This window comes from Embleya sp. NPDC050493 (genome assembly GCF_044458105.1).
Lineage (GTDB): Bacteria > Actinomycetota > Actinomycetes > Streptomycetales > Streptomycetaceae > Embleya.
Genome location: NZ_JBITHP010000020.1, coordinates 55739 through 171081 on the forward strand (window position 1 = coordinate 55739; position 115343 = coordinate 171081).

Below are 115343 nucleotides of genomic sequence, written 5' to 3' on the forward strand. Positions count from 1 at the left end.
TCACCCACGCGGCCGGGCTGGCCGTCATCCCGACACTGCTGCGGGGCGGCACGGTCGTGATCGAGCAGGGCTTCGACCCCGGCCGGTTCCTCGACGTCATCGAGGCCGAGCACATCAATTGTGTGAACGGTCTTCCGACGATGATCTACACCTTGTTGGATCAGGAGCGTCCGGAGACCAGAGACCTCTCCGGACTCGAGGTCATCTGGTACGCCACCGGACCGATGTCGCCGGTGCGCCTGGCGGAGGCTCGCGAGCGGATCGGTCCGGTCTTCGCCCAGATCTACGGGCAGACGGAGTCGGCCGGCATCGGGACGGTCCTGACCAAGGCCGCACACGAGACCGCGGGCCTCGAACAACTCGCCTCCTGTGGCCGTCCCATGGTCGGCAACCGCATCAGGCTCATCGACGACGACGGCCACGACGTTCCTTGGGGCGAGGTGGGCGAGATCGCCATGCGGGGCCGCGGGGTGATGCAGGGCTACAAGAACCTCCCCGACGAGACGGAAGCGGCGCTCAAGGGGGGATGGCTCCACACCGGAGACCTGGCCCGCCAGGACGCCGAGGGCCTGATCCACATCGTGGACCGCAAGAAGGACATGATCATCTCGGGCGGTTTCAACATCTACGCCGGCGAAGTCGAGGCCGTCCTGACCGCGCACCCTTCGGTGGGCTCGGCCGCCGTCATCGGCGTGCCGGACAGCCGCTGGGGAGAGATCGTCACCGCGTTCGTGGTCCCGCGACCAGGGCGACGGGTCGACATTCGCGCGCTCCAGTCCTACGTGAAGCAGGTCAAGGGCTCGATGTACGCGCCCAAGAGGGTCGTGGTCGTCGACTCACTTCCCGTTACGCCGGTAGGCAAGGTCGACAAGAAGCGCCTGCGCGCGCCGTTCCGGGCCGACTCGACCCGCAACATCCACTGACTGTCCCGATACGGACTATTCCGATACGGACTATTCCGATGCCCTTCCCGGGGCCATTCACGAAAGGCGCTCGGTGTGATCGCACCGCCGGCCCGACTGATCGACTTCCACTCCCACTGGGGCACAGAGCGAGGATGGAAGGGAAGCCCGTACGAGACCGCCGAGGACCGCGAGGCCCTGCAGGGCTATTTCAAGTGGGACATGAGCTTCGTCAGCGACGAGGAGCAGGCCCTCCGGTTTCGCCGCGCCAACGTCAAGGCGATGCTCGACTTCGCGTTCACCCACACCATGGACGCCGGTGCACTACGCGACCAGCACGACTACGCCTTCGACTATGCGCGCAAGCACCCCGACGTCGTCCTGGGCAACTGGATCGGCATCGATCCCACGCAACCGGCCCACGTCAAGGAACTCGAGCGTTGCCTGGGCGAGGGGACGGGACTCGTCGGACTGACGGTCCACTCGTTCACCCCGGCCGGAACACCCGACCGGCCGGAATGGGAGACCTGTCTGAACATGTGCATCGAGGCCAATCGTCCCGTCCTCGTCCATGTCGGCATGTCGGCCACCGGGGCCGGTACCCGCGGCGGCATGGGCATCACCCTGGAGGGCTGCCACCCTCGTTACGTCGACCGCATCGCGGCCAGGCATCCCGATCTGAACGTGATCGCGGCTCGGGTGGCGTGGCCCTGGCAGTCGGAGATGATCGCGGTCGCACTGCACAAGGCGAACGTGTGGATGGAGCTCCACGGTTGGTCACCGCGCTACTTCCCCGACGAGTTCAAGCGCGAGATCGGCAAGCGGCTGCGCAAGAAGGTCTTCTTCGGAGCCGACTACCCGATGCTCGCCCACGAGAGGCTGGTCCAGGAGTGGCGCGAGGAGGGCTTCTCCTCCGACGTCCTCGACGACGTGTTCGCCGGCAACGCCGAGACCTTCCTCTCCTCGATCGGAGTTCAGTGATGGACGTCGCATTGACCGGCAAGGTCGCCATCGTCGGCGGCGGCAGCGACGGCTTGGGATATGCCATCGCCGATCGTCTTCTGCAGGAAGGCGCCAAGGTCACGATCTTCGCGCGACGCGCGGAGAAGGTCACAGCCGCCGCGCAACGGCTCGCCGAGGCGTACGGCGAGGAGAAAGTCCTCGGGCTGGCCGCCGACTGCTCGGCCGACACCGACATCGAGCGCGTCACCGCCTCGACCCTCGAGCGATTCGGTCCGGCCGTTCACGTTCTGGTCACCAACGACGGCGGACCGCCGATCCGGCGCATCTCCGAACTCACCGACGAGGTGTGGCTGAAGGCCTTCGAGCGCCACTTCTTCTACGTCGTCAGATCCGTTCGAGCCACCTTGCCGTACATGACCACCGAAGGCGGCAGCATCCTCAACGTGGTCTCCGGCGTCGTCGAGCGCCCGGCCGTCGGCATGGCGGCGTCCGTCGGCGTGTGGTCGGCGGTGATCGGCTACGCCAAGACCCTCGCCCTGGAGGTCGCCGGGCAGGACATCAACGTCAACACTCTGTTGTCGGGTTTCTTCGACACCGCCCTGCTGGGCGGAATGCTGGAACGGCAGCCGGAGCTGTCCAAAGCCGGCCTCGGGAACGCGGTACCCATGGGACGCATCGGGGAGCCCCGTGAGTTCGCCGACCTGGTCGGCGCGCTCGTGTCACCCCACCTGCGATTCGTCACCGGCGCGGTGATCCCGGTCGACGGTGGCGCCGGCATCGGCATGGGCATGGGCGCGAGCTTCGACTCGCCCACTTCGAAGTGAGGCACTGTTCATGAAGCGGACCATGAAGATCTCGACGATGCTCACTTACGGCACCGACCCGCGCGAGGCCGCCGAGCACATCACTCGACTCGAGGCCGCCGGGCTCGACACCGTCTGGGTCGCCGAAGGGTACGGCTACGACTCGCCGACCCTGATGGGCTACCTGGCGGCCCGCACCTCGAGCGTGGAGATCGGCGCAGCCATCCTCAACGTCTACTCCCGCACCCCGACCATGCTCGCATCGACCGCGGCCGGCCTCGACAGCGTGTCCGGCGGTCGCGCCATCATCGGCCTCGGCGCCTCCAACCCGAAGATCATCGAGGGGTGGCACGGCATGCCCTTCGTACAGTCGACCGGCCGTACCAGGGAGACCGTCGAGATCATCCGCACGGCCCTGCGGCGCGAGGCGGTCGACTACAGCGGCCGCTCCTTCGAGATCCCTCTCCCGGTCGGTCGGGGCACCGGATTCGGCGAGTCGCTGAAGATCATGACCAAGCCGCTACGTCCCTCGGTTCCGCTCTACATCGCCGCGCTGGGACCGCATTCGGTCGAAGGCGCGGCGGAGTACGCCGACGGCTGGCTGCCCTTCCTGTACTCCCCCGAGGGCGCCGCCGGGGTATGGGGCGAAGCGCTCGCCGCGGGAACCGCGAAGCGCTCCGAGAACCTCGCGCCCCTGGAGGTCGTCGCCGGTGGCATCGTCGCCATCGGCGAGGACGTGAAGGAGATACTCGACGTCGCGCGGCCGATACTCGCGCTCTACATCGGAGGCATGGGCGCCCGCGGCAAGAACTTCTTCAACGACCTCGTCCAACGCTACGGCTACGAAGCCGAGGCCAAGGAGATCCAGGACCTCTACCTCGACGGCAAGACGAAGGAGGCCGAGGCCAAAGTCCCCTCCCGACTCCTTGAACAGATCAACCTCGTCGGGCCGGCCTCCTACGTTCGGGAGCGGATCGAAGCATTCCGCGAGTCCGGCGTCACCAATCTCCAGGTCACCCCGACCGGCAACGATCCCGCCGCACTCGTGCGCCGACTCAAAGAGTGGGTGGCCTGACTTCCGCCTGACTTCCGCCTGACTTCCGCTTCTGCCGAGGCAACACCCTTGCAAGCGCGGCAGGAACCGGCACAACCGCGCCGCCCCCGGCGCCCGCAGCGACATTCGGAAACAGGTTCCGACCGCTCCCCCGCGGTGAGGTCGTGACGGAGATCGAGTCCGGCTGCGGCCAACCCGCGCCGGACGGTGCGCTCGGACACCGCGAGGCACTCGGCGACGGTGCGCGCGTGAGCGGTCGACAACACGCCGTGCCCGCGCGGATCGAGTGGACGACGTGCTGCGGGGGAACGTCCACCCGCCGGCAACGACCCCGCACGCCACATGGCGCGGCACCGGCAGGGGCGGCCGGGCCGGCTCACCGCGGGCAACCCCGCCCTGACCGCGACCCGCGGCGGCGTCCGATCGCTCTCCTGGCCCGCGCCGTGGTCACCTATCCCGAAACCGTCGCCCTCACCCAAGCGTTCACCACACTCCCCCACCTCGTCTCGCGGGCCATCCACCGCAGGCCGGGTCACACGTGGCGGCACACGCGGACGCCGGCCCACATCGCCGACCGCCCCGAACTCCCCCCTGGCGGTCGCGCCCGACGACCTCCTGTGGGCGCGGCTCCACCACCACAACCCGGCCCGACCGGCAACGACCCGCCTCCCGACGAGAGCCGACACCCACCTCGGGCGTCCTTGCGGCGCCGGCCCGGTCCCGGGGGCGAGCTGCCGTCGGGGTGCTTGTCGGGGTTCTGGGCACGGGCGGCGCCTGGCCCGGCTTCAGCGGGGCCTTGTCACCTCGTGCTCTCCCGTGACATGCCTCCCCGGGCACCTCGCCCGGCTCCGCAACGAAGCCGGCCGGGGGGTTCCCCGTCGAGTGGATCGGTCGGTCCCGGCGGCGTGTGCAGCGCACCCCCGCGGCTTGATGATCTTTCCGGTGACGTGGAGGTCTCCGTGAATGACCATCGGGGCGTAGACGGTGGCGCCGTCGGGGGTGATGGCGGCGCCGCGGGGGGTGGTGAATTCGAAGGAGCGGATGGCGATCGGGCTGGACCGTCCGGCGATCGGTTTCAGGCGCATGTAGCGGGCGGTTCGGGTAATGGTGCCGTGGTACGCCTTCTACGCCGCGATGCTTTCGTACATGCTCCAGCCGGTGCCGTTGGTCGAGGACTCCAGGACACAGGTGTAACGGACTCCGGCCGCCGCGACAGGCAGCGGCACGGCCACTCCACCGGGACCGCTCCCAGGGAAACCACTACCACCGCGCGGCGGCGGCCCCCAACGCCCGCCGGGGAAGCGGATCGTGGAGCCTGGCCACATACCGCCGGTACGCCCGCGCCTCGGCCGAGGTGCCCACGACGAGGGCATGGCGGTCGGGGAACATCGCGTTTCCCGCGTTCGGTACGGGGGCGTTCGTCCCGAACCGGTTCCCGTGCAGGCGGCCGGTTACCAGCCGGCCCCGGTTCCCGGGAATCAACCTGGACCGGCCGGTTACCACCGGGCCGCGGTTGACCTGAAACCAGACCTCGCGGTGGTTGCCGAACAGCACGACACCCTCGCGGAGATCACGCACGTGGGTGTACACGTCGAAGTCCCAGTCACCCGGGGCTCTCCCCGAGGCGTAGTGCCCACGGAAGTGGTGCAAGAACCGGGGCAGGTCGACAGTCGCACCGAACGGAATCACCGCGTCGGCATAGGGCTCACCGGCGATGAAACAGATTCTGAACTCCAAGCCGTACGGCCGCCCGCGGACCTTCTTCTTGATGCAAAGTGAGAACGTGTCCGCGTCGTCATGGTTCCACCGGTCCACGGCACGAACATGCCGGCTCAGGTGCTCGAACGACAGCGTCTCCCGATCAACCAACAGGCCGGGGATCCGTTCGACCGAGCCATGTAGCAGATAGAGACACATCAGGTCCACCGGATGCGTGTCGTGCGCCAGTCGCGTAAAGAATCCATCGGAAAAACTGTCCCGCAAAGGTGTCTCCAGCCGTCCCGCCCTCTGCTGTGTCGTGGGCATGGGGCAAATCTACGGCCGTCGGGACAACGGGACAGTCAATATCGGCAAGATTGATCTTGACGTCTTGACGCCTACTGTGCGAGGACCGGGTCCCGGTCGACGACGGGCCGACCGTGACCCTGAGACCCGCCCTCGGGCAGCCCCGGCCGGTACGGCTGTGCGCGCACTGCCGCACCGACCGGCCCGGCCGCGAAGGCGACGAACTCGTCGCCGACGACCGCCCTGCGCGCGCCGCGCCGACTCCTGGACCTCTTGGCGGCCGGGCCGAAGTGGCGGGGCGGGCATGGGCGTTCGTCCGACCCTCTCGTCCCGGGCGACGCCCGATCGCAGGACTCACCCGGACGAGCGGTCCCTACGGGGTCGACTCCCCCTCGTCCGGCAACGGCCGGGTCAGGCGCCGGCCGACCGGCGCGGTCCCTCTCGATACGTCATGTGACACCTACGGCTTGGCCGACGAGGTGATCGCCGATCCGGCCGGGGCCGCGGAGTCCGGCACCCCCGCGTAGTCGGGCAGCTCGACGCCGTTGATCGCGCGCCCGACCAGCTCCATGAACCATTCGCCGGCGAAGTCGGGGCCCGGCTCGGTGTCCGGCCCGGGAACGTCGCGGCTGCGGGCGTTCAACCGGCCGATCTCCTGGTTGGCCTCGACGAACGAGCGCATCCGCGCCTCGTAGCGGGCGAACCCCGCGTCCGGGTCCCATCCGGCGGCGGCCAGCTCACCGGCCAGCACGTAGGCACCGACCAGGGCCAGCCCGGTGCCCTGCCCGGACATCGGCGACGAGCTGAACGCCGCGTCCCCGAGCAACCCCACCCGTCCACTCGACCAGCGATCCATCACCACCTGGGCGACCTGGTCGAGGTAGAAGTCCGGGGTGTCGTCCAGGTGCGCGAGGATGTCCGGGGTCAACCAGCCCAGACCCGCCATCCGCTCCCGCAGCAGGACCTTCTGGGCCGCGACGTCACGGTGGTCGACGTCGAAGCCGGCCGAGGGGAAGTAGAACATGGCCATCGCCCGGGTGGCGTCCTGGATGGGCCGCAGGAGGACGGAGCGCCCCGACTCCCGATCCTGGTACTCGAGCAGCCGGCGGTCCAGCCCGAACTCGTTGGGCACACTGTAGAAGGCAAGCATGTGCCCGAGATGGCGGAGGAACCGCTCATGCGGCCCGAAGACCATCGCTCGCAGCTCCGAGTGCAGCCCGTCCGCCCCGACCACCAGGTCGAAGCGCCGCCGGTCGCCGCCCGCGAAGACCACGTCGACCCCGTCCGCGTCCTGGGCGAGGTCGGCGATTCGGTCGCCGAAGACGTACTCGACGTCGTCTCGTGTGTCGTCGTAGAGCAGCCGGGACAGGTCCCCGCGCAGGATCTCGATGTCCGCGATGAACCCGTCGCCACCGTCGTCGTCGGCGTGGAAGGTCTCCAGCACCTGCCCGTCCGCGTCCACGGTGTGCGCGCCGGCGGTGTCGGTGCACGCCGCGCGCACCGCCGCGTCCAACCCCATGCGCCCGATGGCCTCCCTGGCGACCCCGCGCGCGTCCACCGCCTGCCCTCCGGGACGCAGCTCGGGAGCCCGCTCCACCACGGTCACCTCGGCCCCACGCCGGCTCAGCCAGTGGGCCAGCGCGGGCCCCGCGATGCTCGCCCCCGCCACCAACACCCTGGGACCGCTCATCCGCGTCCCGTGCCCGCCCGTCCGGATCGCGCGCCCCTGGTCGGAGTCGTCGACGCTCATTCGCTGCCTCCATGTGCCTTCTCCCGCGCCGGAACGTTCCCGGCACAGGCTCATCGCTGTCGGTGTGTCCAGCCGTATCGACCGCGGGTCCGCACAAAACTCATCGGTCACGGCAGACATTGATGAGAAACGCCGACTCCCATGAGGCTCCTATCAACCCGAACTGGAGTGAACCAGGCGAGTCGGCCTGTCAGTCAGGCCGCCGCCCGAGACTTCGCCGGATCTGCGCGGCCCGGCGCCGCCGGGCGCTCGGGAGCCAGGGCTGTCGGCTGTCGTCCTCACGGCCGGGCCCGTTGCACGCGCGGCGGCACCGGCACCACACGCACGCCACGATCATGTGGGCGGCGACGGGGCACCGCGCGAGTGCGCAGGCCGCCCGGCACACCGCGAAACACACCTGCGGCCACAGCAGCGGTCAGGTCGCCCGGCAGGCTCCGTTGTCGACCCACGCGTGGATGAGGTCGCGGTGCAGGACCTGACCTTCCGGCGCGTTGGGTATGTGCATCGGGACATCCGCGGGATCGCGCCCAGCGTTCTCGACGGTCAGACACACCGCGTAGCGCCCGTCGACCGTCGCGATCGTGAAGCGCTCGCCCGCATTCGAGCCCGAGACACCTTCGATCCGCAAAGCCGGCCGCGAACCGTTCGGCGAATCGAGTCTGGTCCCCACAAGCGTGGTGTAGTCGATCGACCCGGCGAACCCTTCCAGCACCGACCCACTCGACAGCTCCGCCGCGAACCTGTCCGCCGCCGATCGGACGGAGTCCCGATCCCACGTCGAGCGATCGTGCAGGTTCACCATCAGTAGGCCCAACCCGAAACCGCACAGCGCGGTCAGGATTCCACCGACCTGACCCTTCCCGAACGACTCCCCCCAGCGCGGCGCTGCCGCCGCACTGTCACCCGGACCGGCGAACCTTCGGTACAGCCAAGGGATATCGACCACGCTCAGCAGTAACGCCAAGCCACCGAGCCCGAAAAAGTAGACGGCCGATCCAGGCATGCCACTCCCCCATTCACCGGCTCGACCACCGCGCCGGCTGCGCCCGAAGGTACACCCCGCGTATATCAACCCGCGCACATGGCAGTCGCCCCGGCCCCGGGTGTCCTGCCGCGACACCGGCGCGAACACCTCGGCCACGAACACGGCCCACGCAGATCGCAGTTCCCCGATCTCCCCCTTCCTGTGCGCGCTGCGGCGGATCATCCGGTCGGTGAGGCGATTCGACCGTTGTCGACTCCGCCCGCGTACTGATCGACTCGAACTCAGATGTCGAGGACGATCCGTTTGGTGCAGGCGCGCGAGACGCAAATCATGATGTACTCGCCGCTTTCTTTCTCCCCTTCTGTGAGAACGTGATCGCGGTGATCGGGCTTGCCTTCCACCACGAGCGTCTCGCAAGCCCCGCATATCCCTTCGGAGCAGGAGCTCAGCGTGCTCACGCCGGCCTCTTCGAGTGCCTTCAGGATGGTCCCGTCGGCGGGCACGGTCACCGTGATACCGCTGCGCTTGGCCACGACCTCGAACGGTACGTCGCCGGCTACGGGCACGGCGGCGGGCGGAGCCGAGAAGCGCTCCAGGTGGAGCGCGCCCTGCGGCCAGGAGGAGGCCCGCTCCTCGACGGCGTCGAGGAGCGGGCCCGGGCCACAGGTGTAGATCGCCGTGTCCTGGCGGGGGTCACCCAGTGCCGTGTCGAGGTCGATCGGCCCGGCCTCGTCAGCGGGATGCACATGCACGCGCGAGGAGTCGAGCTCGTCGAGGAACGCCATCGAGGCCCGGCTGCGACCGCCGTAGGTGAGCGTCCAGTCCAGTCCCCGGTGCTCCGCGTTCCGAATCATCGGTATCAGCGGGGTGATGCCGATGCCGCCGGCCACGAAGCGGATGCGGGAAGGCGGGTCGAACGGGAAGTGGTTGCGGGGACCCGCTGCGTCGATCAGTGTGCCGACGCGCAACTGGTCGTGGATGAACCGGGAACCGCCTCGGCCGTCGGCCTCCCGCAGGACGCCGATGCGATAGGACTTCCGGTCGTCGGGGTCACCGCACAGCGAATACTGACGGACCGAGCCGTCGCCGACCGTCAGGTCGATGTGGGCCCCCGGTTGCCATCCGGGCAGGTCCTGCCCGATCGGATCCACCAGGATGAGGGAGACGACCCCCGCGGCCTCCCATCGGATCTGTCTCACCAACAACTGCATGATTGTTTCCTCCACTTCCCTGCTCGGAAGGTCACACCGATGGGATCCAGTGCCGCCGCCGACACGATTCGGCGGGATCTGCGTAGCGGCCCACCGGGATGGAGGCGTTGCTCGCCCGGGCGGCCGCGTCTGCGGAGATGCCTTCACGCTGCGCGCGGGAAGCGTCCAGCCGGCGGAGGCGGGGATTGTCGATCCGGCCTGGCAGCACAATGTTTGCGGTGACGCCGTGGGGAGCCGCTTCCCGCGCGCGAGTCTTGTTCCATCCGCTCAGGGTGGACCGGAGCGCCTTCGGAACCCGAGGTCGGGGACCGGGTAACTACGCCACTGGAAGCACCGGTAACGACCCGCCGCTACGTGGGCGAACTCCGCCCGGTGAGTCCGGTCGGTGGTCGGATGCGGTGGTCAGGCCCGGAGGAACTCGGTGACGACCGAGTCGTGCTCCTCGGGCTTCTCCCACTGCGGCCAGTGGCCGGCGTCCGCGATGCAGGCGTACCGCGCATCGGGGATGAGCGCGGCGAGCTTACGGCCGAACTCCGGACCGGTGCCGGGGTTGTGGTCGCTCCAGAGCACCAGGGTCGGCTGTCGGATCCGGCCGAGCATCTGCGGTGTGATGCGGTGTGGAGAGTCGGACCGAAAGCTGTTCCGCATCACGTTGGTAAGGCCCTCGCGGGTCTCGGGGCGCTGGTAGAAGTACTGCCGCAGCGTGACGAGTTCCTCGGTGACGCGGTCCGGCTCGGACATCAGCCACTCGAGTCGTGTGCGGACCGTCTCGCGGGTCGGGTTGCCGATCGCGGCGAGCGAGCGCTCCCTGAGGGTGTCGCCGGCCGCGAGTCGCTCCGGCGTGATGCGCCCTTCCTCGACCTCGGCACCGGCGGTCGTGTTGAGGATGATCCTGCCGACGCGGTCGGGGTAGTGCAGTGCCGTCCACATGCTCACCCAGCCACCCAAGGACTCGCCCTCGAGGTGGGCGGTGTCGGCGCCGATCGAGTCCATCAGGTCGACGACCTGTTCGGCGTAGGTCGGCACCATCTCGGTGGTGAAGGGTCGGCCCGAGGAGAAGCCGTGCCACAGCAGGTCGATGGCGATGACGTGGAAATGCTTGCTCAGCCGCATGATGTTGCGGCTGTACGCCTCGGCGTGGCCGCCGTTCCCGTGCATGAGGATGAGCGGCTCTCCCTCGCCGGCCTCGATGACACGGGTCTTGAATTCCTTGCCTCGGTACCCGATCGAGGCACCGACCAGGTCGTTCCACATGCTCTTCACGGACATCGGTCCGCCTCCCTTGCCGCGAGAATTCGACGATCGATCCGCCGAGTCGGTCAGTAACGCTGGTGTCCCCACACCTTGTCGCCGGTGTGGTTGGTGGAAATGTGCGTCGCCGGGTCGATCAGCGCACCGCCGGCGCCGTACTCGAGCCTGAAGCCGGACGGCGTCTCGAGGTAGCAGGAGATCATCCGGTCGTTGACGTGCCGACCGAGTCCGACGAGCGGCTTGGCACCCGAGGCATGTACGCGATCCATCGCTCGGCCGACCATGTCGATGTGCGTCGGCTCGAGCATCAGGTGGCTGACCGAGGGCGCCGCAGGGTCACCCTGGATCAGGGCGAGACTGTGATGGCGCTCGTTGACGTGCAGGAAGTTGATCAGCCGCGGCGGCATGATCAGGTAGTCACTGAGTCCGAATCCGAGGACGTCGCGGTAGAACTCGTTGCAGGCGTCGAACTCGACGGTGCGGAGCACGATGTGGCCCACTCCGAGCGCGCCGGCGACGAACTCCACTCCTGCGGGTGAGTGGAACGGATCCGGATCGGCGCTCGGGCCCCAGTAGAACTCCAGCCGGTTGCCGTCCGGATCGTGGCTGCTGTAAAGCTCCGCGACCCCGCGATGCCGAGCCGAATTCGGCGCCTCCTCGACCACGTCGAAACCGTGCGTGGTGAGATGGCCGACCAGCGCCGCGAGTGCGTCATGTGACGCGGTCTCCCAGCCGAGGTACGCGAGCCCCTCCTCGGCGCCCGCCTCGACGGCGATCCGCCACGAGCGCTCGTCCATGCGCAGACGCAGTTCCGTCTCCGCCGCGTCGGCTGCGGACACGTCCTGGAGTCCGAGAATGCCTGTGCCGAATGTTCGCCAGTCCTCGAGTCGGGCGCTGGTGAATCCGACGTAACCGAGCGCGCGGATATGTCGGTCCTGATTCATCACGGGTTCCCTCTCCAACGGTCAGACGATGTCGGTCATGTCATAGGGCTGCACGTCGGCGTCGAGCACCACCGCATGGCGGAGAATCTCGAAGCCCTCGCCCTTCGCGGCCAGGAGGTCGTCGTACGTGCCGGCGGCGTGGACCTGGGAGTGTCCGTCGAGGCCGGTGCGAACCAACACCACACTCGCCTTCACGTGGAGAGTGCCGTTGCCCTCGATGAAGACGCGCAGATTGCCTATCAGGTGGACTCGGGGCTTTCGCCGCATGCGCCAGTACCCGGAGAGGTAGGCCGCGCGGACCTGAAGCGCGACGATCCCGCGCTCCTTCGTCAGGTACAGGCCGGTGTCGGCGTTGTCCCGATCCGTCACGGAGTACTCGGCGTTCGGATGGAAGAACCCCAGCCAGTCGCGGTAACGGTCCTCGTCCAGGCACGCCGCCCAGTCGGCGTAGAAGGCACGCACCCGCTCCATCACGGCCGGGTCGTAGGTGCGAGTGCCGCTGGTCGGCGCCGTCTGCGGCTGCACGACCTCATGCTCGAATACCCGCTGCTCACTCATGAACGAACCCCTTCTCCAACACGATGGGCTCTTCGTTGATGTAGGAATTCCAGAGCTTGTGGAAGCACCGCAGCGAGTACTCGTCGAACTTGTCGCCGACCTTGCCCGGCTTGAGACCGCGGCCCATGTGGGAGGTCTCGAGGCTGGTGCCCCGCAGTCCGCTCTGCGCACGTACCGACGCCTCGAGGTCGTCCGCGGTGATCTTGCCCCAGGAGCCCTGGGAATCGGCGCCGGTCTCCAGGCGGCGCTTGCGCTCCGCCGCCGACTCGCCGACCTTGCCCAGGATGATGAGCTCCACGACGGTGCTGTCCAGACCCAGGGGAGTCGCAACCTCCAGAAAGATGCTGCTGCCGTCCGCGTCGTACTGCAGGTCGAAGTTCGGGAAGACCGCGAAGATCGTGTTGCCGTGACGAACGTCCCGCTCCCACGCCGCGAGTCGGGCTTCCTGTTCCTGAGCGGTATGGCCGCGACTGGCGGAGTCCTCGACCGTCAGCGTGAGGTTCTCGCCCAGCTCGGCGGAGAGGCCGGCGGCATATTTCTCGATGTTGAAGCCGCCATACGCGGGGAACGTCAGCATCGAGTGGCCGCTGGCCAGCTCGTAATTCTTACCGGGCTGCATGCCGCCGCGGCCGTCGGCGATCATGCGGTGCAAGAACTGCGGGTGATAGTTGTCCCGGAAGTTGTCGGTCCAGAGCTTCCAATTGCCCGGGTAGTCCCATCGGGCGCGGCCGATGACCTCGGTATCGACCATGAATTCCCGGAGATATCGCGCCGCCTCGCCCAGATAGTCCTCGAAGTTCTCGACGACCGGGTCGATGGCGGCGAAAACGAGTCCGGCGAACTCCGCGACCTTGACCGGCGTCAAGCCGTACTCGGATTTGTCCAGGCCCTCACCATAGGCCCGCGGGAACGGCACCCCGATGAGGTCGCCTTTGTCGCTGAAGGCCCAGGCGTGGTACATGCACTTCACCGAACCCGGGCACGTGCCCTTGGCGCCGAGGAGTACCTCGACTCCGCGGTGGGTGCATGCGTTGTGGAAACCACGAATGACCCCATCGGTGCCGCGCCACACCGCAACCGGTTCTCCGGCGATCCTGGCCGTGCGGTAGCTACCCGCCTCGGGGAGCTCGGAGGTATGGCAAATGAGCTGCCAGGTACGCCGGAAGATCTTGACCCGCTCCTCTTCGTAGAGGCCGGGATCGGTGTAGTTCCTTCGGGGCACCAGCATGGGCGAGGTGCGCGTGTGCTCGTCCGGGGATGGCGTCGGACGTTCCGCCTGCGCGGTCATGGGTTTGTCTCCCTTCGAGACGGTCGCATCGGGTTGTCACACATGTCCGAACCTCGCCGGGGCATCCGCGAGCGACAGTCCGGCCTCGAACTCGAATGCGAGGTGTTCCAGAGGCGATTCAGAAGGAGTTCAGCCGAGAACGACCTGCAGGTCCTGCGTCGGGCAGCTCGAGATCGTGATGGGTGCTGCCTTTCGCGTGAAAGAACCCGCGTTCACCTTTGCGATAGGGCACGCCCACACCGGCGACATCGCGATTGAAGGCGCTGACGTTCACGAGGTTCGCCCGGAGCAGGTCGATGTGTCCGAGCCGCCGCACACGAAAGTGCGACGAACGGTCCACCCTGCGCCCGAGAGTTCTGCGGTCGATGTCATGTGTGCTCACTTCGAGATCTCGCTCGGCGAAGAGGGTGCTATTTCCTTGCGCCCGAGGGTTCGGGCTGGATTCGATCGTCTCTGCGGTCGCGTAGACCGCGGTCGGCGCCCGGATCCCGTGTGCGGACAAACCTCGGCGGATCAGTCGCCGAGGCGATGGTGGTTGCCGCACCGAATCACCGGGAACCGGGTGGCTTCAGTGTGGAGGGAATTACCCGCTGCGTGGCAGAGCCGGTTGTTACGCGGTCCAGGTAACGCGTACTGGCAGTACGTGTTAGGCCATCCCGGGCGTACAGTTTCGGACCATGGCACCTGAAGACAGTGACCTGGGGGGATTCCTCCGCTCCCGCCGTGCACGCGTGAACCCGACCAGCTTCAGTGGTGCGAGCGGCATCGGGCGGCGAGTACCCGGCCTCCGACGGGAGGAGGTGGCCGCACTCGCCGGCATCAGCGTCGAGTACTACGCCCGCCTCGAACGCGGCCAGAAGGTGCGGGTTTCCGAGACCGTACTGGGCGCCATCGCACGCGCCCTCGGCCTCAACGATCTCGAGGCCACGCACCTCCACGACCTCGCGCACTCCGTGGAGAAGGTCCCGACGGCCGCCAAGGCACAAGATCACCATGGCGATGCCGTACGCCCGGCACTACAGGTGATCACCGATGCGCTCAGTCCACTGCCGGCGTGGATCACCAACTACCGCATGGACTTCCTTGCCGGGAACCGCGAAGCCCGCGCCATCTACGCGCCCCTGTTCACCAACCCCGAAGACAAGGGCAACCAGGCGCGCTTCATCTTCCTCAACCCGGTCAGCCGAGCCTTCGAGTGCCGATGGGAACGCGTCGCCGACGAAACAGTGGGAGCGCTCCGGTGGTACGCCACACGTCATCCCGACGATCGCGAACTCTCCAGGCTCATCCTCGACCTCAATCTGCGCAGCACGGAGTTCAGGTCCCGCTGGGACGATCACAACATCATCCACCATCGCTCGGGCGACGTGCATGTGAATCATCCGGCCATCGGCGACCTCAAGCTCCCCTACGAGCGCCTCGACGTCACACACGACCCGGGCTTGAGCCTGTTCATCCACGTGGTGGAAGCCGGTTCGGCCCACGCGCAAAGGCTTGCCGCCTTGGTTGCCGACGGCTCCTCGACACCCCCGCGTGTGTAAGTCGCAGACATGCACGGCATCGGGTCCGCACCCCGATACACGGGGCACCTTCGCGCGGATCACACTCTCGCCGGGGCGACATCGAATCGAGCCGACGCGCGGCATCCCCGCCGAGGACGCATGGCACTGCGAAGCCTCGACACCGCCTCGCGTGCCGGCGGTGGGACTGTCATACGGCCGCACGCCAGACCGCGTCGGCGGCCAGGCCAACCACGCCCTGCACACCATCGTGCTGGTCCGTAGCGCGTCACCGCAGCCGAATCCTCCTTCTTCGACGATCCCCGACGGTTCCCACCCGGCACCGCCGAACTCGACGGCGCCTTGATCATGCACGACACACAGGCCCGCTGGCACTCCCTGCCCGCCATCACTCTCAGGCGAGGGCGTGTAGGCGTCCCTGACAGCCCCTCGGGTCGGTCCGAGTCGGGACCGGTGAGGTAGTGGTCGCGGATGCGGCGGGGCACTTGGTACACCCGGTCGGCGTTGGCGTCGTCCACGGGGCCGAGGTCCCGAGGTCCTCGCGCGCGGCGTCGAGAGGATACGCGAGGTGGACGCGACTCCGGTCCTGATCGTGTCCGCGGGGGTGGGTGGACGTCAGCGCCATCGATTGTTGCCGCCGTGGTCACGACCGAGCGGGCGGGCCGGATCGGCATGCACCGTCGTCCGCCGGTCCGTTTCGATCTTTTCCGTGTCGGGGTGATCGAGGGTGAATTCCAGGTGTGGCCCGTTCGGATCCTTGACGTACAGCGTGCGCATCCGTTGTTGATGCGGAAGAACCGTCGCACCCGAAGCCGCTGTACCACCTGGCAACCGCCGCTCGGCCGGTCCGCCGGCCGGCGCCGGTACGTGCTGTGCACGCGCAACGCGTCGGCCCCGCGATCCGGGCAGGCCACCGCGGGCGTCCGGCTGCCGAAGTCGATCCACAGGACCGTCGAGGGGGGGTGGTCCCGCACTGTTGCGCGGGAACGTTCCCGCATCGATACTCGTGCAGTCTTCGGGCGCCGATGTCGACGGTGTCCGCCTTCTCTCTCGTCCGCCCGAAAGGTGGAATTCCCGGAATTCCTTTCGCGTGCCCCGTCCCACTGTCCGTCCGGGCACGGCCTCCGGCCGCTCGCCGACGTTGCGGGGCCCGCGTGGCGGCCCTGTGGCGTCGGAGTGTGCATCCCCGGTGCGACCTTCGTGTCGCGGCGGGGGTCGCCGGAGCCTTCCGGGCACGTCGGTCCGGGGTGGGGCGGCGTCTCGGCGTCTGCGGTCCGGACCCGGACGGAGCGTGCTCTCGCGAGCGCGATCTCCTCGTTTCCCATGGGAGTCAATGTGTCATCGGGATCTTCGACCGATCTTGCCTACATGCCCGCGACCGAAGCCCTCGCGGCGTTCCGGGCCCGTGAGTTGTCGCCGGTGGAACTCCTCGACGCGGTCGTGGAACGCGCCCGCGCCGTCGAACCGGTCGTCAACGCCGTGGTGGAGACGCTGCACGAGCAGGCGTACGAGGCGGCCCGGGAGGCGGAGCGCCGCTACGCCGGCCGGGGTGGCGGCGACCCGCGGGCGCTCGAGGGCATTCCGGTCGCGGCCAAGGAGGAGCACCCCATCGAAGGGCATCCGCTCCGGTTGGGATCCCTGTTGCACGTGGACGACGTCGCGGACGTGACGCATCCGGTGATCGAGCGGATCGTGGCGGCGGGCGGCATCGTGCACACGCGCGTGTCGACACCGGAGTATTGCGCGGCCGGTTTCACCCACTCGAAGCTGTGGGGCGTCACCCGCAACCCGTGGAACCCCGAGTACTCGTGCGGGGGTTCGTCCGGAGGATCGGGTGCGGCGCTGGCCGCGGGATACGCCCCCTTGGCGACCGGCTCCGACATCGGCGGATCGATCCGGATCCCGTCGTCCTTCAACGGTGTCGTCGGCTTCAAGCCTCCGTTCGGCCGGGTCCCGGCGCTGCCGCCGTACAGCCTCGACCAGTACTGCCACGACGGACCGATGGCCCGCACCGTCGCGGACTGCGCGCTGCTGGAGAACGTGATCGCCGGGCCGTGGAAGGGCGACGTCGTCTCGATCCGACCCAAGCTCGTCCTGCCGCAGACGTACGCCGGCGCCCGCGGCGCCGAGGGCATGCGCATCGCCCTGTGCCTCAACCTCGGCGACTACCGCCTGGACCCCGATGTCGAGGCCAACACGCGCGCCGCGGCCGAGGCGCTGCGCGCGGCGGGCGCCATCGTAGAGGAGGTCGAACTCGGCTGGACGCAGGACCTGATCCACCGGGCGGCCATGGCGCACTTCGCGGGCATCATGGGCGCGGAGGCCGCCGAAGCGGTCGCTGCCGCGCCCGATCTGGTCAATCCCTATCTGCGCGCGTTCGCGGACCAGGCCGCGGCCGTGCGGACGTCCTTCATCGAAGGGCTCGAGCTCGAAGGCGAGATCTATCGCGAACTCGGCGAGCTGCTCGACCGGTTCGACGCGATGATCTGCCCGACCACGGTGATCCCGGCGTTCGTCGCGGACGAGGACTACACCCGGAACCGGGTGGTCGTCGACGGAGTCGAACTCGACTTCTATCTCATGGCGGCGATGACGCTGCCGTTCAGTATCTGCAGCCGGGTACCGGTGCTGGCGGTGCCGTCCGGGTTCGCGTCCAACGGAGTGCCGACCGGCGTACAGATCGTCGGGCGCACCTACGACGACGAGAGCGTCTTCCGCGTCGGCGCGGCCTTGGAAGAGGTCCGCCCGTGGGCCTACCGGCCCGATCGGCGCCCGACGATCTGATCCGGCGACCGGGCCCGATGCCCGATCCGCCGCCGGCGCGAAGGCGACGGCGGCGATCACCACCACCAGAAGTAGGCGGCCGAAACACCCGGCCGAGAGGATCGCAGCACTCGACGCGCTCGACATGCGCTGGACGTGGGATCCGTTGTCGGTGTTCGAGTCCGGCGGGAAGGGCTCCGACCGGTGGTGGTCGGAGCCCTCGCGTTCAGGAATCGCGGACGCGCGCGGCGGCTGTTGGTTCGCCCTGGTGCAGCGGGGTGGGCGTCAGGCGCCGTCCTCGATGTCCGAGATGAGTTTGGTGCTCAGGTCGCTCTGTACGGCGAGGCGGGTGTGTCGGGCGTCGGGGCCGGTGCCCCAGGTGAGGGTGATGGTGGTGAACAGGTGTCCGGCGCCCGAGTCGTGGTAGGCGAGCTGCCAGTGGGTGGGGACGTCCTGGGCGCGCAGCACGCCGTCGGCGTGGTTGGCTTCCTCCCAGGCGGCCAGGCGTTGGCGCAGATCCTCGGTAAGGTAGTGGGCGCGCAATTCGCTGCCGAGGTCGTCGGTGCCGTCGTCGACGGCGTCGATGTAGGCGCCGTAGAAGTCGGCGACCCGGTCCACGGCCGAGTCCGGGCTTCCCTCGCGCACGGCCGTGCCCGTCCGGGTGTCGGTCATGTCGTCTTTCCCCTTCGTTCGTCGAAAGCGGCCGGCGCGGATCGTCGCCACCCGGCCACACCGACCAACGAGGACCCCGCCCCGCGGGCAACGCCCTCCTGCTCCCGCCCTGCCTCTCCGGCCGTCGAGGTGGCGGTCGGCCGGGCCGGGCGGCCTCTGCGAGGAGGCGGCGTGCCGGGCCCGGGTCGGGCATCTCGAAGTGCCGCGGGGGCACGCGGAGCCGGTGGTGGCGTCGGACGGGTGGCCGGAGGACGTACAGCTGGGGGTGTGGATGACCACGACCAGGAGCAGGAAGGCGAAACTCCCGCCGCAGCGGATCGCGGCGTTGGACGCGTTGGCGATGCGCTGGACGTGAGCCGGGCCGGGCCGGCCGGGGTGAATTGGGGTTACTCACGATGAACCCCATATACAGCCTGCGTATTTGTGGGGGTGCACATCGGCGCCCGACCGGCACTTCCGCTGCTACCGGACACGACTCCGGCACGCCCGGAAGCGCGGGCTCCCGACACTCGGCCTCGCCGAGACCGTCGAGATCCTCGAACGCGCAGAGGGCGAAGCCTTGCGCATCGGTCTGATCCGCACGGCCGTTAGGACCCGTGCCTGTCTCAGGTGGGTGAATGTCGGGGGCGCGGTCGGGGCGTAGACGGTGCCAGGAGGGGTGACGTAGGCGTCCGGTGCGGGTGCGGGTGCGGGCGGCGTAAGCGACCTCTCCGACCAGGCGCGGGAGTACCCCGTTTGCGCCCGGGAGGGCCATGTCGGGCGGCCCACCGGAATGCCGGGATCCGTTTCGGGTGGTTCGCCGCTATCAGGCCGTTGTAGGGGGATTTCCGGTCGTGTCGGGTGGATCGGGCGGTGGGATGAGTGGTGTTCCGGGAGGTTTGCTGCGATGCCCGGCGGGCTCTCGGTGTTCGTGTCCCGGGCGGCGTGTGGGGGGTCGTGCGCGACCGCGCCGGGTGGTCCTCGGGGGTGTCCGCTCCCGCCGCCGGGTCGCGGTACCGATGGGGGGAACCGTCGATGTCCTCGAACGCCCTGCTGTGCCCGCCGCGTTCGCGGTGGCGGCGCCGGGTCGCGGCAGCCGCCGCCTCGATCCTCACCGCCACCGGCATGGTCGCCCTGACCGCCGCGCCGGCGGCCGCGGTGACGCCGACGGTGATCGCCACAGTGCCGGTCGGCGCCGGCCCGAACTTCGTGGCCGTGTCCCCGGACGGCTCGCACGCCTACGTCACCAACGCCGGCGGGGGCGGCGGCCCGGGCGGGCCGGCCGGCACCACCGTCACCGTGGTGGACACCGCGACGAACACCGCCACGGGAGCCATCACCGTCGGCAGCGGCCCACAGGGCATCGCCGTCACCCCCGACGGATCGCGCCTGTACGTCGCCAACGGCGGCTCCGGATCCGTCAGCGTGATCGACACCGCCACCAACACGGTCACCTCCACCGTCACCGGCTTCAACGCGCCCTACGACGTGGCCGTGACCCCCGACGGCACCGAGGTCTACGTCTCCGACACCACGTTCCCCAACGGCACCGTGAAGGCGATCTCCACCGCCACCAACACCGTGACCGCGAGCATCACCCTCGGCTCCCCCTTCCAGCGCGGCCTCGCCATCGGCCCCGACGGCGCCCACGTCTACGTCGTCAGCCCCGGCGACAACAAACTGAGCGTCGTCGACACCGCCACCCACACCGCCGGCCCCACCCCGACCCTGAGCGACCAGGCGTTCGCCATCGCCGTCAGCCCGAACGGCCACACCGCCTACGTCGCCCACTCCAACGACAACTTCCTCACCGTCGTCGACCTGACCACCCTGACCATCACCGGGACCATCACCACCGCCGGCAACCCGGTCGGCCTGGCCTTCGCCCCCGACGGCGCCCACGCCTACGTCACCCTGGCAAGCGCCAACACCCTCGTCGTCGTCGACACCGCCACGAACACCGTCACCGACACCACCACCGTCGGCGACGTCCCCGTCGCGGTGGCACTCAGCCCCGACGGCACCCTGGGCTACGTCGTCAACAACACCTCCCAGACCCTCAGCGTCCTGCGCCTGGCCGCACCCGCGCCGACCGTCACCGCCGTCACCCCGAACTCCGGGACCACCGCGGGCGGCACCCCGGTGACGATCACCGGCACCGACCTGACCGGCGCCACCGCCGTCACCTTCGGCGGCACCCCCGCCACCGGCGTCTCGTGCACGGCGACCTCCTGCACCGCCACCAGCCCCGCCCACGCCGCGGGCACCGTCGATGTACGGGTCACCACCCCCGGCGGGGTCAGCGCGATCACCACCGCCGACCGGTACACCTACATCGCGCCCAACGCCGACATCGCCGTGGCCGTCACCGCCCAGCCGCACCTGGGCATCCTGGTCCCGTACCTGACCTACACCCTCACCGTCCACGACAACGGCCCCGGCGCGGTCACCTCGGCCACGATCACCGCGAGCCTTCCGCCCGGCGCCACCGCCACCAACGTGTCCGCGGGCTGCACCACCACGACCGGCAGCGTGACGTGCACCTACGGCGCCATCGCCAACGGCGCCGACAGCGCGAAATCCTTCCGCGTCCCGCTGCACCTGCTCTCCCTCGGCCACGTGTCCGTCCTCGGCGTACGCACCGCCTCGACACCCACCGACCCCAACCCGGCCAACGACACGAGCACCGCCACCTGCACCGTCGTCTCCATCCTCCTGGCCACCTGCCCCTGACCGGACCGGCCTGCCGGCCCGGACGACCCCGAGACCTCGACCGCGCCCGAGGCCGGCGTGCCCGAGTCACGACCCGGACGGGCATGGCCCGACTCCACCGGGGCGCCTGGCGAATTCACCTTGTCCGCATCCGGGCACGTCCGCGCCACGACGGCCGGGACGGCAACGACATGCGCACCAAGGGGACGACCGGATCCTTCCGGTCGTTCGCCGCTCCGCCCCGCACCGTCCGTGCCCGCACCTCCCATCACGAGGAGCCCAGTCGATGTCCGTCACCCACCGCTTCCCCGACCGGCTCCGGCTGCCGACCGTCGTCCCGCAGGCCGTGATCCTGCTGGTTCTGCTCGCGGCCGTGCTCGCCTTCGCGCCGGCCGCGCACGCCTCCTCCTCCACCACCTGCACCGGCACCAGCAGCGCCACCTACAACCCCGGCCTGACCCTCACCCCGCAGAGCGTCGCCCTGACCGAGACCGACACCCTGTCCTCCTGCACCTCCACCGACCCGACCCTCACCAGCGGCTCGTTCGGCCTCGGCGGCACCATCCCCGGCGCCGCGTGCAACGACGTCCAGGCCGGCCCCGGCACCCCGATCACCGTGACCTGGAACAACACCCACACCTCCACCGCCGCCCTGACCTACGTCCTGACCGTCACCGGCGGAATCCTGCAGACCGTCGGCACCGGCACCGTCACCTCCGGCGAATTCACCGGCGCCACCGCCGTGTTCGTCTGGGCCTACGCCCTGGTCAACCCCCTGCAGTGCCTGGCCCCCGGCGGCCTGACCTCCCACGGCGGCACCATCACCGTCCAGATCCTCGCCCCATAACCCCCGTGATCCCCGCGGCCCACGGCCGGATCGAACAGGAAAGGCAATCCCGATGACCCCGAACACCCTGCTGCACCCGCCTCGTTCGCGGTGGCGACACCGACTCGCGGCCGCCGCCGCGTCCATGCTCGCCGCGACCGGCCTGGTCGCCGCGACCGCGCCCGCCGCCAACGCGGTCCAGCCCGGCCACACCACCGCCTACGTGACCAACTTCGCCGGGCAGGCGATCTCGGTCGTCGACACCACCACCGGCGCCACCACCGCGTCCGTTTCGGTCGGCGGGTACGCCCAGGACGTGGTGGTCGACCCGGCCGGCACCACCGCCTACGCGGCGACCGCGTTCGCGAACACCGTCGCGGTCATCGACACCACCACCAACACCGTCACCGCGACGGTCCCGCTCGCCGGGATCCCCACCGCACTCGCCCTGAACAACGCGGGCACCAAGGTGTACGTCGCCGACACCTCCGCGCACGCCGTCGAGGTCGTCGACACCACCACCCACACGATCACCGCGACCGTCCCGGTCCCGGGCAACCTGCAGAACATCGCGCTGAATCCGGCGGGCACCACCGCCTACGTCACCACGTTCGCACCGAACGCCCTGGTCGCGATCGACACCGGCACCAACACGGTGACCGCGACCGTGCCGATGCCGAACACCCCGTACGGCGTCCTGGTCAACCCGGCCGGCACCGCCGTGTACGTCGCCGTCGGCGGGGGCTCGGTCATCGCCCGGGTCGACACCGCCACCAACACCGTCGCGGCCACCATCCCCGCCTCGACACCCATCAGCCTGGCGATCACCCCGAACGGGGCCACCCTGTACGCCACCAACGCCGGCGCCGGCGGCGTCCACGTCGTCGACACCGCGACCGACACCGTCACCGCGTTCGTCGGCGGCCTCGGCAGCCCCTCCGACGTCCAGGTCGACGCGAGCGGCACCACCGCCTACGTCACCGACCAGGTCAACCCCAGCGGCACCGCACCCGGCAACATCCGCGCCATCGACACCGCCACGAACGCCGTGACCACCGCGGCCACCGGCGTCACCGGCGCCCGGCAACTCTCCCTGCACACCACCCCCGCCCCCGAGATCACCGCCGTCACCCCGAACTCCGGGACCACCGCAGGCGGCACCGCCGTCACCATCACCGGCACCGACCTGACCGGCGCCACCACGATCACCTTCGGCGGCACCCCCGCCACCGGAGTCTCGTGCACGGCGACCTCGTGCACCGCCACCAGCCCGGCGCACGCCGCGGGCACCGTCGACGTGCGGGTCACCACCCCCGGCGGAACCAGCACGATCACCGCCGCCGACCAGTACACCTACGTCGATCCGTCGGCCGATGTGGCGGTCACCGTCGCCGACTCCGCCGACCCGGTCGCGCTCGGCGACACGTACACCTACACCGCCACCGTGACCAACAACGGCCCCGCGACCGCCACCGGCACAACCGCCGCGGTCACCCTGACCGGGGTCGCGCGCACCATCGCGTCCGCGTCGACGCCGCAGGGCAGTTGCTCCATCACCGCACCGACGGTCACCTGCACCGTCGGAACGCTCACCGCCTCCGCGTCGGCAACCGTGACGATCACCGTGGAACCCGCCGCGACCGGCACCCTCACCGCGACCGCGACCGTCACGGCCACCAGCCCGGACACCAACACCGCCAACGACACCGACGCCGAGAACACCACCGTCACCAACGGCCACGGCTGCACGATCACCGGCACCAGCGGCAACGACACCCTGACCGGCACCTCCGGAGCCGACGTCATCTGCGGCCTGGGCGGCAACGACACCATCAACGGCGGCAACGGCAACGACACGATCCACGCCGGCACCGGGAACGACACCGTCGACGGCGGCAACGGCGACGACACCCTCCACGGGGGCGACGGCGACGACATCATGGGCGGCGGCAACGGCGCCGACCACCTCTACGGCGAGGCCGGCAACGACCGCAACTACGGTGAAACCCTGCTGGGTTCGCTGCTGCACCTGTTCGACAACGGCGACGACCACATCTACGGCGGCCCCGGAAACGACGACCTCGACGGCCAGAACGGCAACGACACCCTCGTCGACACCTCCGGCACCGACACCATGAGCGGCAACCTCGGCAACGACACCATCAACGTCCAGGACGGCACCGGCGGCGACACCGCCAACGGCGGCCTCGGCACCGACACCTGCACCACCGACACCGGCGACACCACCATCAGCTGCTGACCCCTCGACCCCAACACGTGTGCGGGGCGGCCGGCCGAGCCGGACGCCCCGCACACCCGGTGCGCCTACGTTCCGATGCCGCGTCGGTGGATGTGCCTCGCGAGCTGATCCGCGTTCTCGCGGCTCAGGTCGCGGTAGCGGTTGGGGAAGACCGGTTTCGGCGTACCAGGTCCGAGCGGTGGAGTAACGTGCCGCAACGCCTCGAGGTCTGCGGCGAGTTGGGTGCGGATCAGGTGCGCGGCGAGGGCGGGGTGGTCGAAGTGAGCCTCACGGCCGGTCCGGTGCACGACGACCTTGAGGTCTCCCACCGAACGAACCACCGATGCGCGACCGGCGGATTCGAATCCGGTTGCGGTACTCCGGCGCAGGTACTTGGCTGTGGCGCCATGACCTCCAACCACGATCTCCTGTTCATCGACGGCTCGATTCACCTCCTGGTCCAGTGGGCGTGCGTGGACGCGGGCGAATCCCTCGAGGACGAACTGGAGCGGTTCTGCCGCGTCGTGCGCGACTCTCCGGTGGCCTGGTCCACCATGCCCCTGGGCGTCGTCTCCGCGCTCCTGGACGTCCTCGCCGACGAGATCGACTCGGCCGGATCCCCGCCGCGCCCCGCCGAGTTCGACGTCCGGCTGGCCCGGGCCGCGGGCGATTGGCCGCCCGCGGAGTTCCTGCGCTACCTGGCCGAGTACCTGCGGGACAAGGACTACGAGTCCTCTCCCCGGTTCGAGGAACTGCCGATGAGTCGTCCGGAGGCCCGGATCCGTTTCTCCCAGGCATTCCAGATCCTTCACAGGTTCGTCCGGATCTCCTCCTCGGATCCGTACCCCGACGTCGAGGACGCGGCGGGAGCCGCGGCCTCGACGGAACACCCGATCGCCTGCGGCACGGTGATGGCCTCCGCGGCAGCCGAACTGCAGCAGATTCTGCTCATGTTCCGCTCGCGAAAGGAACTGGACACCCTCCTGGGCGACTTCGGGTGGCCTCCCCTCTCCCGGCAGGACCTGCAGAGCCTGTTGGCGGCCATACACACCCACTTCGACGAGCAGCACTGACACAAGACACGCGGACGGCGGTCGTCCGGGAAGCCCCGCAAGCCACCGGGCGGCCTCGGATGAGACATCTGCAAACGTCCGGAGAACCGTCCCACTTGGGCTCGAAGACGCCCGCTTCGGGGAGTTCTTCGATCGCTGTCGAACGCAACGGCCGGACATTCCCCAAAGGCGAGGACACGCTTCAAGCGTTCCTCGCCGCCCTGTACGCCAACCACCCCGACGACCCCGAGGCCTTCGACAGCCTCCCCGATCACGTCACGCAATGCGCGATCGAGGCGAGCGGGATATCGATACCGCCCCAGTCGCCGCGTCGGCACCGCGTCGACGTCGAACCACTGAGCGACGTGACGGGCCACGTTGTCGGGGCGGACGCGGACGTCGTCCACGGCGCGGTTGAGTGGCCGGGGGCAGGTCACGGTCAGGATCCACCGCGTGGCGGCCGACGACGGAAGCAGGCTTTCGGCATGCGCAAGGCAGGCCTCGTCCGGCGGTGATCTCCTGCAGCGAAGGGCGAGCGATTCTCGGCAAAGGCCGGCGGCCGACGGTCTGCACCGCTTTCCAGTCGAATCAAACCGGCGGTCACCAGCGCGAGAACCGAAGCCCATGCCGGCCGACGCCGTCATGTCTCCCGGGCGCGCACACGCTGCTCGGCATCCCGCTGCCGACGTGCGTGATCGACTTGCGAGCGAATCAAGGTTGTCAACAACGCAGCGGGATCACCGCCCGGACCCGCCAGGCGGCGGGTGAGCGTGACCACCTGAGACGCAAGGACCGTGATCACAGACGCGACGACGTCCGCACCCGGCTCACCGGGAACCCGGGCGCCACCGCGTCCGACGTCGCCACGCACTTCGACATCGGCCAGAGCAGCGCAGCGAAAATCCTCGCCGCACTCCGCAAAGAGCCCATCGGGGCATGACGCTCGTCCCGTTGCCCGGCCGATCACGAACACGCCCGGCACGTTGGGTCAGGGCCGGGGCGCTGGGGTGTCGTGGCCGGTCGCGAGGTCGAAGTCGCCCCATTGGTTGTCGGTTCGGTGGAACCCCCGGGGTGGAACAGATCGTTCAGGGTCAGCACCCGAGGGCTCGATCCGGTATTCAGTCCCACCCGCGGCGCACGTGTCGGCCGGGTCCCGATGTCCGTCCAACTCGCTGGTGTTCTCGGTGCCAATGAACGCGCGCCCGCCGTGTGACAGTGACGGATCGTCATGCTTTGCCACGACAGGCCGATATATCTGATAGTCCTGGGAAGTGACGGCCGATTACGGTGCGTTGGGCTTGCTGATGGTGACGGACCGGGGGTGGGGCATGTCCCAGGGATGGAAGATCACGGTCGCGGTGATCGCGGGGTTGGTGATCGTTTCGACGCCGTTGTTGTGGTTGTTGGACGGTCCGGGCACGGGCCAGATCGTGGGCGCGTCCGTTCAGGCGGCCACCGGGGTGGGCGCGCTGCTGTGGGCCCTGCTCGGGCAGCAGCCCACACCTCCGGCTCCGCTTCCCGTGAACGAGGAGGTCATCGTGACCGGCAGCGCCCAAGGGACCGATGGCGGTGACGCCCACACCGGCATCAAGGGTCCCGCGGGGCCCGGTGGGGGGTCCTCGAGAGCGGAGCGCACCGGCGACGCGGTTGCCGACGGTCCCGGCAGCAGCGCCGGTACCGGCATCGACCGCCGCCCCTGACCGCGCCCGCCACCGCCGCGCACCGGGACACACCGGAGAAAGCGAGGAAGCCACCCGTGCGATGGCGCCGACGCGACCGCGCACCCGCTCCTTCCGCCACGCCCGACGACCCGCTTGTCGTCGGGCAGGAGACGGTGGTTACCGACAGTGGCGACGCCCACGCCGGCCACGGCGGGACCGCGGTGACCGGCCACCGCGGACCACCACCCCCTGAGGCCGCCGGCGCGGGAACGGTGCGCGTCGAGAAGACCGGGACCGCCACCGCATCGGCGCCGCACGCCGTGGCCATCAGCGGCAACGTCCACGTCGCCCACGTGGACGTCCACGCCGCAACCGCCCCGGAGCCGGTGCAGTGGCCGCTCCAGCCCAATCCCGTGCCCGCGCTGGCCTCCGCGTTCCAGAACCGCGCCGAGTTGCGCGAGCGGATCGACCATGCCCGGGCCGACCACGCGAGCGTGGTGCTCTCCGGCGGCGGCGGCACGGGCAAGTCCCAACTCGCCGCGGCCTACGCCCACCAAGCCCGCGCGGACGGCGTCGACCTGGTCCTGTGGGTCAACGCCGCCGACACCGAACAGGTGATCACCAGCTACGCGACCGCAGCCCGCCTGGTCGCCGCCCCGGGGGCTGCGGGCGCGGATGCAGAGGACGACGCCCGGGCGTTCGTGAACTGGCTGGCGACGACATCGCGTTCGTGGCTGGTGGTCCTCGACGACATCACCCACCCCCGAGCACTCGAACCCTGGTGGCCACCGGCCCCGTCACGGTCCGGCAGTGGGCGGGTGTCGGCGTCGACCCGCCGCCGCGAGGCCCTGCTCTCCGGCGGCGGTCGCGTCGTGATCGACGTCGACACCTACACTCAGGCCGAGGCCGAGGCGTATCTGCGCGAGCGTCTCACCCGCGCCGGAAAGGCCCACCTTCTCGACGAGGTCGCCCCGCGACTGGCCCGGGAGTTGGGCCTGTTGCCGCTGGCCCTGGCGCACGCCGCCGCGTACATGATCAACGAGGACGTGACCTGCGGGCGGTACCTGCGCCTGTTCACCGCCGGCACCGCACGCCTGGACAAGCTCCTGCCGCAGGACGCGGACACCGAACAGTACGGCCGCCCCGTGGCCGCCGCCCTCCTGCTGTCCCTGGACGCCGCGCAACTCGCCGAACCCGCCGGACTCGCCGCCCCCGCCCTCACCCTCGCCGCCTTCCTCGACCCCGCCGGGCACCCCCGCAGCCTCTGGACCCATCCCGGCGTCCTCGACCACCTCGACACCCACCGCACCCCGACCCCCGGCACCGACCACACCCGAGTCGACGCCGAAGGCGCCCACGCCGTGCTCCGACTGCTGCACCGCTACGGCCTGATCACCGACGACTCCCGCAACGACCCCCGCGCCGTACGCATCCACGCCCTCACCGCCCGCGCCATCCGCGAAGGAGCCTCGGACGCCGAACTCCCCGCCCTAGCCCGCACCGCCGCCGACGCCCTGCTCGGGATGTGGCCCGAACAGGATCACACCGACACGGACCTGGCAGCCGTCTTGCGAACCAACACCCACACCCTCGCCACACACGCCGGCGACCTCCTGTGGCACCCGATCCTGTACCGAACCGGAAAAAGCCTCCTCGATACGGGCCTGCACAGCGCTTCGACCGCGCACTGGGAACGCACCACCGCCGACGCCGAACGGTTGTTGGGCGAGGAACACCCCGACACGCTGGCGGCCCGGGCGGACCTGGCGGTCTCGTACTTGCGGGCGGGGCGGACCGGCGAGGCCATCGCCTTGCAAGAGCGGGTGCTGGCCGACAGCGAGCGGTTGTTGGGCGAGGAACACCCCGACACGCTGACGGCGAGGGCGAACCTGGCGGTCTCGTACTCGCAGGCGGGGCGGACCGGCGAGGCGATCGCCCTGTTGGAGCGGGGGTTGGCCGACAGCGAGCGGTTGTTGGGCGAGGAACACCCCGACACGCTGACGGCGAGGGCGAACCTGGCGGTTTTGTACTCGGACGCGGGACGGACCGGCGAGGCCACGGCCTTGCAGGAGCGGGTACTGGCCGACCGGGAAAGGCTGTTGGGCGAGGAACACCCCAAGACGCTGACGGCGAGGGCGAACCTGGCGGTCTCGTACTGGCAGGCGGGGCGGACCGGCGAGGCCATCGCCTTGCAAGAGCGGGTGCTGGCCGACCGGGAAAGGCTGTTGGGCGAGGAACACCCCGACACGCTGACGGCCGCGGCGAACCTGGCCGCTTCGTACTGGCAGGCAGGGCGGACCGGCGAGGCCATCGCCCTGCAGGAGCGGGGGTTGGCCGACAGCGAGCAGTTGTTGGGCGAGGAACACCCCGACACGCTGACGGAGAGGGCGAACCTGGCGGTCTCGTACTGGCAGGCGGGGCGGACCGGCGAGGCCATCGCCCTGTTGGAGCGGGTGCTGGCCGACCGGGAACGGTTGTTGGGCGAGGAACACCCCGACACGCTGAAGGCGAGGGCGAACCTGGCGGTTTCGTACTCACAGGCAGGGCGGACCGGCGAGGCCATCGCCCCGTTGGAGCGGGTGCTGGCCGACCGGGAACGGCTGTTGGGCGAGGAACACCCCGACACGCTGAAGGCGAGGGCGAACCTGGCGGTCTCGTACTCACAGGCAGGGCGGACCGGCGAGGCCATCGCCCTGCAGGAGCGGGGGTTGGCCGACAGCGAGCAGTTGTTGGGCGAGGAACACCCTGACACGCTGACGGAGAGGGCGAACCTGGCGGTCTCGTACTGGCGGGCGGGGCGGACCGGTGAGGCCATCGCCTTGCAAGAGCGGGGGTTGGCCGACCGGGAACGGCTGTTGGGCGAGGAACACCCCGACACGCTGACGGCCGCGGCGAACCTGGCCGCTTCGTACTGGCAGGCGGGGCGGACCGGTGAGGCCATCGCCCTGTTGGAGCGGGTGCTGGCCGACCGCGAGCGGTTGTTGGGCGAGGAACACCCCGACACGGTGGCTGTGGCGGATGAGTTGCGCAGGTGGACGTTGGAGTAGGAATACGCAATTACCTGCGAAGCCCTCCCCCGCGGCCCCCCACCCGGCGCTAGATCGTTCGGCACGATGACCCGAAGCGGCCGCTAGCCGTACACCGACCTGCACGTCTTCTCCTGTGGCGAACCGGCCTCCCAGACGTGCTCGCCGAAATCGCAGATGATCTTCGGGTCGATCGGTGGTGGTTGCGGGATCCTTACCCGTTCCTTCGTCTTCCCGGGCTCCCGCGAGCGCGGGGGCTCCGCGCGTTCCGGCGAGGAATCATCGCCGTGCGCCGGTCCGCGGTCCCCGGCGTCGCGACGGGCCGGCGGAGCCACGAAGTCCCGGCCGCCGTCCGAGGTTCGCCCGCCGCCGGGCGCGGTGCGCGTCGAGGCGCCACCGGCCTCCCCGCGGTCGGGATCGGGAGAGTTCGGCTCCGCCCCGGGGGAGGCCGACGCGCCGGCGTCGGGGACGGTGGGCGCCGCGGCGGTGGAATCCGGTGAGCCCGGTCCCGGTGGGAGCGGTGTCCAGGGGGCGCCGGCGGGCGGGAGGGGGACGGCGGCCGCGACGAGAGACGGGTCGAGGGCCTTGGGCCGGTCGTCGGTGCGCGCGACCTGGTGGGTGCATCCGGCCACGGCGCACAGGACCAGGACGCCGGCCAGGCGGGGGACGCGCACAACTGCCTCCTCGGGGGCCGCCGTCCGGGGGGCGTCCTGTGGTGCGTAACGCGCGGGGTGGCGCGTGGGTCACTGCCGCAGGTCGGACGGGTGGCGTGATCGCTGTCCGTTTTATTGTGATCGCGTAGCGATCGAACGATCACACTTGTTCGAGTTCCGGTGTCTTCCCCCGCGCGCGGTCGTTGCGGCTATCGACCGGCTGTGTCGGTGAGGGAGGGCGACCGCGCATGGGAACGACGACGCTGAAGCGTGGGCTGCGGGGCCCTGGTCGGGCTTCCCGCACCGACCGAGCCGGTCGCCGCGGCGGTGGGGGCGGCATCGGAGAACCGGCGGGGTGCAGGCGAGCCACACCCCGCCGGTCGACCCCGCGCCCGAACCTGTGCCGCCCGGTTCGGCGGGGATACCGTGGACGGTGGCCGAGGAGGACGACCGCCCCCGGTGGCTGCGGCGTGCCGGCCGCGGCCTGGTGTAGGGGGGTGGTCGGGCTCGCCGCAGTGACCGGAGTGCGGTCGTGAGTCGCGCCAGACCGGCCGCCCGCCCCGCCTGTCCCGGTGGCCGCACCGCAGGCGCCGACGTTCCCCGTCGACGCGGCGCAGGCCGTGGCCGCGCGGTGGGCGCGGGCCTACCCGACGTGGGACGGCGCCCGACCCCAGGACCGCGATCAGGCGTTGACGGTGGTCATGCCCGCCGGCGCGGACCCGGTCCAGGGCTGGACCCGGGCCGGCCGCCAGACGGTGGTGGACGCGGTTCCCGGTGCGGTCACGCCCACCGGACCCGATCGCGCGCGGGTGCGGGTGGACGTGCTGGTGGAAAACCCCGCCCGCCCCCGGAGCCGCCCCGCTGGGCCCGCGCTGGTTCGCCCTGGAGGTGCCGGTCCACCAGGCGGCGGGCCGGGTCGTTGTCAGCGGCCCCCGGGTCTGCTCGGACTCGCGGGTCCGGCGGCCCGTGTGCCCGCGCCGGCGGCCAGGCCGGTGGACGCGGCGCTGGGCGCGGCGACGACCGAGACCGTGCGGACGTGGGTTGGTCGCCGAGCAGTCCAGCCACAGGTCCAGCCATCGAAGGACTCGCCCGAGCCGAAGGTCACGCCGCTCCAGGTGGTGTGGCGGGGGTTGTCGAGGACGCCTGCGAGGGTGGCGGCATCGGTGTGGGGGTGGTTGTCGCGGTGGGTGTGGAGGGTGACCTCGCCGGTGCCGGTGAGGTCGACGACGGTGCGGGAGTCGTCGCCGATGCCGCCGCGCAGCGGCATGAAGACGGCCATTTCGCTGCCACGGTCGACCCAGGCGCCGTTCTCGCGTTCGAAGGCGATGGTGCGGGCGGCGCCGGCCATGCGCACGGGGACGAGCAGGCGTCCGTCGGGGGCGGTGGTGTCGGTGCCGGGGCCGCGCGTCGGCGGGCGGGTGTGCGGCGTGAAAAGGCAGTGCGGTTCGGAATTCGTGAGAAGGCAACGCGCTTCGGAACTCGTGAGAAGGCAGCGCGCTCAGAAGCCGAAGACCGCCGTGCGAACGTCCGCCATGGCCTGCAGGGTGTGCTTGCTGCCCATCCGGCCCCACCCGGTCCGCCTGCCACCGGCGCCGCCGAACGGCATGTTGGCGTCCCAGTAGCACGTGCTGTCGTTGACGATGACCTGACCGACCGCCATCTCCTCGAAGAACCGGAAGGCTGTGCCCATGTCTTTCGTGAACACGGCGCCCTGCAAGCCGAGTTCGTCGTCGTTGGCGATGCGCAGGAGGTCGTCGTCGTCGACGCCGGTGATGATCGGCACCACTGGGCCGAAGGACTCCTCGCGGGAGACCAGGCTGTCGACCGGGACGTCGTCGATCACGGTGAACTCGTAGTACAGGTCCGTCGGCATGCCCGCCCGCCGACCGCCGCCGGTGAGGACCTTGGCGCCGCGTGCGCGGGCGTCGGCCACGTGGCGGTCCATCTTGGCGGCGACACCCTCGTTGTTGAGCGGCCCGAGGTTGACGGCCGGATCGAACGGGTCGCCGAGGACGACGACCTCGGCGGCGCGCAGCACGGCCGCTACGAAGCCGTCGTGCACGTCGCGGTGGACGAGCACCCGCTCGGTCGCGCAGCAGACCTGGCCGGCGAGGAAGTGCGCGCCGTACACGGCGGCCTTCGCCGCGGCGTCGAGGTCGGCGTCCGCCAGGACGATCAGGGGACCGTTGCCGGAGCACTCCATGATGGAGCGCTTGAGGCCGGCCGCGGCCTGGATGCGCTCGCCGGTGGTCGACGATCCGATGAAGCCGATCGCGTCGATGCTCGGGTGGCGCACCAGCGCCTCGCCTATCGTGCCGTCCCCGGGCAGAACGCTGACCAGGCCGTCGGGCAGCCCGGCCGCGACGAATGCCTCCATCGCCTTGAGCACGCTGAGCGGGGTGTTGGCCGGCGGCTTGACGACCAGCGCGTTGCCCATCGCCAAGCCCGGCGCGACGAACTCCACCACCGAGTGCAGCGGGAAGTTCCACGGCGTGATGATCCCCCACGTGCCGACCGGCCGGTACGTGGTGAACATCCGCTTGTTCGCGTGCAGCGACGGCATGGTCTCGCCGTACACACGCGTCGCGTCGTCCGCCTGGAGGCGGAACAACAGCGCGGTCTCCTCCATGTCGACGAGTGCCTCGCTGAGCGGCTTGCCCTGTTCCATGACTGTCAGGTAGGCCAACTCCTCGACGCGTTTGTGGAGTTCGTCGGCGATCCGATGGCACACCGCGGCGCGTTCCCACACCGTGCTTCGCGCCCACTTCGCCTGCGCCTCGTTGGCGGCGCGCACGGCCTCGTCCAAGTCGGCGGTGGAGGGCACCGGGACGGTCCCGACGAGTTCGCCGGTGGCGGGGCTGTGCACCTCGTAGGTTCCGGGGCCCGTTCCGTCCACGAAGGCGCCGGCGATGAAGAGCTGGTGGTGGGTCATCTTTCCCTCTCGATGTGCGGGGTCGAAACATTCGTTCGCATCGCTCGGCCGGCGCTGCCGATGCTCGGCACGGCCCAGCACCGGGGAAGCGGAACACCTCCGCACACAGCCCTCGGGCGGTCGGGCGGGAGGGGGACCCGGGAAGCGGGAATGCGCGAGTGCATGTCGTTCCCTCATCTCGGGGGCAACGCGTGATCCTGGGCGGACAGTTGGCGTGCAACGAAGCGCGTGCAGCAGCAAAGCGGCCCAGGAGGGCCCGAGTTGGTGAGGTGCTCGGCTCGTGGTGACCGAGTGGACTGGCTCCCGTTATAGATGCGCGAATTCACCAATGTCAATGCCCTCTGGGTGTCGATCAAGCAGGAACCGTCCCGAATAGTTGCGCATTCGTTCGCCATACCGGCTGATTTCTGCTCTCAGATGTTCCCGAGCCTCTTCCGACGGGAGTGGTCGCGGTGTACCGCCGACGGCGCTTTCGCTGCGGATACGAGTGAGCGCGTACTCCCCACTGCCGGCGGCGGGTTGGCCTGGTGGGCCCGCGTGCCTACCATGTGGAGCGAAACATGAGTGCCACTCATATTTAGGGGTTCCGTATGATCACTCACCACCCTGCGGCCCGCCTCTGGCTGCTGAACACGCCCGGCACCTCGTACGCCTTCGTCCTGGACGCCGACGACGTCCCCCGGCACGTGTACTGGGGCCGGCCGCTGACCCTGGAGCAGGCCGTCGTGATCGCGGCCGACCTGCCCACCGAGGATCCCGGCAGCGACGACCCCGGCGGCGAGGAGTACGTGGTCGAGGGTGGCCTGCGGTTCGGGGTGCCGTCGCTGACCGTCCGCTTCGACGACGGCGTCCGCGGCTTCCAGTGGCGGTTCGTCTCGCACACGTCCGAGGACGGCCTGCTCACGCTCTCCTTCACCGACCGCGTCCGTTCCCTCGGCCTCGATCTGCACTACCGGATCCGGGACGGCCATGACCAGATCGAACGCTGGGCCGTCCTCACCGCGGACGAGCCCGTTCACGTCCTGCGCTTCGACTCCGCCGCCTGGACGCTGCCCGCCCGCGACGACTATCGGGTCAGCCATGTGGTGGGAGAGTGGGGCCGGGAGTTCCAGCTCCGGCGCGACCGGGTGCCCGTCGGCGAGATCGTGTTCACCAGCCGCCTCGGCATCACGGGACAGCACGCCGGACCCTGGCTGATGCTCGACGCGCACGACGCGGCGGAGGAGCACGGCGAGGTCTGGAGCGCGGCGCTGGCCTGGAGCGGCAGCCGCCGGATCACCCTGCGCCGCGACCCCTACGGCCGCACCTCCTGGACCGGTGGCTTCGGCCACGAGGGTTTGCTCTGGAAACTGCTCCCCGGCGAGAGCCTGGAGACCCCCGTCTTCACCGGTCTCTACGCCCCTGACGGCTTCGGCGGCACCAGCCGCCGCTGGCACGCCTACACGGAAAGGCAGGTGCTGCCCGCCCGTCCGGCCGAACGCCCGCTGATCTACAACTCGTGGGAGGCCACCGAGTTCGACATCACCGAGAAGCAGCAGAGCGAACTGGCCGAGCTCGCCGCCGGTATCGGCGTCGAGATCTTCGTGGTGGACGACGCCTGGTTCGGCGCCCGCACCAGCGACATGGCCGGGCTCGGCGACTGGTGGCCCAACCCGGACCGCTTCCCCGACGGTCTGGGTCCGCTCGCCGACCACGTCCGCGCGCTGGGCATGGGCTTCGGCCTGTGGGTCGAGCCCGAGGCGGTCAACCCCGACAGCGACCTGTTCCGTGCGCACCCCGACTGGATCCTGTGCCAGGACGGCCGACCCCGCACTCGGCGCCGTAATCAGCACGTGCTGAACTTCGCCCGCCACGACGTCCGTGAATGGGCGGTGGAATGGCTGGTGCGGACCGTTACCGAGCTGGACGTCGTCTTCCTCAAATGGGACATGAACCGGCCGTTCAGCGAGGCCGGGCAACCCGGGGCCGCCGATCCCGACCGAGTCTGGGTCGAACACACGCGCGGCGTCTACGAGGTGATGGACCGGCTGCGCGCCGCCCGTCCCGGTCTGTACCTGGAGTCGTGCGCGGGCGGCGGCGGCCGGGCCGACCTGGGTGTGCTGGCCCGCGCCGACCAGGTCTGGACGTCCGACAACACCGACGCCGCCGACCGGATCGAGATCCAGCACGGACACTGCCAGATGCTGCCCGCCCGGACCATGGGCGCCTGGGTCACCGACAACCCGAACAGCTTCACCGCCCGCTCGACCTCGATCCGGTACCGCTTCCACGTCTCGATGGCCGGGGCGATGGGCATCGGCGGCGACCTGCGCAAGTGGAGCGAGGAGGATCTGGCCTGGTCCCGAATGCTGGTCGAACAGTACAAGCGGATCCGTCCCGTCGTGCACGGCGGCGTCCAGTACCGCCTGGGGCACCATGCCGTGCAGTTCCTCACCGAGGACGAGGTCGTCGTATTCCAATTCCAGCCGTCCGCGCTGAACCGCTCGGTCGCCCGTACCAGGCTCCAGGGCCTCGATCCGGACGCCCGCTACCGGGACGAGAGCACCGGCGCCGTGCACGAAGGCGCCGTCCTGCTCGGCCACGGCCTCCCGCCGCTGCTGTCCTTCGACTGTACGAGCGAACTCGTCCACCTGCGGAGAGTGTCCCGATGACCCTCGCCCCCGGACGGCCCGAGGCCCTCGCCGAACCGACCCGCAAGGTCGGCCCCGGCTGGGTCGTCCTGTTCGTCCTGGCCAACGCCGGGATGTACGTCCCGATGCTGGTGCCGACCACGTTCCTGATGCCCGACCAGATCGCCCGGATCGACCCGGCGGGAAAGGTCGACAGCTACGCCTGGGTCAGCATGATGGGCGCGATCTCGGGAATCGCCGTCGCACCACTGGCCGGAGCCCTGTGCGACCGCACCACGGGCCGGTTCGGCCGCCGCCGACCGTGGATGGTCGTGGGCTCGCTGGCCTGCATGGCGGCGCTGGTCTTCACCGGCCTGCAAACGACGGTCGCCGGGGTCGCGTTCGGCGCTTTCATGCTGTCCTTCGGCTTCATGATCATCGGTGCCGGGCTCGCCCCCGTGGTCCCCGACCGGGTCCCGGTCGCGCAACGCGGCGTGGTGCTGGGTTGGGCCACGGTCCCGCAGGCGGGCGGCTTGATCGCGGGCGGGCTGATGCTCGGTCTCGTCGCCGGGTTTCCCGCGCAATACGCGCTGATGGCCGCGTTCCCGCTGCTGATCATGCTGTTCGCGGTCGTCATGAAGGACCCGCCGCTGCCCGGTGACCACCGTGAGCCGTTCTCGCTGCGCACCTTCCTGGACGGCTACCGGATCAGCCCGCGCGAGCATCCCGACTTCGTCTGGGCGATGAGCTCCCGGTTCGTCATGGGCCTGGGCTACGGCCTGGGCACGCTCTACATGCCGTATTTCCTGGACGACGTCCTGCACTACGAGCGACTCTTCCCCGGCCGGTCCACCGACGACGGTCTGCTCATCGTGATCGGCGTCAATTGCCTGGCCACCATTTCGACGGTCGTCATCAGCGGCTGGCTCTCCGACAAGCTGGGCAGGCGCCGGATATTGGTCTTCCTCGGCGGCCTCACGATGGCCGTCGCCGCCATCCCGCTCGCCCTGTCCCCCACCTGGGCCATGACGCTGGTCGCGGCCGTGATCCTGGGCCTGGGCTACGGCGTGTACCTGGCCGTCGACACCGCCCTGGTCACCGAAGTGCTCCCGGCCTCGGCGGATCGGGGCAAGGACATGGCCCTGGCCAACCTGATGACCTCCCTGCCGTACGTGCTGGTTCCCCCGATCGCTTCGGTCGTTCTCGGCGAACTGGGGGGCTATCGTTCGTTGTTCCTGTGCTCCGCGGCGATGTCCGCGCTGGGCGGGGCACTGGTCTGGAAGGTCCGGAGTGTGCGCTAGCCACACGCCGCGAGGGAAGGCCGGTTTGGTGCGGTCGAGGCAACCGCGTTCGTGTCCTGTGGCAGCGGAGCACGTTGGTCACCCACCCGTTGTCAGCGACCGGATGTGGTCGTTCAGATAGCTGTCGAGGACTCGTTTGCACTCGGCGATCAGCCGGGGGTCGCCCTGCGGATCGGTGCGGAAGGCCAGTTTCAGCACGCTGTCCGCACACTCCAGGGCCACTCGGACGACGATCTCCAGTTCGGTGTCGTCCCGGGCTCCGGTCAGGGCCGCGGTCAGCCCCCGTAGCCGCCCGGCGACCGCGGTGTTGTTGTCCAGGGCCGGATCGAGGGTGTGGTCCCGACCCTCCGCGCCGAAGTCGACCACCCCGAAACCGGTGATCGTCCGGCGCATGGTGACGAATTCGTCGACGGTCACCTCCACGATGCCCGAGACGTCTTCGGGCCTCTCGTGCTCCAGTCGCGCCGAGACCCGTTCGAGGAAGGTGTCCAGGTTGCGGGCGGCGAGCGCGCCGATCAACCCCTCCTTGTCGGAGAAGAACTGGTACAGGGTGCCGATGGGCACCTCGGCTCTGCGCGCCACCTCCTTGGTGGTCAGCGCGATGTAGCCGACCTCGTCCAGGAGTTCGGCGCAGGCGTCCAACAGCCGTTTGAATCGTTCGGCGCTGCGCCTTTGGACGGGGCGGCGGCGCATCGTGCCCGCGGTGCGATCTTGGTTCACGCTTCCATCATCCCATCGACGAGGATTAACATGAGTACGACTCATGTTTTAGGAGGTCGGACATGGCACTGAACCATCTGCCCGCGGACTTCGTCTGGGGCGCCTCGACGGCGTCGTACCAGATCGAGGGTGCCACCAAGGAGGACGGCCGCGGCCCCTCGGTGTGGGACACCTTCACCGCCCGACCCGGCACGATCCGCGATGGGCACACCGGTGACGTGGCCTGCGACCACTACCACCGATACGAGGAGGACCTCGCGCTGATGGCCGAGGCGGGCCTCACCGGATATCGCTTCTCGATCGCCTGGCCCCGGATCCAGCCGACCGGCAGGGGTGAAGTCAACCTCCAGGGCTTGGACTTCTACGACCGCTTGGTCGACGGCCTGCTCGCGCGCGGCGTGGAGCCCGTCCCGACCCTGTTCCACTGGGACCTCCCGCAGGCCCTGGAGGACGACGGCGGCTGGCTCAATCGCGACACCGCGTACCGCTTCGCCGAGTATTCCGCCATCGTGGCCGACAGACTGGGCGACCGCGTGCGGAAGTGGATCACACTCAACGAGCCGTTCATCCACATGGTCTGGGGCTACGGCCTCGGCACCCACGCGCCGGGCCGCACCCTGTTCCTCGATTGTCTGCCGGTCGCCCACCACCAGTTGCTCGGCCACGGCTTGGCGCTGAGGGAACTGCGCGCACGCGGCCTCCAGGTGATGATCGCGAACAACTGCACCCCGGTCTGGCCCGCCTCGGACGCCCCCGCCGATCGCGCCGCCGCCCAGGCCTACGACAACCTGCACAACCGCCTGTTCAACGACCCGATCCTCACGGGCGCGTATCCCGACCTGTCGGCCTACGGCGCGGACGCCACCCTCGGCGGCTCCGTCCGGGACGGTGATCTCGAACTCGTCTCGGCACCTTTGGACGCGCTCGGCATCAACTACTACAACCCGACCCGGATCCAGGCCCCGACGTCCGAGGGCCTGCCGTTCGAAGAGGCCCCCATCGAGGGCTACCGCCGCACCGCCTTCGACTGGCCCGTGGTCCCCGACGGCCTGCGCGAACTGCTCGTCGGTCTCAAGGAGCGCTACCCCACGCTCCCGCCGGTCTACATCACGGAGAACGGCTGTTCGGTCGAGGACGTGGTCACCGCGGACGGCAGCGTGCCCGACCTCGACCGCATCGACTACCTGGACAGCCATCTCCGGGCAGTCGACGCCGCTGTGGCCCAAGGCGTCGACGTCCGCGGCTACTTCACCTGGACCCTGATGGACAACTTCGAATGGGCCGAAGGTTTCCACCAGCGTTTCGGCCTCGTCCACGTCGACCACGACACCCAGGTCCGCACCCCGAAGGCGTCCTTCGCCTGGTATCGCGACCTCATCCGCGCCCACCGCGGCTGAGCCGCCTGCCCGGCTCACACGGACACCGTGCGAGTTCCGGCGGCTCCCGGACGTCGGGACGCCCGCACGTGTGCGTGCGGGCGTGTTTGGTGGGCCGTTGGCGATTGCACCCACAGGCCCTCGGGCGGGCGGTCGACGACCGCCGGCAACCGCCGCGCGGCGTTGGCGCGCGCTTGCGGCGGGTCACCGACAGCGGGGCACCCCGCCATGGACGGGAAGCGGTCCCCGGCGGAGCGAACTTCCGCATTTCCCGACGATGGTCCCCGTCAAGGGTTGGCGTCGCGGGTGCGCATGCCTAACGTAAGAGGCGAAACATGAGCCCAACTCGCATATAAGAACTGGGTGATGATCATGGTTCAACCTCTGCGCCGCAGACTCGGCTTCCTCACGATGGTGTCACTGCTCTTCGCCGTGATGGCCCTGGTCCTCGGTCCGATGCCCAACTCCGCGGCGGAGCCCGGCTGGTGGACCCCGACCGCGCGGCCCATGCCCGACTCGCAGATCAACGTCACCGGCGAGCCCTTCAAGGGCACCGACGCCCAGGGGCGGGTAAGGGGCTTCGTCGACGCCCACGACCACATCATGGCCAACGAGGGCTTCGGCGGCCGGCTCATCTGCGGGAAGCCGTTCTCGGAGCAGGGCGTCGCCGACGCGCTGAAGGACTGCCCCGAGCACTACCCCGACGGCACGCTCGCCATCTTCGACTTCATCACCAAGGGCGGCGACGGCAGGCACGACCCCAATGGATGGCCGACCTTCAAGGACTGGCCCGCCCACGACTCACTGACCCACCAGCAGAACTACTACGCCTGGATCGAGCGGGCCTGGCGTGGCGGCCAGCGGGTGCTCGTCAACGACCTGGTCACCAACGGCGTGATCTGCTCGGTCTACTTCTTCAAGGACCGCGGCTGCGACGAGATGACCGCCATCCGTCTCGAGGCACAGAAGTCGTACGATATGCAGGCCTTCATCGACAAGATGTACGGCGGCCCGGGCAAGGGCTGGTTCCGCATCGTCACCGACAGCGCGCAGGCCCGCCAAGTGATCGAGCAGGGCAAGCTCGCCGTCGTCCTGGGCGTCGAGACCTCCGAACCCTTCGGCTGCAAACAGATCCTGAACGTCGCGCAGTGCAGCCAGGCGGACATCGACCGCGGCCTGGACGAGCTGTACAACCTGGGCGTGCGCAGCATGTTCCTGTGTCACAAGTTCGACAACGCGCTCTGCGGGGTCCGCTTCGACCAGGGCGTCCTCGGCACGGCGATCAACGTCGGCCAGTTCCTGTCGACCGGCACGTTCTGGCAGACGGAGACCTGCCGCGGTCCGCAGCAGGACAACCCGATCGGCAACGCGGCGTCGACGGCGGAGAAGCTGCTGCCGGCGGGGGTGACCGTCCCCTCGTACGCCTCGGGCGCGCAGTGCAACACCCGTGGGCTGACCGACCTGGGTGAGTACGCGGTGCGCGGCATGATCAAGCGCAAGATGATGCTGGAGATCGACCACATGAGCGTCAAGGCCGCGGGTCGGGCCCTCGACCTCCTCGAATCCCAGTCGTACTCGGGCATCATCTCCTCGCACAGCTGGATGGACGCGGGCTGGACCGAGCGGCTCTACAAACTCGGCGGGTTCGTCAGCCAGTACATGAACGGATCGGAGGCGTTCAGCGCGGAAGCCGGGAGCACGGCGGCGCTGCGCGAGAAGTACGGGGTCGGCTACGGCTACGGCACCGACATGAACGGTGTCGGCGGCTGGCCCGGTCCACGGGGTGCGGACACTCCGAACCCGGTGAAGTACCCGTTCCGCAGCACGGACGGCGGATCGGTGATCGACAAGCAGACCGCCGGCGAGCGTACTTGGGACTTCAACACCGATGGCGCGCCGCACTACGGCATGGTCCCGGACTGGATCGAGGACATCCGCATCGTCGGCGGTCAGAAGGTCGTGGACGACCTCTTCGCGGGCGCCGAGTCCTACCTGCGCACCTGGGGGAACACCGAACGGCACAGGGCCGGGACGAACCTGGCCTCGGGCGCGGCTGCTTCGGCGTCCACGTCGCAATGGTGGAACCCGTTCGTCAGCTTCGCGCCCGGCCGGGCCGTGGACGGCGACAACGGCACCCGCTGGGCCAGCGAGTGGAGCAACGACCAGTGGCTGCGGATCGACCTCGGATCCACGAACCTGATCAAACGCGTCACTCTCGACTGGGAGGAGGCGTACGGGAAGTCGTACCGCGTCGAGCTGTCGGCCGACGGCACGAACTGGCAGACGGCCTGGTCCACGAACAGCGGTGACGGCGGCTTGGACACGGCGCGGTTCGCCGGAACCCCGGCGCGCTACGTCCGGATGCAGGGGCTGGAGCGCGGCACGCAATGGGGCTACTCGCTCCGCGAGGTCGGCGTCTACAGCGACTGACGGGACCGGTTGGGCGGTGACCGGGACCCGAGCCGGTCGGATCGGCTCCCCTGATCCGACCGGCTCCGGCCGGCTCCGGCCGACTGCCGACCGATGCGGCGAACCGGTCGATGACCCGCGTCGACACGGAGTGCGCCGGGGCGGCAGTGCACGGCGGGGGCGCATCCGAAGCGACAACGCAATAAGGGGCCGGCCGCCACGATTCGTGGCGGCCGGCCGTTGTGCCGGTGTCGGGTGTCAGGTCCGGATGGTGTCCGCGCCGCGCAGGGCGCGTATCCAGTTGAGATCAACGGGTGCTCCGGCTCAGGGCTTTGCTCCAGATCATCGCGGCGCGGAGGTGGATGCCGGCGAGGTAGCTCTGCAGCGGGTGATGCGCTTGCGCCGGAACCGGGCCGCGTTGGCATTCACCGGGATGCGGCGTACGTACGCGTCGGGGTTCTCGCTGCCCTGCACGCGGTTCCGGGCGACGTACGCCTTGGTCGATGCGGTCTGCACCACGTCCTCGGCCTCGCCGTGGTCGCCAATCGACAAGTACGCCGTCCGTACGGGTCTCGCCCAGCGCGTCCGCACGAACTCGCGGCACTCCTGCGCGTCTTCGGCTCTCAATGAGCACCTCCCCGCATCCCTTGAGTGCCGTCGAGCGTCACCGGGTTGCTCGCCCAAGCGAACTATTTCTTCGGGCGTGCCGATCGTCGCCCGGGCGCTCGCACTCGATCGCGCCGGTCGGGGGCGGTCCACGTCCCGAACGACGTAGAGACGGGCCGGCGAGAAGCCGCCGCCGGATCCCTCGGGGCGCGATCCCCCACCGGACACACGCGACGGGGCGCGTACCCCTTCCCCGCCATCGCATGGCGGGCGCAAGAAGGACGCATACCACAGGGGTTCCCGTATGGCTCGGGCATTCGGTGGCATTGTGCGACCGGCGGCAACCGCCCTGCTTCATCCGCCCTGCTTCATCGCGCACCGGTGATGGGAGGCGCGCCGATCCGGTGACAACCATCTTGCCTCGTCACCGCGAAGCGGCAGTCCGGCAACGGTCGTTGGCGACACCTGGCGTGCCTCGGCACACAGGCAAGTCGCCGCTCGTCGTAGCGCACCTCACCGCCACCGACAGGCCGGCTCGCGTCCATGAAAGAGGGCAATTCCCGGTCGGTCCGCGCCTTCATCGAGTCGGTCGGGGGTCGGTCGTCGGTCGGGCACCTGTCCGCCGATCCTGGCTCCGCGGACGGCGCCGAGTCCACCTCGCGGATCGAGGTGATCGTGGCGCGGACGGCCGGGATGCGCCCCCGCCCCCGGAATCACATCTCGGCAGGACTGCCCGGCAGGACCTGATGCGCGGGCGTGTCGCGCATATTGGCTGCCCTTTTGACCATGGCCACAGTGACTGGCAGGGTGTGGGAAATCGAGCGCGGTACAGGAGAACCATGGAGCCCTTGCACCACGACGACCCGCGCCGACTGGGGCCCTTCAACCTGGTCGGTCGGCTGGGCACCGGCGGCATGGGCCGGGTGTATCTGGGGCGTGGTCCCGGCGGCCGGACAGTCGCGGTCAAGACGGTGCGTTCCGATCTACTGGAGGACGGCGACGATTTCCGCCGTCGATTCACCCGCGAGATCGCCGCCGCGCGAGCCGTCACCGGCGTCTTCACCGCGCCGTTGGTGGACGCCGATCCGGACGCGGCCACACCGTGGCTGGCAACCGCCTACATGCCGGGCGTCACGCTCGCCGACGCCGTCGCCGCACACGGTCCGCTGCCGATGCGAACCGTGCTCCATTTGGCCCGTGGGCTCGCGGTTGCGCTCGAGCACATCCACGCCGTCGGCCTCGTCCACCGCGATGTGAAAGCGTCCAACGTCTTGTTGACGGCGGACGGGCCGCGGGTGATCGACTTCGGCATCGCCCACTTGGCCGGCGCGACCTCCCTCACCCGCGCGTCGCAGACACTCGGCTCCATCGCCTTCATGTCGCCGGAGCAGTTCGAGACGGCCGAAGTGGGTCCGGCCAGCGATGTGTTCTCGTGCGGGGTCGTCCTGGCCTACGCATCGACTGCGCAACTGCCGTTCGGCGAGGGGCCGTTGCCGCTCCTGTTTGCGAACATCACGCTCCATGAGCCCGATCTCGACAGCGTACCGGAGGAGTTCCGAAGCTTCATCCGGGCATGTCTGAGCAAGCGCCCGCAGGACCGGCCACTGCCGAGGGAACTCGTGGCGGAGCTGGACAACATGGTCGACACCACTGATCCGAGCCGAGAGGCGGCCTGGTTGCCCGCCGATGTTCTCCACCAGGTGGCGCGCGTGGCCACGGACGTCCTCGGCTCGGACTGGGCCGCGCATGCCGCTGGGGAAGGTAGTGGAGATCCCGACCTCGGAGATTCGGCCCTCGGAGATTCGGCGCGGGTCGCGAATCCCTGGCTCGGACTGACTCCCGCCCGCCCCCCGATATCCGCGGCGCCCGCGCCGCCTTCCGCCGTCGCATCCGATTCCGTCCCCCCGACGCAGCCCAGGCACCCGCGCATCCCCAGCCCTCCGAAACCCGGGATTTACCACCCCCACGCCGAGGCGCCGACCTCGACTCGGCGGCCGCACGAAGCTCCGCCCCCGTGGCATCCGGAGGGCGCTGCGAACCCTCCGGCTCCTACGGATTCGGACGGCCACGAAACCGGCCCGAGTCGCCGACGGTTGCTCTACCTCGGTGTCGGTGCTCTGGCGGTCGGGTTGCCGACCGCGGCGTTCCTCCGACGGCGCCACGACGCGAAGTCGAGCACGCCGGCGGGTCCTCCCGTGCTCTGGTCCCGCGATGTCGGCTCTCCCGCCCGGCCGCTCGGCACTCCCGTCGTGTCCGGCGGCCGGGTCTTCGTCAGTGTCGCGGGGAAGGAACTCGCCGCGCTCGACGCCCGCACCGGACGAGAACTCTGGCGCGTGCCCACCTTCGATCCCGCGTTGGAGGAGGTCGCCGTCCCTCACATGGTGCCCGTCGTCGCCAACGGCCTCGTGCACGTCGTCGACGCCAACCCCCGCACGACCGCCGTGGAACAGGACACGGGACGCATCCGCTGGCACGTCGAGACGACCGCGAACCAGTCCCCCGGCTACGGCTTCGATGGGGGGTTGCTGTGCTGGTGGAACATGACCGTTCCCGCGAACGGCGCCTTCTTCTGGGCGGTCGAGCCGACCACCGGCAACGTCCAGTGGGGCCTCGAATTGGCAACGAGACTGTCCGCCCCGCCCACCGCGACAGGGGATGTCGCGTACCTGGTCACCAATGCCGGCGGGTTGATCGCCATCGACCTGGCGAAGCACCGGGAGATGTGGCGAACGGAGCCGCAGAGTTCCGGCGGCGCCTCGCGTCCGTTCCACGGGACCGTGACGTCTGCGGGCGGCTCCGTCTACTGGATGCCCGCCGCAGGTCGCATCGATGCCGCGGACCCCCGGACCGGCGCCTTGCAGTGGAGCGCGACGGTCACCGGGCGCTTCGACAGCCTCGACACCGTGGTGGCCGCCGACGGTACGTTGTTCACGTCGAGCGCCGACGGCTTCGTCACCGCGCTGGCCGGTGTATCGGGGAAACGACGCTGGGTGCGTGAACTGACCGGGCCGCTCACGACGCCCGTGGTCGACGGCGGGGTCGTGTACGTCGCCTCGACGAACGGCCTGACCGCCCTGGACGCCGCCGCGGGCCACGTGAAGTGGGCCGTCCCGGAGGCCAAGGGAGGACCGGCGCGAATCTGCGTCAAGGACCGTGTCGTGTACGTTTCGGACGACGTCGGAGCGCTGCGGGCGATCGCCGTCTGACACGCGGCAACGAGTCGATGCGGGTCCGGCATCCGGTGTCCTCACGGCGGTGATTCTCCCGCGGCCCTCCTGCGGCTCAGGGTCGCCTCCATGGCCGCGGTGACGTACTCGAGCAGTTCCGCCAGTTCCGCGCGCCGGCGACCGGACAGGCCACTGAGGACCTCCTGCATGAGCGCATAGCGGTCGCGCTGGATCCGGCGGCTGATGCGGCGACCCGCAGTGGTGGCTTGCACGATGACGTACCGCCGGTCGCCCTCGTCCGGCCGCCGCTCTGCCAACCCGAGTTTGAGGAGGCGGTCGGTCGTGCGGCTGGCCGCGCCCCGGTCGATGTCGAGTGCCTCCGCGAACTCGTGCATGCGCCACTGGGGCCGTGACGTCAGGGTTTCCAGCGCGTCGACCTGGGTGGGAGTGAGTTCCTTGTCGCCGGCACCGTACAGCGAACGCGCCAACTCGGCGTGTGCCGGGCTGCGGGAGAACTGCTGGATGGCCCGGATCACGCGGTCGCCGGAATCCTCGCCGCGAGCGTCCGCGGCGGCGGGTTCGGCCGCGAGGCGGGAAGTGTCCGGTGTGCTGCGGGCACGACGATCAACCATGGCAGAACGGTACCGGTCGGCTGGTGATTCCCCTGGCCCGTGGTGTCTCTTCATGGCAAAGGAATGCCTAGGGCAACTATTGCCCTAGGCAGCCACTGTGGGTAGGTTGCGGTCCGGAAGGGGGCGATGTCGTCGGAGCACGCCCCGTGTTCCGCGGGCTCGCCGAGACGCCGCGGCACGCCGGCCCGGCCGCCGTGTCATGGCGAGTCACAGAGCACCGTCCGTGCGCGCGACCCGCACCGACCTCCGGCATGCCCGCACCGAACCCGACGACCAGGAGAACAGGCATGAACACCAACGACATCGCCGTGCGCGGCGGGACGGTCGTCGACGGCACCGGCGGCCCTCCTCGCCGTGCCGACATCGGCATCCGCGGCGGGCGCGTCACCGAGATCGCGGACACCGTGACGGCGCGGCACGAGATCGACGCCACCGGGCGCCTCGTCATGCCGGGCTTCCTCGACATCCACACCCACTACGACCCGCAGGTCCTGTGGGACGGGCTTCTCACCCCGTCGTCCTGGCACGGGGTCACCGCGGTCGTGGCCGGCAACTGCGGCTACAGCCTCGCCCCCGCCCGTCCACAGGACCGCCGTTCGCTGCTCGGCACGCTGGAGATGGTCGAGGACATGCGCGGCGCGACCCTCGCGGCCGGCGTGAAATGGGACTTCGAGACCTACCCCGAGTACCTGGAGGCCGTGCGGCGGCGCGGTACGGCAATCCACTTCGGGGGATTCGTGGGGCACACCGCCGTCCGCACGTACGTGATGGGCGAGGAGGCCTACGAACGCCCCGCCACCGACGACGAACTCGCCCGAATGCGCGGCGCCGTCGCCGACGCGCTCCGCGGCGGCGCCCTCGGATTCTCCAGCGACCGCGCCGGCTTCCACCTCGGCGACGGCGGCCGCCTGGTCCCGTCCATGGTCGCCACCCAGGAGGAGGTCGAAGCGCTCGCGTCCGTCACCGCCGAGGTCGGCCTCGGCATCGTGCACATCGCGACCGGGGAGAACTACCGCTGGGTGTACGACTTCCAGCGCCGCCTCGGCCGCCCGCTGACCTGGACGTCGATCCTCACCTACCCGGAGGGAACGGCCTCCCGGGCGCCGTACCGGGACAAGCTCGCCGATCATCTGCGCGGCCGCCGCGACGGAGCGGACGTCTGGGCGCAGGTCACCTGCCGACCCATCACCCAGGAGTTCTCCGTCGCCGAGCCGACGTCCTTCTACGCGCTGCCCGCGTTCGCCGACCTGGTCGCCGTGCCCGTCGAGCGCCGCCATACCGTCTTCCGGGACCGGACCTGGAGGGCACGCGCCTGGGACGAGTTCGAGAGCGGCCGGTGGCTCGACCCGCGCTGGCAGACCATCACGGTCGCGCACTCGCCCTCGCGCCCGGACCTGGTCGGCGCGCCGGTCGCGGCGATCGCTCTCGAACGCGACACCACACCCTTCGACGTCATCTGCGACCTCGCCCTCGAGGACGATCTGGCGAGCCGCTTCACCGTCACGTTCGCCAACGACGACAAGGACGGCGTGACCACGCTCATCCGCAGCGAAGGCTGCATCATGGGCCTGTCCGACGCCGGAGCGCACGTGGGCCAGATCTGCGACGCCGTCATGCCCACCGACTTCCTCGCCAACTGGGTGCGCGACCGCGACGTCATGCCGGTCGAACACGGCATCCACAAACTCACCGGGGAGATCGCCGACGTGCTCGGCGTCGACCGCGGACGGCTGCGCCCAGGAGGCCATGCCGACCTCGTCGTCGTCGACTACGACGCTCTTTCCCCCGGCCCGACCCGGCGGGTGCGCGACCTGCCCGCCGACGGAGAACGGCTCGTCGCCGACGCGCCCACGGGAATCGACCACATCCTCGTGGCCGGCGTCCCGATTCGCGAGCACGGCACACCGGTCACCGACCGCCTGAGCCGCCTTCCCGGCACCGTCTTGCGCAGCGGCGCCCGGGACGTGGAATGAGCACGATGCCCTTCGACCGCTGCTCCCTCATCGAGCCGATCGACCACCCCGCCGCTCCGCCCGACATGCCCGTCACCGCTCCCCGATTCCCGGAGGTTACCCATGGCTGACCTGCTCGAACGTATCCTTGCCTACGCCGGTCCGAAGGGCGACCTCGTACTGCGCGGCGAAGTCCCGACCGGCACGAACCGATTCCACATCATCTCGGTCGACGACCATCTCATCGAAACCCCGGACCTGTTCCGCGACCGCGTACCCGCGCGCATGCGGGACGCCGCGCCGCACCTCGAACGCGACGCGGCGGGCAACGACTGGTGGGTGTTCGAGGACGAGCGCGTCCCGCTGCTCGGCTCCGACGCCCTCCGGGGCTGGGAAGCGGGCAAAGGCTACCTCGGCCCGGTCAGCTTCGACGAGTTGCACCCCGCGACATACGACGCGGGCGAACGTGTACGCCACATGGACGCCGCCGGCATCGCCGCGCAGCTCAACTTCCCCTCGGCGCCGTTCGGTTTCGCCGGACGTCGCTTCCTCTCCATGACGGACCACGACCTGGGGCTCGCTTCCCTGCGGGCCTACAACGACTGGCTGCTCGACGCCTGGATCACTCCGTACCCCGAACGATTCATCGCCTGTCAGCTTCCTTGGCTCGGCGACCCCGAACTCGCCGCCGCCGAGGTCCGGCGCAACGCCGAACGCGGCTTCGTAGCCGTCACGTTCAGCGAGAACCCGGAGCGCCTCGGGCTGCCGTCCCTGTACAGCGACGCGTGGGACCCATTCTTTCGTGCGTGCGAGGAAACCGGCACGGTCGTGAACCTCCACGTCGGTTCGTCGTCCGAGACGATCGTTCCGTCCCGCGACTCGACGGCCGCGGTCCTGGGCGTGCTGTTCCCGATCAACTCGATGGCGGCCGCCGCCGATTGGCTCTTCGCCCGCATCCCGGTGCGCTTCCCCGACATCAAGATCGCGTTGTCCGAGGGAGGCATCGGATGGGTGCCGATGTTCATCGACCGCATCGAGTTCATGGGCCGCGACCTCGATTACCGCGCCGATTTCGGGACCCACTCGCCCATCGACTACCTGCGCCGCAACTTCTGGTTCACCGTGCTCTCCGACCCCGCGACCATGCGCTTGCGGCACCTCATCGGCGTCGATCACATCATGGTCGAAACCGACTACCCACACCCCGATTCCACGTGGCCGGACAGCCAGGAAGTCCTCGCCCGGCAGTTCGCCGACGTCCCGGAAGAGGAGATCCGGCGCATGACCCACGGCAACGCCGCGGCGCTCTACCGGCACGCCGTCGTCACACAGTGACTCGGCGGCGCGGCGGGCCCTGGGAGCAGCGGCGATCGAGGTGGGGGCGGACTGTATGGGGTATGGGGTATGCGGCGATGTGTACGGCGGCAGGTCGGCCGAGGTGGTGGGCCAAGACCAGGGATTCCGAAGTGAAACAGGCACGCCCGTCGAGCGGCTGCGAGAGCGCCCGACAGGGGACGTGCGTGGTGCGGTTCTCGTCCACGGCCGGGCGGTGCCCGGCGGCGGGGTAGGCGCGTTGGGGGCAGTCGCGGCGCTCGCACACGCGGCAGCCCAGGCCGGTCGGTGTGGCCGCGCGCGGGTCGGTCAGGGTGGCGCACGCGGCGCGGCGCGGTCCGGGAGCCGACGTCCGGTGTGACCTCTCCCGCGTCGATGCCCTGAGCCTGCTGTCAGCTCGTGGCGTGAGGATCGGTTTGCCCGGGTGGATGGAAGCAGGCGTATATCGCCTTGCCACCGGCGTGCCTGAGCATCTCCCACTCGTCCGCCACCGCGTCGACAATCGCGAGTCCGCGGCCGGAAACCTTCGTCGTGTCCGAATCACCTGGGGTGGGCATGCCCGGACCGGTGTCGCTGACGTAGACGTGCAGACATCGCCTGTCCCATGACAGGACGAGATGCGCAGTGCTGTGCGCGTGTACGTGCGCGTTGGTCAGCAACTCGGAAACCGTGAGGACGACGTCATCCACGGCCTCGGGAGCATCCTGCATCCACTTCAAGGACGCAAGGTGCTCTCGCGTCCAACGCCGTCCCGCCTCCACCCCGCCACTCACGGGGAAGGCCTTCGCCCACCCTACCGCGCGCATGCCCTCGGCCATCGTTGTCCTCTCACCGTGTCTCCGTGCCGAAACGCCTACCCGTGGCGGCGACCCTCACGCTGGGTACCGCGAGCCCGGCCATGGCCTGCGCAACCGAGGAGGGTTGCTGCTGCCGGTGGTAACGCGATGCGCAGTGCCATTCGATGGACGAAGGGCGCCCCTGCCCGCAACCGCGCGGCATCGGTGTTCCTTTCCCCGACTCCCGTGCTCGGGAGGAGCTTTGGGCCTCGCTCGCTGCGGAGGTGAGTGTCGCGTGGCGCTGGATACGCCTCTCGCACGCGGCCGAAGGATTCGTGGGGGCGCCGGCGACCGCAACCGCGGGCCGGAGATGGGCGGATTCGGTGCGTGGTCCCAAGGCGGACGACAAACGTCGCCAACGACACGGCCTCCGGTCACGGATGAGTCGGGCCGTGTGCGCGCTGCGCCCATGACGGCATGTCGCGGTGTCCCACCCGCACCCCCGGCGGCAGACGCCGACGGGTGTGACCCGTCACGGCCTGTCGACACGAGGTGGGCGCCCGGTGTGATGGAAGTCCGCCGGCTGGGCAGGCTCTTCGCGATGAAGACGGACGACGATGTGCAGGATGTACGGGCGGTGGCTCTCGCGCCGCGTCTGGACGCCTTCCAACGCCGCCGAAGGTGGGCCGCGTTCCCCCTCGCCGTGATCTACAAGTTCGTCGACGACCAGGGAACGTATCTGGCCGCGCTGATCACCTACTACGCGTTCGTGTCGTTGTTTCCGCTGTTGCTCCTGTTGGTCACCGCCCTGGGTTTCGCGCTGCGCGACAATCCGGAGCTCCAAGAGCGGGTGCTCCACTCGGCGTTGCGCCAGTTTCCGGTGATCGGGGATCAGATCGGTACGAACATCCACTCGCTCCGCGGCAACGGCTGGGGGATCGCCGTCGGTCTTGTGGGGAGCCTCTACGGCGCGCTCGGGGTCGCGCAGGCCGCGCGCAACGCGCTCGACAAGATCTGGGCGGTCCCGCGCCACCGCCGACCCAATCCGATCCGCGCCCGCCTGTACAGTCTCCTGCTCATCTCCGCACTGGCGGTGGGCGTCGCCCTGAGCACCGTGCTGACGGGTACCGCCACCGGTAACGGCCCCGACGTGGGCGTGGTGTCGGGGATCGTGCCGAGTGTGGCGGCGGCCGTGGCGTCGACCGCCTTGAACGCGGTGATGATCCTGACGGCCTACCGGCTGCTCACCGACCGCTCCGTTGCTCTGCGACCGTTGGCGCATGCGGCGATCGTTGCCGCGTGTGTGTGGCAGGGGCTGCTCTGGGCCGCCGCGTACTACGTCGATCACCTCCTGCGCGGCAGCACCGCGACCTACGGACTGTTCGCGATCGTGTTGGGGCTGATCACCTGGATCTACCTCGGGGCACTGGTATTCGTCTGGGCGGCCGAAGCCGTCTCCGTGCGGGTGAACCGGCTGTGGCCCCGCAGCCTTCTCGCTCCGTTCACCGATCACGCGCGGCTGAGCGCCGCGGACCGACGCGCCTACGAGTCCTACGCCGTCACCGAGACCTACAAGTCGTTCGAACGCGTCGATGTGGCCTTCGAGGACCCCGCCGAGTGACAGGCCGGTCGCCCCCCGGCCGCCGAGTACCGGGCCACGGGCGGCCATCCCATGGACACACGTGTGATCGTCCGGACCTCCGAGGGAACTTGTTCCCCACGACGATGTCCACGGTCGGCCGGACAGTTCATCGTTTCCCTCGGGGCACACCGCGGCGGCGACCGCCTTCGTCGCCGCGACCTACGCCGTCTCACCGCGCGCATCCGGTCCGACGACGCGCTGGTGCCTATCGCCTACCGCCGGCACGTTCGCATCGGGAGACCATCACCACGGCGGCGGAATCCGGTGAGGCGAGAGGCCGGCCGTACATGGGTGCTCGGACGGTGCGACCCGGGGTGCTCGCTGGGATCATCGCCTTTTCGCATCCACGTCGACTCGCTCGCGCGGGCGGATCGTCGACAGCGTGAGCTGCCCCATCCTGGCTCGCCGGTCTCCGACGCGGTCGAGCCCGGGGGCGGGGCGGTGACCGGACGTCGACCTCTCCCACCGTGTCCGCAGCATCTCGTCAGGCCGTCGGACAAGCAGGAAGAAGCCCGCTGTTCGAGTGTGTCGATGCCGCACGCGGGCAGGGCGCACTCGTGCATATCGACGAAACGCCGTCCGAAACCACACCTGTGTTCGTTCGTTCATGTGACGGCGCATGCGCCCACGCCTTGGCCAGGGGTGTGACAGACGTATCCCCCCAGGAGGACGCGACGTGACGTTGGCCCATGGCCCGGCAGGAGTTGTGATCGTGTTGACGATCCCGCCGGTCCTTCTTGCCCTGATCCTGGCCCTGGGACGATTCGAGGAGCGTGTTCTGACGGCCTCGGCGTCGCGGCCGCGACGCCAAGGCCGTCACCGACGCGTAGGCGCGACCCGAGGAACGCGGCGTGCCGCAGCTTCCTCGCGACCCGGGTCCCGACTCTCGTCCCCCACGAAACCGCAGCCGGTCCGGAACCCCGAGTTCATGCGCTCGGGGCACGCACGCATCGCCACGACGCCGTCCCCGCCGCTCGCGTCCTCCTCACGGGCGCTCGCAACGGCGTGACGGGACCGACAATCACAGGCCCAGCGGTCCGCGTCCGACCTGACTATCACGGTGGGCGAGTACGGCGACCACTCCGCGATCGCGACTGGCGCCGAGGCGACCTCGACCACCGTCCCCTGCGGCCGGCCACCCCCGAGGAGACGCACCCGCTGGACGCCCGCCTGCACGCGATCACAACCCGCGACCCGCAGACCTCGCTCGCCCGCGGCCTGCCGTACATCTTCGGCACGGCGCAATACCCGCCCTGCGTAAACCCGTTCGCAATCACCCGCGCATTCGAGAGACGCGCCAAATCCGACGGCGAGAAGGCTCCTGGGAACCCGGAACCCAAGCCCGCCGATCCCGGGGCTCTCCGCTCCGAACGCGTCGTCGACCAGGTGCACCCTGCGGCAGGAGCACTCCGTGCCCCAAGCCCCACGACGGGCGCGAAGTTGATACGGACGGCACCCCGCTCGGGCATCGCACTCGCCGAGCACGACGAATACGAGCGACACCGGCTGGGCGTCACGGCGCGGGTGCCGGTCGGGAAGTTCACCGGTGATGCGAGCGGCGGCGGCTCGGCCGGGTCTTCGACGTCGACTCCGGCAGGTGCGATCGCCGGAGTCCGGGACGCCTGCCAGTGAACGCGTACGGCCTTTTCGCCGCCGCGCGAGCGGCGCCGAGTCGAAGGTCGCGAGTGTGCTCCGGGCGTGCCGGGTCGGATCGGCCGGATCAGGGAGTGAACAGCGCTCGGGGATCCGGTAGTCGTACGGGTTGGTTCGGCGTGTCGGGGTCGGCGCACAGGGGTGTGCTCACGGCGGAGAGGGTCTCGCTCCAGCGGGGCCGGTACTGGTCCTTGTAGGCGTGCTGGCCGGGTACGGTGCGGCCCAGGTCCAGGTAGGCGTATCCGTCGGTGGCCAGGTCCTGTGCGAGGTGGCGCAGGAGGGCGTGGCCGGGAGCGAGGTCCTTGTGGAGGGGGTTTATCGCGGGCACGACGGAGTATGCGCGGTCGTGTCGGGTCAGGCAGAGTTGGGCGGCGACGATGTCGCCGTCCAGGGCGAGGGTGGCGATGAACGCCATGTCCGCGCCGCAGTGCCGCAGTACGGCCGGCCAGTGGGGGGCGTCGGGGGTGTGGGGTGAGCCGGTGGGGGTGGTGTGGCCGGTCCATCGCAGCGCGTGCAGGCGGGCGAGGACGGCGTAGGCGGTGAGGAGTTCGTCGCTGTCGCGGGTACGCCGGTACGTCACCTTGTGGAAACGGGCGAGTTCGTCCCAGGTGCGTTGGCGGCGTGTGTGCTCGCGTCTGGTCGAGCGGGACATCTGCGCGTAGGAGAGGGGCAGGCTGATTTCGGCGTGATCGAGGACGCGGGTGCGCCAGGGTCGCTCGCGGGCGGGGCCGGCGGGCGCGAGTTCCCGGGCGAGTGCGCAGTCGGCAGGCACGCCCGCCAAGTCGACCCGGTGGCCGTCGAAGGCGAGTCGTTCGAGGTGGCGGGCGAGGGACGCCGACACCCACGGGTCCTCGGCCGCCGGGCCCACCGCGCGGACGTACTCCCCCATCGGCGCCGACAGTGCGTACGTCCGCGGTGAGGTTCCCGCCCGGTCGTCGACCAACGGCAGGGCGGCGAGAATCTGCCGGGCGGGACCCTCGCACAGGGCGACCACGGGGCGAGCGGCGGGCGGGAGTTCCCGCGCCCAGCCGGTGAGCCACGCCGATGACTGATACGGCGTCGCCCGCGGGTCCTGCCGATACAGGTCCGCCCACGACGAGGCCATGAAGGCCCCGGCCGCGGCCCCCTCGAGAACACGAACGGTGAGATACAAGATCGCCTGCCTTCCTCGGGGCGTCCACATGGCCCCACCGGCCCCATGATCGCGTCACCGGAGCCGTGAATCGCCGCGTACCACCTGAATTCACACCAACGGGACCGACGGGGCGGCGATCAGGGCGGGCACACCCGGCGAATGGCGCACAGCGGCGTGTCCGCCGCGTAGATCGGGTGGCGGTGCTTTGCGAGATGCGCGGCGAGGTCGCTCCACCAGGGGGCCTGCTCGCCGGCAACATGGCCCGCACCCCGGCGACCACCTGATCGTCCCCGCGCTGTGCCTCGTGCAGGCCGAGGCCGACGCGCAGGGCGTCGCCCACCGGGTCCTGACACTGTCGAGCGTGCACGTCGACCCCCTGGAAACGGTCGCCTCCGTCGCGGTCGGCACGATGATCCGCGACGGCCTCGGCGGCCCGGACACCTACCACGCGCTGTACTGCGCCCTCCCCCGGGCCGAGTTCACCGGCATGTCGATCCTGCTGACCACCCGCGAGGACGCCTACCCACCCGGCATCGCCACCGTCGACATCGACTCCCCCGGCATGCTCGGATTCTGACGGCGGGAGTTGGCCACACATCCCACGACGGGCCCGGCCCTGGCGTGGGATGCGCAAACCGGCGAAGATGCCGCAGAGCGCGGAGGTGCTGGTGCGCACCGAGGCGCTCGCCGAACCCCCCGCGCCCGCATGGGCGGAGCAGGCCGCGGCCGAACTCCCGGGGTTGAACGTGGTGGTGGCCGCCCTGGACGAGGGCAGGCATCTCGTGCGGCTGCGGGACGGGAGCCTGTGGGAGGCGTGCGCGGTGCGTACGTGGGGGACGAACCGGCCGTGGTTGGATCCCGTCGTTCTGGGATCCGCGGTCCATCTGTGGCTGGCCGGCGGAGGCGACACCTCGGCATTGCACCGGGGGATCCGGGTGCGAACGAGCGACCGCGAGGTCCACGTCGCCTTCACCGAGGGATCACCGGAGTGGAGCGCCCCCTGGCGCCGCGCCCGGCACTAGCTGCGGTCGGGGGCCGTGTCGGGCCGCCCTACTCCCAGTTCCCGGTACAGCACGCGTAGCCGTTCGCGTCCGGCACTTTCGACGTCGGCGGCGTGCGTCTGCGCGGCGATGTCGACCAGCGCCTCGAGCGCCTGGGCCTCCTTCGCGTACAGCCCCAGCTCCGAGGCCGTGCGGACGGCGTCGGACAGGCAGGTGATCGCCTCGTCCACTGCTCCCAGGCCCCGGTAGGCCTGTCCCCGCACGAGATCGATGCGGGGACGCATGGCGTGGTCGCCGGTCGCCTCGGCCTTCGCGGCGGCCTCGTCGAGCAGGGTCAGCGCCTCGTCGTATCGCGTGGCGGCGATCAGGGCCTGCCCGAGGTTGTAGCTCTGGACCAGGACCCCGTGGGTGTCTCCGACGTTGGCCTCCCGGGCCCGGGTGAACAGGGCCACCGCCTTCTCGGGCCTGTCGCCTGCGAGTTCCAGCAGGCCCCGGGTCTCCCATACGACGCCGCTCAGGCGTGCGTCGTCCACCACGCCCAGGAGGTCTTCGGCGCCGCGCAGTTCCGTCTCGGCCCGGTCGTAGTCCCGCAACTCGTGGAACGCGCGGGCGAGTTGGTTCCGCATCCGCACCTCGGCGTCGGGTCGCCCCTCCCATTGCGCCGCCGCGATGCCCAGTTGGTGGGACTCGATCCAATCGGCGTAGTGCTTTCGGCTGTGATACAGCGCCCAGAGCGACTCGCACAGGCGCCACACGGCGTCGTGCCATCCCCGCTCGGCCGCCGCGCGCAGGACCGCGAGCAGGTTGGAGCGCTCGTCGTCCAACCACGTCAGGGCCTCGGCACGGCCGGGAAAGGACGGACGAGGCACCGGCGCCGTGGTGGACGGCGGCTCGGGTGCGGTACCGAGTCGGAGGCGCGGCCCCAGCACGAGGCGGTCCGCCGCATCGGCCGTGACCCGGTAGAACTCCACGATGCGGCGCAGCACCGTCTCCCGGGCCGGCTCCGGATCGCTCCGGCCGCATCGGCGGGCATGGACGCGCGCGACGTCGTGGAAGCGATATCGGGAGCCGTCCTCCTCGATCTCCTCGACCAGGTGGGCGTCCCACAGGTCGTCGAGCGCCGCGGCGTCGTCTTCACCGGCCGCGGCGATGGCCAGCGCGGAGGTGAAGGTGGGGCCCGGGTGGATGCCCAGGACCCGGTAGAGGCGCTGCGCCGTGGGGGAGAAACTGGAGTAGACGGCGTCGAATGCCCGGTCCACGCCCGCCCCTTCCGGACCGGTCAGGGCGTCCAGCCCCGTGTGTTCGTCGGCGAGTTCGGCCAGGACGCGGTGCACGCTCAGCCGGCGGCGCGCGATCAGTCGTGCTCCCACGGCCCGCAGGGCGAGCGGCAGGCCACCGCACAGTCGTACCATTTCGGCGAGTTCGGCGTCCGCCGCCCGGCTCTCGCCCAGCCATCGGCGAACCAGGTCCGATCCGGCGGTCACGCCCAGGGGGTCCAGGGGGACGGGGCGGGCCCCGTCCAGGATCAACGCGCCGATACGGTTGCGGCTGGTGGCGATCACCATGCCCGAAGCCGGTAGGAGTGCACGGACCTCGGCGGCGTGGTCGACGTTGTCGACGAACACCAGCAGGCGACGTCCCGCGGTCACGGACCGGAACAGGGCGGCCCGCCCACCCGGGGTCGGCGGAATCCGCGACTCGTGGACACCGAGGGAACGCAGGAACGTACCCAGGACACCCCCGACGTCGATCGCCCCCTCGTAGCGGCTCTGTCCGAGGTCGGCGTACAGCTGCCCGTCGGGAAAACGCGCCGCGGCCAGCCAAGCCCAATGCGCGCCCAACGCGGTCTTGCCGACCCCGCCGAGGCCGGTGAGTACGGCCACCACGGGCCCGGGCCCGTCCATGGCATGTGCCACGAACTCCTCCAGGAGCGCGAGTTCGGCGACCCGGTTGACGAAATCCCGATGCGAGGGGGGAACTTGGCGCGGTGTCGGCCACGACGCGAGTGCGGCGGTCGCGTTGTCGACGCCGACATCGTGGGCCCGGGGAACGTTGCCCGCGCTCGTGGAGGCGAACCCATCGCCCGTCGCGATTCCTTCGCCGGCCATCTCGTACATCTCCTCCCCGCCCCGAACACCCACCCGACGTCTCCCCCCACCCATGGACCGATCCGGCGGACCCGGAACCACCGCTTCACCACACATGCGACACCGGACACGTCACCTTCCCGCCCAGCCTGGTCACTGTGCGGGAGACCGCGCCGGCTCCGGAGCCGCGATCAGCCGGCGCAACCGCCGCGCCCAAGATACGGGAACTCCTCGCGCTCCCGTGGATCTCGGGCGCGACCGGGTGATCCCGAAGGCGGTGTCGGCCCCGCCGGTCGGGAATCCGGAGCCTGGTCGGGTCCGGGCTCGAAAGGGGGCCGCATCCGGCCGCCCCCGGCCGCCCGGTGCCGGCAGGAGTACCGATCCCGGCCGGCCCAACGCTCGGAGTCGACGCGTCCGAATCGAGCGCCGGTGCAGGCAGGCAAGTGCGCACGCGTTCGAGCAGTCCCGGATCCTCGGCCCGCATCGTTCCGCATCCCGCGATATCCCTCACACACGGCCCAGGGCAACTCGTGCGGCCTCGACGAAGCTCATCCTCGCACGCTCCAGATCGTCGAACGGTCGCCCCGCCCGCAGACCCTCGACCAGTTCCCGTGCCGTCCGCACCACGTCCGCGGGACCCTCCAACTGCACCGCGCCGAAAGCCCGTTGCAGAGTGGGAAAATCGGTCGCGCTCCCCGCGCCGGTCCGGTGCGACAGCAGGACGATCTCCGCGGCTTCGAGGAACTGCACATACGTCTGCCGGCGAATCTCCATGACCCGCACCGTTCGCTGCTCATCGAGCGTCGTGCGGACCGTGTCCAGCAGCGCGTCCGCCTGCCTCTCCCCCGCGTGCCGGGCCGCTTCGGCCTGCCTCTCGCCCGCGTGCCGCGCCGCGGCCGCCTGCCTGGCGCCCGCGCTACGCGCGAACCACCCGGTGATCACCCCGCCGGCAAGCGCCGAGCCCGCCCCGACCAACGCCAATCCCCACTCGCTCATGAAGCGCAATCCTCCCAGCCGGCGCCCGTTCCCACGGCAAGACGCGAGATCCCACTGAATGGGCCACCGCGTGCCGAACGCGACCGGCCTCCTGCTCATCTCGGTCACCGCGGCCGCGTACCTGTCGGCTACCTCCGGCGCAAGATCGCCCGCGAGGGTCGCGACCCGGCCGCGGGCTCGACCGGACCGTCCGGCGAGGGCGGCGGTCGGCCCGTGATCGAGACCGTGCGCGGGGTCGGATACCGGCTGGTCGTGTGCGACTGAGTCGCGGTGGTGGGACCGGGCCGGCGGCGGCCCGGGCGCGGGCGCGTGTCGTGCTCGGGTGCGACACGCGACACGCGACACGCGCCGCCTGCCCGACCGTGCGGCGGACCGCTCGGCGGGTCAGGACTCGCGGACAACCCCCGTGGTGTGGGCCAGGAGGGTCGCGGTGTCGCCGCGGGCCGTCAGTCGGCCGTCGGTGAGGACGTGCACCGTCCGGCTGTAGTCGGCGGCCAAGTGGTGGTCGTGGGTGACCAGGGCGAGTGCCGTTCCGCGTTCGGCGCACACGGTGCGCAGGAGGTCCATGACCGCGGTGGCGGTGTCGGGGTCGAGGGCGCTGGTGATCTCGTCGCACAGCAGGTAGTCGGGGTCCACGGCCAGGGCCCGCGCGATGGCGACGCGCTGGCGTTGGCCCCCGGACAGTTCGGCGGGGTAACGATCGGTGAAGGCGGCGGGCAGACCGACCACTTCGAGCAGTTCCACGACGCGTGCGGTGCGCACGCCGCGGGTGAGTCGGGTGTGCAGGGCCAGTGGGCGGGCGAGGGCGGCCCCGACGGTGCGGCTCGGGTTGAGGGTGGCGAGCGGGTTCTGCGGGATGAGTTGGATGCGGCGCTGCCGGTCGCGTCCGCGGCGGCGCACCGCCGGGCGCAGTGGCGCGCCGTCCAGGGTGAGTGTGCCGGAGTCGGGCACCGCGAGTCCGGCGAGCACGCGCAGCAGCGTGGTCTTCCCGGAGCCGGACGGGCCGACGATCGACACCGCGGCGCCGGCCGGGAGCGTGAGGTCCACGCCGTCCAGGGCCGGGCGGCGACCGCGGCCGGTGCCGAAGGCGACGGTGACCCGGTGGGCGGCGAGTGCGTGGTGCTCGGGCTCCCCGGTGGTGACGGGCTCGACAAGCGGACGCACGTCGGTGGGGGTTCGGGGGGCGGTGCGCTCGCCGAGTGGCTTCGCGTACGTCGGTGTCCGCACCGGCTTCGGGGCGGGCGGCTGCGCGGTCGTGCCGGGTGTACCCAGGACAATGGTGTCGTCGGCGCATGCCCCGACCAGTTCCGGGTCGTGGCAGGCCATCAGCACGGCGAGTCCGCGGGTGTCGGCGAGGTGGCGCAGGAGGTGGGCGATCTCGTCGCGCAGCGCGGGGTCGAGTCCCGCGGTGGGTTCGTCGAGCAACAGGAGCCGGGGGTTGCGGGCCAGCGCGCGGGCGAGCGCGACGCGGCGCTGCTGACCGCCGGACAGGGCACCGGGGCGACGGTCGGGCAACCCGCCGTCGAGGGGCAGTCGGCATTCGGCGAGGAGGGCTTCGACGGCCGGCCGGGTCCGGTCCCGGGCGGTCTCGGCGACGAGGCGGCGCACGCTCATGCGTGGGTTGAGCGCGGAGCCGGGATCCTGGCCGACGTAGGCGAGTTCGGTGCGGCGCAGCCGGTTCAGTGCGGCGCGGTCCAGCCGCAGCACGTCGTGGCCGAGGACGCGTGCGGTGCCGTCGGTGGTGGCGCCGGGCGGCAGGTGGCCGAGCAGGGCTTTGAGCAGTGTGGTCTTTCCGGAGCCGGACGCGCCGGTGAGCGCGGTGACGCGCCCCGCGTGCACGGTGGCGTCGGCCGGGTGCAGCAGGTGGGGGCCGCCGGGGAGGCGGATGCCGAGTGCGGTGATGGCGGCGACCACCGGGTCTGCGGCGTCGCCGTTCGTGGTGCTCCCGGCACCGTCGGCGGTGGCCGCGCGCGTGTCGTGGCGGGTGCCGTCGTCCGGCCCGGGTTCGGTACGGGTGGGGGTGGGCGGTCTCATGCCGAAGTCACCGCCTGGGTGCGGGGGGCCAGTACCGACGTGGCGAGATTGACGGTGATCGCGAGGAGGGCGATGGCGGCGCTGGGGGCCAGCACGGCCCACGGGTTGAGCAGGATGCCGGGGGCGTTCTCGCGGATCATCAGCGCCCAGTCGGCTTCCGGTGGTTGCGGGCCGATCTGGAGGAACGCGGCCGTGGAGATGATGTAGACGGCTTCCACGAAGCGCAGTCCGAACAGGGCCGTCACCGTGCCGCGGAGGTTGGGCAGCAGCTCGCGCACGGTGATGGAGAGGCTGGACTCGCCGCGCATCAGGGCGGCTTCGACATACCCCGCGGCGGCGAGCGGCGCCGCCGCCGCGGCTACCACGCGTACGGCGAACGGGGTGCCCAGGACGACGGCGGCGGTGATGACGGCCCAGCGTCCGCCGTCCGGCCAGGCCAGGGCGACGAGCATGATGCCCAGCACGGACGGCAGGAGGATGGCGACGTCGGCGGCGCGTTCGAGGATGCGGCCCGCGCGTGGGCGCAGCACCGCGAGGCAGCCGAGCAGGGCCGCGGCCGCGGTGACGGCGGCGCCGATGAGGAAGGCGCAGCCGATCAACTCGGTTCCGCCGTCCAGGAGTCGGGACCACACGTCGCGGCCGAGTTGGTCGCCACCGAGGAGGGCGCCGTCGCCGGCCGCGGCGTAGGTGGCGGTCACCGGGGCGTCGATGGTGTGCGGCGCGAGCCGTGGTCCGGCGAGGGCTGCGCCGAGGAAGAGGGCGGCCGGGAGGAGCGGGGGCAGCACACGGCGCGCGGCGCGGCGCCGGCCGGAGCGGGCGGGCACGGCTGCGGTGGTGTCGGTCGAGGTGTCGGCGGTGGTCATCGGCCGGCTCCCGCGGTCCTGGCCCGGACGAGGTCGGCGGCGAGGAGGACGAGGGTGATCGCGACACCCGCGAGGGCGACGGAGCCGGCGATCAACGAGGTGTCGCGGCCGGCGACCGCGCCGGCCAGGACGGTGCCGATGCCGGGGTAGTTGAAGAGGGTTTCGACGACGACGGCGCCGCCGAGGAGCATGCCGGTCGAGGTGGCGATGCCGGTGGCGATGACGGGGAGCGCGCCGGGCAGCGCGTGGCGCAGCAGGACGCGGCTGGTGGACAGGCCGTCCAGGCGGGCGGCTTCGACGTGGGGCGCGCCGTCCTGGTCGGCGAGGGCGCCGCGGACGATGCGGGTGTTCCAGCCGGTCTGTGGGACGGCGAGGGCGAGCACCGGCATGATCATCATGGTCCATTCGGCGGGTTTGCCGGACGCGTCGGCGACTGTAACCGCGGGCAGCCAGCCGGTCCACAGGGACAGGACCAGGACCAGGCCGGTCGCCAGGACGAAGTCGGGGATCGCGAACGCGGTCGTGGCGGTGTGGCCGATCACGCGGTCGGGGCGCGTGCCGGGGCGGGCGGCTGCCAGGCAGCCCAGTGCCAGGGACGCGGCGACCGTGAGGGCGAACGCCGCGCCCGCCAGGGCCAGGGTGTTGGGGAACGGGTCGCGCAACAGGTCGGCGACCTTCTCTCCGCGCGCGGAAGTGCCCAGGTCGCCGGTGGGCAGTCCGGTCATCCAGTCCGTGAAGCGCTCCCACAACGGCCGGTCCAGGCCGAGGTGTTCGCGCCGGGCGGCGATGTCGGCGGCGCTGTCGCCGCGCTCGGCCGACGCGGTGGCCGCGTCCCCCGGGAGGATCTCGACGGCGGCGAACACGACGGCCGACAGCGCGGCCAGCACCAGGATGCGGCGCAGCAGGACGGCGCCGGCGCGCAGCGCGGCCCGCCCGGCCCGCCCGGCCCGGCGCGCCCGGTCGGCGCCGAGGCGTGGTGCTACAGGCGGGCCCGCGGCGGCCGGGTCGGTGGACCCGGCCGCCGGCGCGCCAGGGGTCAGCGCAGCCACGTGCTCTGCAACTGCACGCGGCCGTATCCGGCCAGGGTGGGCAGGCCTTGGACCTTGCCGGCGGCGACGTCGATGCCGTCGGCCATACCCCACAGCAGGTAGCCGGAGCGCTCGTGCTGGATCTTCTGCACCTCGACGAGGGCTGCGGCGCGACCGGCCTCGTCGGGGGCGCCGACCGCGCGACGGTAGGCGTCGTCGAAGGCCGGGTCGGCGAACTGGGCCTCGTTCTGGCCGGCGTCGCCGACCATGAGCTTGGAGCCGAGGAAGAGCACCGAGTCGTTGGTGCCCCAGTACGTCGTGTACAAGGTGCCCTTCTGCCAGGTTTCGTCCCAGAACTTGCCGGACTCCTGCTTGACCACGTTGATCTTGATGCCGGCTTCGCGGGCGTGGTTGGCGAACAGCGTGGCGGACTCGGCGAGTCCGGAGATGTCCTCGGTGGTGATCAGGTCGTACGTCTTGCCCAGGTCGAAGTTCGCCTCGGTGAGGAGCTGCTTGGCGCGGGCCAGGTTGCGGGCGCGCTGGGGGATGTCGCGGGCGTAGCGCGGGTCGCCGGTGCCCATGATGTCGTTGGCGATGGTGCCGTAGCCGGACAGGACCTGCTTGACCATGGCGTCGCGGTCGACGACCAGGCGCAGGGCCTCGCGTACGCGCGGATCGGCGAACGGGCCGTCCTTGGCGCGCATGACGATCGGCATGGCCATGTCGTTCGGGCGGCGCACGACCCGCAGGTCCTTGCGGGTCTCGGCAGTGCGCGCGGCCACCGGGCCGACGTTGGAGGCCAGGTCGATCTGGCCGGCGAGGATCGCGTTGGACATCGCCTGCGCGGTCTCGAACATGGTGATCTCGACCGCGTCGAGGAGGACTTCGCCGCCGTACCACTTCTCGTTGCGGACCAGGCGGGCGTTGCCGTTGCGGTACCAGTCGAGTTTGAACGGACCGGTGCCGGGCGCCTTGTCGAGCGCGCCGTCCGGGGTGTCCTTCTTCAGGATGAAGCTGCTCAGCCGGGTCAGCAGCGGCAGTTCGGCGTTGGGGTAGTCGGACACCAGGACCACGGTGGTGTCACCGTCGGCGGTGATGTTGTCCGCCTGGATGCCGGGCAGGCGCGAGGCACCCGACTTGGTGTTGCGCAGGCGACGCAGCGACCAGACGACGTCGGCGGCGGTGACCGGGCTGCCGTCGTGGAAGAGGGCACCGGGGGCGACCTTGAAGCGCCAGGTCTTCAGGTCGGGGCCTGCCTCCCACGACGCGGCCAGGCGGGGCGCGGTGTTGGGTTGGGCGGCGGGCACCGTCAGCGTGTCGAACACCAGCGACAGGACCAGATAGTCGCTCTCGTTGCTCTGCGTGCCGTGCGGGTCGCGGGTGATCGCCCCGGCCCGGCCCAGCGCACCCACGCGGAGCGTGCCGCCCTTCTTCGGGGTGCCGCCCGTGGTCTGCGGTGCCGGGGCGTCGCCGCCCTGGGACGAGCAACCGACGAGGCTTGCGGCCCCCAGTCCCCCGCCGGCTATCAGCAGTTGACGTCTGTTCACGTACACGGTGCGTCCTCGTTCTCGAACCACAGCCACAGTTGATTAGGTGTGCCTATCCTAATTTTGCCCTGATGTGCAAGAGCGCAGACGCTAGGGCACCGTGTTCTCGGCCGCGCGGCCGACCGCGCCCGGGTGGCCGGGAGCCCGGCTGCTACGGTGCCCTGCCCGACCGCAAGGAGCCGCAGCACGCGATGTCCACGTCCTTCATACGCGACGGCCGCGCCTTGGCCGTGCTCGCGGTCCCACTGATCCTCACCCAGCTCGCCCAGGTCGCGCTGACCACCACCGACACCGTGATGATGGGCCTGCTCGGCACCGAGGAACTCGCCGCGGGCGGACTGGCGATCGTCGTGTTCAACCAGGTGCGCACCATGGGCGTGGGTCTGGTGACCTCCGTCGGCAACCAGGTCGCCGCGGCCGCGGCCCGGGCCGAGCGCGCCACCGACCCGGCGCCGACGACCGCACCGGAAACCGCGGACACCGCGGCCGCCGAAACCGGGGCTGCGGACGCCGCCCGCGAGGAGGTGCGCGGCGTCGTCCGCGCCGCCATGGCCCTCGCCACCGGCGCCGGCGTCGTGGGCGTGGTACTCATGCTCGCGGTCGGTCAGGCGCTTCCGTTGCTCGGCCAGGACGACGATGTCGCCCGCCGCGCGCAGCACATGCTCGCCGCCCTCGCCCCCGGCTTGCTGCCGTGTCTGTGGTTCCAAGTGGTGCGCCAGTTCACGGTCGGCCTGCGCCGCCCCCAGGCGCTGCTGCGGATCACGGTCGCTTCCGTCGCCGTCAACGCGGGACTGAACTGGGCCCTCGTGCACGGCACCTGGATCCTGCCCGAGGCAGGGCTGGTCGGAATCGGCGCCGCGACGTCCGGGGTCTACCTGCTGACGTTCCTCGCGCTGTACGCCGCAGTCCGTCGCGACCGCGAACTCGCGTCGCTGCTGGCCCTCAACCCCGCCGGGGCGGACCGTACCACCGTGCGGCGCCTGGTCGGATTGGGCGTGCCGATCGCCGCCACGTACGGCTCCGAGGCCGGGTTCTTCTTCTTCACCGCGCTGATGGCCGGATCGTTCGGACCCGCCGCGCTCGCCGCCCACACCGCGGTCAACCAACTCGTGTACATCGTCTTCCAGGTCGCCGTCGGCCTCTCCCACGCCGCGTCGATCAACGTCAGCCGCGAGATCGCCCTCGGTGACCACGCCCGCGCCCGCCGGCTGATGCGCACCGCGCTCGGGTGCGCGGCCTGCGTGATGGCCGCCGTCGCTGCCGCGTACCTGGCGGTGCCGCACCTGGTCCTCGCCCCGTTCCTGGACTCCACCTCCGAGGACGCCCTGACGATCGCCACGCGTCTGCTGATCGTCGCCGCCGTCCTGCAGTTCTTCGACTGCGCACAGAACATCGGCGTCGGCCTCCTGCGCGGCCTCGACGACACCCGGACCGGATTCCGCATGACACTCGTCGGCTACTGGGCGATCGGCCTGCCGGCGTCGTGCCTGTTCGCGTTCGGGTTCGGCGGGGACACCGTCGGCCTGTGGCTCGGCCTGCTCGCCGGACTCGCCGCCACCGCCGCGCTGCTCCTGCGCGCCTTCACCGCCGCCCTCGACCGCCGGGTCGCCGATCCGGCCGCCGCCGCGGCGTAGCCCGAACCGGTCGGTCTCCGAAGCAGTCGTCGCGTCGTGGCAACCCGGGCGCGCCCGGCCCGCCCATCGTGCCCGACCGGGCATCTGCGGAAGGGAGTCCGGCGCTGCGGACGCACCGTCGCAGCGTGCGGCGGGGTGCGCCGGCGACGGTGCCCGGCCCTGTATCGGACCAGGACGATGACCGCAGCATCGTCCTGGCCCGGTTCGTCGAGGGGCTCGGCCCCGAGGACGAAGCCGAGTTGCGGCGTCTGCTGGAGGGCGGCGGATGATCGTCCTGCTGCTGCTCCCTTGGCCCTGCCCTGGGTTCTGCCGCCCTGGCCCGCCGAACCGTTGACCGGATGCGGCCGCGCATCACGCTGTGGTCGGTCACCGCGGCCTCGACCGCGCCGGCCGCCCTGGTCGTGGCGTGTCTGGGCGTCCTGCTGCCCTTGGCGCTGGCGGCGCCCGCACCGGCCTCCGCCGCAGACCTGACCCAACCGCTGCGGACCGGGCCCCGGTTGCCGGCGCCCGTCGTCGGTGCCCCTGCCGCGCGTCGGCCTCGACGACCGCCCGGAACGGCGAGCGCGACCGAGTACCGCGAGCATCTACCCCGCATCGCCCCCACGCGAACAGGCGGCCGGAAACGGGACCGCCAGGCCGGGCCGGCGTCCCGGTGAGGCGAGACCCGTAGCGTCGGTCTCCGGCTCCATAGCGGCTGAACGTGCCGTGCGCGCTGGTCCTACGGCTGAACTCATCGCGCCGGCCGGAGGCCGGGACACTCCGGCCGCGCGGACGGCGCGTCGGTTCACGGATCCCGGCGTCGCGGGTCTCGTGGCAGGTTTCAGCCCAGGGGACTTCGGGTGGCGGCCGACAGCAGGGTCAGCGCGGCCTGTCGGGCGTGTGTCCCCGCGGCTGCCGCGTCGTGGTGTGCGGCGACGGCGGTCGCTCCTTCGACCAACATGAGCCACTGCCGTCCCAGCGTGTGGGGATCGGCGGTCCCGGCGCGTTCGGCGATGCCGGTCAGCAGTTCCAGGTAGCCGTCCAGGTGGTGCGCGGTGATGGTCAAGACGGCTTCGTTGCGGTGCTGGGCGGCCGCGTTCAACATCGCGCAGCCGCGGAAGTCCGGGGACTCGTACCACTCCTGGAGAGAGTCGAATACTGCGGAGAGCTGGTCGGCGGGGTCCGGGCCTGCTGCTGCGGCGGCCTCGATCAGCCATCGGGTGACCCGTTCGCTCCGGGCCTCCAGCGCGGCGTTGACCAGGCCGTCCTTGGTGCCGAAGTGCCGGTAGAGCGTCTCCTTGGAGATGCCGAGGCGCGTGCACAGTTCGGCGACGCCGATGCCGTCGATGCCGCGCTCGTACAGCACCGGGGTGGCTGCGTCCAGGATGGCGGCGCGGGTGCGCCCCGGGTCGATGGTCGAGCCTTTGGGGACTGGCATGACCAGGATGGTACCGGGCGGTTCGATCGCCTGCTAGGGTCCAGGGATAGTACCGATCGGTTCTATCTCAGGAGTCTCCTCATGCCGGGTCGCCGTGAAACCGCGATCCCGTGCGCCGCGGCGGCCCACCTCGCCGCTGCCGGACACGGACACCGCGCAGCGGCCGGGCCCGAACGGGCCACCGCCACGCCACAGGCTTGACATGACGCTCTCCACACCGACCCGACAGAACAGGAACACCACGATGGCCGACTTCGTCCTCATCCCCGGCATGTGCCACGGCGGCTGGTGCTTCGCGGAACTCACCGACGAACTGCGCGCTCACGGACACACCGTGCACCCCCTGACCCTGACCGGCATCAGTGAACGCAGCCACGTACATCCCGGCACGGTCAACCTCGACACCCACATCCAGGACGTCACCGCCGTCCTGGAGGTCGAGAACATCCGCGACGCGGTACTGGTCGGCCACAGCTACGGCGGCATGGTGATCACCGGCGCCGCAGACCGCGCCGCCGAGCGCGTCCGCTCACTGGTGTACGTGGACGCCATGGTCCCCGGGCACGGCGACTCCTGCTGGTCCCTGGTCACCGAGCAGGAACGACGTTGGTACATGGACGTGGTGGACTCCGGCCACGCGGTCCGGCCGCTGCCGTTCTTCGACCCGCGCGCCACCCCCCATCCCCTCGCGTCGCTGTTGCAACCGCTCCGCCTCGCCGGGGACTTCACCCACATCCGGCGCCGCACCTACGTCTACGCGGCCGGATGGGACGGGCCGTCCCCGTTCACCCCCATCTATGAGCGGCTCCGAGACAATCCCGCCTGGAAGACACACGCGCTGGCCGGCGGCCACAACCTCATGCGCGACGCACCTCGGGACCTGGCCCGCATCCTGCTCGAAGCCACCGAACACGCCGACCACGCCGACCACGCGCAGACGCCGGAGCAATAGCACCGCCGAAACCCGCCGACTCGGATGGCCCCAACGGGCATTCGCGTAACCCACCACGGCCGCAACAGCTGATTCCTCATGGCCTGTCGGGGCGCCGGATGAGCCCGAAGCGGCGGCGGGTGTCTCCGCGTACACCGCAACCGTGTTCCCGCCCCACAACATCCGCCGGGCGGGCACCACGGGGTGACCCCAAAGGGAAGCCGAGTGCTCCTGCGTCCAGCGTCGAACTGCCGCCACGCCTCCGGCGACGGCGACGGGGACGGCCGCACCCATGCCGCCCCGGGCGTCACGACCAGTCCGGGTGCATCGGGCGGGGTTCGGGCGCGGACCAACCGCGACGCGGTTGGGGTGCGATCCGGAACGAACGTTCGCTGAGCGTCGGTGCCCTCGATGTTCGGATCGCCCCTGCCCGGCAGCCCCCGAAGGCGCGGGCTCCCCTGTTACGGCCCGACACGCAAGGATCCGCCGGAAGTGTTCGGCGGGTGGCCTCGTCGCCGATCGGAACGGGACCGGTTCGCCGGCCCGTTCTCGCACTCAACCCGACTCCGCAGTGATCCACGCCAGAACGTCCTGGAGTCGGCGGACGGCGTCCTCCGCCTCCGCGTATTCCTCCGCACTCGCGAGGACGGTGCCGAAACTGCCCCCACCGTCGGCGGACAGTGCGCGCCAGCGCAGCACCGGTTCGAGCGCGTTGATCGCACCGGAAAGGAACCACGCCATCCGGCCGTGAGTACGAGCGAGACAGATCGCCAACACGGCGAGCGTTTCCCGTAGATGCTCGAGCCGGTCGATCCGGGGCAGAGCTTCCTGGACGTCCGGCGGGCCGACGACCTCGCGCAAGTCGGACTCGGCCTTCAGGGCGAGAACACGGTCGCTCGATGTCAGTTCCCACGTCCGGTCCCGGATCTGCTGCTCGGCTTCCTCGGCCAGTACCGCGACGATCCTTCGCATGTCCATGCGGCCGACTTTACCGAGGTTCCCGAGTCCGATTGACGGTGTGTCATATATGGACATAAACGTTGTATGGGGAATTCGGGAATGCCTCGGGCAGAGCGAGAGCGCCGCGAGAAGTTGCGGTCGCGGGCGGCCGGCTGGTTCGCGGAGGGCGTGTCGCACGCCAAGGTCGCGCGTCGCTCGGGTGTGTCGCCGCAGGCGCTGTCGACGTGGCGTCGAAGGTGGGCGGACAAAGGGGCGGACGCGTTGCGCTCCGTCGGCCCTCCGGGTGCCCACAGACGGGTGCCGGACGAGCGGTTCGCCGAGGTCGCGACGGCGTGTGCCCGGGGGCCAGGTCGCCACGACTGTGATGCCGCGTTCTCGACGACCATTGCGGGTCGTGACTCGTGGCGCGGCACGGCACAAAACGGCATGGCACGACACGGCACGACACGGCACGGCCCAAAACGGCACGACACGGCACGGCACGGCAGCGAAGACATATCCGGTGGATGACGGCTTCGCGCAGCCGGCTTGCCCCGGGTCACGGTTTTCCCGGCCCGTCGAGGGGCGGGCCGTCGAGCCGGACGCTCAGGGGGCTGTCCGGCTCGACGGCGGTTCAGGCACCGGTCGAGCGGCGGGTGAATCGCAGGGTGACCAGCTCGAAGGGGCGCAATTTCAGGCGGATGGCGCCATCCGCCACGAGTTCGGGTCCCTCACTGTCGGCGACCGGGCGCTCCAACAGGTCGCAGACGGCGACGCCGGCGTGGGGGAATCCCGCCGTCAGACGCGTTTCGGCCCGGCCTCCTCGGGTCTCGTAGACCCGCACGACGACGTCGCCGCTCTTGTCGTCGGCGAGCTTGACGGCGCTGACGATCACGGCGTCGTTGTCCATATCCACCAGCGGTGCGACCTCCGTGTCGCCCGCTTTGCGGCGCTCGGGCAGGTTGATCGCCCAACCCTCGCGGACGGCGTCGCCGATGACGGCGCCGGGTACCAGCGCGTGCCGGAAGCGGTGCGTTCCCTGGTCGGTCTCCGGGTCGGGGAAACGCGGCGCGCGCAGGAGCGAGGCACGCACCGTGGTGGTGGTGCCGTGGTCCTCACGCACGGTCCGGGTGACGTCGTGGCCGTAGGTGGAGTCGTTGACCAGTGCCACGCCCCAACCCGGTTCGTCGAAATGCAGGAAGCGGTGGTTGCACGCCTCGAATTTGGCGTGCTCCCAGCTCGTGTTGGTGTGTGTCGGTCGGTAGAGGTGCCCGAACTGCGTCTCGGAGGCGTAGCGTTCGGCGTGGATGTCGAGGGGGAACGCCAGCTTGAGGAACTTCTCGGTCTCGTGCCAGTCGACCTCGGTCTCGATGTCCAGGCGTTTGGCCCCGGCGGTGAGCGTGAGCGTCTGGACGGCCTTCGAGGATCCGAACGAACGGTCCACACGGACCGTGACGGCCTCTTCCGTGTCCAGGGTGACCGTCACCTCGTCGGCGTCGGTCAGGTCGGTCACGGTGTTCCGGTAGAACTTGTCGACGTCCCACGCGTCCCACATGTTCGGGAAGTCCGGGTGCAGTTGCAGCAGGTTGCCGGGCTGTCCGGGAGCCAGCGACTCGCGCCCGGCGGCGATGTCGTGGACCGACGTGACCAGTCCGCGCTGGTCCACGGTCACTCGGATCAGTCCGTTGTCCAGCACGAATCCGCCGTCGTCCCGGGTCGAGAGGCTGCACCCGGCCGACCTGCCCGCGGGCCGGCCGCCGGCTCCGGGGGCGACACCGCCTCGTGTGTGCGGTGCGGCGTTGAACACGATGACGCCGCCGGCGGCCGGATCGCCGGCCAACGCGCACTGTGCCGCATCGATGATGGTGTCGAGTTCGGCGGCGACCACCGCGTATGTCGCCTCGGCCTCGCGGTGCACCCACGCGATCGACGAGCCCGGCAGAATGTCATGGAACTGATGCAGCAGCACCGTTTTCCAGATTCGGTCCAGAGCCTCGTACGGGTAGGCGTGACCGGTTCGTACCGCGGCGGTCGCGGCCCACAGTTCGGCCTCGTGCAGCAGGTGTTCGCTGCGTCGGTTGCCCTGCTTGGTCTTGGCCTGGCTGGTCAGTGTCGCGCGGTGCAGTTCCAGGTACAGTTCGCCGACCCACACCGGCGGGTTCGCGTACTCGGCCTCCGCTTTGGCGAAGAAGTCCGCGGGTTTTTCCCAGACGACCTTCGCGGACCCCTCCAGGTCACGCATCCGAGCGGCTTTCGCGATCATCTCCCGGGTGGTGCCGCCCCCGCCGTCGCCCCAGCCGGTCGGGGCCATCGAGTGCGTGGCGACGCCCTTGTCCTTGAAGTTGCGTGCGGCGTGGGCTATTTCGCGGCCGTGCATCGAGCAGTTGTAGGTGTCGATCGGCGGGAAGTGCGTGAAGATGCGTGTTCCGTCGATTCCCTCCCACAGGAACGTGTGGTGGGGGAACTTGTTGATCTGGCTCCATGAGATCTTTTGTGTCAGCAGCCATTTGCTGCCTGCGGCCTTGATGATCTGCGGCAGTCCGCCCGCGAACCCGAACGTGTCCGGCAGCCATACCTCGTCGTTCTCGATGCCGAACTCGTCCAGGAAGAATCGTTTGCCGTGCACGAACTGCCGCGCCATGGCCTCGGAGCCGGGCATGTTCGTGTCCGACTCGACCCACATGCCACCGGTCGGCACGAAACGGCCGGCGGCGACCGCCTTCTTCACGCGGTCGTACACCTCCGGCCGGTGCACCTTGACGAACTCGTACTGGGCGGCCTGCGACATCGTGTAGACGAAGTCCGGTTCGTCATCCAGCAGTGCGGTCATGTTCGCTGTCGTCCGGGCGACCTTGCGGACCGTCTCCCGCAGCGGCCACAACCAGGCCGAGTCGATGTGCGCGTGCCCCACCGCGCTCAGTCGGTGCGCCGACGCGGTGGCCGGCACGGACAGGACCCCCGCGAGCTGCGACCGCGCCGCGGCGGCCGTGCCGTTCACCTCCTGCAGATCGATCGCGTCCAACGACCGCTCGATCGCCCGCAGGATTTCGTATCGGCGCCCGGAGTCCTCGGGCAGTTCCGCCATGAGTTCACCGAGCACCTCGAGATCCTGCACCAGATTCCATACGTCCTCGTCGAACACCGCGAGGTCCATCCGCTGCAGCCGATACTGCGGCTCGTCCCCGGAGGTCTCCTTCTCGCCGAGCGGGGTCGGCAGGAAGGGATGGTAATCGAGCACGACCGGGTTGGAGGCGGCCTCGACATGCAGCAACACCTCTTCCCCACCGACCGCCGGGGCAGCGATCCGTACCCACTGATTGCGCGGATTGAGGCCCTTGACCGGGGTACCGTCCGGCCGGTAGACGAGGCCCTCGCACTGGAATCCGGGCATGTTCTTGTCGAAGCCCAGATCGATCAGCGCCTCGACGGTCTTCCCGGCCCATGCGGCGGGCACGGTCCCGGAGACCGTCAGCCAGCTCGTCCCCCACGGCGCGCCCCACTGCGCCCCGGTCTCGATGGGTGTTCGCGGTGCGGCCAGCCCCTCGGCCACCGGCACCGGCTCTCCGGGCGCGACCCAGATGCCGACCCGGAGAGGCACCGACTCCGGGTAGATCGCGGGTATGACGCGCTCCTCCAGGACGCGCTTGAGGCGGCTTTCGATCAAAGACCGGTCGTCATGCATCGCTGCGTCTCCAAATTCGGTGGCGGCTGTGTGGTGGGTACTGGGCGGGCAGGAACGTTCGGCGGCGGGTCGGCAAGGGTCACCGTGCCGTGACGTCGCCCACCCTCACAATCTCGGTGATCCCTCGGGTGTCCAGGTAGTTCCGATCCCCGACACGCTCGGCCAGCACGGTGGCGGGCCGCACGCCGTCTCCGGCCAGGCGCATGAACGCCTCGAAGTACGCGCCGCCGGGGCCGCAGGTCGAGCGCGCGGTCACGGTGTCGGGGAGGTCGAGGACGAGGGCGGTGGTACGCGGCTGCGGCTGGTGGCCGCGCCGGCGCACCTCGTCGACGATCTTGGCGATCTCCAGACCGGCCGGCTTCGGCTCCCGGTGGTGCGTCAGCAGTCCGAGGCTGTATTCCACCTCGGGAAAGTCCGCCAGCGCGCGATCGATGTCGTGCGAGCACCACCACGTGACACCCCACAGGTCTTCGCAGTCCAGGGCGTTCTCGATGGTCTTGCGGGTGAAGTCGGCGGCATCCGCGGCCGCTATGTGAGGCGCCGGGGCGCCGACCTCCTGCAGCCACACCGGCCGGTGCGCACCGGCCGACCATGCCTTCGACAATTCGATCAGGTACGCGGCGTGCTGGTCGGACGCCGTCGACTTCGCGCCGTAGCGCTGCGCGGTTCCGTTGAAGACCCAGGAATGGACCGCCGTGGCGGCCCCGATGCGGGCCGAGTGGGCCGGGGTGAAGGGATGGTCGTCCAGGTACCAGGCCGCGTCGTAGGAGCAGTGCAGGTGGAACCGGCCCGGCGCTCCGGTTTCGCATGCCTCGAGCATGCGCTCCAACCATGCCGCGGCCTGCTCGGAGCTGATCCGGTCCGGGTCCGGGTGCGGGTCGCCGGAGAACTGGTTGGTCTCGTTGCCCAGCGTCATGCCGAGGAAGTTGGGACGGTCCGCCAGGGCCGCTGCCAGGGTCCGCAGATACTCCTCCTCGCCGGACAGCGCCTGCGGGTCGGTGAACATGTTGCGCCGGTGCCATGTCCGGAGCCACGAGGGTTCGAAGTCGAAGCTGGACAGATGTCCCTGGAGTCCGTCCACGCTCACGTCGAGTCCACGCTCGCCGGCCGCGTCCGCCAGCGCCACCAACTGCTCGACGGCACGCGGCCGGATCAGCGTCCGGTTCGGCTGGAACAGCGGCCACAGGGGGAAGACCCGGATGTGGTCCATCCCCAGCGCGGTGATCGAGTCCAGATCCGCGCGCACCACGTCCGGATCGAAGTCCAACCAGTGGTGGAACCAGCCGACGCTGGGGGTGTAGTTGACACCGAAGCGCGGTGTCGTCGAAGTGGCCGCGGGAGTCGGCGCGGTGGGGGCTGCGGGCCTTGCGGACCCTGGAAAGACGTGCCGGGACTCGGGCATGGGCGCGAAGCTTCCTCCGTGCAAGGGGCGGTATGGCCGCCGGGGTGATGGGCGAAAACCCGCGCGGTACCTGGCTCAGCCCTTCACGGCGCCCTCCCCGACGCCCTTGAAGAAGAGCCGTTGCAGGCAGACGAACAGGACGAGGATGGGCACCAGCGCGATCATCGCGCCGGCCGCGATGGTCCGCGGATCGGCGGAGAAGGTGCTTTTCAGATAGGACAGACCGACGGTGAGCGTCAGGTTGGACGGTGTCTGCAGGACCAGCAGCGGCCACAGGAAGTCGTCCCATGCGCCGATGAACGTCAGGATCGCGATCACGGCCAGCGTGCCCTTGACATTCGGCAGACCGACGAAACGGATCCGCTGCAGGACGGTCGCGCCGTCGATGACCGCGGCCTCGTCGATGTCCTGCGGGATCGACAGGAAGGCGTTCCGCATCAGCAGGACGTTCAGCGCGCCGATCATGCCGGGCAGGGCCACCCCCAGCAGCGAGTCCCCCAGGCCCAGGCGGGTGATGGTCTGGAACTGGGAGATGATCGTGACCTCGGCCGGAAGCAGCAGGGCGGACAGGAACAACCCGAACACCAGGCCCCGGCCCCGGAACCGCAGCCGAGCCAGGGCGAACCCCGCGAACGTGGCTCCGACCAGATTCCCGACCACGCAAAGGACGGCGACCACCAGGGAGTTGGCGGCGAAATGCCAGACCGGGATGGTACGGGCGACCTCGCCGTAGTTGTCGAACGTCGGGTGCTGCGGCAGGAACTGCGGCGTGGCCGCGTAGACGTCCTCGCTCTTGCTCTTGAGCGAGGTCGACAGCTCCCACAACAGCGGTCCGATGGTGATGGCCGTGGCGAACAGCAGTGTCGTGTAGCGGACCACCAGGCCGGCCGGGGTACTGCGGCCGAAGGCCCGTGAGCGCCGGCCCCGGTGGCGGCGGCCCGCGGGACCGGCGAACCGCGGGCGGCCCCCGGACCCGGTGGCACGGGCAACGACTGCGCCGCCGACGTGATCGGCGTGGTCCGCCCGATCCGCGTGTTCGTGGATGGTGCTCAGCGCTCTGCCCTCCGGTTGAGCAGGACCAGAACTGCCATCGGCCCGATGGTGATCACGAACAACAGGACGCTGAGCGCGGAGGCGTATCCCACCCGGCCGTCGCTGCCGGACACGGACTGCTGGATCAACATGACGACGGAGACGTCCCGGCCACCGACGCCCCCGGTCCTGCCGCCGAGGATGTACAGCTCGGTGAAGACCCGCATGGCCGACACCGTCACGAGCATCGATGCCAGCAGCATGGTGCCTCGGACCCCGGGGACGGTGACGGACCAGAACCGCCGCACCGGTCCCGCGCCGTCGACCGCCGCCGCCTCGTGCAGCTCGCGGCGCACGTGTCCCAGCGCCGACAGGTAGAGGATCATGTAGTAGCCGAGGCCCTTCCAGACCGTCAGGGCGATGGCGCTGAACAGCAGCAGCCACCTGCCGGTCAGGAACGGAATCGCGGAGTGGATCAGATCCGCCTGCTGCGCCAGTCCGTTGGCGATTCCGCGGTCGTCCAGGAGCCACTGCCAGATGAGCGCGACGACCACGGCCGAGGCGATGACGGGGAAGTACAGGACGGTTCTGAAGAACGCCATGAACGGCAGGTTCCGCTCCACCAGCAACGCGAGCAGCAGCGGCAGCAGGGTGAGCAGCGGAACGCAGACCGCTACGTAGACGAGGCAGTTGACGAGGGCGTCCCGCAACTGCGGGTCGTCCAGTATTCGGTGGTAGTTGCGCAATCCGACGAAGTGCCCGCCGGTCAGGGTGTGGACGTTGGTGAAGGACAGCACCCCGGTGTTGACCGCCGGCCACAGACTGAACAGGGCCAGGAACGCGAACGCGGGGAGAACCAGCAGCCATGGCGTGTACCAGCGGTGGGGCCTCATGATCTCCTCATGGGTCCGGGACCGCCGACGGGCAAGGGGAAGGCACCCGCCGACGGCGCACGGGGGCGGGTGTCAGTCGCTGAGCAGTTGGTTCGCCTTGGTGACGGCGTTGTCGAGCGCCTGCTTGGACGACTGCTTCCCGGTCATCGCGAGTGCGATCTGTTGGTTGAGGTAGGTGTTCATCGCGTCCGTCCACCCGGGGGGCGTGAAGTTCACGGCGCGCTGCATGCCCTGGTACGCGAGGGCCGTGGCGTCGCCTTGGGGTGTGCCGTCGCTCCTGCTGTACACCGGGTCGGCGGCCGCGGCGGCGGTGCCGGGAAGGTATCCCTGGGCCAGCTTGACGAAGGCCGTCTGGTTGGCGTTGTCCGTCACGAACCTGGCGAATGCCAGCGCCAGCGGCAGGTTCTTGCTCTTCGCGGCGACGGAGATGCCCTGCACGTACAGCGGTGGGGTGTCCAGGGACGGCGAGGGGACGACCTGCGCGGCGAGTGTGGGATTGCTCTGCGCGAGGCTGTTGATGTAGTTGCCGGCGCCCGTCGTCCACGCCACCTGCTGCTTGGAGAACAGCGTCGAGTTGCCCTCGTAGGTGTCGGTGAGCACGTTGGACGGCAGGTAGCCCGCTTCGAACGCCTTGGTGTACTGGTCCAGCATCGCGTGGGCGGCGGGGGTGCTGAAGTCGAACCGCTTCCCGTCCGCGGTCATCAGTTTCGTACCGGAGTTGACGATGTCGGAGAGGCCGGGCGAGCGGCTCATCAGGAAGTCCTTGCCGCCCGACTTGTCGTGCATGATCTTGGCCTGGGCGACCAGCTCCTCGAAGGTCTTCGGCGGCTTCGTCGGGTCGAGCCCGTTGCGGGTGAGCATGGTCTTGTTCCAGTAGCTGACATCCGTGCCGAGGTACCAGGGCAGTCCGTAGGTGGCGTTCGCGAAGTCGGGGAACGTGTAGGCGTCCAGGCCGCTCTTGACGTAGTCGGCGGAGAGCGTGGGCACGTTCTTGGTCAGGTCGAGCAGTGCGCCCACCTTGGCCATCGAATGCGCGATGTCGGGCGGCAGGTTGACGACGTCCGGGAGGCTGCCGCTGGTCACCTGGCTGCTGACCTTGGTCGAGTATCCGTCCCCCGGCTGGTCGATCCAGTTGATGGTGGTGCCGGGATGCTTGGTCTGGAAGTCCGCGATGAGCGCGGTGAAGTAGGGCGTGAACTTGTCGTTCTTCAGCGACCAGGTCTGGAACGTCACCGAGCCCTTGAGCGGGGCGTCCGTGGCGACGGTCTTGTGGTCGGCCTGCTTGTCGCCGCCGCCGACACCGCAACCGGCCAGGGGCAGCAGAACCGCGACTGCGGCGAGCGTCCCCGCGAACTTACGTCTGAAGTGCATGAGCGCCAACTTTCTCGTCGGACCGAAAGGGCGGTGCATGGGGATGCCGGGCGGTGCCCGAAAAACGCCGTGGAAAGCGCCGACCGCAACGGGGGCGCAGGATTTACAAGGCGAACCCGGAGGGAAACTAAAGCGCTATAGCCGGTGAACGAAACTATGGAACGACCCCGGAATGCGTGTCAAGACGCGGCGACGGAAGATCCCGTCTCGCCGACACGTTAAGACCACGCCGTGACGCGCGCGGGCAGCCCCGCTGATCGACGGGACGACGACCGGGCCCGTGGACCACGCCGTGACGCGCGCGGGCAGCCCCGCCGCGGGTTCCCGTCCCGGAACATGCGAAGCCCGTACGGCGAGGGGCCCGGGGATCGCGCCGATTCGGGGCGAGCCGATCCCCCGGCGGTCGCCGGATGCCCGGGGGCGGGCGCCGCGGGAGCGCCGATCGGGCCCCGGCGGGCGCAGGACCCGCGGCGGGCTCGGCCCAGCATCAACCGCGCGGTCGAACCCGCATGGTTCGGGGGGGCGTTGCCGTGCTGCCGCGGGCCACCAGGCTGGGCAGGGGGTCCGGGACCACGCTCGCCGGGCCGCCGTCCAGCAGGCGCAGGAGCTGTTCCGCCGCATGGCGGCCGTAGGCCGCGGTGTCGCGGACCAGGGAGGTCAGCGGCGGATGCGCGGTCCGGCACAGGACGGAGTCGTCCCAGGCGACGATGGACAGATCTCGTGGCACCACGAGCCCGCTCTCGACCGCGACCGCGAGGCCCGCCATGGCCAGTATGTCGTTGTCGTAGACGATCGCCGTCGGGGGCAGCGGTGCCTCCAGGGCCCTGCGGGTGGCCTCGGCGCCCTCGGCCTCGGAGTAGTCCGTGGGCACCGAGGTGACCTCGACCAGGCCGAGCCGGGCCGCCTCCGCCCGCAGCGACTCCACCCGGCGCCGGGTGTGCACCAGTGCGGGCAGGCCCGCGATGTGCAGGATCCGGTGATGACCGAGCCCGTGCAGGTGTCCGACGATCGATGCCATCGCGGCCGCGTCGTCCGCCCATACCGTGGAGATGCCCGAATAGGCGGGCGTGTGCGTGGCGAGCGTTCCGATGACGACGGCGGGCAGGCCGAGTTCGTCGAGCAGCCGCGGGCGCGGGTCGTCCAGTCTCGGGTCGACGACGAGCAGACCGTCCACCCGGCGCTCCGCCCACCACCGGCGGTAGACCGCGCACTCCTCGGCCACGTCCTCCACCACCTGGAAGAGCAGTCCCAGGTGGCGCACGGCGAGCGACTCCTGGATACCGGAGACGAGTTGCAGAAAGAAGGACTCCACTTCGAGCGTCCGCGCGGGCCGGGCCAGGACCAGGCCCACGGTGGCCGCGCCCTCGCCGGACAGGGCCCTGGCCGCGGTGCTGGCCCGCCAGCCGAGCTCCTCGGCCACTCGTCGAACCCGCTCACGGGTCGTCGGTGAGACCCCGGGACGGTCGTTGAGCGCGAAGGAGACCGCGCTCTCCGACACACCCGCCCGCCGGGCGATGTCCTTCATCGTGGGACGGCGGGCCGGCCTCCGCCGACCGGGCTCCGGCGGGTCCGTGGCATCCATGGCGCGAAGCCTACCCCAGCCGCTTCGCCCGGGTAATGCGCTTGATCCGGTGCGTACTAAAGCGAATTAGTTGAACGACCTCCCCACCCCCACCTCGCCTGTTGTCGGCATCGGCGAATTGGTGCGGAAGAAACCGTTGACAGCCCCGATGGCAGCCGCCAATCTGACGTTCGGCTCATCAGCACCAGCCCGGCGGCCCCCGCCGGGTTCCCCGAGATCGGTGGCATCCTCGCTCCGCCGGCCGCAAGAGGTGCCGTGCGCGACCCCGGGGCCGCCGGATCTCCCCCACCCGACGCCGTCAGCGCGTCGACAAGAATGAGGGCAGGGCCGACATGGAGCCTGGACCGCCGGAGCCACCCGGCCAATCGCGGTGGCTGGACGCGGAGTTCGATCGATTGCTGACGTTCGCGCGGGGTGCGCGCCTGGCCGGCGGCGGGTTCGGCCGGCTCGACGACGTGGGTGTCCCCACGTCCGACGGCACCGTGCACACCTGGATCACCGCGCGGATGACCCACGTGTTCGCCCTCGCCCACCTGCGCGCGGTTCCCGACACCGCGCCGCTCGTGGACCACGGCATCGCCGCGCTGTCGAGCCTGCTGCGCGACGGCCGGCACGGTGGCTGGTACGCGTCGATCGATGCCGCCGGCCGGCCGCTCACGAGCGACAAACGCGCGTACGACCACGCCTTCGTCGTCCTCGCCGCCGCGAGCGCCGCGGCTGCTGCCCGTCCCGGCGCCGACGAACTCCTCGCCGAGGCACTGACCGTCGTCGAGCGCTGCTTCTGGAGCGAGGCGGAGGGCGCGTGCGTCGAGTCGTGGGACCGCGCGTGGACGACGTGCGAGGCCTATCGAGGTGCGAACAGCAACATGCACGCCGTGGAGGGCTTCCTCGCCGCGGCCGACGTGACGGGCGAGCAGGTGTGGCGGACGCGCGCGCTGCGCATCGCCGAGCGCGTAGTCCACGAATACGCCCGGGGCAACGCCTGGCGGCTGATCGAGCACTTCGACACCTCGTGGCGGCCGATGTACGAGTACAACCGCGAGCGTCCCGACGACCCGTTCCGCCCGTACGCCGCCACGGTCGGGCACTGGTTCGAGTGGTCCCGTCTGCTGGTCTCGCTGGCCGCGTGCGTGCCCGACCCGCCCGGATGGCTGCTCGACGACGCCGCCGCGCTGTTCGCGGCCGGGGTTCGCGAGGGCTGGCACGTCGACGGCCGCGCGGGGTTCGTGTACACCGTGGACTGGGACGGGAAGCCGGTCGTCCGCACGCGGATGCACTGGGTCCTCGCCGAGGCCGTCATGGCGGCCTCGGCCCTGTACGGGGCGACAGGCGACCCCGACTACGAACACTGGTACCGAACGTGGTGGACCTACGCCGACGCCTTCCTCCTGGACCGGGCTCGCGGCAGCTGGCACCACGAACTGGACCCGGACAACCGACCCTCGGCCACCGTGTGGTCCGGCAAACCCGACGCGTACCACGCCGTACAGGCAACCCTGCTGCCCCGACTGCCGGCCGCGCCGTCCCCCGCCGAGGCGTTGCGCCGCAGCCGCTCGGGCCAAGCGTCATGAGGCCCCCGCGGAGCCCTGGCGTCCGGGAACCGGAAGCGGACGAACGCCGGATGCGCCGGCCGCCGGAGAGGACCGGCAGGACCGATCCGATCCCCTCGGCGCATGCCCGCGGCCGCACGACCGTGCCCGATGTGGCCGCGATCGCCGGTGGGCGCGCCACGCCATCCCCCATGCGCGGCGGGTTCGTTGCGCGTGCTTTCGGGAAGGTCGGCCCGTGATCACCGTGGTGGGCGAAGCCCTCGTCGATCTCGTCCGACCCGACGGCGGTCCCCCGGTGGCGCGTCCCGGGGGAAGTCCGGCCAACGTCGCGGTGGGACTCGGGCGGCTCGGCGCGCCGGTGCAACTGCTCACCGCGTTCGGGCGCGACGCCCACGGCGCCCTGCTCGCCGAGTATCTGGCGGCGAGTTCGGTGACCGTCGTCCCCGGGTCGGTGCACGACGGCCCGACCGGCGTCGCACGGGCCCGGGTCGACGATTGCGGAGTGGCGTCCTACGACTTCGACATCACCTGGGATCCGGACGGGGCCCTCCCGACGACCGACTGCACGTGTTTGCATACGGGTTCGATTGCGGCGACGCTCGCACCGGGCGCGTCCGTCGTGCGCTCGCTCGTCGAACGGGCCCGAGAACGGAAGTGGGGACGGGGGCGCACGACCGTGTCGTACGACCCGAACTGCCGTCCGTCGCTGATGGGCGATCCCGAATCGGCCCGGACCCGGATCGAGTCGCTGGTCGCCCTGGCCGACATCGTCAAGGTGAGCGACGAAGACCTCGCATGGCTCCACCCCTCCCGCCACTTCGCCGACGTGGCCGCCGAGTGGCTGGACCTCGGACCCGCCATGGTGGCCGTCACGCTCGGCCCGAAGGGCTCCTACGGCCTGTGCCGAACTGGCGCCGTCTCCGTTCCCGCGACCCCGATCACGCTCGTGGACACGGTCGGCGCCGGCGACGCCTACACCTCGGGCATGCTCGACGCACTCCACCGCCGCGGCATCCTGGGCACCCACGATCCCGCCACCCTCCTGCACCCCAACCTGCTGACACAGGTACTGACCGAGGCATCCCTGACCTCGGCCCTGACCTGCGCCCGCCCGGGCGCGGACCCGCCGACCGCGACCGACGTGGCGGCCCACCGCCCCTGAGCACCCTTCGACCAGGGGGTCGGACAACGCCTTCCCCCTTCGGTGCGGCGTGCCCGGAACCCGACCGGGCGACGCGACACCACCGCTCACTCGGCGCTTCCGAACAGGTCGGGCGCCGACTCCTACGACGGGAGATCGATCGACCATGTCAAACCTGCTACGGCGCAGAATGCGGGCAGCCGCACTCGCGCTCTCGACCATCGCGGCCCTCGCCTTCGGCGCGACCGCCCCGACCGGGGCGGCAGCGGCCCCCACCCCCGCCCCCATGAAGCAGGGACCGACCTCGGTGGCGTACGTCGAGGTGAACGACCAGAGCATGCTGAACGTAGGCAAGTACACCCTCGCCAACGGCGGCGGCAACGTCTTCGACGTAGCCGTGATCTTCGCGGCGAACATCAACTACGACACGGACACGAAGTCGGCCTATCTGCACCTCAACGAGAACGTGCAGCGCGTTCTCGACAACGTTGCCACCGAGGTCCGGCCGTTGCAGCGCAAGGGCATCAAGGTCGTCCTCTCGGTGCTCGGCAACCACCAGGGCGCGGGCTTCGCCAACTTCCCCTCGCAGCAGGCGGCTTCGGCGTTCGCGACACAGCTGTCGGACACCGTCGCCCGGTACGGCCTGGACGGCGTCGACTTCGACGACGAGTACGCCGAGTACGGCAACAACGGCACCGGCCGGCCCAACAGCAGCTCGTTCGTGCACTTGGTGACGGCACTGCGGGCGAACATGCCGAACAAGATCATCAGCCTCTACAACATCGGCCCGTCCGCGTCGCGCCTGTCCTACGGCGGCGTCGACATCTCCTCCAAGTTCGACTATGCCTGGAACCCGTACTACGGCACCTGGCGGGTTCCCGGCATCGCCCTGCCCAAGTCGAAGCTGTCACCGGCGGCCGTCGAGATCGGCGGAACCTCGCAGAGCACTGCCGCCGGTCTCGCGCGCCGCACCGTCCGCGAGGGGTACGGCGTGTATCTCACGTACAACCTCGACGGCACCGATCGCAGCGCCGATGTCTCCGCGTTCACCAGGGAGTTGTACGGCAGTGACGCCGTCTACACGCCGTAGGGCGGCCGCGCGCTCCGGCGCATGGTGCACTCTCGGGGCTCGTCGCCTCCGGTAGGCGGACCACTCGCGCAAGCCGCGCCCTGGACGGCGATTTCGGGGCGCGGCCCGGGGTGGTTCCCCACCTCTGTCGGTCACGCACTTCCCAGCCTCTCCTGTGCACGGCACGGCACTGCCGTCCTGCCGGGCGGGGACCTCTTTGACGGCGTTCGCCGCGAGCCGTGTGGCGCCCGCCGCAGCCAAAGACGGTCCTCGGAGAACCAGCCCTCCCAGGGCACTCGTCCAGTCCCCACCGGGCGGCAGGCCGCTGTGGCCTGCCGCTCCGGCCGACCGGGGCCACCCGAGGATCTCGCCGACGTCACCCTCGCGGCGATCCTCGACCGGCGGCGAGCCATGTCCGGCCGGCCATGGCGGGGGTGTGCGGACGGCGTTCCTCGCCGTCGCGACTGCCGGTGAAGGGGCGGGTACGGCCACGACGGCTGGCCTTCGGGTGCAATCGATGAACGACAGCTCGGCACACGGCGTGCCTGGCCGTGCACTGCCGCGTCGCATGCCAGGCTGATCCGGCATACCGGATATACCCGGCATACCGTCGTGCTCGAATCGACAGTTGTGCCGGACTGTCGGCATCTGCCATGGATCGGATAGGCGGGAACAACCGTGAGCGTCAAACCTGTGCCCGAGGACTACCCGCGCGTCACGCCCTACCTCTGCGTCGACGGAGCGGCCGCCGCGATCGACTTCTACGTCTTGGTCCTCGGCGCGACCGAGCGCATGAGAATGCCCGCGCCCGGTGGCAAGATCGGCCACGCCGAACTCCAACTCGGCAATTCGGTCGTCATGCTCGCGGACGAGTACCCGGATATGGGCTTCCGCGGCCCGAAGACGGTGGGTGGCACGCCGGTGACCCTGCACGTGTACGTCGAGGACGTCGACGCGGTCTTCGCGAGTGCCCTCGCCAACGGCTCCAAGGAACTCCGAGCCGTGAAAAACGAGTTCTACGGCGACCGAACCGGCGAGTTCGAGGACCCGTTCGGCCACCGCTGGAGCGTCGCCTCGCACGTCGAGGACGTCCCCGAGGACGAAATGGCGAAGCGGGCCGAGGAAGCCATGCAGAGCGGCGACTGATCCGGGCCATGCAGGTTGGCGACCGGCGCGCGATCCTCGGCCCCGACGGCGTTCGGCGCCGTCCGGGGAACCCGATCATGTGCGGCAGGCGCCGTCGTCCGTCGAGGGGCGCCCGCACCGGGACGGCGGTGTGAGCAGACAGGCCGGCCGCGAGACCGAACGGACCCGCCGACCTGCCCGAACCGACCGACGACGGCATCCCGTCACCGTGCGGACGTGCGGACGTGTCGGACGCAAGCGTGCGCGCTCATCTCAGGGGTCTCCTACGGGCGCAGCCTGATCTTCGCGTTCCACACCGACGCCGGCAAGAGGGCTTCGAGCCTGGTCACCGGGCCGGCCGGCTGTGGTTCCCGTACGGCCCGACCGGGATTCACCGGAATGGGCGACCCATGAACCCCTCGCCCCCGGGCAGGAATCCTTCGGGCGCGGCACCGGGTCCTCGGGGAAAGAAAGACCCGGTCCGCGCCCCTACGAACCGCCACCACGCGTTCGCCGGAACAACGAAGTGTCGGTCGGTGAGATCGCCAAGCGCCAGGCCGTGACGAACGTCGAATTCACCGCACGGTCGGTGAAGCGGCACATGGGTGATGCGCGATGGCGCCCTCCCGAGTCCGGCGGTGTGGACGGCAGGCGCTACACGGCTCAGGAGATCTCGGCACGGTGCTGCCGAAACCCAGACGGGACACCGAGGCGTTCCTGGATGGGGACCGCGCCGGGCCGCGTCCGTGCGATCAACCGCCAACCATCGCGACCGCGCGTCGCGCGGTTCCGGCGGGTCCTACCTCACGTGGTGGTGCGGGGCGCGGTGGGTCGGGGAGGGTGAAGGCGATGCGGGCGCCGGGGGTGTGTTGGGGGTCGACGGTGATGGTGCCGCCGTGGAATTCGACGATCTTCTTGCACATCGCGAGTCCGATGCCGTTGCCGGTGTAGGCCTCGCGGGTGTGCAGGCGTTGGAAGATGACGAAGACGCGTTCGGCGTACTCGGGTTCGATGCCGATGCCGTTGTCGGTGAGGGCGAACCGCCACACCACGCCGTCGTCCTGGTCGCCGGTGGAGTCGTCGCGTTCGACGGACAGATGGACGCGCGCGGTGCGGTCGGGGTGGCGGAACTTGATCGCGTTGCCGAGCAGGTTGTGCAACAGCATGTCGAGTTGGCTGCGGTTGCCGGTCAGGGTGGGCAGCGGGTCGTGGGTGATCTCGGCGTCGGCTTCCTCGATCGCGAGGCTGAGGGTGTCCGTCGCGCCCGACCACAGGGCTTCGAGGTCGACCGGCTCGGTCTCCTGGTGGAGACGGCCCACCCGGGAGAACGCGAGGAGGTCGTTGATGAGGGTCTGCATGCGGGTGGCGCCGTCGACGGCGTAGGCGATGTACTGGTCGGCGCGGTCGTCGAGTTGCCCGCCGTAGCGGCGTTGCAGCAACTGGCAGAAGCTGGTGATCTTGCGGAGCGGTTCCTGCAGGTCGTGCGAGGCCACGTAGGCGAACTGCTCCAATTCCGCGTTCGAGCGCCGCAGATCCTCGGCCTGCTCCGCCAATTGGGCGCGGGTGCGGTCGGCGCGGGCGAGTTCGTCGACCAGCCGGCGGCGCATGGCCTCCATCCGGTCGGCGAGGGCGCGCAGGTCGGCGGGCCCGGTGCCGGTGAGGGGATGCTCGAAGCCGCCCTCGGTCACGATGTGGGCCTGGTGGGTCAGGTGCTCCAAAGGCGCGGTGACCCCCCGGCGTAGGGCGGCGAACACCAGACCGGCCAAAAGCAGGATGAGGGCGCCGATGGCGGTGAAGACCCAATTGCGCATGGTGCGGGCCTCGATCAGGTCGCCACGTGCGCCGTCGCGGTCGGCCTGCAGGTGGGCGCGTTGGTCGCCCAGGGCGCGGCGCAGAGCGTCGAAGGCGGCCTTGCCCTGGTCGACACGGACGAGATCTGCAGGGGCGGGGGCGCCGGCGGGTCTGTTCACGACGGGGTCGGCGGTGACGGCGCGCCATTGGCCGGCGTGTTCGAGGACCCGGGCCAGGTCGGCTGCGGCGCGGTCGTCGTCGCGGGTGTGCCGGGCGAGGTCGCGGGCGGCGTCGGCCTGTTCGGCGAGTCCGGCGGTGTAGGGCGCCAGGAATTCGGGGCGGCCGGTGAGTTCGTAGCCGCGAACCCCGGTCTCCTGGTTGACCAGCGCCGCCTCCAGGCGCACCGCGTCGATCAGCGCCGGCGAACTGCCGTCGACCAGGCGCTTGCTGATCGCGGTCGAGTGGGCAAACACCCAGACACCGGTGCCCGCCAGGACCGCCAGCACGGCAAGCGAGATGGATACCCCGGCCATGAGCCAATGCCGTGTCGTCCAATGGGCGCGGGGCGCGGATCGGGGCGCCTCGCGCAGCGAGGGTTCGGTGGTGTTCATAGCCACTCCGAGGACAGGCGGCGTCGAAGTACCCACCGGGTGCCGAGCCACGCTCGCGGGTGCGGGTGGGCGGGGGACAGCGTACAGGCGTCGACAACAGTTGTTGTCGGGGCTCGGGGCCGCGTACGGTGTGTCGCATGTCGGGGAATCACTTCGCCTCACCGATCGCCGAGGACGAGATCCGGACGCTCGCCGGAGCGGGCATCGACGCCCTGACCCGGGAACTCGCCGCCCGAGTCTTCTCGACGACGGCGGATGAACACGTCGACGAACAAGGGCGGTTGGCGCGCGGGAGCCCCAATCCCGCGGGTGGCTTCGAGCCGGATGCATCCGGCGACGATCACGCTTTGTTGCGGCTGCGGGTGCTGGCGTACCTGGCACGTGCGGTCGAGGAGTGCGCGAGCGAGGAGGCCGCGCGAGCGGCGAACGCCGGGGCCGGCTACCCGGAACTCGGGGCCGCCTGGAACATGACCCGCCAGGGCGCGCGCAGACGCTGGCCCGGCCTGGTCTTCACCGCGACACCCACCACCCGTCCCATCCCACCGCACGACCGGAGCGACCCGATGAACGCGACCCGCGCCTACGACGTCCTGCTCGTCGAGGACGACCCCGCGGACGCCATGCTGATCGAGGAGGCCCTGCGCGAACACGGCATGGCCCGCCGGATCACCCGGGTCGAGGACGGCGTCGCCGCCCTGCAACACCTACGCGACCGGGACCTGCCCCGCCCGGACCTGATCGTGCTCGACCTGAACATGCCGCGCATGAACGGACGCGAACTCCTCGCCGTCCTCAAGGACGACCCCGAACTGCTGTCCATCCCGGTCGTGGTCCTCACCACCTCCGCCTCCCCCGAGGACGTGGCCTCCGCCTACGAGCGCCACGCCAACGCCTACGTCACCAAACCCGTCAACCTCGACGACTTCCTCCGCACCGTCCGCAGCATCGACGCGTTCTTCCTCGACACCGCCGTCATCCCCTCCAAGGACTGAATCGCCCGGGCCACCGGCCGGGCCGCCCACGCGTTGCCGGCCGGACGGCAACCGGAAGCAACTCCCGCACCCGACGGGTCTACCCGGCCACTCCGGCCGCCCACGCCGCCCTGCACGAGAACCGGGCCAGGTCCGGGGAAGCCGCCCGCGGAGCCACCACCGTCCACCCCGCTCCCCCGGCCGAATAGTCGCCCCTGGCGGCACGCCCCGATGGCAGGGGCGACGTGTCCTTGGGCCGCAGGTCGGAGGAGTTGTGGCGGACGAGCCGGAGTTCGATCTCGGGGTGGTCGTGGTGCCGGCGACGCCGGAACTCGTTGGGGTGGCGGCCGAGACGGACCAGGCGTGGCCGGTGTGCGGGCAACTGTGGCCGGTGCCGGCTTCGGTGAGGAGGTGACGAGGCGCGGGCGCACCCGGGCGGGGTCGTCACCCGCGGGAGGTCACCGGGCGCGCAGTGCCTTCTTGTCGACCTTGCCGAGTGCGGTGAGGGGCAACGTCTCGCGCACGCTGATGTGTTTGGGGGTCCAGATGCCGCCCTTGGTGCGTCGTACGTGGTCGGCGAGTTCGTCGGCCGACGCGTCGTGGCCGTCGTGCAGTACGACGACGGCGACGACCGCCTCGCCCCAGTGCGGGTCGGGTTCTCCGTAGACGGCGCAGTGCGCGACGGCGGGGTGGTCGGACAGGACGTCCTCGACCTCGCGCGGGTAGACGTTGAATCCGCCGGTGATGATGACGTCCTTGATCCGGTCGACGATGGTCAGCCGGCCCGAGGGGTCGGCTCGGGCGATGTCGCCGGTGTGCAGCCAGCCGTCGCGCAGTGCCGCGCGCGTCTGGTCGGGTTTGTTCCAGTAGCCGTCCATGACGAGCGGGCCGCGTACGCAGACCTCGCCCGGTTCGCCGACGGCGACGGGGTTGCCGTCGTGGTCGAGCAGTTGGATCTCGCACCCCGGGACGGGGCGTCCGCAGGAGACGAGGACCGCGGGGTCGTCGTGGTGCTCGTCCGGGTCCAGGACGGTCAGCGCGTTGGGTGCCTCGGCCTGGCCGTAGTGCTGGCTGAGGATGGGGCCGAACCGGTCCCGCGCCTGGATCAGCCGGGCGGGGCTGGTGGGTGCGGCGCCGTAGAGGATCCAGGCCAGCGCGGACAGGTCGGCGGTGCGGGTGCGGGGGTGGTCGAGGAGGGTGTAGAGCATGGTGGGCACCACGAACGTGGCGTTGACGCCGTCGTGTTCGACCGCGTCCAGGACCCGGTCCGGGTCGAACCCGGGATGGATCACGAAGGTCGCGCCGCGCAGCAGCCCCGGGGCGATCAGCAGTCCTGCGGCGTGCGACATGGGGGTGGTGACGAGGAAGGTGGTCCGCTCGGGCCAGGCCCAGGTGGTGCCGGCCCAGGCGTTGGCGGTGAGGGAGCGGTCGCCGAGGACGACACCCTTGGGTTCGCCGGTGGTTCCGCCGGTGTAGAAGAGGTAGCCGGCCGGGCCGCACCGGTCCCGGGCGGTGGGGGCGGTGTCGGTGTCCTCGGCCAGGTCGGCGAGTTCGGACAAGGTCATGACCCTCGGGGTGCCGGCGCGGGCCGCGGCGGCACGGTCGGCGAACCGGGTGTCGTCGACGACGAGCAGGTCGGCGCCGCTGTCGCGAAGCACGTAGGCGTCGTTCTCCCGGCTTCCGAGCGGGTGCAGCGCGGTGAACCGCACGCCCGCCAGGCACGCGGCGGCCATGATCGTGAACGCCTCGGGGCGGGGCCCGGTGAGCAGGGCCACCGCGCGCCCGGGAGAGGGTCCGTGCCGTTCCAGTACGGCGGCGATGCGCTCGATGCGCTCGGCGGTGGCGCGGTAGGTGAGCGTGTGCGGCCGGCCGTCCTCGGTCCAGCGGAACGCCTCGCGGTCGGGGTGGCGGCGCAGGGCGGACAGGATCAGTCGGGCGTAGCCGCCGTCGTGGTGCACGGGGTCGGGGATGTCGGATGCGGTGGTGGTCATCGGGTGCCTCCCAGGATGGTGACGGCCGCGACGGCTTCCTCGATGCCGTAGAGTCCGCCGCCGTTCTCCGCGACGGCGATTCGCGCGCCGGGGACCTGCCGGGCGCCGGCTTCACCGCGCAGTTGGGTGACCAGTTCGAAGATCTGCGCGAGGCCGGTGGCCGACACCGGGTGTCCGCGTGATTCCAGGCCGCCGGACGGGTTGACGGGCAGGTGTCCGCCCAGGGCGCCGGCGCCGGTCAGCGACCAGGGGCCGCCCTCGCCGATGGCGCAGAAGCCGAGGTTCTCGATCTGTTGGATCTCGCCGAACGCGGTGGCGTCGTGGACTTCGGCGACGTCGACGTCCGCGGGTGCCAGGCCGGCCTGTTCGTACGCGGCGAGCGCCGCGCGGCGGCCGATGTGCAGTTCCGGGCGGTCGGCGGCGCGATCGCTTCCGGAGAGCAGGGTGTTGGCGAGGACGCGGACGGCTCGTGGGTGTCCGGGGCGGGCGCGGGCGGTGTCGGCGCGCGTGACCACCACGGCGGCGGCTCCGTCGCTGACGGGTGAGCACATCGGCACGGTGAGCGGGTGGGCCACTTCGCGGGCGGCGAGGATCTGTTCGGGGGTGAAGGGCCTGCGGAAGTGGGCGCGCGGGTTGTGCACGGAGTGGGCGTGGTTCTTGGCGGCGACGGCGGCCAGTTGGTGGCGGGTGGTGCCGAAGCGGTGCATGTGCCCGCGGGCCAGCGAGGCGTAGATGTCCATGAACACCGACCGTTGGCCGTCGCCGGGGTCCGCGTGTGTGCCCTTCGGTGCGTGCTCTTCGGAGAGGGCGCGTAGGCCGGCGAGCGTCTCTTCGCGGCGGTGCACGTCCAGGGCTCCGTCGAAGACGGCCAGTCCGCGGGCGGTGTCCGCGCACACGAGCTTGTCGACGCCGACGGCCAGGGCGACTTCGGACATGCCGGCACGTACGTGCGCGACGGCCAACCACAGGGCGGTGGCCCCGCCGGCGCAGGCGTTCTCGACGTTGACCACCGGGGCGTCCCCGAGTCCGCGCGGGCGCAGCGCCGTCTGGCCGGGGATCATGTGCTGTCCCTCGAGGGCCTTTTGGCTGACGTTGGCGTAGAACACGGCGCCGATCTCGTGGGGCTGGACGTGTGCGTCGCTCAGCGCGTCGGCGGCGGCGGATCCGGCGAGGTCGGCGGCGGTGCGGTCGGTGTGCCGGCCGAAGGGGGTGCAGCCGACTCCCGTGATCATCACGTCGGTGCCGGTGGACGGGTTCACGCGGTCACCACCGTGTTGCGCAGGACGCCGATGCCGGAGACCTCCAGCTCGACGGTGTCACCCGGTTCCAGGAATCGGCCGTGCTCGACTCCGCAGCCGGTGGGCACCGTGCCGGAGCACAGGATCTCGCCCGGGTACAGCCGGGTGGCCGTGGAGGCGAAGGCGATCATGTCGGCGAAGGTGTGATCCATGTCGGCGCTGGTGCCCCGGCTGACCTCGGTGCCGTTGATCCGGGCCACCATGGACAGCCGGTACGGGTCGGTCAGTTCGTCCGCGGTGACGATCCAGGGGCCGAGCACGTTCGCGTCGGTGAAGTCCTTGCACTTGCTCAGGCCCAGCCCTGTGGCCATCTCCTCGACCTGGGTGTCGCGGGCGGTGAAGTCGTTGAAGACGGTGTAGCCGAAGATGTGCTCGGCGGCCCGCTCGCGGGGGATGTCGGTGCCGCCGCGACCGAGGACGCAGGCGAATTCCAGTTCGTAGTCGCGCACCGTGGAGTAGGCGGGCCAGCGTACGTCGCTCTCGTGGCCGGCGATCGCGAGCCGGTTGGCGATGTAGTAGAGCGGGCGCTCGAGTTGCACCTGGGGCAGTTCGACGTTGTGCGCGGGTATGCCCTGCATGCGTGCGCGGGCGTTGCGGAAGTGGTCCATGAAGCCGCCGAAGTCGCGGATCTGCGGCGGGTTCGGCAGCGGCGCCCGCCACCGTACGTCGGTCACGTCGACGACGGCCGCCTCGGGCGGGTCGGCGAGGATCCGGTCGATGGCCTCCCGGGCCCGGTCGCCGCCCTCGATGATGTGCAGCATCGAGGCCAGGAGCGGGCCGCTCTCGGCGGGCAGGGCGTAGGCGGCGGCGCGATCGAGCAGGACGAGCCGTTGCTCGTGCTCCACCACGACTGCGGCGTGGTCGCCCGTGTCGTACCCGACGGTGGCAAGTTTCACGGTGTCCTCCTGGTGAATGGGGCCGGGTCACACGAACGCGACGACGCGGGCGGGGGCGGCGCTTGCCCGGGCCAGTTTCAGCGGGAAGAACGCCACCTTGAAGCCGGCGGGCGGAAGGGTCGCCAGGTTGGCGAGTTGCTGGACGATGAAGACCTCGCGCTCGCGGCCGGCACGGTGCCCGTCCCACAGGACGGCGTTGTCGCGGCCCTCGCGGAAGGCGCGCGCCATCACGCCGAACGGCAGGTCCCAGCCGGCGGCGTCGGAACCGAGCACCTTGGCACCCTGGTCGGCCAGGAACAGAGTGCCCTCGCGGCTCATCCCCGGGTATCGGAAGAACTCCGGGTCCCCGGGCCCGAACCCCTCCTGCCCCGTGCGCAGGAGCACGGCGCCGCCCGGGGGAACCTCGGCTCCGGTGTCCTCGATGGCGTCGCGGAGAGCCGCGACCTCGATCGCGGTGTCCGGCCGGCAGCGGCCGCGCAGGTCGAGCACGATCGCCTCGCACCACAGTTCGTCCACGGCGATGTCGGTGATGGTGCGCGCCGGGCGGCCCTCGCACGTGGATCCGTAGTGCAGCGGCGCGTCGACGTGCGTGCCCAGGTGCGAACTGAAGCCGTCGAGCGTCTCGGAGCCCCAGCCCTCGCCGTCCGGCAGGTCCTCGACGGTGCATCCCATGGCCCGGGCGAACTCCTGCCGGCCGTCGCCGGCCGGGTGCGCGTACGTCACCCGCGGGGCTACCACCGCGGCCAGCGCGCGCAGTTCCTCGGGCAGCCGTTCGCGGTCGGCGGGATCCAGGGTTCGGGTGAGGTCGATCAACTGCATGACACGATCACCTGCCTCTCGTTGGAGCTCCAACATAATCTTGGACGCTCAACACAGCAAGTGTCGGACAGCAGGTGTTCGTTCGATCACTTTTCGTGATTACCTCCGGTCGGTGGGCTCCTTCCGATCGGCGGGGGGCAGCGCGCGGGAGTAGATCGTCTCCATCGCGCCGACGGCCGCGACCCGATCGACCGCCTCCGGGTCCAGCCGATGCTGGAGGTTGATGCCCAGACTGCTGCCGAGCATGGCCACCGCCACCGCGTCCGGATCCAGGACGTCGCCCGACGAGGGGGCGACCTCGCGCAGGTAGTCCGCGTACATCCGGCGCAGCGCGACGTATTGCGCGGCATACGCCCGCCCCACCACCGACTCCCGGCTCACCGCCTCCAGCAGCAGCGTGGCGTAGATCCGTGCCTCGGGCCGCGACATCAACGCGAAGTTCGCCGCCGCGAGCGCCCCCGCTCCGGGCGGCACCTCGGCGAGCCGGGCCCGGAGGAACTCGGTGCCGCGCCGGAACGCCTCCTCGACTACGGCCACCAGCAGGCCGTCCTTCGACCCGAAGTGCCAGGCCACCGAACCGCGACTGATCCCCGACCGGGTCGCCACCGCCTGGATCGACGCGGCCGCGGCACCGCCGTCCGCCGCGAGCTCGAACGCGGCTTCCACCAAACGCCTGCGCGTCTCCTCCGAGATCTCCTGCTGACGCCCCGCCATCCCCGACTCCTCACGTGCGGATCCGCCCGCGCACGCGGACGATCCTGCCTGCCGCCCGCCGACACGGACGTGCATCCGGGAATCGGACGCGGGGCCAACCCTACGAAGGGGACGACCGCCGCGGCGCACTCCCCCGTCCGCGCACCGGCGCGATTCGCAACGACCGCGTCGATCGGCCCAGCCGCGCGAAGCATCTTCCGGCAGTCTGCCGCGCTCACGAGCCCGTACGCCATGGGCGGCGGTGTCGGGGGCGGGTACTCGACTCGGTGGTGCCGGGCAGGGTCGACGAGTACACCGCCTTCACCGGCGGCGTCGGCATCGCCCGGGAGTGGTGCGGTGACGCCCGCAACCCCGACGAGTGGCGCGACACCCGCGTCAAGGTCCGCGGCCCGGCCGTGGACGGTATCGCCGCCGCGTTCGCACAGAACTGGGGACGACGGACGCGGCCACCAGGCCGGCTCCGCCGGCCGCCGACCGCGGGCCCTCCCCTCGGCCGGCCCCGGGCCCTCCGCCTTCGCGGAGGGCCCGGGGCGTCCGTCAGATGCCCACGCCGTAGTACTGGGCGAGGTATTCGATGATCTCGCCCGCGTGCGGCACGAGTTCCGGCAGGTCCGCGGCGAGTGCGCCGCGGGTGGCGGCGGCGAGGTCGGAGGCGCTGGTGGTGGCGGTGCGGACGTAGGGTTCGAGGCGCCTGATCAGTTCGTAGTTGCTGTCGATGTTCTCGGCGCGCATCGCCTTCTCCAGCGGCGGCGCGCCGGGCGGCGGGACGGCCGGGAGCACCCGGCTGAGGAAGGTGACCCGGTGCAGGATCCGCCAGCACGGCGGCTTGGCGGTGCTCTGCCGGGCCTGGCGCAGGGCGGTGGCGTCGGGGGCGTCGCTGTTGGCGAGCCACAACGGGTCGACGACCTTGTGGTAGAAGTCGTCGAAGTTGGCGCTGTTTTCACCCAGGTAGAAGGTGAGGAAGCGGTAGGCGTCGACCTTCCCCGGTATCAGGACCGGTTTGCCCGCCGCGTCGTAGACCGGTTTGCCGTTGTCGCGGCGTTGCAGGTCGCCGGAGGGCGCGCAGTTGACGGAGAGGCCGAAGGTGCGGGTGGTGTCCTTGTTGCGGGCGCGGGTGACGCTGTAGCCGCCACCGATGGAGGCGTCGACCTTGCCGGTGAGGCCGTAGCCGACGACCTTGAATTCGAACTCGCCGCCGAAGCCGACCTTTCCGTTGAACGTGTAGGAGCCGGACGTGGTCTCGGTGACGGCGTCGGTGGCTTCGGTCGTCTCGGCGAAGAAGCCGCCCCGGGCGGTCCAGACGTAGGTGTTGACCAGGTCCCGGTGCGAGAAGCCGGCGGCGGAGGCGCTGTCGGCCGTGTCGCGGGCGGGCCGGGAGTCCCCGGCGACGCCCATTCCGCGCAGGACCGACTTCGCCTGGTCGTGGGTCGGGTCGTGGTGGTGGGTCTGGGTCGAGACCGACTGGTAGTACGCGTGCATGCGTTGCTGGTCGCGGGTGATGCGGCGTTTGAGCGCGTAGGCGTCGCGGGGCTTGAAGTAGCTGTAGTCGCCGTAGCCGGTGGCGATCGGGTAGTCCGGGTCGGTGACCTTGCCGCGGTCGTCGAAGCCGACGGCGCCGTCGAGAGTGCCCTGTTTGACGTAGCGGGGGTTGATCGGGAAGTGGATGATGTTCCAGTCCCGGGGGATGTCGGGGTTGGGCATCATGCGGTACGCGACCAGGGCTCCGGTGTGGGCCAGGCGCAGCGCGAAGACGTCGGCGGTCTGCGACTGCACCAGCGCCATGCCGATGTTGGCGGGCACGTACCGTCGGCCGATGGCGGGGTTGAGCACCCGGGTGGGGTCCTCCGTGTGGCCGGTCAGCGCCATTTGGGCCTTGCGGCTGGTGTTTTGGCCCTGGGAGACCTTGGTGTCGTTGCTCCAGGTGTTTTCGAACTCCAGGGCGATGCTGTGGGTGAGCGACGCCTTGATGTCGAACGCAGGAAATGCCACGCCGAAGCCGAGCGCCGCGGCGACCGTCATGTTCTTCGCCTCGAACTCGTTCTTCATGGAGGCTTCGAAGGCGGCTTTGACGCTGGCCGCCCTGTTGGACGACAGGCTCTGGACGATCTGGTCGGCTTCGGTGAACTCCACCGACGAGGCGCCGGCGTAGCCGTCGTCCTTGCCGGTGAGGTTTTCGGAGGGTACCGGCGGGGCGCCTTCGATGAAGCCGACGAGTTGCGGGTCGAACTGAACCTGGCCGACCCACTCGGAGGTCAGGTCGCCGACTTTGTAGCCGGTGACCAGGTGCCAGCGGCCGTTGCGGACGTAGCCGTAGCAGCGCTTGAGCACGCCGAGCGCCTCGCCCTTGGCGCCGTACTGCAGGTCGGAGTATTCCCCGACGGCGGGGGCGCCGGCGATGGTGTCGTGGAAGGGGGTGCGGACGGCGGCCAGCGCCGAGCGCACTTCGGCGGTGTCGGTGGACACGGGCGCCGGCGTCGAAGCGGGCGCGGGTGAGCAGCCGACGGCCGCCGAGACCGACGTGCGCCTGTCCACGACGGCGCGGCTGACGGCGTCCGCCCCGTTCCATGTGATCTCCGACGGCACGTACGTGGTCGTACTGCGACAGTCGATCGGCGACGGGCACCCCGACGCCGTGTACAAGCTGACCGGCACCGGCTGTTCCGGCAACGCGTCCAGGACCGACTACGTGCTCGACGGCGCGAAGAAGGTGCCGTTGGTGCGTGACACTTTGCTGTGCGACCGGTTCGTGTTGGTGGAGGGCAAGCTCAAGCCCGTGCTCGAAGTGCGCTACCGGCGCAGCAGGCACGCCACCCGTGCCGAATCGAGCAAGGACAGTCTGGGCACCGAGGACATGGAGGGTCGCCCGTTCCACGAGCCTACCCAGGAGCTGTCGTTCGTCCGCAACCTGAGCCAGGGCCGGTTCGCCGCGGTACTCGTGCCCACCGCGGTCAACGGGGTACAGCGCTGGCAGTTGTTCGCCCACAACGACGCGACCGGCCGCGTCGACTGCTTCAATGTCGAACAGGGCGCTCAGGGCTTGTTCAACACGCGGGGCACCAGGTATTACACGAGTCCGGATCCGGCCTACCGGGATGCGGTGTTCGAGCGCGACCCGGGCACCTGTCCGTTCACCAAGCGCGAGCTGGTGTTGGTGGTGGGTGCCGACGGGCACGCGGAGACGGCGCTGCGGCTGGCCGGCGGCGACGCCCATGTCGACCTGGGCGACCCGGAGGCGTTGCGGTTCGGCGGGAAGCCGTACTCGATCGAGGCGTGGGTCAAGCCCGCCGAGCTCAACGGCCCCATCCTGGCCAGGGGCGCTGCATATCAGCTCGCCCTGAGCCCCGACGGCACGGTGTACCTGGCCCACAGCGCCGATCCGTGGTTGATCGGCTCCAGTGAGAAGATCACGAAAGACGTGTACACCCACATCGCCGGTACCTTCGACGGCAAGACCGCGAGGGTGTTCGTCAACGGCAAGCTGTCCGGCAGCGGGGAGATGGCGTTCGTCGACGACGTCGGCGCGGTCGCGCTGATCGGCAAGAAGGTCCACCAGGGTCGGACGATCGGCTACTTCAAGGGCGACATCGACGAGGTCCGGGTGTGGAACCGGGCGCGCTCCGCCGCCGAGATCACGGCGGACATGAACCATCGGCTGATCGGCAACGAGCCGGGCCTGGTGGCGTATCACCGGTTCGACGAGGGCACGGGCACCATTGCCTACGACCAGACGGATCGGGCGCTGAACGGCGTGGTGAAGGGCGCCGCCCAGTGGGTCGCCTCGGAGGCGCCTGTGGGCGATCACCCGGGCGTGCGGCGCGACAGTTTCACGCTGAAGGGACGCACGGTCGTCTCGGGCATGTCGGCCATCCTGTATCACCAGCAGGAGAAGGTGTCCGCCGGGTACGGCGCGGCGGCCAAGCCGGCCAAGCGGCAGGCCAGGGTGATGCTGACGTTCGCCGCCAAGGACGGCCGGGACGCGTGCGTGGCGAGCCTGGACTTCGGCGTCGGCCGCGACGGCCGCTTGAGCCAGGTGCCGGACGTACTGGATCCCGTCCTGTTGAAGCGGCCCGTGAAGGCCCAGAACTCCGAGCGGATCAGCGAGTTGCAACAGCTGATCAAGCAACTGGAGCCGGACATCGCCAAATTGCCGCCGGAGATCGCCCGGCTGACTCCGCTCTCCGCGAAGCTGCCCGACTACCAGACCGTGTACGACGAGCTGACCCGCGAGGTGAACGAGCACCAGAAGCGGTACGACGCCGAGAAGGATCTGGTGACCTCCTGGTACTACGAGCTCCTCCTCAAGCAGACACGCCCGGATGCGAGCGGGCAACTCGTCCTGAAGCTCGTGGTCACGACCACCAGCACCTCGGATGCGCGCGTCGTGAGCTTCACGTCAGGTACCGACACTCCGCTGTGGACCTTCGACGCCGTCGGCGAGTCCCAGGACGGGAAGCCGTGCTACTACCTGGCATACAAGCGTTTCGACCAGGACATGTGCGCCAAATACAGCGCGACCGAGGAGAACTCCGCCCTGTGGACGATTCCTCGTCGGCAGGTCCCCTACCACAGCGCGCAGTTCTACCTGCTGACCGAAGGCGATCACGTCCGGATCGTCAATCGCAAGAGCAGGCTGGCGGTCACGTTGCCCGCGTCGGAGAAACAGGTGGTCCAGTCGAGCGCGGGCCTCAAGGACGACTCCGGTCTCATCCGTCTGGCGCGGCGTGGCATGCGCTCGGACGTGGACAGGCTTCTCCAGGTCGCGAAGGACAAGAGGGCGAAGGCCGACACCGAGCTGCAGGAAGCGCGTTCGGCCGCGCAGCGGGTCGGTGAACTGCAGACTTCGCTCGCCTCCCTGCAGGGGAGGCTGAAGGTCGCGCAGCAGGAACTGGCGCGCCTGACCGTCGGGTTCGAGGGCGACGCCGACCTGACCGTGGCGATGCCGCCGCTGGGCACCGACCGCAGCGGATTGAGCTTTGCCGGCGGCCTGCTCGACTTCGCCCGCGGCACCGATCGGCCCGCTCTGCTCGACAGCGGCACGGGCAACATCGTGTTGTACTTCCGCGGCGCGAACGGTCAGTTCTTCGCCGCCTACTACGACACGGCGGTCACCCGCGGGGTCCAGGAACTCGCGGCGTCCGGCGGCAACATCGGCTTCGTCGCCGGTGACGCGGCCATCGCGCTGGAGGGCTACACCATCAAGGTGAGCGACGGCGACGCGCCCGGCCGCTGCGATGTGACCATTTCGACCAAGGACGACAGCGAGACGTGGCGGTCGCTGCCGCGCACGGCGATCCTGATGGCCGCGGCCTTGGCCGGCGACCCCGGCCGGCCGGTGACGGTCGGTGCGGTGTCCCAGGTGAGCGGCAACACGGTGCAGCTCGCCGAGGGCGCGACCGTCAAGGTCCCGGCGTTCGCCCACCTCGACATCGGCGGTTCCGGATACGCCGCGGCCGTCGAGACCCCGGTGGGCGGGAAGACGATCACGCTCACGACGTCGGGTTCCGCGCTCGCGTCGGGCGCGAGGATCAGCCTGGTCGGCTACGATCACGGACGCGCCACGTCCAGCCGGACCGGCGTCCTGCTGTCCTCCGGATCCCGACTGGTCGCGTTGACCGCCAACGGGGTCGAATCCGTCCCCAACGGCACGGCGAAATCGACGATCACCGGGAGCGGCTGCGTCTGGCGGGCCGAAATGCCGGGTCGCGCCTACCTGTTCGACGGCAAGGACCATTACCTGTCGCTACCCGTCGACAAGCTGGACGCGGTCGCCACGACCGGCGATCTGAGCCTGGAGACCTGGGTCAATCCCGAGAGCGGGCAGGCCAGGCTCGTGCACGCCAATACGGCGGAGTCGGCCTACTCGCTGTCGCTGGTCCCGGCCGACCTGCCGGTGCAGTATTTCGACGGTGACGACAGGCTCGAGTTGACCGGTGCGCTCGACCTGTCCAACCGTGACTTCACCATCGAACTGTGGGCCAGGCGCAGCCACGCGCGCGGCCGGCTGGAGCCGCTCCTGACGCACGGGAACCTGGCCGGTGCGGTGGACCAGACCCTGCATCTGCACATCGCCGCCGACGAGACCCTCACCTTCGCTCTGTTCGGCGACGACCTCAAGACCGCACAGACCTACCCGGACCTGGAATGGCATCACTGGGCCGCGGTGTACGTGAACGCCACCCGGGAGCAGATCCTCTACCGGGACGGCGTCGAGATCGCTCGCCGCACCGCCAAGGGCCCCTACACCGGCAACGGCCCGCTGGTTCTGGGCACGCAGCCCTTCACGGGTGACCATCTCCACGGTCAGATCGACGAGGTCCGCGTCTTCGGGCGGGTGCGCACCCCCGAGGAGATCTCCGGCGAACGCCACAGGCGCATGTCCGGCCGCGAGCCCGGACTGCTGGGCCACTGGACCTTCAACGGAACCGGTCCGACGCCCTCGCCGATCAAGGGTTACCACGTGGTGGCGCGCGTCGGCGACCGGGTGCTGCGCTCGGCGGAGCGCTTCCCGTGCAACGAATGGGCCCACCTGGCCGCGACCTTCACCCAGGCGTGGGCCGTGCGCCTGGACGGCACCGCGGGCCTGGAGGTGGCCCCGCAGGACGCGCTGGACGTGTCGGGCGACCTCACGATCGAGGTGTTCGTACAGATCGACCGGCCCGGCACGCCCATGGGCCTGATCGCCAAGGGCGAAGTCGTCGACGGCCGACCGGGCGGCGTTCCATATCAGGTGGGTGTCACGGCCGACGGCAGGGTGGAGTTCGCCTTCGCCGAACCGGAAGGCAAGGCCGTCCGCTTCACCTCCAACACGCCCCTGCGAGGCGGCGCCTTCCACCGCGTGACCGTGGTGAGGCAGGCGCTGCGACCCGAATCCTCCACCGCCGGCCAGGCCGCCACCGCCCCCCTGTCCGGGCAGGACATCCGCTTCTACCTCGACGGCAGGCCGGACGGGACGCATCGCTACACCGGCCCCGGGGCGCAGTCCAACCGCGGCAGCGTGGAACTGGGCCGAGGACTGCGCGGCGTCCTGGGCGAGGTGCGGCTGTGGAACACCGCCCGCAAGACCGAACAACTCGGCCTTGCGGTCACCGAACGTGAGAAGGGGCTGGTGGCCCGCTGGTCGTTCGACGAGAACGCCGGGAACATCGCCTCCGACGCCACCGGCAGCCACCCGGCCAAGTTGCGCGGCGCTCGCTGGACCCGCGACCCCGACCCGAAGGCCAGCGCGCTGCTGCTGTACCGCAACGGACAGCAACTGTCCGCCAATCCGGGGCAGTTCCCGCTGGACCTCGGCCCTTACGGGGACCGGCAATTCACCCTGGGCGCACGACTGATCGCCGGCCGGGTGATCGAGCCGCTGGCCGGAACGCTGGAGGAGGTTCGGGTCTGGCGCACGATGCGCACCCCCGAGCAGATCCTCGACAACATGTTCACGCGTATACGCGGCGGCAAGCAGGACCTCCTCGGCTACTGGGCCTTCGACCGGGAGACCACGGCCGCCGGTTCCACCGTCGTCCGCGATGAGGGCCTACGCGGCAACAACCTGGCCTTCCCCGCACAACGGCCGCGGATCCTGCTGTCCACCCGCCGCGCTTGACCGTCGGCATGGCCGTGGGGCCGACGATGGCGTAGCCCACCTCGGCGATCTCCCGAGGGAAGGCGAGCTCGATCGGATTTCCGCTCCAGTACGCGGCGTCCGCGGCGCCCTTGGCCTGCTCCCCGGCCAGATCCAGCACGGAATAGACGATCCGCCGAGACGCGTCCATGGCGAACGCCACGGTCGTGCCCTGATGGCGCGCCATCGTCACATGGGTGTACGACCGGTCACCGTAGACCTTGAACAGAGAATCCTGAAGTGCCACGCTTCCCCCTCCACGCGCGGACGCCGGCTCCCGATCGGTCCCCCCGAACCGAAGCGGCGCACAACGAAACCTTCGTGCCCCGACGGGGCGCCCGTCAGTCTGGCATCGGGAAGCTACCGGCAGAAGACGATCATCCAACTCGGCCGATATACGAACTACCGTTCACAACAAGCCAATTGAACGTGTGCAGAGGAATCCTCGGCGCATCGCGGACAGCCCGCGCGTCACCGACGGCACAGCGTTTCGGCGACCCTCGCGGCCGTTGCGCGACGCCTGGGATCCGTCTTCGGTGCGTCACCATGGACAGGTGCACACCCACCAGGTGCGCGCCGGTGTCCGCGAGGGCAGGCAAGAACGCGCCGACGTCGTAGGCTCGGTCGAGCAGGGCCGGCATGCCGCCGCCGAGGTGCGGCAACAGGGCCCGGGCACGCGTGAGTTCCCCGCTCCGGGAGGAACCCATGGCTGCGGCGAGCAATCCGCAGGTGCCGGTTTCCACCAGCGCGACCAGCCGCAGCGTGAGATAGCCCGCCCAGCCGTTGGGATTCCTGCGCAGCCCGACCCACGTGCGATCGGCCTCGGTCTCGGGGACCTTCAGCGAGTTGCAACCGTCACTCACCGGTGCGACGAGCTGCGGTGCCCGGCGTCGTGGCGCGCGTCGAGGGAGGAACCCTCACCGGATCACCTCGGCAGCATCCCCCGCAGGTGCAGCGCCAGTCGGATGTGCAGCTCTCGATCGGGCTCCCGCCAATCCGCGCCGAGCAAGGACGCGATGCGGTCCAGCCGTTGAGTCACGGTGTTGATGTGTACATGCAGCACCTTGCGCGTCCGCGCCGGACTGCGCCCCGAGTCGAAATACGCCGCGGCAGTTCGGGTCAACTCTGCGCCGCGTGTGGCGTCGTAGTCCAGCAGCGGGCCCAGGGTCGCGTGGACAAAGCCGGCGATGTCCTTGGTATCCGCCAAGAGCACGCCCAGGAAGCCGAGTTCGTCGGCCGAGGCGCCCTCCCCGGACCGGCCGAGCGCGCGCAGAGCCGCGACACACCGGCCGGCCTCGGCGTACCGATCGGGAATCGCGTCCAGGTCCGGTGCCGGGCCGGCGGCCCCCGCCGTCGCGGGGCGCCCGAGCGCATGGCCGATCTCCGTCGCCGCGCGCCGCGCGCTCGCCGAAGGGTCCGTCTCGGGAAGCAGCAGGACCACACCTCCGTCGATCTCGCCCGCCATGCCTCCGGATGTCGCGGCCAAGTGCCAAGCCGCCGAAGCCACTCGCGAACGGTCGGCGCCGGGTACCTGAACCACCACGACGACGTGCGGCCGGTTCAGGTCCGCACCAAATCGTGCCGCCCGGTCGCCGATCGCCCTCCGATCCGGCGACGGGGCTGCGAGGATGTCGCGTACCAGCTCTCCGGCGAGCCGGTGCTCGGCCTCGTCCGCCGAGCGTCGGAAGAACAGGAGCAGCGCGACGATCATCGCCGCGCGCTCCAGAGTGCGCATGTCCGAAGCCGTCGAGTCGGGCGGGTCGCTCTCGCCGCGACGCACCAGTACGCCGAACCACTCGGTGCCGGCGGCAACCGGTACTACGTCGACGTTGCCGACCCGGGCCCCGCGCCCGGTGGCCAGCGCTTGCCCGCGGGCTGCCGCGAAATCGGGGTCGGCGGCGTCCATGGCGCTTCCGGCGTCGGGGCCGAGCAGCACGGACGCGTCACCGCCGACGAGTTCCCCCACCGCTCGGACGACGTCGTCCACCCCGGCGCCCGCAAGGACGAGCCCGGTGAACCGGTCATGGGCGGCGGCGGCGCGTTCGATCGAAGCGCTGTGTGCCCGGGCTCCGGCGTGCGCGTCGGCCAGCTCGGCGATCGCGGACCGGGTTGCGGCGAGCAGATTCGCGTTGTCGATGGCGACGGACGCGTGGGCCGCGAGCGCGGTCAACAGTGACACTTCCCCCGGACGGAACACTCGCGGACGGCGGTCGGAGGCCCACAGCACCCCGATCACCGTGTCGTCGACGACGAGTGGCACCGCGAGCATGGCGACGAGCCCCTCGTCGCCGACTCCCTCGTCAAGACGAGAGGTATGCCGAAAACTGGTGTCGGCGAAGTAGTCGGCAGTAACGAACGGGGTGCCGCGTTCGGCGACCAGGCCTCCGATCCCGTCCCCGATCGCCATACGCAGCTGCCGGAACCGTGGTGACACGGCGCCCGCGGTCACCCGGACGTACGTGTCGCCTGTGTCCGTGTCCTGCAGCGACAAGTACGCGGTGTCCGAGCCGAGAAGCGAGCGTGCCCGGTGCACGATCGCGGACAGCACCGCGTCGACGTCCCGCAGCGCGGCCAGGTCGCCGATGGTCTCGTTGAGGGCGGCGAGTTCGGCTTCGCGGCGGCGGTGCTCCCGAAGGACGTCGCGAAGCCGCATCGCGGTCGCATATGCGGCGTCGACCTCGGTGAGCAGAGCAGGGCCGATGCCCGCGGCGCGGACGCTGTCGACGACAGCCTCGAACTCTGCCGCCGGCGCCTCGTCGTGCAGGAGGGTGAACAGACTGCGCACGGCGGCCGTCGCCGTTAGAGCGTCCATCGGGTGATTATGCACATGAATGCCTCGGGAGTCTTCAGCCGCTGCGATCGGCATGCGCAAGCGCTCGGCTCCCGCCCGCCCTGCACGGCACCTCGGGATCATGCCGGGTGGTCCGTCGCTCCGGCATGGCGGTTCCACCCATCACATCGCCGCAGGGTGTGGTTCCCTCACACATATCCGCGCCGGCGTCGTGGCCCTACCGTCTTCGAACTATGGACAAGACATGGGCATCCGCCGCCGAGGCGGTCGCCGACATCCCCGACGGCGCGACCGTCGCGGTCGGGGGGTTCGGACTGTGCGGCATCCCGCACGACCTGATCCACGCACTACTGGCTTGCGGAACGGGGGGCCTGCGTGTGGTCTCGAACAACTGCGGCGTCGATGACGGTGGTCTGGGCATCCTGCTGGCCGCACGGCGGATCGCTCGGATGACGTCGAGCTACGTCGGGGAGAACAAGGAGTTCGCGCGCCAGTATCTGGAGGGCGAGCTGGAAGTGGAACTCGTCCCGCAGGGGACGCTGGCCGAACGACTCCGGGCGGGCGGCGCGGGCATCCCGGCGTTCTACACGCCTGCGGGGGTGGGCACAGTTGTCGCGGAGGGCGGACTGCCGTGGCGGTATTCCGCGGACGGAACAGTGGAGGTCGCCTCCCCGGTCCGGGAGACCCGCCACTTCGACGGCGCGGAATATGTGCTCGAGGAATCCGTCACGACGGACTTCGCGCTGGTGCGCGCGGCGGTCGGCGACACCCATGGCAACCTCGTATTCCACTCCTCCGCCCGGAACTTCAATCCGCTGGTGGCCGTCGCCGGGCGTATCACCGTGGCCGAGGTCGAGGAACTGGTCCCCGCGGGTGCGTTGGACCCCGACCACGTGCACCTTCCCGGTGTCTTCGTCCAGCGTGTGGTTGCGGTCGCCGACCCGGGACTGAAGCGCATCGAGAAGCGCACCACCGCGCTTGCGACCAACCGGGCAGGGGACTGACATGGCGCGCACCCGCGAACAGATGGCCGCCCGAGCGGCCCGCGAGTTGACCCCGGGCAGTTACGTCAACCTGGGCATCGGGCTGCCGACGCTCATCCCCGACCACCTGCCGCCCGGCGTCGACGTCGTACTGCAGAGCGAGAACGGGATCCTGGGCGTCGGCCCGTACCCGGAGGAGGACCGTGTCGACCCCGACCTGATCAACGCGGGCAAGGAGACGGTGACGACCCGGCCCGGCGCGTCCTTCTTCGACTCGGCGCTGTCGTTCGCGATGATCCGCGGCGGCCACATCGATACCGCGGTCCTCGGCGGCATGCAGGTCTCGGCGACGGGGGATTTGGCGAACTGGACGGTCCCCGGACACATGGTCAAGGGGATGGGTGGCGCGATGGACCTCGTGCACGGCGCTCGCCGCGTCATCGTCGTCATGGAGCACACCACGCGCGACGGCCGCCCCAAACTTGTGCGGCGCTGCACCCTGCCGCTCACCGGACGCGGTGTGGTGCATCGGGTGATCACCGACCTCGCCGTCGTCGACGTGACCCGCTTCGGCCTGCTTTTGGTGGAGACGGCGCCGGGAGTCACCGTTGCCGAGGTCGCCGCAGCCACCGACGCACCCCTGACGGTCGCCCGCGGCATGATCCGGCCGCACGCACTCCCTGACGTATGGCTTCTCGAGCCTTGACGACGATGCCGGCACCACGGCAGGGTTCCTGGCCGGACACGCCGTCGATCCGGCACCTGCCGGGGTACGAGGACGTCGCGGTGGTGCCTGCCGGCGAGACCCTCTGAGATCCGAGAGACACCAACTGGGATCATCATCGCTAGGATGGCCAGGTGAAGTATCTGCCGGCCATCCTCAGCACCGATCACGCCGGCTCGAATGCCACGGAGCGCGCCTACCTGGCGATCAAGCGGCAGATCATCGAGCTCGAGCTGCGACCCGGCGCACACGTCACCAAGACCGACCTTTCGCGCCTGGCGAGTGCGGGCACCATGCCCGTCCGGGAAGCTCTGACCCGTCTCCAGCGCGACGGCCTGGTCCAAGCGCTGCCCCGATCGGGGTACCGCATCCTGCCGGTGACCGTGAAGGGCACCCGGGACCTGTGTGCGTTCCGGCAACTCCTGGAGACCGAGGCCGCGGGCCTGGCCGCGGAGCACGGCTGTCCGGAGCCGAGCTTGGCCCGCATGGAGAAACTGCTGGGCGCATCCTACGAGTTGGGCGACAGGGCCGGGGTCGACGACTTCTTGCGGGCCAACCTCGAGTTCGACGCCATCATCGCCAACTGCTGCGGCAACGACATGCTGGCCCAGTCGATCGTCCGGGCCTTCGACGAGTTGGAACGCGTCCTGCGGATCACCTTGAAGTCGTTGCCGTTCTCGGCAACGGCCGCACACCAGCGGCGCACCATTCTGGACGCCATCCGCGAGCGCGACCCCGCCGCCGCCCGCGCGGCCATGCGCGCCCGTACGCGGACCTCGCAGGAGCACATCATCGGCGCGCTCCTGTCCAGCGATTCGATTACCGGGGCCAGTATCCAGGTGTCCTGACGCGTGACGACGAGTTCCTGCCCCCAGACGTTCCGGAACCGTTGACAGAAGGTTCTCCCAGTGGTGGACTGAGATCTCAGTTAGTCACATAGAGATCTCAGCGTAGGGAATCACAATGCCCCTGCAACGCCTGCCGGCCCTCGAACTCGCCGAACGCGTGCCCGACGCGTCGGGGCCGTGTGCCGACCTGATCCCCATGGGCGGCGTCCCGGTGCTGCCGATGCCCGCACACGTCGTCGAGGCCGCCCGGACCGCGGCGGGCCGGGTCTTCCCCCGCCGGAGCCGGGGCTCGGCCGAACTGCGCCGAACGATCTCCGATCACCTGCGGATCACCCTCGGGGTCGACGCGGATCCGGAGGCCGAACTGCTCATCACCCACGGAGCGCAACATGGCATGAGCGTGGTCCTCCGTGCCCTTCTGGATCCGGGCGACGAGGTCCTCGTGCCGGCCCCCACCTACTTCTTCGACGGCATGATCCGGCTGGCGGGAGTCCGCCCGGTCTATGTGCCGTCGCAGGAGAAGCGCGGATGGGACCACGACCCTGCGGCCGTCGAAGCCGCCGTCACCCCCGCCACCAGGGCGCTGCTGATCTGCAATCCCAACAACCCCACCGGCTACCTGCCCAGTCGGGAGCGGCTCGGGCAGCTTCTGGACGTGGCGGCGCGCCACGGCCTGATCGTCCTGGCCGACGAATCCTACGAGCGTTACGTATGGGAAGGCCCGGGCTACCAGCCCCAGATGCTGCTGCGCGACCGCCATCCCGACCTGGTCACGGTGACCAGCCTCAGCAAGAACTACGCCTTCACGAGCTGGCGGGTGGGCTACGTGCACGCTCCCGCCCACCTGCTGGAACCGATCCACCGTGCACTCGAATGGGACGTGATCAACGTGGGCGACGTCGCCCAGGCCGCCGCAGTCGCCGTCCTCACCGGGCCGCAGGACTGGATCGAACCCTCCTTCGCGACGCTGCGCCCGCGACGCGACCTCCTGGTGGCCGGCCTGGCCCGGGCGGGCCTGAAAACCCCGCCGCCCGACGCGGGAGTCTTCGCCTTCGTCGACTTCGGCCCGCTCGGCGTGGCCGGCCGCGCACTGGAGGACCTGCTGCTGTCCCATGGTGTCACCGCTCTGGCAGGCGATGCCTTTCAGGGCCCGGCCACCCATGCCCGCGTGCTGTACGGCGGGAGCACGGCCGCCCTCACCGAAGTCACAGACCGGCTGGCTTCCCTGACCGCCGGTGTCCGCAGCACCTGAGCCCCCGCCGAACCCGCAATCCCGGCTGCTTCGTGCCCCTCCCCCCACTGTGGGCACGCGCTCTGCATCTCACTTGTCCAAAAGATCTCAGTGAGGTCCTCTGAGATCTCAATTCTCTGACCCACGCATGCGCCTGCGAGACGTCCGCGTCGACCAGGCCCACCCCCGAAGGAGCCGAACGTGTCAGGAGCACCCACGACCGGTCGCGACGAAGGCTGGCGCGTCAGTGCCGACATCGGCGGCACTTTCACCGACGTCATCGCCCTCGGACCCGACGGCCGCGTCCTGCCCGTCAAGGTCCTCTCCACTCCGCCCGACTTCGGCACCGCGGTCCTGGAGGGGACGGCCGCCGCGCTCGGTGACGCGGGCGTCGAGACGCATGAGGTCCACGCGATGCTGCACGCCACCACCGTGGCCACCAACGCGATCCTTGAAATGCGCGGCGCGCGCACCGCGCTGGTCACCACCAAAGGCTTCCGGGACGTCCTGGAACTCGGCCGCCTGCGCCGCCCCCTGCTCTACGACCTGTCCTGGCAAAAGCCCGTGCCGCTCGCGCCGCGCCGCCACCGCTACGAACTGGATCAGCGCATCACCGCGAACGGTGAGCTCAGGCCCGCCGCGGACAGCGCCGAAGTGGCCGACCTGGCCGATCGGATTCGCGCGGCGGGCATCGAGGCCGTCGCCGTCTGTCTGATCAACTCCCATGTCCGCCCCGATGAGGAACAACGTGTCGCAGCCGAACTGCGCGAACTGCTGCCCGGCGTGTTCGTCACCGCCTCCGTGGACATCTCACCGCAGATCAGGGAGTTCGAACGCACCAGCACCGCGGTCGTGAACAGCTACGTCGGACCGCAGGTGCACAACTACGTCAGCGCGCTCGGCGACGGGCTGCGCGCGGCGGGCATCACCGAGCCCCTCATGATCATGCAGTCCAGCGGCGGCCTCCTCGACGCGGCGTCCGTGGTGCGGCGGCCTGTCCAGATCATCGAGTCGGGCCCCGCCGCAGGCGTCATCGCCGTGCAAAAGCTCGCCCAACTGATGGGCCTCGACTCCGTCGTAGCGTTCGACATGGGCGGCACCACCGCCAAGGCCTCGCTCATCGAAAACGGGGAGCCCTTCGTCGCCGCCGACTACGAGGTCGGCGGAGGAATGAACCTCACGAGAAGCATGGGCCGGGGCGCCGGCTACACCGTGCGGGTGCCTTCCATCGACATCGCCGAGGTGGGCGCCGGCGGCGGCAGCATCGTCTCCGTGGACGCGGCGGGTTCCCTGAGGGTCGGTCCCGAAAGCGCGGGATCCCGGCCCGGCCCCGCGTGCTACGGCAACGGCGGCGACCATCCCACGCTCACCGACGCCAATGTCGTCCTGGGCTACCTCAGTCCCCGGTCCCTCGCCGGTGGTCGGGTGGCGATCCGTCCGGACCTCGCCGAGAAGTCCCTCGACATCATCGCCCAACAGTTGGACGTCGACATCCCCGCTGCCGCGCGCGGCGCCTACGAGGTCGCCGTCTCCAACATGACGAAGGCCGTCAAGGCCGTCACGAGTGAACGCGGCCGCGACCCGCGGGACGCGGTCATGGTGGCCTTCGGAGGAGCGGGCCCCCTCTACGGTGCCGCTCTGGCGAAGGAACTGGGCATCGACACCGTCATCGTTCCCGTGCACACCGGCCTGTTCAGCAGCCTCGGCCTGCTCGTGGCCGACACCTCCCGCGAGTCGGTCGCACCCCACCGCCCCCAACTCGACGAACCCGGCGCGCTCACCGCCGAGTTCGACCGTATGGCCGAGGACATCACCCGGGCGCTGCGGGAAGCCGCGCCGAGCGCAGAAGCCGATGTGCAGCGGGTCCTCGACATGCGCTACCACGGCCAGCGGTTCGAACTCCCGATCGTGATCCCCAACGGCACCGTCACACCCGCCCTCATGGCCGGGGCCCGCACGCGGTTCCACGCCGAGCACCGCCGGACCTACGGTCGCGCGGGCGGTGACGAACTGATCGAAATCGTCAACATCCGCGTGCGGGGCACGGTACGCAACCCCATCACCATCGACCGCGCGCTGCGTCTGCTCCCGCAACACTCCCGCCCCGCCCATTCCCGGGCCTGCCGGTTCGACCGCACGCAAGACACCCCGGTCATCGCCCGCGCCGAACTGCCCGCCCACCGCGTGCCCGGACCGCTGGTCATCGAGGACATGGACTCGACGACCCTGGTGCCGCCGGGGGCCACCGCGCACCGCGACAGCCTCGACAACATCGTCATCCGCTGGACCACTGCCACCAAGGAATCGTCATGAGCCCGCACCCCATCCGCGACGCCGCCACGTTCGAGGTGTTCCGCAACGCGGTAACAGGACTGTCCGACGAGATGGCGATCACCATCCTGCGTACGGCCCACTCGCAGATCGTCGCCTCCAGCATGGACTTCTCGGCCGCGCTGTGCGACGCCGCCGGGCGGGTCATCGCCCAGGCCAACACCTGCCCGGTGCACCTCGGTTCCATCCCCGAGGCCATGAGCGCCATCCTGGACGCGTTCGGGGACACCGTCCGTCCCGGCGACGTCTACCTCCTCAACGATCCGGACCTGGGCGGCATGCATCTGCCCGACATCTTCGCCGTGGGGCCGGTCTTCACCGACGAGCAGGAACTGATCGGCTACTCGGTCACCGTCGTCAACCACGCCGACGTGGGCGGCTGGGCCGCCGGATCGATGGCCGTGCAGTCCACCAGCATCTTCGCCGAAGGCGTCCAGATCCCCCCGTCCCGCCTGGTCGACGCGGGCGTACTGAACGAAACGTTCCTGGCCCTGATCCTGCGCAACGTACGCGAGCCCGGCCTGCTGCGCGGTGACCTAGAGGCGCAACTCGCCGCCTGCCACGCCGGCGGCGAAGGACTGAAGGAACTTGCCAGGCGCCACGGAACCGACGAATTGGCTGTGCTGATCGACGAACTCCTCGACTACTCCGAGACCCTCCTGCGTGCCGCGGTCACCGAAGCCGCCGACGGCAGCTACACATTCGAGGATTACATCGACGACGACGGGCTCGGCTCGCCCCCCATCCCCTTCCGCGTCACCGTCAACATCGTCGGCGACGCCCTGCACCTGGACTTCACCGGATCGTCCCCGCAGGTCGCCTCGGCGCTCAACGCCACCGCCTCGTTCACCAAGTCCGCCTCCTACGCCGCCATCCAGGGAGCCCTCGGATCCGACATCCCGGCCAACAGCGGCTTCTACCGCCCCTTCACATTCGTCATCCCCGAAGGCAGCATCCTCAACGGCAGACGCCCGTCCGCCCGCGGGGCACGCGGCCTGGTCGCCTACCGCATCATCGATACCGTCCTGGGCGCTCTGGCACCGGTCTTCCCCCACCGAGTCCCTGCCGCCGGCGACGGCGGCCCCGACTCCATCGCGATCGGCGTCACCGAGCAGGACGGATCCAGCACCGTCCTGTGGGACGTCCTGTGCGGCGCCTGGGGGGCCAGGCCCGATCGCGACGGGGTGGACGGCATCAGCCCGCTCGGTGCGAACCTCGCCAACACGCCGATCGAGGAGCTCGAGCAGTCCGGGCACCTTCGCATCGACGGTTACGGCTATCTCCCCGACACCGGCGGACCGGGCAGGTGGCGCGGTGGCCTGTCGACCTTCCGCGACATGACGATCCTCCACCCCGAGGCCTCGGTACAGATCCGTTCGGACCGGCGCCGGCACCTCCCCTACGGCCTTGCGGGAGGAGGACCGGGGACTCCCTCGTCCAACATCCTCGACACCGGAACGCCGCAGGAGCAGATCCTGCCGACCAAGGTCGTCCGGACCCTGGCCGCCGGCGACCGCCACCGCCACGTCACCGCCGGCGGAGGAGGTCACGGCAGCGCCCTGACCCGGGAAGCCGACCGGGTCCTGCAGGACGTGCTCGACCAGAAGGTGACCGTCGCCGGCGCGGCCCGCGACTACGGCGTGGTCATCACGCCCACCGGCACCGTCGATATCGCCGCCACGCAAGAACTCCGCTCCGCTCACCACCGCTGAACGACCGCTCTCCCCTGCCCGGCCGCGCCCCGGAGCATCCCCTGTACCACGCCCGAGAAGAGGTCACCGTCATGGCCGAGGTCACCGTCCCCGCCTCCACCGACCGATCCATGCGCCGGCTGTGGCGCAAGGTGGGCATACGCATCATCCCGCTCATCGGAATCGCCTACGTCATGAGCTACATCGACCGCGCCAATCTCGGCTACATGGCCGTGCCCCTCAGCAAGGACCTGGGCATCTCCGGCTCGCAGATGGGACTTGCCTCCGGACTGTTCTTCATCGGCTACGTCCTCGTCGAGGTACCGAGCAACATGATGCTGCGCCGGTTCGGGGCACGACGGTGGATCACTCGCATCCTCGTCACCTGGGGCGCGGTCACCATGGCGACGGCGGCGGTGCAAAACGTCGGCCAGCTCTACGCCATGCGGATCCTTCTCGGCTTCGCCGAGGCAGGACTGGCCGCGGGCATCCTCCTGTACCTGACCGGCTGGTTTCCGCGCAGGTACCGGGCCTGGGCCCTGTCGGCGTTCTTCATGATGATTCCGCTGTCGGGCATCATCGGCTCGCCCCTGGCCGCCGCCCTCCTGTCCTGGGGGCAGAGTCTCACCGGACTGGCCGGATGGAGATCGCTGTTCCTGGTCGAGGGGGCCATCACCCTCCTCGCCGGAATCCTCGTCTTCACGATGCTGCCCGACCGGCCCCGCGACGCCAAGTGGCTGACGACGGTCGAGAAGGAAGCCATCGAACGCCGGCTCGCGCAGGAAACTTCCGAGCAGGAAGCGCGTGGCGCGCTGTCCAGCATGCGCCAGGCTCTCACCAGCGCGCGGGTCTGGACGCTGGCGCTGGCCTTCTTCGCCATCGTCTTCGGCCTGTACCCGATCGCCTTCTTCCTCCCCACGATGATCTCCACGTTGACCGGCAGCGTCTCCGGCATGTCGAACGTCGGCAGTGTGCTGCTGGCCGGCATCCCGTCGGCGTTCGCGATCATCGCCATGGCGGTCTGGCCCAAGGTCGCCTCAGGCATGTCGGTGGTGTCCTCCACCGTGATTCCCATGGGCGTCGGAATCGTCGGCCTGGTGACAGCCACGTTCACGCACGACAACGTCATCTTCATCGCGTCGTTCTGCCTCAGCGTCTCCGGTATCTACACGGCCATGCCCCAGTTCTGGCGGCTGCCACCGCTGTCTCTGACCGGCGCGGCCGCCGCTTCGGGCATCGCTGTGATCAACTCGGTGAGCAACATCAGCGGCTTCGTCGGCCCCTACTTCACCGGCTTCATCGCCGACACGACCGGCAGCTACACCTACGCTCTGCTGACCATCGCGCTCATCATGGTCGCGGGCGCGGCCATCCTCCTCACCGCCGGGCGCAAGGCGGAGCACGATGGCACGAGTCGTCAGGTGCTCCTGCCGTCCGAGAAGGAGAAGATCGCATGACCGCGCCGGCGAATCCGGCACTGATCGTCGGTGACATGCAAAAGGGCATCCTCGCGAGCTATCCCTTCGCCCGGCAACCCGTTCCCGCTCTGTCGTCGCTGCTGCCCGCAGCGCGGGCCGACGGCTTGCTCGTGATCTTCGTGCGCACCCATCTGCGGCCCACGGGCGCCGACGTCTCGGCGAACAACGAGCTGTTCCAGCGGTTCCACCAGGCCGGGAACCTTTTCCACGAAGGTGCGGAGGCCACCGAAATCGCCGCGGAGTTGGAGCCACGGGCGGACGAAGCCGTCGTGGGCAAGCGGCGGACCAGCGCCTTCGCCGGTACCGACCTCGACCTGTTGCTGCGGGCCCGGCGCGTCGACTCCCTCGTCCTGACCGGTGTCGCGACCGGCGCGATGGTGGCGGCAACCCTCGTCGACGCACTCGACCTCGACTATCGCGTCACCGTCGTGAGCGACGCCTGCGCCGACGCCGAGCCGGACGTCCACGACTTCTTCATGGAGCGTGTCTTCCCTGCTCGGGGCGCCCGGGTGACGACCTCCCAGGGCTGGATCGAGGACCACCGCCTGGAAGCCTGAGCATCTCGACGGCCCGGCGTGCGTGTGCGGTGACGCGGGAGCATGGCCTCGATGAGGTGGGGCCGGGTTCGGACACCGCACGCTCGAACTGCCGGGCCGGTTCTTCCTGCCGGGCCGGTTCTTCGGCGATCCCGGCACAGGTGGCGGGCACGCGCATGCCGTGCTCGATCGGGATCGAGGACGCCACTCCGACGGCCCGCGGAGGTGAAGCAGCCCGGGGCCGACCGTGATCGACGTGTGCCCGTCATCGCCCGACGCCGCCGCCGCCGAGCCGGCGGGCCCATCCGTCCACGAACGTTCCGAAGGCCGTGCCGGACGAGTCAGGCTGCGGCGCCACGCGTGTCGCCGAGGCGGCGCAGCGCGTCGTCGAGTTCGGCCTGGGCGCGGCCGAGGAACATCGCACCCCCGGTGAACCGGCCTGCGGCCACCATGTCGTGGGCGACCCGCAACGCCAGTGCCGACTTGCCCACCCCGGCCATTCCCGCCACCACCGACACCGTGCAACCACCGCCGCCATTGCCGCCGGACACGAGCGGCGCCAAGCCGGCCGCGACGCGGGCACGTTCGCGTTCGCGCCCGGTGAACACGTCCGGTGCGGGCGGCAGTTCGCAACACGTACGGAACGTCTCTGGGGAGGTGCACCGTAACGTGCCGCCCCTGCACCAGCATCGAGACCGTGCCGCCGGAGAACACGTTCGTCGTTTCCCCCGCCGTCCGGGCCACGGCCTTCCCGGACCGGGACCACCACCGCCACCACGCCACGCTCCCGCCTCCCTTCGCGCCGCGGTACGCGTGGGCCGCGACGAACCGGCCGAACTCGTCGCCGGGGCGCGGCGGTTGACCGCACCGAGGCGGCTCGTGAAGGCGTACGACGCGGAAAATGCGTTGCCGGACGCCTGAGGCTCGCCTAGGTTCGCACTGGCCCGAGTCGCTCGGGCCGCACATGTTCCGGCGGGACCCGAAGGAGAAGGCCGTTGCTCGTCTGAGGCAGGAGACCCGCACCGTACCCGGGCAACCGTGGTGCGCAGGCGCGCGATCTCGACCTCGGCACGGAGCCGCCTTCCCGGTCCTCGGGACCGCCTGATCCCAGGCGTTGCCGCCCTCCCCCTCCACCGGTCGATGCACCGCGCGCCCGCGGATCTCCAGACGTCGCCCTGTCCGCGAGCGCCCCTGGAGGCATCAACCATGTCAACCTTCACCGTGTCCATCGTCTGCACCGATCTCGGTTTCGCGTGGCCGGACGGCGACACCCTCTTCGACGACTTTCAGATGGCCGTGGGCCCGGGCCGTACCGGCCTCGTGGGCTTGAACGGCGCCGGGAAGTCCACGCTGCTGCGCCTGATGGCGGGCGACCTCGCGCCCACCCGCGGCTCGGTGCGAGTCACCGGTGAACTCGGCTACCTGCCACAGAACCTCACGCTCGACACGACCGCCCGGGTGGACACGGTGCTCGGCATCGCGGCGCAACGGGCGGCCCTGCACGCGGTCGAGGCGGGCGAGGTCGACGAGGCGCACTTCGCGGCGATCGGCGACGACTGGGACGTCGAGGAGCGCGCGATCGCGACGCTCGAGCGCCTGGGCCTCGCGCACCTCGGCCTGGACCGCACCACGGGCGAACTCTCCG

At 70.3% G+C, this 115343-nt stretch carries 88 protein-coding genes and 4 pseudogenes (2 of these 92 running past the window's edge); 46 read left to right on the forward strand and 46 right to left on the reverse strand.

What is annotated here, in order from left to right; all coding sequences use genetic code 11:
- From ACIBM5_RS31435 to ACIBM5_RS31450, 4 genes are all read left to right on the forward strand, one after another.
- Positions 1–923: the 3' portion of an AMP-binding protein gene (locus tag ACIBM5_RS31435; RefSeq protein WP_396009956.1), read on the forward strand. The gene continues 622 nt to the left of window position 1, outside the view; the window shows 923 of its 1545 coding nt (coding positions 623–1545); its start codon lies beyond the left edge, outside the window; it ends in the stop codon at positions 921–923.
- 75 nt (positions 924–998) lie between these two features.
- Positions 999–1883 carry an amidohydrolase family protein gene (locus ACIBM5_RS31440; RefSeq protein ID WP_396009957.1) on the forward strand — a complete coding sequence of 295 codons (885 nt, stop codon included), beginning with the start codon at positions 999–1001 and terminating at the stop codon, positions 1881–1883.
- The gene (locus ACIBM5_RS31445) at positions 1883–2689 is read left to right on the forward strand and encodes an SDR family oxidoreductase (protein WP_396009958.1); all 807 of its coding nucleotides are present in this window, start codon (positions 1883–1885) and stop codon (positions 2687–2689) included. Before ACIBM5_RS31440 ends, ACIBM5_RS31445 begins: the two co-directional genes overlap by 1 nt.
- A 22-nt stretch (positions 2690–2711) precedes the next feature.
- Positions 2712–3743, forward strand: coding sequence for an LLM class F420-dependent oxidoreductase (locus ACIBM5_RS31450; protein ID WP_396009959.1), 1032 nt, complete (start codon positions 2712–2714; stop codon positions 3741–3743).
- A 1239-nt stretch (positions 3744–4982) separates the two neighbouring features.
- On the opposite strand, the gene ACIBM5_RS31455 is transcribed toward ACIBM5_RS31450, so the two are convergent.
- The 9 genes from ACIBM5_RS31455 to ACIBM5_RS31495 all read right to left on the reverse strand — a co-directional run bounded on the left by ACIBM5_RS31455 (position 4983) and on the right by ACIBM5_RS31495 (position 14095).
- A complete protein-coding gene (locus tag ACIBM5_RS31455) occupies positions 4983–5747 on the reverse strand; it encodes a hypothetical protein (RefSeq protein ID WP_396009960.1) in 765 nt (254 codons plus the stop codon).
- A 439-nt stretch (positions 5748–6186) separates the two neighbouring features.
- A complete protein-coding gene (locus tag ACIBM5_RS31460; protein ID WP_396009961.1) occupies positions 6187–7476 on the reverse strand; it encodes an FAD-dependent monooxygenase in 1290 nt (429 codons plus the stop codon).
- A 415-nt stretch (positions 7477–7891) separates the two neighbouring features.
- Positions 7892–8683: a hypothetical protein gene (locus ACIBM5_RS31465; RefSeq protein ID WP_396009962.1), complete on the reverse strand. Its 792-nt coding sequence runs from the start codon at positions 8681–8683 to the stop codon at positions 7892–7894.
- 59 nt (positions 8684–8742) lie between these two features.
- Positions 8743–9672 (reverse strand): PDR/VanB family oxidoreductase, encoded by a 930-nt coding sequence (locus ACIBM5_RS31470; RefSeq protein WP_396009963.1) that lies wholly within the window; start codon positions 9670–9672, stop codon positions 8743–8745.
- Between the two features lie 402 nt (positions 9673–10074).
- Positions 10075–10941 (reverse strand): alpha/beta fold hydrolase, encoded by an 867-nt coding sequence (locus ACIBM5_RS31475; RefSeq protein WP_396009964.1) that lies wholly within the window; start codon positions 10939–10941, stop codon positions 10075–10077.
- A gap of 50 nt (positions 10942–10991) precedes the next feature.
- Positions 10992–11867, reverse strand: coding sequence for a VOC family protein (locus tag ACIBM5_RS31480; RefSeq protein WP_396009965.1), 876 nt, complete (start codon positions 11865–11867; stop codon positions 10992–10994).
- 21 nt (positions 11868–11888) lie between these two features.
- On the reverse strand, positions 11889–12425 hold the full coding sequence (locus tag ACIBM5_RS31485; protein ID WP_396009967.1) for an aromatic-ring-hydroxylating dioxygenase subunit beta: 537 nt from the start codon (positions 12423–12425) through the stop codon (positions 11889–11891).
- Complete coding sequence (locus tag ACIBM5_RS31490; RefSeq protein ID WP_396009968.1) at positions 12418–13713, reverse strand: aromatic ring-hydroxylating dioxygenase subunit alpha; 1296 nt, start codon at positions 13711–13713, stop codon at positions 12418–12420. The genes ACIBM5_RS31485 and ACIBM5_RS31490 overlap by 8 nt, the downstream gene beginning before the upstream one ends.
- 118 nt (positions 13714–13831) lie before the next feature.
- Positions 13832–14095, reverse strand: a complete 264-nt coding sequence (locus ACIBM5_RS31495) for a hypothetical protein (protein WP_396009970.1) — start codon at positions 14093–14095, stop codon at positions 13832–13834.
- Positions 14096–14390: 295 nt separating this feature from the next.
- Between ACIBM5_RS31495 and ACIBM5_RS31500 the strand changes: the two genes are divergently transcribed.
- Positions 14391–15254, forward strand: a complete 864-nt coding sequence (locus ACIBM5_RS31500; protein ID WP_396009972.1) for a helix-turn-helix transcriptional regulator — start codon at positions 14391–14393, stop codon at positions 15252–15254.
- Between the two features lie 594 nt (positions 15255–15848).
- On the opposite strand, the gene ACIBM5_RS31505 is transcribed toward ACIBM5_RS31500, so the two are convergent.
- Positions 15849–16010 carry a hypothetical protein gene (locus tag ACIBM5_RS31505; protein WP_396009973.1) on the reverse strand — a complete coding sequence of 54 codons (162 nt, stop codon included), beginning with the start codon at positions 16008–16010 and terminating at the stop codon, positions 15849–15851.
- Positions 16011–16601: 591 nt separating this feature from the next.
- Here ACIBM5_RS31505 and ACIBM5_RS31510 point away from each other — a divergent pair.
- Positions 16602–18017 (forward strand): amidase, encoded by a 1416-nt coding sequence (locus ACIBM5_RS31510; protein WP_396009974.1) that lies wholly within the window; start codon positions 16602–16604, stop codon positions 18015–18017.
- A gap of 264 nt (positions 18018–18281) precedes the next feature.
- Here ACIBM5_RS31510 and ACIBM5_RS31515 read toward each other — a convergent pair whose 3' ends face one another.
- Positions 18282–18668, reverse strand: coding sequence for a hypothetical protein (locus ACIBM5_RS31515; RefSeq protein WP_396009975.1), 387 nt, complete (start codon positions 18666–18668; stop codon positions 18282–18284).
- On the opposite strand from ACIBM5_RS31515, the gene ACIBM5_RS31520 reads away from it, so the two are divergent.
- On the forward strand, positions 18667–19023 hold the full coding sequence (locus tag ACIBM5_RS31520) for a helicase associated domain-containing protein (RefSeq protein ID WP_396009976.1): 357 nt from the start codon (positions 18667–18669) through the stop codon (positions 19021–19023). The two genes, ACIBM5_RS31515 and ACIBM5_RS31520, sit on opposite strands and share 2 nt — an antisense overlap.
- A 264-nt stretch (positions 19024–19287) precedes the next feature.
- On the opposite strand, the pseudogene ACIBM5_RS31525 reads toward ACIBM5_RS31520, so the two are convergent.
- Positions 19288–19416 (reverse strand): annotated as a pseudogene (locus ACIBM5_RS31525) (ATP-dependent DNA ligase); the annotation flags it as partial.
- Positions 19417–19682: 266 nt separating this feature from the next.
- On the opposite strand from ACIBM5_RS31525, the gene ACIBM5_RS31530 reads away from it, so the two are divergent.
- The 3 genes from ACIBM5_RS31530 to ACIBM5_RS31540 all read left to right on the forward strand — a co-directional run bounded on the left by ACIBM5_RS31530 (position 19683) and on the right by ACIBM5_RS31540 (position 24445).
- Positions 19683–21380, forward strand: coding sequence for a beta-propeller fold lactonase family protein (locus ACIBM5_RS31530; protein ID WP_396009977.1), 1698 nt, complete (start codon positions 19683–19685; stop codon positions 21378–21380).
- A 265-nt stretch (positions 21381–21645) separates the two neighbouring features.
- Complete coding sequence (locus ACIBM5_RS31535) at positions 21646–22206, forward strand: hypothetical protein (protein WP_396009978.1); 561 nt, start codon at positions 21646–21648, stop codon at positions 22204–22206.
- 52 nt (positions 22207–22258) lie between these two features.
- Complete coding sequence (locus ACIBM5_RS31540) at positions 22259–24445, forward strand: IPT/TIG domain-containing protein (RefSeq protein WP_396009979.1); 2187 nt, start codon at positions 22259–22261, stop codon at positions 24443–24445.
- Between the two features lie 65 nt (positions 24446–24510).
- On the opposite strand, the gene ACIBM5_RS31545 is transcribed toward ACIBM5_RS31540, so the two are convergent.
- On the reverse strand, positions 24511–24753 hold the full coding sequence (locus tag ACIBM5_RS31545) for a hypothetical protein (RefSeq protein WP_396009980.1): 243 nt from the start codon (positions 24751–24753) through the stop codon (positions 24511–24513).
- A 78-nt stretch (positions 24754–24831) separates the two neighbouring features.
- Between ACIBM5_RS31545 and ACIBM5_RS31550 the strand changes: the two genes are divergently transcribed.
- The 5 genes from ACIBM5_RS31550 (at position 24832) to ACIBM5_RS31570 (ending at position 30184) form a co-directional block, all read left to right on the forward strand.
- Positions 24832–25497 (forward strand): hypothetical protein, encoded by a 666-nt coding sequence (locus tag ACIBM5_RS31550; RefSeq protein WP_396009981.1) that lies wholly within the window; start codon positions 24832–24834, stop codon positions 25495–25497.
- 95 nt (positions 25498–25592) lie between these two features.
- Complete coding sequence (locus tag ACIBM5_RS31555; protein ID WP_396009982.1) at positions 25593–25991, forward strand: hypothetical protein; 399 nt, start codon at positions 25593–25595, stop codon at positions 25989–25991.
- Positions 25988–26416 carry a hypothetical protein gene (locus ACIBM5_RS31560; protein WP_396009983.1) on the forward strand — a complete coding sequence of 143 codons (429 nt, stop codon included), beginning with the start codon at positions 25988–25990 and terminating at the stop codon, positions 26414–26416. Before ACIBM5_RS31555 ends, ACIBM5_RS31560 begins: the two co-directional genes overlap by 4 nt.
- A 388-nt stretch (positions 26417–26804) precedes the next feature.
- On the forward strand, positions 26805–27176 hold the full coding sequence (locus ACIBM5_RS31565; protein WP_396010091.1) for a hypothetical protein: 372 nt from the start codon (positions 26805–26807) through the stop codon (positions 27174–27176).
- Positions 27177–27310: 134 nt separating this feature from the next.
- Positions 27311–30184, forward strand: coding sequence for a tetratricopeptide repeat protein (locus ACIBM5_RS31570; RefSeq protein ID WP_396009985.1), 2874 nt, complete (start codon positions 27311–27313; stop codon positions 30182–30184).
- 83 nt (positions 30185–30267) lie between these two features.
- Here ACIBM5_RS31570 and ACIBM5_RS31575 read toward each other — a convergent pair whose 3' ends face one another.
- From ACIBM5_RS31575 to ACIBM5_RS31585, 3 genes are all read right to left on the reverse strand, one after another.
- Positions 30268–30837 carry a hypothetical protein gene (locus ACIBM5_RS31575; protein WP_396009987.1) on the reverse strand — a complete coding sequence of 190 codons (570 nt, stop codon included), beginning with the start codon at positions 30835–30837 and terminating at the stop codon, positions 30268–30270.
- Between the two features lie 901 nt (positions 30838–31738).
- Positions 31739–32170, reverse strand: coding sequence for a hypothetical protein (locus ACIBM5_RS31580; RefSeq protein ID WP_396009988.1), 432 nt, complete (start codon positions 32168–32170; stop codon positions 31739–31741).
- 144 nt (positions 32171–32314) lie between these two features.
- A complete protein-coding gene (locus ACIBM5_RS31585; protein ID WP_396009989.1) occupies positions 32315–33748 on the reverse strand; it encodes an aldehyde dehydrogenase family protein in 1434 nt (477 codons plus the stop codon).
- Between the two features lie 590 nt (positions 33749–34338).
- Between ACIBM5_RS31585 and ACIBM5_RS31590 the strand changes: the two genes are divergently transcribed.
- Positions 34339–36399, forward strand: coding sequence for an alpha-galactosidase (locus ACIBM5_RS31590; protein ID WP_396009990.1), 2061 nt, complete (start codon positions 34339–34341; stop codon positions 36397–36399).
- Positions 36396–37658: an MFS transporter gene (locus ACIBM5_RS31595; protein WP_396009991.1), complete on the forward strand. Its 1263-nt coding sequence runs from the start codon at positions 36396–36398 to the stop codon at positions 37656–37658. The genes ACIBM5_RS31590 and ACIBM5_RS31595 overlap by 4 nt, the downstream gene beginning before the upstream one ends.
- A gap of 78 nt (positions 37659–37736) precedes the next feature.
- On the opposite strand, the gene ACIBM5_RS31600 is transcribed toward ACIBM5_RS31595, so the two are convergent.
- Complete coding sequence (locus tag ACIBM5_RS31600; protein WP_396009992.1) at positions 37737–38378, reverse strand: TetR family transcriptional regulator; 642 nt, start codon at positions 38376–38378, stop codon at positions 37737–37739.
- A 62-nt stretch (positions 38379–38440) separates the two neighbouring features.
- Between ACIBM5_RS31600 and ACIBM5_RS31605 the strand changes: the two genes are divergently transcribed.
- Together ACIBM5_RS31605 and ACIBM5_RS31610 are read left to right on the forward strand one after the other, a co-directional pair.
- Complete coding sequence (locus tag ACIBM5_RS31605) at positions 38441–39775, forward strand: GH1 family beta-glucosidase (protein ID WP_396009993.1); 1335 nt, start codon at positions 38441–38443, stop codon at positions 39773–39775.
- 345 nt (positions 39776–40120) lie between these two features.
- Positions 40121–42184 carry a discoidin domain-containing protein gene (locus ACIBM5_RS31610; protein ID WP_396009994.1) on the forward strand — a complete coding sequence of 688 codons (2064 nt, stop codon included), beginning with the start codon at positions 40121–40123 and terminating at the stop codon, positions 42182–42184.
- A 321-nt stretch (positions 42185–42505) separates the two neighbouring features.
- On the opposite strand, the gene ACIBM5_RS31615 is transcribed toward ACIBM5_RS31610, so the two are convergent.
- Positions 42506–42715, reverse strand: coding sequence for a sigma factor (locus ACIBM5_RS31615; RefSeq protein ID WP_396009996.1), 210 nt, complete (start codon positions 42713–42715; stop codon positions 42506–42508).
- 893 nt (positions 42716–43608) lie between these two features.
- Between ACIBM5_RS31615 and ACIBM5_RS31620 the strand changes: the two genes are divergently transcribed.
- Positions 43609–45975, forward strand: coding sequence for a PQQ-binding-like beta-propeller repeat protein (locus tag ACIBM5_RS31620; RefSeq protein WP_396009997.1), 2367 nt, complete (start codon positions 43609–43611; stop codon positions 45973–45975).
- Positions 45976–46016: 41 nt separating this feature from the next.
- On the opposite strand, the gene ACIBM5_RS31625 is transcribed toward ACIBM5_RS31620, so the two are convergent.
- Entirely contained in the window at positions 46017–46568 is a 552-nt protein-coding gene (locus tag ACIBM5_RS31625; RefSeq protein ID WP_396009998.1) for a MarR family winged helix-turn-helix transcriptional regulator, read from the reverse strand.
- 287 nt (positions 46569–46855) lie between these two features.
- On the opposite strand from ACIBM5_RS31625, the gene ACIBM5_RS31630 reads away from it, so the two are divergent.
- Positions 46856–48541, forward strand: a complete 1686-nt coding sequence (locus ACIBM5_RS31630) for an amidohydrolase family protein (protein WP_396009999.1) — start codon at positions 46856–46858, stop codon at positions 48539–48541.
- A gap of 102 nt (positions 48542–48643) precedes the next feature.
- Positions 48644–49855 carry an amidohydrolase family protein gene (locus ACIBM5_RS31635; RefSeq protein ID WP_396010000.1) on the forward strand — a complete coding sequence of 404 codons (1212 nt, stop codon included), beginning with the start codon at positions 48644–48646 and terminating at the stop codon, positions 49853–49855.
- A 148-nt stretch (positions 49856–50003) separates the two neighbouring features.
- Here the strand turns inward: ACIBM5_RS31635 and ACIBM5_RS31640 are convergent.
- Together ACIBM5_RS31640 and ACIBM5_RS31645 are read right to left on the reverse strand one after the other, a co-directional pair.
- A pseudogene (locus ACIBM5_RS31640) lies at positions 50004–50165 on the reverse strand (short-chain fatty acyl-CoA regulator family protein); the annotation flags it as partial.
- 79 nt (positions 50166–50244) lie between these two features.
- Entirely contained in the window at positions 50245–50562 is a 318-nt protein-coding gene (locus ACIBM5_RS31645; protein WP_396010092.1) for an ATP-binding protein, read from the reverse strand.
- A gap of 634 nt (positions 50563–51196) precedes the next feature.
- Between ACIBM5_RS31645 and ACIBM5_RS31650 the strand changes: the two genes are divergently transcribed.
- On the forward strand, positions 51197–52249 hold the full coding sequence (locus ACIBM5_RS31650; protein ID WP_396010093.1) for a YihY/virulence factor BrkB family protein: 1053 nt from the start codon (positions 51197–51199) through the stop codon (positions 52247–52249).
- Positions 52250–53990: 1741 nt separating this feature from the next.
- On the opposite strand, the gene ACIBM5_RS31655 is transcribed toward ACIBM5_RS31650, so the two are convergent.
- Positions 53991–55028: a GNAT family N-acetyltransferase gene (locus ACIBM5_RS31655; protein WP_396010001.1), complete on the reverse strand. Its 1038-nt coding sequence runs from the start codon at positions 55026–55028 to the stop codon at positions 53991–53993.
- Positions 55029–55362: 334 nt separating this feature from the next.
- Here ACIBM5_RS31655 and ACIBM5_RS31660 point away from each other — a divergent pair, with 334 nt between their 5' ends.
- Both ACIBM5_RS31660 and ACIBM5_RS31665 read left to right on the forward strand, forming a co-directional pair.
- The gene (locus tag ACIBM5_RS31660) at positions 55363–55635 is read left to right on the forward strand and encodes a hypothetical protein (protein WP_396010002.1); all 273 of its coding nucleotides are present in this window, start codon (positions 55363–55365) and stop codon (positions 55633–55635) included.
- A 67-nt stretch (positions 55636–55702) separates the two neighbouring features.
- Entirely contained in the window at positions 55703–56080 is a 378-nt protein-coding gene (locus ACIBM5_RS31665; protein WP_396010004.1) for a hypothetical protein, read from the forward strand.
- Here the strand turns inward: ACIBM5_RS31665 and ACIBM5_RS31670 are convergent.
- The 6 genes from ACIBM5_RS31670 to ACIBM5_RS31695 form a co-directional block, all read right to left on the reverse strand.
- Positions 56077–58167 carry a hypothetical protein gene (locus ACIBM5_RS31670; protein WP_396010006.1) on the reverse strand — a complete coding sequence of 697 codons (2091 nt, stop codon included), beginning with the start codon at positions 58165–58167 and terminating at the stop codon, positions 56077–56079. The two genes, ACIBM5_RS31665 and ACIBM5_RS31670, sit on opposite strands and share 4 nt — an antisense overlap.
- A gap of 486 nt (positions 58168–58653) precedes the next feature.
- The gene (locus ACIBM5_RS31675) at positions 58654–59142 is read right to left on the reverse strand and encodes a hypothetical protein (RefSeq protein WP_396010007.1); all 489 of its coding nucleotides are present in this window, start codon (positions 59140–59142) and stop codon (positions 58654–58656) included.
- 384 nt (positions 59143–59526) lie between these two features.
- Positions 59527–61176, reverse strand: coding sequence for an ABC transporter ATP-binding protein (locus ACIBM5_RS31680; protein WP_396010008.1), 1650 nt, complete (start codon positions 61174–61176; stop codon positions 59527–59529).
- Positions 61173–62039 carry an ABC transporter permease subunit gene (locus tag ACIBM5_RS31685; RefSeq protein ID WP_396010009.1) on the reverse strand — a complete coding sequence of 289 codons (867 nt, stop codon included), beginning with the start codon at positions 62037–62039 and terminating at the stop codon, positions 61173–61175. The genes ACIBM5_RS31680 and ACIBM5_RS31685 overlap by 4 nt, the downstream gene beginning before the upstream one ends.
- Positions 62036–63088 (reverse strand): ABC transporter permease, encoded by a 1053-nt coding sequence (locus ACIBM5_RS31690; protein WP_396010010.1) that lies wholly within the window; start codon positions 63086–63088, stop codon positions 62036–62038. The genes ACIBM5_RS31685 and ACIBM5_RS31690 overlap by 4 nt, the downstream gene beginning before the upstream one ends.
- Complete coding sequence (locus ACIBM5_RS31695; protein WP_396010011.1) at positions 63076–64620, reverse strand: ABC transporter substrate-binding protein; 1545 nt, start codon at positions 64618–64620, stop codon at positions 63076–63078. Before ACIBM5_RS31695 ends, ACIBM5_RS31690 begins: the two co-directional genes overlap by 13 nt.
- Positions 64621–64805: 185 nt before the next feature.
- Here ACIBM5_RS31695 and ACIBM5_RS31700 point away from each other — a divergent pair, with 185 nt between their 5' ends.
- Together ACIBM5_RS31700 and ACIBM5_RS31705 are read left to right on the forward strand one after the other, a co-directional pair.
- Positions 64806–66248, forward strand: a complete 1443-nt coding sequence (locus tag ACIBM5_RS31700; protein ID WP_396010012.1) for an MATE family efflux transporter — start codon at positions 64806–64808, stop codon at positions 66246–66248.
- Positions 66249–66586: 338 nt separating this feature from the next.
- Positions 66587–66904 (forward strand): hypothetical protein, encoded by a 318-nt coding sequence (locus ACIBM5_RS31705; protein WP_396010013.1) that lies wholly within the window; start codon positions 66587–66589, stop codon positions 66902–66904.
- A gap of 164 nt (positions 66905–67068) precedes the next feature.
- Here the strand turns inward: ACIBM5_RS31705 and ACIBM5_RS31710 are convergent, their stop codons facing one another.
- A complete protein-coding gene (locus ACIBM5_RS31710) occupies positions 67069–67665 on the reverse strand; it encodes a TetR/AcrR family transcriptional regulator (protein WP_396010014.1) in 597 nt (198 codons plus the stop codon).
- Between the two features lie 202 nt (positions 67666–67867).
- On the opposite strand from ACIBM5_RS31710, the gene ACIBM5_RS31715 reads away from it, so the two are divergent.
- On the forward strand, positions 67868–68617 hold the full coding sequence (locus tag ACIBM5_RS31715; RefSeq protein WP_396010016.1) for an alpha/beta fold hydrolase: 750 nt from the start codon (positions 67868–67870) through the stop codon (positions 68615–68617).
- A gap of 534 nt (positions 68618–69151) precedes the next feature.
- On the opposite strand, the gene ACIBM5_RS31720 is transcribed toward ACIBM5_RS31715, so the two are convergent.
- Positions 69152–69574, reverse strand: a complete 423-nt coding sequence (locus tag ACIBM5_RS31720; RefSeq protein WP_396010017.1) for a hypothetical protein — start codon at positions 69572–69574, stop codon at positions 69152–69154.
- An 81-nt stretch (positions 69575–69655) separates the two neighbouring features.
- Here ACIBM5_RS31720 and ACIBM5_RS31725 point away from each other — a divergent pair, with 81 nt between their 5' ends.
- The gene (locus tag ACIBM5_RS31725; protein WP_396010018.1) at positions 69656–70066 is read left to right on the forward strand and encodes a helix-turn-helix domain-containing protein; all 411 of its coding nucleotides are present in this window, start codon (positions 69656–69658) and stop codon (positions 70064–70066) included.
- Positions 70067–70169: 103 nt separating this feature from the next.
- On the opposite strand, the gene ACIBM5_RS31730 is transcribed toward ACIBM5_RS31725, so the two are convergent.
- The 6 genes from ACIBM5_RS31730 to ACIBM5_RS31755 all read right to left on the reverse strand — a co-directional run bounded on the left by ACIBM5_RS31730 (position 70170) and on the right by ACIBM5_RS31755 (position 79497).
- The gene (locus tag ACIBM5_RS31730) at positions 70170–73217 is read right to left on the reverse strand and encodes an alpha-mannosidase (RefSeq protein ID WP_396010019.1); all 3048 of its coding nucleotides are present in this window, start codon (positions 73215–73217) and stop codon (positions 70170–70172) included.
- Positions 73218–73296: 79 nt separating this feature from the next.
- Positions 73297–74619 (reverse strand): glycosyl hydrolase, encoded by a 1323-nt coding sequence (locus ACIBM5_RS31735; protein ID WP_396010020.1) that lies wholly within the window; start codon positions 74617–74619, stop codon positions 73297–73299.
- Between the two features lie 75 nt (positions 74620–74694).
- Entirely contained in the window at positions 74695–75498 is an 804-nt protein-coding gene (locus tag ACIBM5_RS31740; RefSeq protein WP_396010021.1) for a carbohydrate ABC transporter permease, read from the reverse strand.
- A gap of 170 nt (positions 75499–75668) precedes the next feature.
- Positions 75669–76544 (reverse strand): carbohydrate ABC transporter permease, encoded by an 876-nt coding sequence (locus ACIBM5_RS31745; RefSeq protein WP_396010023.1) that lies wholly within the window; start codon positions 76542–76544, stop codon positions 75669–75671.
- 72 nt (positions 76545–76616) lie between these two features.
- Positions 76617–77915 carry an ABC transporter substrate-binding protein gene (locus tag ACIBM5_RS31750; protein ID WP_396010025.1) on the reverse strand — a complete coding sequence of 433 codons (1299 nt, stop codon included), beginning with the start codon at positions 77913–77915 and terminating at the stop codon, positions 76617–76619.
- A gap of 487 nt (positions 77916–78402) precedes the next feature.
- Entirely contained in the window at positions 78403–79497 is a 1095-nt protein-coding gene (locus ACIBM5_RS31755) for a LacI family DNA-binding transcriptional regulator (RefSeq protein WP_396010026.1), read from the reverse strand.
- Positions 79498–79829: 332 nt separating this feature from the next.
- Between ACIBM5_RS31755 and ACIBM5_RS31760 the strand changes: the two genes are divergently transcribed.
- From ACIBM5_RS31760 to ACIBM5_RS31780, 5 genes and pseudogenes are all read left to right on the forward strand, one after another.
- A complete protein-coding gene (locus ACIBM5_RS31760; protein ID WP_396010027.1) occupies positions 79830–81068 on the forward strand; it encodes an AGE family epimerase/isomerase in 1239 nt (412 codons plus the stop codon).
- 214 nt (positions 81069–81282) lie between these two features.
- Positions 81283–82209, forward strand: coding sequence for a carbohydrate kinase (locus ACIBM5_RS31765; protein ID WP_396010028.1), 927 nt, complete (start codon positions 81283–81285; stop codon positions 82207–82209).
- 145 nt (positions 82210–82354) lie between these two features.
- The gene (locus ACIBM5_RS31770; protein ID WP_396010029.1) at positions 82355–83278 is read left to right on the forward strand and encodes an endo-beta-N-acetylglucosaminidase H; all 924 of its coding nucleotides are present in this window, start codon (positions 82355–82357) and stop codon (positions 83276–83278) included.
- 657 nt (positions 83279–83935) lie between these two features.
- Positions 83936–84403 carry a VOC family protein gene (locus ACIBM5_RS31775; protein ID WP_396010030.1) on the forward strand — a complete coding sequence of 156 codons (468 nt, stop codon included), beginning with the start codon at positions 83936–83938 and terminating at the stop codon, positions 84401–84403.
- Between the two features lie 493 nt (positions 84404–84896).
- Positions 84897–85111, forward strand: a pseudogene (locus ACIBM5_RS31780) (Hsp70 family protein); the annotation flags it as partial.
- Positions 85112–85134: 23 nt separating this feature from the next.
- Here the strand turns inward: ACIBM5_RS31780 and ACIBM5_RS31785 are convergent.
- On the reverse strand, positions 85135–86784 hold the full coding sequence (locus ACIBM5_RS31785) for a CHASE3 domain-containing protein (RefSeq protein ID WP_396010031.1): 1650 nt from the start codon (positions 86782–86784) through the stop codon (positions 85135–85137).
- Positions 86785–86921: 137 nt separating this feature from the next.
- Here ACIBM5_RS31785 and ACIBM5_RS31790 point away from each other — a divergent pair, with 137 nt between their 5' ends.
- Entirely contained in the window at positions 86922–87776 is an 855-nt protein-coding gene (locus tag ACIBM5_RS31790; RefSeq protein WP_396010033.1) for a response regulator, read from the forward strand.
- 437 nt (positions 87777–88213) lie between these two features.
- Here ACIBM5_RS31790 and ACIBM5_RS31795 read toward each other — a convergent pair whose 3' ends face one another.
- The 5 genes from ACIBM5_RS31795 to ACIBM5_RS31815 all read right to left on the reverse strand — a co-directional run bounded on the left by ACIBM5_RS31795 (position 88214) and on the right by ACIBM5_RS31815 (position 93473).
- Positions 88214–89746 carry an AMP-binding protein gene (locus ACIBM5_RS31795; RefSeq protein WP_396010034.1) on the reverse strand — a complete coding sequence of 511 codons (1533 nt, stop codon included), beginning with the start codon at positions 89744–89746 and terminating at the stop codon, positions 88214–88216.
- Positions 89743–91005, reverse strand: a complete 1263-nt coding sequence (locus ACIBM5_RS31800; protein WP_396010035.1) for a thiolase family protein — start codon at positions 91003–91005, stop codon at positions 89743–89745. Before ACIBM5_RS31800 ends, ACIBM5_RS31795 begins: the two co-directional genes overlap by 4 nt.
- On the reverse strand, positions 91002–91940 hold the full coding sequence (locus ACIBM5_RS31805; RefSeq protein ID WP_396010036.1) for a fumarylacetoacetate hydrolase family protein: 939 nt from the start codon (positions 91938–91940) through the stop codon (positions 91002–91004). The genes ACIBM5_RS31800 and ACIBM5_RS31805 overlap by 4 nt, the downstream gene beginning before the upstream one ends.
- A gap of 27 nt (positions 91941–91967) precedes the next feature.
- Entirely contained in the window at positions 91968–92759 is a 792-nt protein-coding gene (locus tag ACIBM5_RS31810) for a cyclase family protein (protein ID WP_396010037.1), read from the reverse strand.
- Between the two features lie 99 nt (positions 92760–92858).
- Positions 92859–93473 carry a TetR/AcrR family transcriptional regulator gene (locus ACIBM5_RS31815; RefSeq protein ID WP_396010038.1) on the reverse strand — a complete coding sequence of 205 codons (615 nt, stop codon included), beginning with the start codon at positions 93471–93473 and terminating at the stop codon, positions 92859–92861.
- 278 nt (positions 93474–93751) lie between these two features.
- Here ACIBM5_RS31815 and ACIBM5_RS31820 point away from each other — a divergent pair.
- Positions 93752–93904: pseudogene (locus ACIBM5_RS31820) on the forward strand (cardiolipin synthase B); the annotation flags it as partial.
- 106 nt (positions 93905–94010) lie between these two features.
- Here ACIBM5_RS31820 and ACIBM5_RS31825 read toward each other — a convergent pair.
- Entirely contained in the window at positions 94011–95936 is a 1926-nt protein-coding gene (locus ACIBM5_RS31825) for a hypothetical protein (RefSeq protein WP_396010039.1), read from the reverse strand.
- Here ACIBM5_RS31825 and ACIBM5_RS31830 point away from each other — a divergent pair.
- Positions 95923–101067 (forward strand): LamG-like jellyroll fold domain-containing protein, encoded by a 5145-nt coding sequence (locus tag ACIBM5_RS31830; protein WP_396010040.1) that lies wholly within the window; start codon positions 95923–95925, stop codon positions 101065–101067. The genes ACIBM5_RS31825 and ACIBM5_RS31830 overlap by 14 nt on opposite strands.
- 395 nt (positions 101068–101462) lie before the next feature.
- On the opposite strand, the gene ACIBM5_RS31835 is transcribed toward ACIBM5_RS31830, so the two are convergent.
- Together ACIBM5_RS31835 and ACIBM5_RS31840 are read right to left on the reverse strand one after the other, a co-directional pair.
- Positions 101463–101948, reverse strand: coding sequence for a hypothetical protein (locus tag ACIBM5_RS31835; protein ID WP_396010042.1), 486 nt, complete (start codon positions 101946–101948; stop codon positions 101463–101465).
- Between the two features lie 62 nt (positions 101949–102010).
- Complete coding sequence (locus ACIBM5_RS31840) at positions 102011–103897, reverse strand: helix-turn-helix domain-containing protein (protein WP_396010044.1); 1887 nt, start codon at positions 103895–103897, stop codon at positions 102011–102013.
- Positions 103898–104109: 212 nt separating this feature from the next.
- Between ACIBM5_RS31840 and ACIBM5_RS31845 the strand changes: the two genes are divergently transcribed.
- The 8 genes from ACIBM5_RS31845 (at position 104110) to ACIBM5_RS31880 (ending at position 113719) form a co-directional block, all read left to right on the forward strand.
- Positions 104110–104880 (forward strand): CoA transferase subunit A, encoded by a 771-nt coding sequence (locus tag ACIBM5_RS31845; protein WP_396010045.1) that lies wholly within the window; start codon positions 104110–104112, stop codon positions 104878–104880.
- A 1-nt stretch (position 104881) separates the two neighbouring features.
- Positions 104882–105565 (forward strand): CoA transferase subunit B, encoded by a 684-nt coding sequence (locus ACIBM5_RS31850; RefSeq protein WP_396010046.1) that lies wholly within the window; start codon positions 104882–104884, stop codon positions 105563–105565.
- Positions 105566–105717: 152 nt separating this feature from the next.
- On the forward strand, positions 105718–106431 hold the full coding sequence (locus tag ACIBM5_RS31855) for a GntR family transcriptional regulator (RefSeq protein WP_396010047.1): 714 nt from the start codon (positions 105718–105720) through the stop codon (positions 106429–106431).
- A gap of 115 nt (positions 106432–106546) precedes the next feature.
- Positions 106547–107683 (forward strand): pyridoxal phosphate-dependent aminotransferase, encoded by a 1137-nt coding sequence (locus tag ACIBM5_RS31860; RefSeq protein WP_396010048.1) that lies wholly within the window; start codon positions 106547–106549, stop codon positions 107681–107683.
- A gap of 180 nt (positions 107684–107863) precedes the next feature.
- Entirely contained in the window at positions 107864–109975 is a 2112-nt protein-coding gene (locus ACIBM5_RS31865; protein WP_396010049.1) for a hydantoinase/oxoprolinase family protein, read from the forward strand.
- Positions 109972–111705, forward strand: coding sequence for a hydantoinase B/oxoprolinase family protein (locus ACIBM5_RS31870; protein ID WP_396010050.1), 1734 nt, complete (start codon positions 109972–109974; stop codon positions 111703–111705). Before ACIBM5_RS31865 ends, ACIBM5_RS31870 begins: the two co-directional genes overlap by 4 nt.
- A 71-nt stretch (positions 111706–111776) precedes the next feature.
- On the forward strand, positions 111777–113141 hold the full coding sequence (locus ACIBM5_RS31875) for an MFS transporter (protein WP_396010051.1): 1365 nt from the start codon (positions 111777–111779) through the stop codon (positions 113139–113141).
- Positions 113138–113719, forward strand: coding sequence for a cysteine hydrolase family protein (locus ACIBM5_RS31880; protein WP_396010052.1), 582 nt, complete (start codon positions 113138–113140; stop codon positions 113717–113719). Before ACIBM5_RS31875 ends, ACIBM5_RS31880 begins: the two co-directional genes overlap by 4 nt.
- A 320-nt stretch (positions 113720–114039) precedes the next feature.
- Here ACIBM5_RS31880 and ACIBM5_RS31885 read toward each other — a convergent pair whose 3' ends face one another.
- Positions 114040–114306 (reverse strand): hypothetical protein, encoded by a 267-nt coding sequence (locus ACIBM5_RS31885; RefSeq protein WP_396010053.1) that lies wholly within the window; start codon positions 114304–114306, stop codon positions 114040–114042.
- Positions 114307–114904: 598 nt separating this feature from the next.
- On the opposite strand from ACIBM5_RS31885, the gene ACIBM5_RS31890 reads away from it, so the two are divergent.
- Positions 114905–115343: the 5' portion of an ABC-F family ATP-binding cassette domain-containing protein gene (locus ACIBM5_RS31890; RefSeq protein ID WP_396010054.1), read on the forward strand. It continues 1172 nt past the right edge of the window; only the first 439 of its 1611 coding nucleotides appear in the window; it begins with the start codon at positions 114905–114907; its stop codon lies beyond the right edge, outside the window.

What these genes read in the sequence shown, in the direction of transcription:
- ACIBM5_RS31465 (WP_396009962.1), bottom strand. Translation starts at nt 8,683, where the DNA reads ATGATCCGCCGCAGCGCGCACAGGAAGGGGGAGATCGGGGAACTGCGA.
- ACIBM5_RS31840 (WP_396010044.1), bottom strand. Translation starts at nt 103,897, where the DNA reads ATGGACGCTCTAACGGCGACGGCCGCCGTGCGCAGTCTGTTCACCCTC.
- ACIBM5_RS31795 (WP_396010034.1), bottom strand. Translation starts at nt 89,746, where the DNA reads ATGACCACCACCGCATCCGACATCCCCGACCCCGTGCACCACGACGGC.
- ACIBM5_RS31620 (WP_396009997.1), top strand. Translation starts at nt 43,609, where the DNA reads ATGGAGCCCTTGCACCACGACGACCCGCGCCGACTGGGGCCCTTCAAC.
- ACIBM5_RS31460 (WP_396009961.1), bottom strand. Translation starts at nt 7,476, where the DNA reads ATGAGCGTCGACGACTCCGACCAGGGGCGCGCGATCCGGACGGGCGGG.
- ACIBM5_RS31590 (WP_396009990.1), top strand. Translation starts at nt 34,339, where the DNA reads ATGATCACTCACCACCCTGCGGCCCGCCTCTGGCTGCTGAACACGCCC.
- ACIBM5_RS31750 (WP_396010025.1), bottom strand. Translation starts at nt 77,915, where the DNA reads ATGCACTTCAGACGTAAGTTCGCGGGGACGCTCGCCGCAGTCGCGGTT.
- ACIBM5_RS31790 (WP_396010033.1), top strand. Translation starts at nt 86,922, where the DNA reads ATGTCGGGGAATCACTTCGCCTCACCGATCGCCGAGGACGAGATCCGG.
- ACIBM5_RS31610 (WP_396009994.1), top strand. Translation starts at nt 40,121, where the DNA reads ATGATCATGGTTCAACCTCTGCGCCGCAGACTCGGCTTCCTCACGATG.
- ACIBM5_RS31725 (WP_396010018.1), top strand. Translation starts at nt 69,656, where the DNA reads ATGCCTCGGGCAGAGCGAGAGCGCCGCGAGAAGTTGCGGTCGCGGGCG.
- ACIBM5_RS31450 (WP_396009959.1), top strand. Translation starts at nt 2,712, where the DNA reads ATGAAGATCTCGACGATGCTCACTTACGGCACCGACCCGCGCGAGGCC.
- ACIBM5_RS31515 (WP_396009975.1), bottom strand. Translation starts at nt 18,668, where the DNA reads ATGACCGACACCCGGACGGGCACGGCCGTGCGCGAGGGAAGCCCGGAC.
- ACIBM5_RS31635 (WP_396010000.1), top strand. Translation starts at nt 48,644, where the DNA reads ATGGCTGACCTGCTCGAACGTATCCTTGCCTACGCCGGTCCGAAGGGC.
- ACIBM5_RS31745 (WP_396010023.1), bottom strand. Translation starts at nt 76,544, where the DNA reads ATGAGGCCCCACCGCTGGTACACGCCATGGCTGCTGGTTCTCCCCGCG.
- ACIBM5_RS31700 (WP_396010012.1), top strand. Translation starts at nt 64,806, where the DNA reads ATGTCCACGTCCTTCATACGCGACGGCCGCGCCTTGGCCGTGCTCGCG.
- ACIBM5_RS31475 (WP_396009964.1), bottom strand. Translation starts at nt 10,941, where the DNA reads ATGTCCGTGAAGAGCATGTGGAACGACCTGGTCGGTGCCTCGATCGGG.
- ACIBM5_RS31550 (WP_396009981.1), top strand. Translation starts at nt 24,832, where the DNA reads ATGACCTCCAACCACGATCTCCTGTTCATCGACGGCTCGATTCACCTC.
- ACIBM5_RS31710 (WP_396010014.1), bottom strand. Translation starts at nt 67,665, where the DNA reads ATGCCAGTCCCCAAAGGCTCGACCATCGACCCGGGGCGCACCCGCGCC.
- ACIBM5_RS31655 (WP_396010001.1), bottom strand. Translation starts at nt 55,028, where the DNA reads ATGGCCTCGTCGTGGGCGGACCTGTATCGGCAGGACCCGCGGGCGACG.
- ACIBM5_RS31470 (WP_396009963.1), bottom strand. Translation starts at nt 9,672, where the DNA reads ATGCAGTTGTTGGTGAGACAGATCCGATGGGAGGCCGCGGGGGTCGTC.
- ACIBM5_RS31540 (WP_396009979.1), top strand. Translation starts at nt 22,259, where the DNA reads ATGACCCCGAACACCCTGCTGCACCCGCCTCGTTCGCGGTGGCGACAC.
- ACIBM5_RS31585 (WP_396009989.1), bottom strand. Translation starts at nt 33,748, where the DNA reads ATGACCCACCACCAGCTCTTCATCGCCGGCGCCTTCGTGGACGGAACG.
- ACIBM5_RS31735 (WP_396010020.1), bottom strand. Translation starts at nt 74,619, where the DNA reads ATGCCCGAGTCCCGGCACGTCTTTCCAGGGTCCGCAAGGCCCGCAGCC.
- ACIBM5_RS31535 (WP_396009978.1), top strand. Translation starts at nt 21,646, where the DNA reads ATGTCCGTCACCCACCGCTTCCCCGACCGGCTCCGGCTGCCGACCGTC.
- ACIBM5_RS31680 (WP_396010008.1), bottom strand. Translation starts at nt 61,176, where the DNA reads ATGAGACCGCCCACCCCCACCCGTACCGAACCCGGGCCGGACGACGGC.
- ACIBM5_RS31510 (WP_396009974.1), top strand. Translation starts at nt 16,602, where the DNA reads ATGCCCGCGACCGAAGCCCTCGCGGCGTTCCGGGCCCGTGAGTTGTCG.
- ACIBM5_RS31815 (WP_396010038.1), bottom strand. Translation starts at nt 93,473, where the DNA reads ATGGCGGGGCGTCAGCAGGAGATCTCGGAGGAGACGCGCAGGCGTTTG.
- ACIBM5_RS31860 (WP_396010048.1), top strand. Translation starts at nt 106,547, where the DNA reads ATGCCCCTGCAACGCCTGCCGGCCCTCGAACTCGCCGAACGCGTGCCC.
- ACIBM5_RS31670 (WP_396010006.1), bottom strand. Translation starts at nt 58,167, where the DNA reads ATGGCCGGCGAAGGAATCGCGACGGGCGATGGGTTCGCCTCCACGAGC.
- ACIBM5_RS31490 (WP_396009968.1), bottom strand. Translation starts at nt 13,713, where the DNA reads ATGACCGCGCAGGCGGAACGTCCGACGCCATCCCCGGACGAGCACACG.
- ACIBM5_RS31565 (WP_396010091.1), top strand. Translation starts at nt 26,805, where the DNA reads ATGTCCCAGGGATGGAAGATCACGGTCGCGGTGATCGCGGGGTTGGTG.
- ACIBM5_RS31760 (WP_396010027.1), top strand. Translation starts at nt 79,830, where the DNA reads ATGGAGCCTGGACCGCCGGAGCCACCCGGCCAATCGCGGTGGCTGGAC.
- ACIBM5_RS31645 (WP_396010092.1), bottom strand. Translation starts at nt 50,562, where the DNA reads ATGCAGGATGCTCCCGAGGCCGTGGATGACGTCGTCCTCACGGTTTCC.
- ACIBM5_RS31685 (WP_396010009.1), bottom strand. Translation starts at nt 62,039, where the DNA reads ATGACCACCGCCGACACCTCGACCGACACCACCGCAGCCGTGCCCGCC.
- ACIBM5_RS31785 (WP_396010031.1), bottom strand. Translation starts at nt 86,784, where the DNA reads ATGAACACCACCGAACCCTCGCTGCGCGAGGCGCCCCGATCCGCGCCC.
- ACIBM5_RS31675 (WP_396010007.1), bottom strand. Translation starts at nt 59,142, where the DNA reads ATGAGCGAGTGGGGATTGGCGTTGGTCGGGGCGGGCTCGGCGCTTGCC.
- ACIBM5_RS31875 (WP_396010051.1), top strand. Translation starts at nt 111,777, where the DNA reads ATGGCCGAGGTCACCGTCCCCGCCTCCACCGACCGATCCATGCGCCGG.
- ACIBM5_RS31595 (WP_396009991.1), top strand. Translation starts at nt 36,396, where the DNA reads ATGACCCTCGCCCCCGGACGGCCCGAGGCCCTCGCCGAACCGACCCGC.
- ACIBM5_RS31720 (WP_396010017.1), bottom strand. Translation starts at nt 69,574, where the DNA reads ATGGACATGCGAAGGATCGTCGCGGTACTGGCCGAGGAAGCCGAGCAG.
- ACIBM5_RS31755 (WP_396010026.1), bottom strand. Translation starts at nt 79,497, where the DNA reads ATGGATGCCACGGACCCGCCGGAGCCCGGTCGGCGGAGGCCGGCCCGC.
- ACIBM5_RS31505 (WP_396009973.1), bottom strand. Translation starts at nt 16,010, where the DNA reads ATGCGCACGCTGTACGTCAAGGATCCGAACGGGCCACACCTGGAATTC.
- ACIBM5_RS31715 (WP_396010016.1), top strand. Translation starts at nt 67,868, where the DNA reads ATGACGCTCTCCACACCGACCCGACAGAACAGGAACACCACGATGGCC.
- ACIBM5_RS31605 (WP_396009993.1), top strand. Translation starts at nt 38,441, where the DNA reads ATGGCACTGAACCATCTGCCCGCGGACTTCGTCTGGGGCGCCTCGACG.
- ACIBM5_RS31630 (WP_396009999.1), top strand. Translation starts at nt 46,856, where the DNA reads ATGAACACCAACGACATCGCCGTGCGCGGCGGGACGGTCGTCGACGGC.
- ACIBM5_RS31770 (WP_396010029.1), top strand. Translation starts at nt 82,355, where the DNA reads ATGTCAAACCTGCTACGGCGCAGAATGCGGGCAGCCGCACTCGCGCTC.
- ACIBM5_RS31445 (WP_396009958.1), top strand. Translation starts at nt 1,883, where the DNA reads ATGGACGTCGCATTGACCGGCAAGGTCGCCATCGTCGGCGGCGGCAGC.
- ACIBM5_RS31845 (WP_396010045.1), top strand. Translation starts at nt 104,110, where the DNA reads ATGGACAAGACATGGGCATCCGCCGCCGAGGCGGTCGCCGACATCCCC.
- ACIBM5_RS31485 (WP_396009967.1), bottom strand. Translation starts at nt 12,425, where the DNA reads ATGAGTGAGCAGCGGGTATTCGAGCATGAGGTCGTGCAGCCGCAGACG.
- ACIBM5_RS31705 (WP_396010013.1), top strand. Translation starts at nt 66,587, where the DNA reads ATGCGGCCGCGCATCACGCTGTGGTCGGTCACCGCGGCCTCGACCGCG.
- ACIBM5_RS31810 (WP_396010037.1), bottom strand. Translation starts at nt 92,759, where the DNA reads ATGCAGTTGATCGACCTCACCCGAACCCTGGATCCCGCCGACCGCGAA.
- ACIBM5_RS31850 (WP_396010046.1), top strand. Translation starts at nt 104,882, where the DNA reads ATGGCGCGCACCCGCGAACAGATGGCCGCCCGAGCGGCCCGCGAGTTG.
- ACIBM5_RS31870 (WP_396010050.1), top strand. Translation starts at nt 109,972, where the DNA reads ATGAGCCCGCACCCCATCCGCGACGCCGCCACGTTCGAGGTGTTCCGC.
- ACIBM5_RS31530 (WP_396009977.1), top strand. Translation starts at nt 19,683, where the DNA reads ATGTCCTCGAACGCCCTGCTGTGCCCGCCGCGTTCGCGGTGGCGGCGC.
- ACIBM5_RS31665 (WP_396010004.1), top strand. Translation starts at nt 55,703, where the DNA reads ATGCCGCAGAGCGCGGAGGTGCTGGTGCGCACCGAGGCGCTCGCCGAA.
- ACIBM5_RS31650 (WP_396010093.1), top strand. Translation starts at nt 51,197, where the DNA reads ATGGAAGTCCGCCGGCTGGGCAGGCTCTTCGCGATGAAGACGGACGAC.
- ACIBM5_RS31520 (WP_396009976.1), top strand. Translation starts at nt 18,667, where the DNA reads ATGTCGTCTTTCCCCTTCGTTCGTCGAAAGCGGCCGGCGCGGATCGTC.
- ACIBM5_RS31500 (WP_396009972.1), top strand. Translation starts at nt 14,391, where the DNA reads ATGGCACCTGAAGACAGTGACCTGGGGGGATTCCTCCGCTCCCGCCGT.
- ACIBM5_RS31625 (WP_396009998.1), bottom strand. Translation starts at nt 46,568, where the DNA reads ATGGTTGATCGTCGTGCCCGCAGCACACCGGACACTTCCCGCCTCGCG.
- ACIBM5_RS31480 (WP_396009965.1), bottom strand. Translation starts at nt 11,867, where the DNA reads ATGAATCAGGACCGACATATCCGCGCGCTCGGTTACGTCGGATTCACC.
- ACIBM5_RS31730 (WP_396010019.1), bottom strand. Translation starts at nt 73,217, where the DNA reads ATGCATGACGACCGGTCTTTGATCGAAAGCCGCCTCAAGCGCGTCCTG.
- ACIBM5_RS31880 (WP_396010052.1), top strand. Translation starts at nt 113,138, where the DNA reads ATGACCGCGCCGGCGAATCCGGCACTGATCGTCGGTGACATGCAAAAG.
- ACIBM5_RS31455 (WP_396009960.1), bottom strand. Translation starts at nt 5,747, where the DNA reads ATGCCCACGACACAGCAGAGGGCGGGACGGCTGGAGACACCTTTGCGG.